At 67.3% G+C, this 114,694-nt stretch carries 102 protein-coding genes, 2 tRNA genes and 1 pseudogene (2 of these 105 cut by a window edge); 27 read left to right on the top strand and 78 right to left on the bottom strand.

Features of this window, described 5'->3' with window-relative positions:
• The 4 genes in view from U5O44_RS20530 to U5O44_RS20515 are tightly spaced (at most 26 nt apart) and all read right to left on the bottom strand, a layout consistent with a single transcriptional unit that may run on beyond the window.
• Positions 1–1,554, bottom strand: the start of a protein-coding gene (locus tag U5O44_RS20530) for a transglutaminase family protein (protein ID WP_322590238.1). The gene continues 2,061 nt to the left of window position 1, outside the view; only the first 1,554 of its 3,615 coding nucleotides appear in the window; its start codon is at positions 1,552–1,554; the stop codon falls past the left edge of the window.
• Between the two features lie 26 nt (positions 1,555–1,580).
• Positions 1,581–2,537 carry an alpha-E domain-containing protein gene (locus tag U5O44_RS20525; protein ID WP_322590237.1) on the bottom strand — a complete coding sequence of 319 codons (957 nt, stop codon included), beginning with the start codon at positions 2,535–2,537 and terminating at the stop codon, positions 1,581–1,583.
• A 5-nt stretch (positions 2,538–2,542) separates the two neighbouring features.
• Positions 2,543–3,976, bottom strand: a complete 1,434-nt coding sequence (locus U5O44_RS20520) for a circularly permuted type 2 ATP-grasp protein (RefSeq protein ID WP_322590236.1) — start codon at positions 3,974–3,976, stop codon at positions 2,543–2,545.
• Positions 3,973–6,486 (bottom strand): DNA internalization-related competence protein ComEC/Rec2, encoded by a 2,514-nt coding sequence (locus tag U5O44_RS20515; RefSeq protein WP_322590235.1) that lies wholly within the window; start codon positions 6,484–6,486, stop codon positions 3,973–3,975. The genes U5O44_RS20520 and U5O44_RS20515 overlap by 4 nt, the downstream gene beginning before the upstream one ends.
• A 95-nt stretch (positions 6,487–6,581) precedes the next feature.
• Here U5O44_RS20515 and U5O44_RS20510 point away from each other — a divergent pair, with 95 nt between their 5' ends.
• The 4 genes from U5O44_RS20510 to U5O44_RS20495 all read left to right on the top strand — a co-directional run bounded on the left by U5O44_RS20510 (position 6,582) and on the right by U5O44_RS20495 (position 10,123).
• Positions 6,582–7,070 carry a RidA family protein gene (locus tag U5O44_RS20510; protein ID WP_322590234.1) on the top strand — a complete coding sequence of 163 codons (489 nt, stop codon included), beginning with the start codon at positions 6,582–6,584 and terminating at the stop codon, positions 7,068–7,070.
• The gene (locus tag U5O44_RS20505) at positions 7,067–7,597 is read left to right on the top strand and encodes a disulfide bond formation protein B (RefSeq protein ID WP_322590233.1); all 531 of its coding nucleotides are present in this window, start codon (positions 7,067–7,069) and stop codon (positions 7,595–7,597) included. The genes U5O44_RS20510 and U5O44_RS20505 overlap by 4 nt, the downstream gene beginning before the upstream one ends.
• 173 nt (positions 7,598–7,770) lie before the next feature.
• A complete protein-coding gene (locus tag U5O44_RS20500) occupies positions 7,771–9,345 on the top strand; it encodes an ATPase, T2SS/T4P/T4SS family (protein ID WP_322590232.1) in 1,575 nt (524 codons plus the stop codon).
• Complete coding sequence (locus tag U5O44_RS20495; protein WP_322590231.1) at positions 9,323–10,123, top strand: hypothetical protein; 801 nt, start codon at positions 9,323–9,325, stop codon at positions 10,121–10,123. The genes U5O44_RS20500 and U5O44_RS20495 overlap by 23 nt, the downstream gene beginning before the upstream one ends.
• Here U5O44_RS20495 and U5O44_RS20490 read toward each other — a convergent pair.
• Together U5O44_RS20490 and U5O44_RS20485 are read right to left on the bottom strand one after the other, a co-directional pair.
• On the bottom strand, positions 10,075–11,517 hold the full coding sequence (locus U5O44_RS20490) for an ATP-binding protein (protein ID WP_322590230.1): 1,443 nt from the start codon (positions 11,515–11,517) through the stop codon (positions 10,075–10,077). The two genes, U5O44_RS20495 and U5O44_RS20490, sit on opposite strands and share 49 nt — an antisense overlap.
• Entirely contained in the window at positions 11,514–12,224 is a 711-nt protein-coding gene (locus U5O44_RS20485; protein ID WP_322590229.1) for a response regulator, read from the bottom strand. The genes U5O44_RS20490 and U5O44_RS20485 overlap by 4 nt, the downstream gene beginning before the upstream one ends.
• A gap of 110 nt (positions 12,225–12,334) precedes the next feature.
• Here U5O44_RS20485 and U5O44_RS20480 point away from each other — a divergent pair, with 110 nt between their 5' ends.
• On the top strand, positions 12,335–13,705 hold the full coding sequence (locus tag U5O44_RS20480; protein WP_473964707.1) for an IS4 family transposase: 1,371 nt from the start codon (positions 12,335–12,337) through the stop codon (positions 13,703–13,705).
• A gap of 352 nt (positions 13,706–14,057) precedes the next feature.
• Here U5O44_RS20480 and parC read toward each other — a convergent pair whose 3' ends face one another.
• The 8 genes from parC to U5O44_RS20440 form a co-directional block, all read right to left on the bottom strand.
• Positions 14,058–16,403 carry a DNA topoisomerase IV subunit A gene (gene parC / locus U5O44_RS20475; RefSeq protein WP_322590228.1) on the bottom strand — a complete coding sequence of 782 codons (2,346 nt, stop codon included), beginning with the start codon at positions 16,401–16,403 and terminating at the stop codon, positions 14,058–14,060.
• A gap of 54 nt (positions 16,404–16,457) precedes the next feature.
• Positions 16,458–16,988, bottom strand: coding sequence for a hypothetical protein (locus tag U5O44_RS20470; RefSeq protein WP_322590227.1), 531 nt, complete (start codon positions 16,986–16,988; stop codon positions 16,458–16,460).
• Positions 16,989–17,033: 45 nt separating this feature from the next.
• Positions 17,034–17,819: a DUF481 domain-containing protein gene (locus U5O44_RS20465; RefSeq protein WP_322590226.1), complete on the bottom strand. Its 786-nt coding sequence runs from the start codon at positions 17,817–17,819 to the stop codon at positions 17,034–17,036.
• Positions 17,820–18,070: 251 nt separating this feature from the next.
• Complete coding sequence (locus U5O44_RS20460) at positions 18,071–19,171, bottom strand: hypothetical protein (protein WP_322590225.1); 1,101 nt, start codon at positions 19,169–19,171, stop codon at positions 18,071–18,073.
• A 284-nt stretch (positions 19,172–19,455) separates the two neighbouring features.
• A complete protein-coding gene (locus tag U5O44_RS20455; RefSeq protein ID WP_322590224.1) occupies positions 19,456–20,124 on the bottom strand; it encodes a response regulator transcription factor in 669 nt (222 codons plus the stop codon).
• Entirely contained in the window at positions 20,121–21,707 is a 1,587-nt protein-coding gene (locus U5O44_RS20450; RefSeq protein ID WP_322590223.1) for a GAF domain-containing sensor histidine kinase, read from the bottom strand. Before U5O44_RS20450 ends, U5O44_RS20455 begins: the two co-directional genes overlap by 4 nt.
• A gap of 18 nt (positions 21,708–21,725) precedes the next feature.
• The gene (locus U5O44_RS20445) at positions 21,726–22,955 is read right to left on the bottom strand and encodes a mechanosensitive ion channel (RefSeq protein WP_322590222.1); all 1,230 of its coding nucleotides are present in this window, start codon (positions 22,953–22,955) and stop codon (positions 21,726–21,728) included.
• Positions 22,956–23,011: 56 nt separating this feature from the next.
• Positions 23,012–25,018, bottom strand: coding sequence for a DNA topoisomerase IV subunit B (locus U5O44_RS20440; RefSeq protein WP_322590221.1), 2,007 nt, complete (start codon positions 25,016–25,018; stop codon positions 23,012–23,014).
• 160 nt (positions 25,019–25,178) lie between these two features.
• Between U5O44_RS20440 and U5O44_RS20435 the strand changes: the two genes are divergently transcribed.
• The 6 genes from U5O44_RS20435 to bamC all read left to right on the top strand — a co-directional run bounded on the left by U5O44_RS20435 (position 25,179) and on the right by bamC (position 30,035).
• A complete protein-coding gene (locus U5O44_RS20435) occupies positions 25,179–25,916 on the top strand; it encodes a hypothetical protein (protein ID WP_322590220.1) in 738 nt (245 codons plus the stop codon).
• 78 nt (positions 25,917–25,994) lie between these two features.
• Positions 25,995–27,230: an MFS transporter gene (locus tag U5O44_RS20430; protein WP_322590219.1), complete on the top strand. Its 1,236-nt coding sequence runs from the start codon at positions 25,995–25,997 to the stop codon at positions 27,228–27,230.
• Positions 27,227–27,355, top strand: a complete 129-nt coding sequence (locus tag U5O44_RS20425; protein WP_322590218.1) for a hypothetical protein — start codon at positions 27,227–27,229, stop codon at positions 27,353–27,355. Before U5O44_RS20430 ends, U5O44_RS20425 begins: the two co-directional genes overlap by 4 nt.
• Entirely contained in the window at positions 27,340–27,933 is a 594-nt protein-coding gene (locus tag U5O44_RS20420; protein WP_322590217.1) for a class I SAM-dependent methyltransferase, read from the top strand. Before U5O44_RS20425 ends, U5O44_RS20420 begins: the two co-directional genes overlap by 16 nt.
• A 28-nt stretch (positions 27,934–27,961) precedes the next feature.
• A complete protein-coding gene (gene dapA / locus U5O44_RS20415) occupies positions 27,962–28,843 on the top strand; it encodes a 4-hydroxy-tetrahydrodipicolinate synthase (RefSeq protein WP_322590216.1) in 882 nt (293 codons plus the stop codon).
• Positions 28,844–28,880: 37 nt separating this feature from the next.
• The gene (bamC, locus tag U5O44_RS20410; protein WP_322590215.1) at positions 28,881–30,035 is read left to right on the top strand and encodes an outer membrane protein assembly factor BamC; all 1,155 of its coding nucleotides are present in this window, start codon (positions 28,881–28,883) and stop codon (positions 30,033–30,035) included.
• Between the two features lie 65 nt (positions 30,036–30,100).
• Here the strand turns inward: bamC and U5O44_RS20405 are convergent, their stop codons facing one another.
• Together U5O44_RS20405 and U5O44_RS20400 are read right to left on the bottom strand one after the other, a co-directional pair.
• A complete protein-coding gene (locus U5O44_RS20405) occupies positions 30,101–30,358 on the bottom strand; it encodes a hypothetical protein (RefSeq protein ID WP_322590214.1) in 258 nt (85 codons plus the stop codon).
• Positions 30,359–30,674: 316 nt separating this feature from the next.
• Positions 30,675–31,874, bottom strand: a complete 1,200-nt coding sequence (locus tag U5O44_RS20400) for a cupin domain-containing protein (protein ID WP_322590213.1) — start codon at positions 31,872–31,874, stop codon at positions 30,675–30,677.
• Positions 31,875–31,938: 64 nt separating this feature from the next.
• Between U5O44_RS20400 and U5O44_RS20395 the strand changes: the two genes are divergently transcribed.
• Positions 31,939–32,466: an FKBP-type peptidyl-prolyl cis-trans isomerase gene (locus U5O44_RS20395; protein ID WP_322590212.1), complete on the top strand. Its 528-nt coding sequence runs from the start codon at positions 31,939–31,941 to the stop codon at positions 32,464–32,466.
• A 27-nt stretch (positions 32,467–32,493) separates the two neighbouring features.
• Here U5O44_RS20395 and dut read toward each other — a convergent pair whose 3' ends face one another.
• From dut to ppsA, 10 genes are all read right to left on the bottom strand, one after another.
• Positions 32,494–32,976 carry a dUTP diphosphatase gene (dut, locus tag U5O44_RS20390; RefSeq protein WP_322590211.1) on the bottom strand — a complete coding sequence of 161 codons (483 nt, stop codon included), beginning with the start codon at positions 32,974–32,976 and terminating at the stop codon, positions 32,494–32,496.
• 3 nt (positions 32,977–32,979) lie between these two features.
• Entirely contained in the window at positions 32,980–33,393 is a 414-nt protein-coding gene (locus U5O44_RS20385) for a GlcG/HbpS family heme-binding protein (RefSeq protein ID WP_322590210.1), read from the bottom strand.
• Between the two features lie 111 nt (positions 33,394–33,504).
• Positions 33,505–35,976: a replicative DNA helicase gene (gene dnaB / locus U5O44_RS20380; RefSeq protein ID WP_322590546.1), complete on the bottom strand. Its 2,472-nt coding sequence runs from the start codon at positions 35,974–35,976 to the stop codon at positions 33,505–33,507.
• A 112-nt stretch (positions 35,977–36,088) separates the two neighbouring features.
• Positions 36,089–36,541, bottom strand: coding sequence for a 50S ribosomal protein L9 (gene rplI / locus U5O44_RS20375; RefSeq protein WP_322590209.1), 453 nt, complete (start codon positions 36,539–36,541; stop codon positions 36,089–36,091).
• Positions 36,542–36,551: 10 nt separating this feature from the next.
• Positions 36,552–36,836 carry a 30S ribosomal protein S18 gene (gene rpsR, locus U5O44_RS20370; protein WP_179635080.1) on the bottom strand — a complete coding sequence of 95 codons (285 nt, stop codon included), beginning with the start codon at positions 36,834–36,836 and terminating at the stop codon, positions 36,552–36,554.
• A 9-nt stretch (positions 36,837–36,845) separates the two neighbouring features.
• Entirely contained in the window at positions 36,846–37,181 is a 336-nt protein-coding gene (gene priB / locus U5O44_RS20365) for a primosomal replication protein N (protein ID WP_322590208.1), read from the bottom strand.
• A 2-nt stretch (positions 37,182–37,183) separates the two neighbouring features.
• Complete coding sequence (rpsF, locus tag U5O44_RS20360; protein WP_322590207.1) at positions 37,184–37,552, bottom strand: 30S ribosomal protein S6; 369 nt, start codon at positions 37,550–37,552, stop codon at positions 37,184–37,186.
• Positions 37,553–37,664: 112 nt separating this feature from the next.
• Positions 37,665–39,776 carry a sodium:solute symporter family protein gene (locus tag U5O44_RS20355; RefSeq protein WP_322590206.1) on the bottom strand — a complete coding sequence of 704 codons (2,112 nt, stop codon included), beginning with the start codon at positions 39,774–39,776 and terminating at the stop codon, positions 37,665–37,667.
• A complete protein-coding gene (locus U5O44_RS20350; RefSeq protein WP_322590205.1) occupies positions 39,769–40,050 on the bottom strand; it encodes a DUF4212 domain-containing protein in 282 nt (93 codons plus the stop codon). Before U5O44_RS20350 ends, U5O44_RS20355 begins: the two co-directional genes overlap by 8 nt.
• Before the next feature lie 177 nt (positions 40,051–40,227).
• Positions 40,228–42,630 carry a phosphoenolpyruvate synthase gene (gene ppsA, locus U5O44_RS20345; RefSeq protein ID WP_322590204.1) on the bottom strand — a complete coding sequence of 801 codons (2,403 nt, stop codon included), beginning with the start codon at positions 42,628–42,630 and terminating at the stop codon, positions 40,228–40,230.
• Positions 42,631–42,862: 232 nt separating this feature from the next.
• Between ppsA and ppsR the strand changes: the two genes are divergently transcribed.
• Positions 42,863–43,684, top strand: a complete 822-nt coding sequence (gene ppsR / locus U5O44_RS20340) for a posphoenolpyruvate synthetase regulatory kinase/phosphorylase PpsR (RefSeq protein WP_322590203.1) — start codon at positions 42,863–42,865, stop codon at positions 43,682–43,684.
• 42 nt (positions 43,685–43,726) lie between these two features.
• Complete coding sequence (locus tag U5O44_RS20335) at positions 43,727–45,322, top strand: ATP-binding protein (RefSeq protein ID WP_322590202.1); 1,596 nt, start codon at positions 43,727–43,729, stop codon at positions 45,320–45,322.
• Positions 45,323–45,339: 17 nt separating this feature from the next.
• On the opposite strand, the gene U5O44_RS20330 is transcribed toward U5O44_RS20335, so the two are convergent.
• The 16 genes from U5O44_RS20330 to rpsB all read right to left on the bottom strand — a co-directional run bounded on the left by U5O44_RS20330 (position 45,340) and on the right by rpsB (position 60,451).
• Positions 45,340–46,119 carry a TrmH family RNA methyltransferase gene (locus U5O44_RS20330; RefSeq protein WP_322590201.1) on the bottom strand — a complete coding sequence of 260 codons (780 nt, stop codon included), beginning with the start codon at positions 46,117–46,119 and terminating at the stop codon, positions 45,340–45,342.
• The gene (rnhB, locus tag U5O44_RS20325; protein ID WP_322590200.1) at positions 46,116–46,781 is read right to left on the bottom strand and encodes a ribonuclease HII; all 666 of its coding nucleotides are present in this window, start codon (positions 46,779–46,781) and stop codon (positions 46,116–46,118) included. Before rnhB ends, U5O44_RS20330 begins: the two co-directional genes overlap by 4 nt.
• Entirely contained in the window at positions 46,753–47,901 is a 1,149-nt protein-coding gene (lpxB, locus tag U5O44_RS20320; RefSeq protein WP_322590199.1) for a lipid-A-disaccharide synthase, read from the bottom strand. Before lpxB ends, rnhB begins: the two co-directional genes overlap by 29 nt.
• A 15-nt stretch (positions 47,902–47,916) precedes the next feature.
• Complete coding sequence (lpxA, locus tag U5O44_RS20315) at positions 47,917–48,705, bottom strand: acyl-ACP--UDP-N-acetylglucosamine O-acyltransferase (protein ID WP_322590198.1); 789 nt, start codon at positions 48,703–48,705, stop codon at positions 47,917–47,919.
• 19 nt (positions 48,706–48,724) lie between these two features.
• Complete coding sequence (gene fabZ / locus U5O44_RS20310; RefSeq protein ID WP_322590545.1) at positions 48,725–49,162, bottom strand: 3-hydroxyacyl-ACP dehydratase FabZ; 438 nt, start codon at positions 49,160–49,162, stop codon at positions 48,725–48,727.
• A gap of 59 nt (positions 49,163–49,221) precedes the next feature.
• Positions 49,222–50,280, bottom strand: coding sequence for a UDP-3-O-(3-hydroxymyristoyl)glucosamine N-acyltransferase (lpxD, locus tag U5O44_RS20305; RefSeq protein ID WP_322590197.1), 1,059 nt, complete (start codon positions 50,278–50,280; stop codon positions 49,222–49,224).
• A complete protein-coding gene (locus U5O44_RS20300; RefSeq protein WP_416222204.1) occupies positions 50,277–50,831 on the bottom strand; it encodes an OmpH/Skp family outer membrane protein in 555 nt (184 codons plus the stop codon). Before U5O44_RS20300 ends, lpxD begins: the two co-directional genes overlap by 4 nt.
• A gap of 2 nt (positions 50,832–50,833) precedes the next feature.
• Positions 50,834–53,137 carry an outer membrane protein assembly factor BamA gene (gene bamA / locus U5O44_RS20295; protein WP_416222203.1) on the bottom strand — a complete coding sequence of 768 codons (2,304 nt, stop codon included), beginning with the start codon at positions 53,135–53,137 and terminating at the stop codon, positions 50,834–50,836.
• Between the two features lie 4 nt (positions 53,138–53,141).
• Positions 53,142–54,506, bottom strand: a complete 1,365-nt coding sequence (gene rseP / locus U5O44_RS20290) for an RIP metalloprotease RseP (RefSeq protein ID WP_322590196.1) — start codon at positions 54,504–54,506, stop codon at positions 53,142–53,144.
• A 6-nt stretch (positions 54,507–54,512) separates the two neighbouring features.
• Positions 54,513–55,730: a 1-deoxy-D-xylulose-5-phosphate reductoisomerase gene (ispC, locus tag U5O44_RS20285; protein WP_416222202.1), complete on the bottom strand. Its 1,218-nt coding sequence runs from the start codon at positions 55,728–55,730 to the stop codon at positions 54,513–54,515.
• Entirely contained in the window at positions 55,727–56,563 is an 837-nt protein-coding gene (locus tag U5O44_RS20280; protein ID WP_322590195.1) for a phosphatidate cytidylyltransferase, read from the bottom strand. Before U5O44_RS20280 ends, ispC begins: the two co-directional genes overlap by 4 nt.
• A gap of 13 nt (positions 56,564–56,576) precedes the next feature.
• Entirely contained in the window at positions 56,577–57,329 is a 753-nt protein-coding gene (uppS, locus tag U5O44_RS20275) for a polyprenyl diphosphate synthase (protein ID WP_322590194.1), read from the bottom strand.
• Positions 57,330–57,340: 11 nt separating this feature from the next.
• On the bottom strand, positions 57,341–57,901 hold the full coding sequence (gene frr / locus U5O44_RS20270) for a ribosome recycling factor (RefSeq protein ID WP_322590193.1): 561 nt from the start codon (positions 57,899–57,901) through the stop codon (positions 57,341–57,343).
• A 30-nt stretch (positions 57,902–57,931) separates the two neighbouring features.
• A complete protein-coding gene (gene pyrH, locus U5O44_RS20265; RefSeq protein ID WP_322590192.1) occupies positions 57,932–58,642 on the bottom strand; it encodes a UMP kinase in 711 nt (236 codons plus the stop codon).
• Positions 58,643–58,720: 78 nt separating this feature from the next.
• The gene (gene tsf, locus U5O44_RS20260; RefSeq protein ID WP_322590191.1) at positions 58,721–59,617 is read right to left on the bottom strand and encodes a translation elongation factor Ts; all 897 of its coding nucleotides are present in this window, start codon (positions 59,615–59,617) and stop codon (positions 58,721–58,723) included.
• A gap of 84 nt (positions 59,618–59,701) precedes the next feature.
• Positions 59,702–60,451 (bottom strand): 30S ribosomal protein S2, encoded by a 750-nt coding sequence (gene rpsB / locus U5O44_RS20255; RefSeq protein ID WP_322590190.1) that lies wholly within the window; start codon positions 60,449–60,451, stop codon positions 59,702–59,704.
• A gap of 213 nt (positions 60,452–60,664) precedes the next feature.
• Here rpsB and U5O44_RS20250 point away from each other — a divergent pair, with 213 nt between their 5' ends.
• From U5O44_RS20250 to U5O44_RS20240, 3 genes are read left to right on the top strand one after another with little or no spacing between them, the layout of a single operon-like run.
• Positions 60,665–61,999, top strand: a complete 1,335-nt coding sequence (locus U5O44_RS20250; RefSeq protein WP_322590189.1) for an amidase — start codon at positions 60,665–60,667, stop codon at positions 61,997–61,999.
• Positions 61,996–62,439, top strand: a complete 444-nt coding sequence (locus U5O44_RS20245; protein WP_322590188.1) for a PIN domain-containing protein — start codon at positions 61,996–61,998, stop codon at positions 62,437–62,439. The genes U5O44_RS20250 and U5O44_RS20245 overlap by 4 nt, the downstream gene beginning before the upstream one ends.
• The gene (locus U5O44_RS20240; protein ID WP_322590187.1) at positions 62,436–64,034 is read left to right on the top strand and encodes an NAD(P)H-hydrate dehydratase; all 1,599 of its coding nucleotides are present in this window, start codon (positions 62,436–62,438) and stop codon (positions 64,032–64,034) included. Before U5O44_RS20245 ends, U5O44_RS20240 begins: the two co-directional genes overlap by 4 nt.
• Before the next feature lie 10 nt (positions 64,035–64,044).
• On the opposite strand, the gene rnr is transcribed toward U5O44_RS20240, so the two are convergent.
• The gene (gene rnr, locus U5O44_RS20235) at positions 64,045–66,420 is read right to left on the bottom strand and encodes a ribonuclease R (protein ID WP_322590186.1); all 2,376 of its coding nucleotides are present in this window, start codon (positions 66,418–66,420) and stop codon (positions 64,045–64,047) included.
• Between the two features lie 82 nt (positions 66,421–66,502).
• Here rnr and U5O44_RS20230 point away from each other — a divergent pair.
• Both U5O44_RS20230 and U5O44_RS20225 read left to right on the top strand, forming a co-directional pair.
• A tRNA-Leu gene (locus U5O44_RS20230) sits at positions 66,503–66,587 on the top strand.
• Positions 66,588–66,668: 81 nt separating this feature from the next.
• A tRNA-Leu gene (locus U5O44_RS20225) sits at positions 66,669–66,753 on the top strand.
• A gap of 101 nt (positions 66,754–66,854) precedes the next feature.
• Here U5O44_RS20225 and U5O44_RS20220 read toward each other — a convergent pair.
• The 20 genes and pseudogenes from U5O44_RS20220 to U5O44_RS20125 all read right to left on the bottom strand — a co-directional run bounded on the left by U5O44_RS20220 (position 66,855) and on the right by U5O44_RS20125 (position 87,630).
• Complete coding sequence (locus U5O44_RS20220; protein WP_322590541.1) at positions 66,855–67,376, bottom strand: phosphoribosyltransferase; 522 nt, start codon at positions 67,374–67,376, stop codon at positions 66,855–66,857.
• 30 nt (positions 67,377–67,406) lie between these two features.
• The gene (locus U5O44_RS20215; RefSeq protein ID WP_322590185.1) at positions 67,407–68,756 is read right to left on the bottom strand and encodes an adenylosuccinate synthase; all 1,350 of its coding nucleotides are present in this window, start codon (positions 68,754–68,756) and stop codon (positions 67,407–67,409) included.
• Between the two features lie 48 nt (positions 68,757–68,804).
• Positions 68,805–69,968, bottom strand: coding sequence for an ATP phosphoribosyltransferase regulatory subunit (locus U5O44_RS20210; RefSeq protein ID WP_322590184.1), 1,164 nt, complete (start codon positions 69,966–69,968; stop codon positions 68,805–68,807).
• 69 nt (positions 69,969–70,037) lie between these two features.
• Complete coding sequence (locus U5O44_RS20205; RefSeq protein ID WP_322590183.1) at positions 70,038–70,226, bottom strand: DUF2065 domain-containing protein; 189 nt, start codon at positions 70,224–70,226, stop codon at positions 70,038–70,040.
• Positions 70,227–71,105, bottom strand: coding sequence for a protease modulator HflC (gene hflC / locus U5O44_RS20200; protein ID WP_322590182.1), 879 nt, complete (start codon positions 71,103–71,105; stop codon positions 70,227–70,229). It abuts the gene before it with no gap.
• A gap of 14 nt (positions 71,106–71,119) precedes the next feature.
• Positions 71,120–72,469, bottom strand: coding sequence for an FtsH protease activity modulator HflK (hflK, locus tag U5O44_RS20195; protein ID WP_322590181.1), 1,350 nt, complete (start codon positions 72,467–72,469; stop codon positions 71,120–71,122).
• A gap of 20 nt (positions 72,470–72,489) precedes the next feature.
• Positions 72,490–73,752: a GTPase HflX gene (gene hflX, locus U5O44_RS20190; RefSeq protein ID WP_322590180.1), complete on the bottom strand. Its 1,263-nt coding sequence runs from the start codon at positions 73,750–73,752 to the stop codon at positions 72,490–72,492.
• A gap of 41 nt (positions 73,753–73,793) precedes the next feature.
• The gene (hfq, locus tag U5O44_RS20185; RefSeq protein WP_293997999.1) at positions 73,794–74,036 is read right to left on the bottom strand and encodes an RNA chaperone Hfq; all 243 of its coding nucleotides are present in this window, start codon (positions 74,034–74,036) and stop codon (positions 73,794–73,796) included.
• A gap of 75 nt (positions 74,037–74,111) precedes the next feature.
• A complete protein-coding gene (gene der / locus U5O44_RS20180) occupies positions 74,112–75,455 on the bottom strand; it encodes a ribosome biogenesis GTPase Der (RefSeq protein ID WP_322590179.1) in 1,344 nt (447 codons plus the stop codon).
• Between the two features lie 67 nt (positions 75,456–75,522).
• The gene (locus tag U5O44_RS20175) at positions 75,523–76,665 is read right to left on the bottom strand and encodes an outer membrane protein assembly factor BamB (RefSeq protein WP_322590178.1); all 1,143 of its coding nucleotides are present in this window, start codon (positions 76,663–76,665) and stop codon (positions 75,523–75,525) included.
• Positions 76,662–77,336, bottom strand: coding sequence for a YfgM family protein (locus U5O44_RS20170; RefSeq protein ID WP_322590177.1), 675 nt, complete (start codon positions 77,334–77,336; stop codon positions 76,662–76,664). Before U5O44_RS20170 ends, U5O44_RS20175 begins: the two co-directional genes overlap by 4 nt.
• 88 nt (positions 77,337–77,424) lie before the next feature.
• Positions 77,425–78,708, bottom strand: coding sequence for a histidine--tRNA ligase (gene hisS / locus U5O44_RS20165; RefSeq protein WP_322590176.1), 1,284 nt, complete (start codon positions 78,706–78,708; stop codon positions 77,425–77,427).
• A gap of 17 nt (positions 78,709–78,725) precedes the next feature.
• Entirely contained in the window at positions 78,726–80,009 is a 1,284-nt protein-coding gene (gene ispG / locus U5O44_RS20160) for a flavodoxin-dependent (E)-4-hydroxy-3-methylbut-2-enyl-diphosphate synthase (protein ID WP_322590175.1), read from the bottom strand.
• 32 nt (positions 80,010–80,041) lie between these two features.
• Entirely contained in the window at positions 80,042–80,989 is a 948-nt protein-coding gene (locus U5O44_RS20155; protein ID WP_322590174.1) for a helix-turn-helix domain-containing protein, read from the bottom strand.
• Positions 80,982–81,839: a type IV pilus biogenesis/stability protein PilW gene (gene pilW, locus U5O44_RS20150; RefSeq protein WP_322590173.1), complete on the bottom strand. Its 858-nt coding sequence runs from the start codon at positions 81,837–81,839 to the stop codon at positions 80,982–80,984. The genes U5O44_RS20155 and pilW overlap by 8 nt, the downstream gene beginning before the upstream one ends.
• A gap of 16 nt (positions 81,840–81,855) precedes the next feature.
• Positions 81,856–83,022 carry a dual-specificity RNA methyltransferase RlmN gene (gene rlmN, locus U5O44_RS20145; RefSeq protein WP_322590172.1) on the bottom strand — a complete coding sequence of 389 codons (1,167 nt, stop codon included), beginning with the start codon at positions 83,020–83,022 and terminating at the stop codon, positions 81,856–81,858.
• A 37-nt stretch (positions 83,023–83,059) separates the two neighbouring features.
• A complete protein-coding gene (ndk, locus tag U5O44_RS20140) occupies positions 83,060–83,485 on the bottom strand; it encodes a nucleoside-diphosphate kinase (protein WP_322590171.1) in 426 nt (141 codons plus the stop codon).
• A gap of 117 nt (positions 83,486–83,602) precedes the next feature.
• Positions 83,603–85,753, bottom strand: a complete 2,151-nt coding sequence (gene rluB, locus U5O44_RS20135) for a 23S rRNA pseudouridine(2605) synthase RluB (RefSeq protein ID WP_322590170.1) — start codon at positions 85,751–85,753, stop codon at positions 83,603–83,605.
• Positions 85,754–85,847: 94 nt separating this feature from the next.
• Positions 85,848–86,351: pseudogene (gene scpB / locus U5O44_RS20130) on the bottom strand (SMC-Scp complex subunit ScpB); the annotation flags it as partial.
• A 229-nt stretch (positions 86,352–86,580) separates the two neighbouring features.
• Positions 86,581–87,630, bottom strand: a complete 1,050-nt coding sequence (locus tag U5O44_RS20125) for an RluA family pseudouridine synthase (RefSeq protein ID WP_322590168.1) — start codon at positions 87,628–87,630, stop codon at positions 86,581–86,583.
• Positions 87,631–87,687: 57 nt separating this feature from the next.
• Between U5O44_RS20125 and U5O44_RS20120 the strand changes: the two genes are divergently transcribed.
• Positions 87,688–88,503, top strand: coding sequence for an outer membrane protein assembly factor BamD (locus U5O44_RS20120; protein WP_322590540.1), 816 nt, complete (start codon positions 87,688–87,690; stop codon positions 88,501–88,503).
• Between the two features lie 42 nt (positions 88,504–88,545).
• Here U5O44_RS20120 and U5O44_RS20115 read toward each other — a convergent pair whose 3' ends face one another.
• Positions 88,546–90,564, bottom strand: coding sequence for a DNA repair helicase YoaA (locus U5O44_RS20115; RefSeq protein ID WP_322590167.1), 2,019 nt, complete (start codon positions 90,562–90,564; stop codon positions 88,546–88,548).
• Between the two features lie 48 nt (positions 90,565–90,612).
• Between U5O44_RS20115 and U5O44_RS20110 the strand changes: the two genes are divergently transcribed.
• The gene (locus U5O44_RS20110; protein WP_322590166.1) at positions 90,613–91,380 is read left to right on the top strand and encodes a PP2C family protein-serine/threonine phosphatase; all 768 of its coding nucleotides are present in this window, start codon (positions 90,613–90,615) and stop codon (positions 91,378–91,380) included.
• A 19-nt stretch (positions 91,381–91,399) separates the two neighbouring features.
• Here U5O44_RS20110 and zapE read toward each other — a convergent pair whose 3' ends face one another.
• The 5 genes from zapE to U5O44_RS20085 form a co-directional block, all read right to left on the bottom strand.
• Positions 91,400–92,500, bottom strand: coding sequence for a cell division protein ZapE (gene zapE, locus U5O44_RS20105; protein ID WP_322590165.1), 1,101 nt, complete (start codon positions 92,498–92,500; stop codon positions 91,400–91,402).
• 91 nt (positions 92,501–92,591) lie between these two features.
• On the bottom strand, positions 92,592–94,019 hold the full coding sequence (gene lpdA, locus U5O44_RS20100; RefSeq protein WP_322590164.1) for a dihydrolipoyl dehydrogenase: 1,428 nt from the start codon (positions 94,017–94,019) through the stop codon (positions 92,592–92,594).
• Between the two features lie 65 nt (positions 94,020–94,084).
• Positions 94,085–95,317 (bottom strand): 2-oxoglutarate dehydrogenase complex dihydrolipoyllysine-residue succinyltransferase, encoded by a 1,233-nt coding sequence (gene odhB / locus U5O44_RS20095; RefSeq protein ID WP_322590163.1) that lies wholly within the window; start codon positions 95,315–95,317, stop codon positions 94,085–94,087.
• Between the two features lie 41 nt (positions 95,318–95,358).
• Entirely contained in the window at positions 95,359–98,214 is a 2,856-nt protein-coding gene (locus U5O44_RS20090; protein WP_322590162.1) for a 2-oxoglutarate dehydrogenase E1 component, read from the bottom strand.
• A 308-nt stretch (positions 98,215–98,522) separates the two neighbouring features.
• The gene (locus U5O44_RS20085) at positions 98,523–99,656 is read right to left on the bottom strand and encodes a TIGR03790 family protein (protein ID WP_322590161.1); all 1,134 of its coding nucleotides are present in this window, start codon (positions 99,654–99,656) and stop codon (positions 98,523–98,525) included.
• A gap of 34 nt (positions 99,657–99,690) precedes the next feature.
• On the opposite strand from U5O44_RS20085, the gene U5O44_RS20080 reads away from it, so the two are divergent.
• Positions 99,691–100,467, top strand: coding sequence for an IclR family transcriptional regulator (locus U5O44_RS20080; protein ID WP_322590160.1), 777 nt, complete (start codon positions 99,691–99,693; stop codon positions 100,465–100,467).
• Between the two features lie 30 nt (positions 100,468–100,497).
• On the opposite strand, the gene pbpG is transcribed toward U5O44_RS20080, so the two are convergent.
• From pbpG to U5O44_RS20045, 7 genes are all read right to left on the bottom strand, one after another.
• Entirely contained in the window at positions 100,498–101,550 is a 1,053-nt protein-coding gene (pbpG, locus tag U5O44_RS20075) for a D-alanyl-D-alanine endopeptidase (RefSeq protein WP_322590159.1), read from the bottom strand.
• A gap of 170 nt (positions 101,551–101,720) precedes the next feature.
• Positions 101,721–103,262 carry a 2-isopropylmalate synthase gene (locus U5O44_RS20070; RefSeq protein WP_322590158.1) on the bottom strand — a complete coding sequence of 514 codons (1,542 nt, stop codon included), beginning with the start codon at positions 103,260–103,262 and terminating at the stop codon, positions 101,721–101,723.
• Between the two features lie 68 nt (positions 103,263–103,330).
• The gene (gene leuA / locus U5O44_RS20065) at positions 103,331–105,040 is read right to left on the bottom strand and encodes a 2-isopropylmalate synthase (RefSeq protein ID WP_322590539.1); all 1,710 of its coding nucleotides are present in this window, start codon (positions 105,038–105,040) and stop codon (positions 103,331–103,333) included.
• A gap of 224 nt (positions 105,041–105,264) precedes the next feature.
• On the bottom strand, positions 105,265–106,107 hold the full coding sequence (gene pssA / locus U5O44_RS20060; protein ID WP_322590157.1) for a CDP-diacylglycerol--serine O-phosphatidyltransferase: 843 nt from the start codon (positions 106,105–106,107) through the stop codon (positions 105,265–105,267).
• A gap of 145 nt (positions 106,108–106,252) precedes the next feature.
• A complete protein-coding gene (gene ilvC / locus U5O44_RS20055; protein ID WP_322590156.1) occupies positions 106,253–107,269 on the bottom strand; it encodes a ketol-acid reductoisomerase in 1,017 nt (338 codons plus the stop codon).
• A gap of 43 nt (positions 107,270–107,312) precedes the next feature.
• The gene (ilvN, locus tag U5O44_RS20050; RefSeq protein WP_322590155.1) at positions 107,313–107,804 is read right to left on the bottom strand and encodes an acetolactate synthase small subunit; all 492 of its coding nucleotides are present in this window, start codon (positions 107,802–107,804) and stop codon (positions 107,313–107,315) included.
• Between the two features lie 18 nt (positions 107,805–107,822).
• Positions 107,823–109,550, bottom strand: a complete 1,728-nt coding sequence (locus U5O44_RS20045; RefSeq protein ID WP_322590154.1) for an acetolactate synthase 3 catalytic subunit — start codon at positions 109,548–109,550, stop codon at positions 107,823–107,825.
• 288 nt (positions 109,551–109,838) lie between these two features.
• Here U5O44_RS20045 and U5O44_RS20040 point away from each other — a divergent pair, with 288 nt between their 5' ends.
• The 5 genes from U5O44_RS20040 to U5O44_RS20020 all read left to right on the top strand — a co-directional run bounded on the left by U5O44_RS20040 (position 109,839) and on the right by U5O44_RS20020 (position 112,784).
• On the top strand, positions 109,839–110,405 hold the full coding sequence (locus U5O44_RS20040) for an RNA polymerase sigma factor (RefSeq protein ID WP_322590153.1): 567 nt from the start codon (positions 109,839–109,841) through the stop codon (positions 110,403–110,405).
• Entirely contained in the window at positions 110,402–110,974 is a 573-nt protein-coding gene (locus U5O44_RS20035; protein ID WP_322590152.1) for a DUF3619 family protein, read from the top strand. The genes U5O44_RS20040 and U5O44_RS20035 overlap by 4 nt, the downstream gene beginning before the upstream one ends.
• A gap of 4 nt (positions 110,975–110,978) precedes the next feature.
• On the top strand, positions 110,979–111,737 hold the full coding sequence (locus U5O44_RS20030; protein ID WP_322590151.1) for a DUF3106 domain-containing protein: 759 nt from the start codon (positions 110,979–110,981) through the stop codon (positions 111,735–111,737).
• A 65-nt stretch (positions 111,738–111,802) separates the two neighbouring features.
• Complete coding sequence (locus U5O44_RS20025; protein WP_322590150.1) at positions 111,803–112,351, top strand: RDD family protein; 549 nt, start codon at positions 111,803–111,805, stop codon at positions 112,349–112,351.
• A gap of 52 nt (positions 112,352–112,403) precedes the next feature.
• Entirely contained in the window at positions 112,404–112,784 is a 381-nt protein-coding gene (locus U5O44_RS20020) for a diacylglycerol kinase (RefSeq protein WP_322590149.1), read from the top strand.
• Positions 112,785–112,821: 37 nt separating this feature from the next.
• Here the strand turns inward: U5O44_RS20020 and U5O44_RS20015 are convergent, their stop codons facing one another.
• Positions 112,822–113,160: a P-II family nitrogen regulator gene (locus tag U5O44_RS20015; protein ID WP_322590148.1), complete on the bottom strand. Its 339-nt coding sequence runs from the start codon at positions 113,158–113,160 to the stop codon at positions 112,822–112,824.
• 64 nt (positions 113,161–113,224) lie between these two features.
• Positions 113,225–114,694: the 3' portion of an energy-dependent translational throttle protein EttA gene (gene ettA, locus U5O44_RS20010; RefSeq protein WP_322590147.1), read on the bottom strand. The gene runs 195 nt beyond the window's last position; only the last 1,470 of its 1,665 coding nucleotides appear in the window; its start codon lies off the right edge, out of view; it ends in the stop codon at positions 113,225–113,227.

Raw genomic sequence — 114,694 nt, 5'->3', positions numbered from 1 at the left:
GAACCACGGGCCGGTGACCCAGCGCGGGCCGACCAGGCCGGGCGCGGCTTCCGGCTTGAGCGGCAGCACATAGCCGATCGGCGCCTCCAGCCCCTGCGCGAAGACCCGGCGCAGACGCACCCGCTCCAGCTCGTCCTCCAGCCGGCTGTCGAACGGGTCGACGTTGACCGGCAGGCGGCGTTCGCGCCACAGGTAGTACCAGGTGTCCTCGTGACCGGTCTGCACGAACTCGTCCGTCATGCCCAGCTTGGCGCTGAGCAGGCGGATGAAGCGCTGGGCATCCTCGGCGGTGTACTGGTGCGGGTCGCGCTCGTCGGCGAACAGCTCCGGGTTGTGCCAGCAGGGCTGGCCGTCCTTGCGCCAGTAGATCGACAGTGCCCAGCGTGGCAGCTGCTCGCCCGGGTACCACTTGCCCTGACCGAAATGCAGGAAACCACCCTGCCCGTACTCGTCGCGCAGCCGGCGCACCAGTTCCTGCGCGTACAGGCGCTTGGTCGGGCCGAGCGCGTCGGTGTTCCATTCAGCGCCGTCGCGGTCATCGACCGACACGAAGGTCGGCTCGCCGCCCATCGTCAGACGCACATCACCTGCGACCAGCTCTGCATCCACCGCTTCGCCCAGCGCCAGCATCTCGCCCCACTGGTCTTCGGTGTAGGGCTTGGTGACCCGCGGCGATTCCCAGATGCGCGTGACCCGCATCTCGTGGCTGAATTCGACCTCGCACTTGTCGACGGCACCACTGATCGGGGCCGCGCTCGACGGCTGCGGCGTGCAGGCCAGCGGGATGTGGCCTTCACCGGCCATCAAACCCGAGGTCGGGTCCAGACCGATCCAGCCACCGCCGGGCAGGTAGACCTCGCACCAGGCGTGCAAGTCGGTGAAATCGACTTCGGTGCCGCTCGGGCCGTCCAGCGCCTTCACGTCCGACTTCAGCTGGATCAGGTAGCCCGAGACAAAGCGCGCCGCCAGCCCCAGGTGGCGCAGCGTCTCCACCAGCAGCCAGCCCGAGTCGCGGCACGAGCCCGACTTCAGCGTCAGCGTCTCCTCTGGCGTCTGCACACCCGGCTCCAGCCGGATGCCGTACTGGATGTCGCTCTGCAGGCGCTGGTTCAGGCCGACCAGGAAGTCGATCGTGCGCACTTCCTTGCGGTCGATCGTGTCGAGAAACGCCTGGAAGGCGGGCGTGGCGGGTTCGGCGACGAGGTACGGCGCCAGTTCCTGCTTCAGACCGTCCTCATAGACGAAGGGGTAGTTCTCCGCGCTCGGCTCCAGGAAGAAGTCGAACGGGTTGTAGACCGACATCTCGGCCACCAGGTCGACGGTGACCTTGAACTGGCGCGTCGGCTCCGGGAAGACCAGGCGGCCGAGGTAGTTCGAGAACGGATCCTGCTGCCAGTTGATGAAGTGGGTCTCGGGCTCGACCCGCAGCGAATACGACAGGATCGGCGTGCGGCAGTGCGGCGCCGGGCGCAGGCGCACGATCTGTGGCGCCATGTTGACCAGGCGGTCGTAGGTGTAGTGGGTGACGTGACTGAGCGCGACGTGGATGGACACGGGAGAGTGCTTTCTTGTGGTCTGGATCAGTGAACGGCCACGAGGAAGTCGCGGCTGATGCCGGCCCCGAGGTCGCCGACGCGGTCGAGGAACTGCGTCAGGTAGGCGTGCAGGCCGGTCGACAGGATCTCGTCGATGCGGCCGAATTCCAGATCCGCATGCAAGCGCCCCGCGCGGCGCAGCGTCTCGGACGTGGCGTCCGGCGCCACCAGCTTCAGGTTGGCGACGACTTCCTGGGTGCAGGCCGCCAGCGAGCGCGGCATGTCCTGGCGCAGGATCAGCAGCTCGGCCACCTTCTCCGGCTGGATCACGTTGCGGTAGACCTTGCGGTAGACCTCGAAGCCGGACACCGAGCGCAGGATCGCCGACCAGTGGTAGAAGTCATATTCTTGGTCGCGGGCATCGGCGGCGCCGTAGAAGTCGCTCTCCACCGCATGGAACTTCACGTCCAGCAGACGCGCGGTGTTGTCGGCGCGCTCCAGGAAGGTGCCGATGCGCACGAAATGCAGCGACTCGTCCTGCAGCATGGTGCCGACCTGCACGCCGCGCGAGAGGTGCGAGCGGAACTTGACCCACTCGAACAGCGCGCTCGGGTCGCGCTCGAAGGTGTTCTCGCGCAGCAGGCGGTTGAATTCGAGCCAGGTCTGGTTGGTGGTTTCCCAGACTTCGGTCGTCAGCGCGCCGCGCACCGCACGGGCGTTCTCGCGCGCAGCCCGCAGGCAGCAGAAGATCGACGACGGGTTGCGCTCGTCGCGGACCATGTAGTCCATGACGCTCTTGGCGGTGACCTCGCCGTAGCGGCGGGCGAAGTCGCCGCTCAGCTCGGAGATGCTCAGCAGGCCACGCCAGCCCAGCTCCGAGACCGCCGTCGACTGTGGCAGCAGCGCGGTCTGGTAGTTGACGTCCAGCATGCGGGCGGTGTTCTCGGCGCGCTCCATGTAGCGCGACATCCAGAAGAGGTGATCAGCAGTTCTTGACAGCATTTGGTTCAGTCCTCCAGCACCCAGGTGTCCTTGGTGCCCCCGCCCTGCGAGGAATTGACAACGAGAGAGCCTTCCTTGAGCGCCACGCGCGTCAGGCCGCCGGCCACCATCTGCACCGACTTGCCCGACAGCACGAAGGGTCGCAGGTCAATGTGACGCGGTGCCACGCCCGATTCGACAAAGGTGGGACAGGTGGACAGGCTCAGGGTCGGCTGCGCGATGTAGTTGCTCGGGTTGGCGACGAGCTGTTCGCGGAAAGCGGCGATCTCGGCCTTGCTGGCGGCCGGGCCGACCAGCATGCCGTAGCCACCGGCACCGTGCACCTCCTTGACCACCAGCTCGTCCAGGTGGTCGAGCACGTACTTGTAGTCGTCGGCCTCGCGGCAGAGGTAGGTCGGCACGTTGTTGAGGATCGGCTTCTCGCCCAGGTAGAACTCGATCATCTTGGGCACATAGGCGTAGATCGACTTGTCGTCGGCCACGCCGGTGCCGACCGCGTTCGACAGCGTCACGTTGCCCGCGCGGTAGACCGACAGCAGCCCCGGACAGCCCAGCGAAGAATCCGGCCGGAAGACCAGCGGATCGAGGAAGTCGTCGTCCAGCCGGCGGTAGATCACGTCCACCCGCTTCGGGCCGCGCGTGGTGCGCATGAAGACGAAGTTGTCCTTGACGAACAGATCCTGCCCCTCGACCAGCTCGACGCCCATCTGCTGCGCCAGGAAGGCGTGCTCGAAGTAGGCCGAGTTGTACATGCCAGGGGTCAGCACGACCACCGTCGGGTCGTTGACGCCGTTCGGGGCCACCTCGCGCAGCGTTTCCAGCAGCAGGTCGGGGTAATGCGCGACCGGGGCGATGCGGTGGCCGGCAAACAGGTCCGGGAACAGCCGCATCATCATCTTGCGGTTCTCGAGCATGTAGCTCACGCCGCTGGGCACGCGCAGGTTGTCTTCCAGCACGTAATACTGGCCACTGCCGTCCGGGTTGGCTGCACGCACGATGTCGATGCCGGAGATGTGCGAGTACACGCCCCCCGGGACATCGACACCGATCATCTCGGGCCGGAACTGGGCGTTGGAGAGAATCTGGTCGGCCGGCACGATGCCGGCCTTGACGATTTCCTGTCCGTGGTAGACGTCATGGATGAAGCGGTTGAGCGCGGTGACCCGCTGCTTCAGGCCCTTTTCCATCTCGCGCCATTCATGGGCGGGAATGACCCGGGGGATCAGGTCGAAGGGGATGAGCCGCTCGGTGCCTTCGCCGGAATCCTTGTCGCCGTAGACGGCAAACGTGATCCCGACCCGCCGGAAGATCATTTCGGCCTCTTCGCGCCGGGCATGCATCACCTCGCGCGGCTGCTGGGCCAGCCAGCGCTCATAGGCCCGATAGTGTTCCCGCACCGAAGTGCCGGTGGCATTCATTTCGTCGAACATCGGTCTCATGGGGGTGGTGGTTGATCGTTGAACACTGTCATGAAAGGCTTAGCAATATCAGGGCCATCGTCCGCTCGGGGGACCGCGTCATGCACGTGCCAGTAGCGAACGCGCTGATTTCGTGCGCACCAATGTGAACCATCGGCACTGCGCCAGTGCCATGCACCACATTGGGTTGTCTGGATCACCGCGATGCCCTGGGCGTCATAACGCGCCATCGCACCGGACGCCGGGTGACCGTAGCGGTTGTGGCGACCTGCCTGCACGATAGCCCAGGTCGGCCGCACGGAATTGAGAAAATGCAAACTGGACGACGATCCGCTGCCATGGTGCGGCACCAGCAGCACGTCGGCCCGCAGACGTTCGGGCTGGCGGATGACCAGCCTCAGCTCCTGGTCCAGGCCGATGTCGCCGGTCAGCAGCAGCACCCGGCCGCTGGCGGAGGCCACGCGCAACACACAGGACACCGCGTTCGGCCGCAGCACGGCCACCGCCGGCCGGTCGTGGTCTGCCGCGTCCGGGTGCAGCAGCTCGAACTGCACGCCGTCCCGGACCCAGCGTGTGCCCGCGGTGCAGCGCTGGTGGGGCGCACGCTGGCGCAGCGTATGTCCGGGCTCCAGCGAACTCTGCACCAGCCCGACCGGGAGGGCGTCCAGCACGGCCTGCGCCCCGCCGCTGTGGTCGCTGTCCCGGTGGCTGATGACCAGTGTATCGAGCCGGCGCACGCCCAGCGCCTGCAGCAGCGGCACCAGCACCCGCTCGCCCGCGTTGCCCGCTTCACCGTGGCGCCCGTAGGCGGGACCGGTGTCGTAGAGGAGATGGTGGCGGGCCGTGCGCACCAGCACCGCATTGCCTTGGCCCACATCCGCCGCCAGCAGCTCGAACTCGCCCGCAGGCGGCACCGGCAGCGCCGGCCACAGCATCGGCAGCAGCAGCGGCAGCCCCGCCAGCCGCACCCACACCGGCAGCGGCGCCACCAGCAAGGCACCGGCCGCCACGCCCATGCCCTGCGCCCACCACGGTGCGGCCGGCAGATGCACGCTCGCCCAGGGCCACGCCGCCATCGCCTCCAGCACCTGCATCAGCCCTTCGATGACGGGAATCGCCAGCGGCCAGGCCAGTGACGCCACCAGCCCGAGCAAGGCCAGCGGCGTGATCAGCAGCGTCACCACCGGGATCGCCACGGCATTGGCCAGCAGCGAGACCAGCGACACCTGCTGGAAGAAGAGCAATGTCCACGGCGCCAGGCCCACCGTGGCGATCCACTGGGTTTGCCAGAGCTGGCGCAGCTGGATCCAGGCAGCCGCCCACCAGCCGCCGCGCGGCATCTGGTCAGGCGGCGGATCCCCGCCCAGCATCAGCAGCGCCACCGCCACGAAGGACAGCCAGAACCCGGCCTGCAGCATCGCCCACGGATCCCAGAGCACCACGGCCGCCGCCGCGACCAGCAGGATGTGCCCGCCCGGCCCGCGCCGCGCACCGCTGCGCAGCAGCACGACGATGGCCAGCATCAGCACGGTGCGCTGCGCGGGCACGCCCCAGCCCGCCAGCAACGCATACCCCACGGCCACGGCCAACCCGCCCCAGCGGGCCACCACCGGCGCGGGCAACCACAGCAACCAGGCCGCGCGCAGACGCCAGCACCAACCGATCACGACACCCCCCAGCCAGCCCAGCAAGGTGACATGCAGGCCGCTGATCGACACCAGATGCGCCACACCCGTGCTGCGGAACACGGCCCAGTCCGCGCGCTCGATCGCCGCCTGGTCACCGACACTGAGGGCGGCCAGCAGTCCGGCGGCTGGCGTGTCCCCCAGCTGCTGGCGCAGACGGTCGCGCAGATCCTGGCGCAGGCGGTCCACCGGGGCACGGCCGGTGTCGTCCAGCAGCACCGCCGCCTGTCCTGCACGCGTCTGCACCGTACCGACCGCCCCCACGCCGCGCTCGAACAGCGCCAGCACCGCGTCGAAGCCGTGGGGGTTGACGGGCCCGTCCAGCCGCTTCAGGCGCACCGCCAGACGCCAGCGCTGACCCGCCCGTGGCATGGTCTCGGCCGTGAAGCCTGCGGATTCCGCAGCCGGATACCAGGCCAGACGCACATGCCGCGGCACACCGGCCGGAGCGGCCTGCGCGCCCTGGTCGACCAGGAGATCGAAGCGCACGCTGTCCGGGCGCCATTGGGGCAGGCCCGACACCACGCCGGTCACCCAGATCGTGTGCATCTCCAGCCGGAGGTCGAGCCGGTCCGCGAGTCGCTGCTGCGCCCGCCAGTCCGTGACCGCCCAGGCCAGACAGGCCGCGGACAAGGCGAAGCAGAGGCCCCCCACACGGGGCCGACGGCCGGGCCGGGCAACCCCCGTGGCGCCCGCCACACCAGCCACCACCGCCAGCACCAGCGCCACCAGACGCCATACCCCGTCGGCCAGCGTCGCCTGCTGCAACTGCAGGGCAGTGCCGAGCAGACAGCCAGCCGCCGTCCACTGCCACCACTCCCCTCGTCCGCTGCGCAGCGCCCCCACCATCGCCTCCCCTCGACCCACCGTTTCCGGCCAGTGTAGGATTCCCGACGCTACATGCCCTGTGCAGTGCGGTTTTTTTCACATCAGGATCTTCCATGCGCATCCAGCAACGACTCCAGGACCTGGGCATCACCCTGCCGCCCGTGGCCATCCCGGCCGCCGCCTATGTGCCCTTCGTGCAGACCGGCTCGCTGGTCTTCCTCTCCGGACACATCGCCAAGCGGGACGGCCAGCCCTGGGTCGGCCAGCTCGGCAAGACCATGGGCACCGAGGAAGGCCAGCAGGCCGCCCGGGCCATCGCCATCGACCTGCTCGGCACGCTGCAGGCGGCGGTCGGCGATCTGGACCGCGTGCGCCGCATCGTCAAGGTGATGAGCCTGGTCAACAGCACGGCCGACTACACCGAACAGCACCTGGTCACCAACGGTGCCTCGCAGCTCTTCGCCCAGGTCTTCGGTGACCAGATCGGCGCACATGCCCGCAGCGCCTTCGGCGTGGCGCAGATCCCGCTGGGCGCCTGTGTCGAGATCGAGCTGATCGCCGAGATCGGTGACCTCGGCGACAACAGCCCCCCCACCGCATGAGTGCAACCACCTGGCTGCAGCACCATGCCCGCACGGCGCTGGTGCTGATCGCGCTGACGTGTCTGGCCAGCGTGGGCGGGGCACTGTATGCGCAGCACGTCTGGGGGATGGAGCCCTGCCCGTGGTGCATCCTGCAGCGGGTGCTGTACCTGGCCATCGCGTGCGTGGCGCTGCTGGCCGCCGCGCTGCCGACCGGCAGCGCGGGACGGATCTCGACCGCCCTGTCAGCGGGGCTGGTCGTGGCAATCGGGCTGGCAGGCACGGCCGCCGCGCTGTACCAGTACCTGGTGGCCGCCAAGCTGCCCTCCTGTGACCTGACATTGGCCGACCGCATCGTCTCCGGCCTGGGGCTCGATGCCTGGCAGCCCGAGGTGTTCGAAGTGCGTGCTTCGTGTGCCGATGCGGCCGTGGCGCTGCTGGGTGTGCCGTTCGAGCTGTGGAGCGCGGTGCTGTTCGGCCTCGTGGCGGGGCTGGCGGCGTGGATCGTGCGTGCAGCCCTGCTCAGGCCGGACTCACGGAATGGCTGAAAATGTGTGAAATACTAGGCAATATCATCCGAAAGTGCCTGATTTTTCGCCATCCATGCCATTGTTCATGCTGATTCCACTCTCCATCCCCTGTCTGCCGGGGCTCGCCCCCGGGGGGAGCGTCACGCAGGCGCGGGGCCTTGCCGGGCCTGTGACTGGGGCCTAATGGCGCCATGAGCGAGCAGGAGCAAGTCAGGGCACTGGCCCAGGAACAGGCCGAGCGTGTCGTGCAGCGCCTGATGCGGCGCTACAGCGCCGACACCCACCGTCCCGTGCCCGCGTCCGCGCAGGACGGGGCCTTCCGTGACTGGCTGGGACTGGCCAGCGGCATGCCGCCGGCCGAGTTGAGCCGGGCCACGGTCGAACAGGTCGACACCCGCCTGATTCCCCTCGACAGCAGCCGCCAGCGCCTGTGCGTGGCGCTGCGGGCGGCCGATGGCGCGCTGGCGCTGGTGCTGGCCGACCCGTTCGACCGCGACCACCGCCTGTGGCTGGAAGCACGCCTGCGCGACGCCGGCCACCCGCGCACCCGCTGGTATGTCACGCCGGTGCAGGCCCTGCTCGGGTTCGTCGACCGCATCGAGCAGACCCGCCTGGCCGACGAGGCCCGCCACACCGGCGTGCAGCGGGCCGGGCACGACTCGCCCGCCGAATCCACTGCCCTGCGCCACATCAACGGCGTGCTGCGCCAGGCGCTGAGCGCGCGTGCGACCCACCTCCACTGGCTGCAGGCCAGTGCCCACGCCGGTGACAGGACCGAGGGACACTGGCGGATGCGTGTCGAGGGCGTGCTGCGCGGCGTTCCGGCGCAGGGGGAGATGCTGGCCCATGCCCTGCCCTTCGACACCGTGTTCGAGGCACTGCAGGCCGCTGCCACACGCGACGGCCACCTGCCCGTCGTCCACGCAGGGCGGCAGTCGACGGCCCGGATCACGGTGCTGTCGCGCGTGACCGCCCGCGGCGACACCGAACGGGCGGCCGTGCTGCACCTGCCCAGCCCACCAGCGGCAGAACACCCCCCCTCCCTCGACGACCTGGGGCATGACGCCACCACCGTCGCCCGGCTGCGCAGCGCCCTCCAGCAGGCCCACGGCGTGTCGCTGGTGGTGTCGCCGCGCGGCGCCGGCAAATCGCAGACCTTGCACGCCATCGCCCGGGAACTGGGCGACACCGGCCAGCGGGTGCTGCTGCTGACACGGCCTTCGGCAGCCGAACTCGCCACGGCACTGGCGCAAGACCCCGACCGGCTCCTCATCGAGGATGCCCGGGAGGCCGATGCCCTGGCGCTGCTGGCAGACGAGGCGCTGCAGGGGCGTCCGATCGTGCTCGGCCTCACGGCACCAGACCCCTGGTCGGCGCTGGTGCGGCTGGAACGCCTGGGCTGGCCGGTGGCGCTGGTGGCCAGCGTGCTGCGCGGTGTGCTGGTGCAGAACCTCCTGCGCCTGAACTGCCCGGCGTGCAGCCGTCCGGTGCCGCCCGCACGCGCCGGCCAGCCGCCTTCCGTGCGTGGCAGCGGTTGCCCGGAGTGCGACCACACCGGTCAGGTCGGCCGACAGGTCATCAGCCAATGGCTGGCGCTGACCCCGGTGCTGGCCGATCTGCTCGTCACACGCGCCACACCGCAGGCCTGGAACGCCGCCGCGGCCCATGAGGGCTACAGCGGCCTGCAGGACGCCGCCCGGGACTGGGTCATCGCCGGGCTCGTCTCGCGGGAGGAAGCTCGACGTGTCACTGCGATGGCGGTCTGAGCTGCTGCTGGAATTGCGCATGCGGGGCTGCCAGGCGCAGCTGCTCGGCGCTGGCTGGACGCTGCAGAGCCAGGCCTCGGCCAGCGCAGGCGGCAGTGGCGGCAGCGCACTGTCGGCCGCGCTGGCGGCCCTGCGGCTGGCCGATGTGGACACGCTGCCGTCGATTGCCCGCCTGCGGGTCGCCGACGAATATGTGCTGCACCGGCTGATCGAGGGCGATGGTCCGCGCGCGGCCATGCTCGCCCAGGCCCGTGTCCGCTTCGACCAGGCGCTCGGTCCGGGAGACCGCCACATCATGCTGCTGCCGCTGGGACGCCGACGCCACCGCTGGCTGGCCAGCGCCGTGAACGCCAGCGATCTGGCCGCCTGGACCGACGCCCTGGCCCAGGCCGGCGTGCACCTGGAGGACATGCAGCCCATGCTGTTCGACGACTGGCAGCGGCTGCGTGGCCAGATCCGCGACGAGGACGCCGTGCTGGCACTGCTGCGCGACGAGGGCGCGACGCTGATCCGGCTGATCGACGGCCTGCCGGTCGATCTGCTCTGGGAGCGCTTCGATCCGGGGGATGCGGCCACGCTGGACCGCCGGCTGCGCGCCTTTGCGCGCACGCCGCAGGGCCGAAGCCTGCGTCCGGCGTGGGCGCAGACCGACCATTCCGACGCCACACGCCCCCTCGCCGAGCCGGTGCAGGCCATCTACCTGCTGCCGGAAAGCAAGACGCTGTGCCGCTACGTATGGGACCGCGACGCGGGCCGGGGCAGCACCGACGCCGCCTGAGCCGCAGCCGCAGGCGGGCCGGACGGCGTGTCCCCGTCGGCGCCGGCCAGGTGCATCCCGACCTGCACCCGCAGCCCCCCCAGCTCCGGAGAGCGGTCCACCTCGATGGTCAGCTGCAGCGCCGAGGCAATGCGGCGCACGATGGACCAGCCCAGTCCGCTGCCCGGGCGCTCATTGCCAAGTGCCCGGAAAAAGCGCTCACCCAGCCGGGCCAGATGCTCCGGTGGCAGGCCGGGGCCGCTGTCCTCGACCACCAGCCGCACCCAGTCCGGCATCACCGGCACCACCGAGACCCGCACCGTCGCCCCGCGCGGGCTGTAGCGCAGCGCGTTGTCGATGAGATTGCGCAGCAGCACCGCCAGCAGCGTCGGCTCGGCCCGCACCTGCAGCCAGCCTTCTTCCTCGGGCGCCTCCAGCTGCAGCTCCTGGCCTTCCTCGAAGGCCCCCGAGGCGCTCTCGACCACCTCGTCGCGGGCCAGCACCACCAGATCGACCAGACCCGGGCGGGACTGCGGCTCGGCCTCCAGGCGGGCCAGCGTCAGCAGCTGCTGCACCAGGCGGGTGGCCCGGTCGCAGCCGACCAGCGTCGCCTGCAGGGCATGGCGGCGCGCAGCCGGATCGTGCACAGCCAGTGCCGCCTGCGCCTGGGCACGGATGCCGGCGATCGGGGTGCGCAGTTCATGGGCCGCGTCGGCCGTGAAACGTCGCTCGGAGGCCAGCAGCGCGGTGGTCCGCTCGAACAGCTCATTGAGCGCCCGGACCAGGGGCAGCAACTCGGTGGGGGCGTCGTGCATCTGGATGGGGTCGAGCGCGGCCGGATCACGGCCCGCCAGTTCCTTGCCCAGCCGGTCCAGCGGCACCAGACCGAGCCGCACCGCCCACCACACGCTCAGCCCCAGCAGCGGCAAGGCCACCAGCAGCGGCAGCAGCGAACTGCGCAGCACCGCCTGGAGGATCTCGGCCCGCGAATAGCTCAGCTCACCGACCAGCACGATCACATCGGACTTGGCCGGTCGCACCGCGAACACGCGCCAGTCCCGCCCTGCCAGGCGTGAGGCGTGGAAGCCGGGCTGCAGCGGAGCCAGGGGCTCGGCCGGGGCGTTCCAGGAATGCAGATCCAGCTGACCCGCCCGCCAGACCTGGAACGCCACCCGGGGCGAATACCGGTGCAGGTTGTTGGCAGGAGGCAGCAGCACCTCACCGCCGTCCTGCAGCTGCAGGGCCACCAGCAGCGCCGCGGACTGCGCCAGATGGCCGTCGAGCAGGTCGTCGAGTTCGCGGCGCGTGTCGGCCCAGGCGAGCACCGCCGCCAGCAGCCAGAGCAGCGACACACCCGCCAGCACCCGGCGCAGCAGCCGCGTGCGCAGCGAGCTGCTGGCAACGCGGGCCGTCACAGGGAGGCGAAGCTGCTGTCCGAGCCGGTGTCGGAGGGCGCTGGGCTGGACTGCGCCGCGAACGCATAGCCGACGCCCCGCACCGTGCGGATGCGGTGGGAGCCGAGCTTGCGCCGCAGGTGGTGCACATGCACCTCGATGGTGTTGCTGCCGACTTCCTCGCCCCAGCCGTAGAGGTGGTTCTCGAGCTGCTCGCGCGTCAGCACCCGCCCCGGGCGCAGCATCAGCACATGGAGCAGGCTGAACTCGCGGCTGGAGAGCTTGACGATCTCGCTGTCGACCCAGACTTCGCGGGACGCCGGCTGCAGGTCGACACCGTTGCAGCTCAGCCGGTCCTGCGCCTGCCCATGCGAGCGGCGCACCAGCGCACGCAGCCGCGCCGCCAGTTCGTGCAGGTCCACGGGCTTGACCACATAGTCGTCGGCCCCCAGGTCCAGCGCCTGGATGCGCTGGGGCACGGCGTCCCGCGCCGTCAGCACCAGCACCGGCGTGGCCACACCGCGGGTGCGCAGGTTCTGCAGCACGTCCATCCCGTCGACACGGGGCAGGCCCAGGTCCAGGATCGCTGCGGTGTAGGTCTGGTTCAGCAGTTCGCGCTCGGCGGCCACGCCGTCCCGAACCCAGTCCACCTGGAACCCCAGGGCCTTGAGCCCGGCGCGCAGACCATCGCCCAGCAAGGGGTCGTCTTCTGCCAGCAGCAATCGCATGATATGAAAATATCCCTCAGTCAATGCCCCGATCGTAACGGCTGGGGATGAAGCCCGCCTTAGACCCATCCCATTACACACAAGTCTGTCCGGTGAGGTGACGGGGAGACGTGAGGGAAACTGTCGGGATGACGAAGTGGGCGCAAGAAGAACTGAGGACGCTGTCGCTGGGCGACGCGAGGCTGGACAAGCGAGCGGTGCTGCTGGCGGAGCAGTTGGCGCAGAGCCCTGGGGCGAGCATTCCGAAGGCGTGCGGGGACTGGGGCCAGACGCAGGCGGCGTACCGGTTCCTGGGGCACGAGGACACGAGCGGGGAAGCGGTGCTGCAGGCGCACGCGCAGGCCAGCGTTCGGCGCATGCAGGCGCAGGCGGTGGTGCTGTGCTTGCAGGACACGACGGAGCTGGAGTTTGACGGGCAGAGCGCGCAGGGGCTGGGGCGGCTGAACTACGAGGCGCGGCGGGGGCTGTACGTGCATCCGACATACGCGGTGACGCCGCATCGAGAGCCGCTGGGGCTGGTGAATGCGTGGAACTGGGCCCGGCAGCCCAAGGGGCAGGACGGGCAGATCGACGAGGGAGTGCGCTGGGTGGAGAGCTACGCGCACCTGGTGGGGCTGGCAGAGGGGCTGCCCGAGACGAGGCTGGTGTGCGTGGGGGACCGGGAGTCGGACACGATGGCGCTGTTCGAGCGTGGACAGTGCAGCGGCTGGGCGGTGGACGTGCTGGTGAGGGCGCAGCATGACCGGGTGCTGCCGGGCAAGCAGGCGGGCAAGCTGTGGTCCAAGGTGATGGCAAGCGAGTCGCTGGGCACGGTGGTGTTCGAGATGCCGGCCGGGCGAGGGCGCAAGGCGCGAGTGGTGCAGCAGGAGCTGCGGGCGCAGCGCGTGGTGCTCAAGGCGGCGGGGCCGGACAAGGCCGGTGAGCCGGGGCGGCCAGCCATCGAGATGACGTGCGTGATCGCCAGCGAGGTGAATGTGCCGGTCGGGGCCAAGCCGGTGATCTGGCGGCTGCTGAGCAACCGAGCGGTCCAGACGCTGGAGCAGGCGGCCGAGATGGTGGAGTGGTACCGAGCCCGCTGGGAGATCGAGCTGCTGTTCCTGGTGCTCAAGGAGGGCTGCCGGGTCGAGCGGCTGCAGCTCGGTCACATCGATCGGCTGGAGACGGCCCTGGCGATGTACCTGATCATCGCCTGGCGCATCAACCGGCTGATGCGGCTGGGCCGGCAGTTGCCCGAGTTGCCGGCCGAGCTGTTCTTCGAGGACATCGAGTGGCAGGCGGCGTTCATCCTCAACCGCAAGAAGCCCCCGAAGGAGCGCCCGAAGCTCAACACCGTGGTGCGCCTGATCGCTCAGCTCGGCGGCTTCCTGGGGCGCAAGCATGACGGTGAACCCGGTGCGAAGACCCTCTGGCTGGGCATGCACGAGGTCAACACCTTCGTGCGGGGCGTGCGCTTCGCTAAGGAGATGGGGGCTTGTGTGTAATGGGATGCCTTAGACCCGTGCGCGCCAAAAAAGAAGGCCCGACCAATAGGGGTCGGGCCTGAAAGCCCGCGCCACCAAAGTGGCGCGGTGCGGGGGAACTGGGTGTCGGGTATCTGAGCAGCTATCGGCAGAAACGGTTCCGATCACCGGCCACTGCGCATGAAATAATTCACTACCTCACGACAGTTACGATTTGAACACAATCCAAACCATCAAACCACTGTAAGGCTACACAGTAGGCCTTAACGGAGATTAACCGGAATCATGATTTATCAATTTCAGTGCGGGTAATTTCAATTTCAAACTGAATCCTCTGGAAACTCCCGACACCCGCACGCCACAGCGCCGCGCATCACAGCGCCGAGATGCCTGACACCTTCATCGTGGTCTCGACCATGCGCCCTTTGCGGGCCCGCCGGCCGAGGTAAGCCGCCAGCGCGGCCGGCCGCAGATCCTCGTCGCGCGGCTTGGCGCCCCGGCCCACGCCGCTGACCCGCAGCCCCGTCGCCATCGGCACGGCCATGCGCAGCGGATCGGCCGCATCCACCTCCATCAGCGTCAGCCCACGTCCGCCATTCGGCTGGTGCTTGAGTTCACCGAGTCCGAACACCAGCAGTCGACCGCTCGCCGCCAGACAGGCGACCTGGGTATGCCCTGGCAGCACGGTGAGCGGCGCAAACCACTGCTCGCCCGCCTCCAGCGTCAAGTAGCCCTTGCCGCCCTTCTGCCGCGTCACGAGGTCGCCCAGTTTCGCCAGCAGCCCGGTGCCGCCGCTGTGGGCCAGCAGCAGCAGCCGGTCCGCCGGCCCGGCCAGGTAATGCAGGATCTGCGTGCCCGACTCCAGCTCGATCAGCGAGGTGATCGGCGCGCCGTCGCCGCGCGCGCCGGGCAAGGCGCTGACTGGCACCGAGTAGACCCGCCCGTTGCTGCCGCAGACGATCAGCGGATCGACCGTGCGGCACTCGAAGGTGCCGTACAGCCCGTCGCCAGCCTTGAAGGCAAAACCCGCCGCGTCGTGGCCATGGCCGGTGCGCGCGCGCACCCAGCCCTTCTGGCTCACCACCACCGTCACCGGCTCGTCGATCACCTTGACCTCGGCGACGGCCTTCTTCTCGGCCTGGATCAGCGTGCGGCGGTCGTCGCCGAACTGCTTCGTGTCGGCCTCGATCTCGCGGATCACCAGCCGGCGCAGCGAACTGGCGTTGCCGAGAATGTCCTCCAGCTTGCCCTGCTCGGTGCGCAGCTCGGCCAGCTCCTGCTCGATCTTGATCGCCTCCAGCCGGGCGAGCTGGCGCAGGCGGATCTCCAGGATGTCCTCGGCCTGCCGGTCGCTGAGGCGAAAGCGTGCGATCAGCGCCACCTTGGGCTCGTCGCTCTCGCGGATGATGCGGATCACCTCGTCGATGTTGAGCAGGACCGTCTGCCGGCCTTCGAGGATGTGGATGCGGTCGAGCACGCGGGCCAGCCGGTGCTCGGTGCGGCGACGCACGGTGGCCAGCCGGAAGCCGATCCACTCGGCAAGCATCTGGCGCAGGCTTTTCTGCGTCGGGCGGCCGTCGGCGCCGACCATGGTGAGGTTGACCGGCGCGGAGCTTTCCAGGCTGGTGTGCGCCAGCAGCGTGGTGATGAGTTCCTGCTGGTCGATGGCGCGGCTCTTCGGCTCGAAGACCAGCCGCACGGCCGCGTCCTTGCTCGACTCGTCGCGCACGCCGTCGAGCACCGACAGCACGGTCGTCTTGAGCTGCACCTGCTCGGGCGTGAGCGCCTTCTTGCCGGTCTTGACCTTCGGGTTGGTCAGCTCCTCGATCTCTTCGAGCACACGCTGGCTGCTGGCCCCGGGCGGCAGCTCGGTGACGACGAGCTGCCACTGGCCGCGTGCCAGATCCTCGATCTTCCAGCGCGCACGCACCTTGAGCGAGCCGCGGCCGGTGCGGTAGGCGTCGCGGATGTCGCTCTCGCTGCTGATGAGCTGGCCGCCGCCGGGGTAGTCGGGGCCGGGCAGCAGCGCGTGCAGCGCGTCGTCGCTCAGGTGTTCGTCGCGGATCAGCGCGACCACGGCGGCCGAGACCTCGCGCAGGTTGTGACTCGGGATCTCGGTGGCCAGGCCCACGGCGATACCGGAGGCGCCGTTGAGCAGCACGAACGGCAGGCGGGCCGGCAGCTGGCGCGGCTCCTCGGTGGAGCCGTCGTAGTTGGGGATGAACTCGACCGTGCCCTCGTCGATCTCGTCGAGCAGCAGCCGCGAGATCGGCGCCAGCCGCGCCTCGGTGTAGCGCATGGCCGCGGCGCCGTCGCCGTCGCGCGAGCCGAAGTTGCCCTGGCCGTCGATGAGCGGGTAGCGCAGCGCGAAGTCCTGCGCCATGCGCACCAGCGCGTCATAGGCGGCGGTGTCGCCGTGCGGGTGGTAGCGGCCGAGCACGTCGCCGACGACGCGGGCGCTCTTGACGGGCCGCGCGCCGCTGGTCTGGCCGCTGTTGCTGCGCGAGGTGGTCAGGCCCATGCGCTGCATCGCGTAGAGGATGCGGCGCTGCACCGGCTTCTGGCCGTCGCAGACATCGGGCAGTGCCCGGCCCTTGACGACGCTGAGCGCGTATTCCAGATAGGCACGCTCGGCGTAGTGCGCCAGCGTCAGGGCGTCATCGCCGGAGCCGGGGTTGGCGGCGGGAGCGGAAGAGAAATCGATCGTGGTCTGGTCCATCTTGCGGCTTCGGGTCACGGCATGACCCGCCGCCACAGGAAAGACCGGCTCGGGTCACGTCAGGTGCATGGGTGCACCTGCGGCGCGATTGTGCAGGACATCGGACCGCCGCCCGCCCGGGTCTGCCACCGGACGCGGAACGCGGGGTGGCTCGACCCGCGCATCCAGTGCCCAGTCCAGGGTGGCAGGGTCCACGCTGGTGTCCAGCGCGACATGGTCCGTCGGCGCCGACCAGTCGGCCAGGCTGAAGCGGGTGTCGGGGGCCCTGGCGGGGGCCGACGCCACCTGGGCCCAGTCGGCACAGGTGTCGGCAAAACAGGCCGGCAGCAGCTCCTCGGACACATGGCTGGACACCCCTTGCGGGTGCGGCGCACGCCGTCCTGCGACAGGCAGCTCGGTCAACACGGGCGCGGGCGCCGGGGGAGCGGCAGGTGCCGCCGTATGCGCGGACAGCCCTGGCGCAGCGCCCGGCGTGGTGTCGCGCTGCTCGCGGCGGATCCGCATCCGGCGCAGCCCGGTGAACACGGCCACCAGAGCGAAGATCAGCAGCAGCTGCACCAGGATGGAGATCGTGCCGAGTTCCATGTGCGGATCCTTGGATACCGGGACCGGGAAGCGGTGCGTTCTGCCTCAGTCGAACTTGACCGACACGCCCGTGGTCAGCAGCGTGTCACCCTTCTTGCGGCCGACGCCCGGGTCGGAGTTGAAGGCATAGCCCAGGCCGACATTCAGGTTCATCACGCTCGACATCGCCACCGACAGCCCCGACGCGAAGTTGGCGCGGAACTCGCCGCGGTTGCGCAGGTTCGGGTAGACGGTCAGGCGCTGCCAGACGCTGGTGGTGTCGGTCAGGCGGTGCTGCGACTCCTCACCCAGCAGCAGCGCGGTGTAGCCGTAGGACGAGCGGGACTGGCCGTCGATGACGGTGGAGGCCACGTACTTGTCGGTGTTGTAGGCCAAGCCGCCATAGACATCGAATGTCGTGGCGGGCGTGTTGATCACATGCAGGCCGGCGCCGGCGCCGAACACGCCGCGCAGCGACAGATTGGCGAGCTTGTCGCGTTCCAGATCGGCCGTGCCGAACGCGAAGGTGTCTGCGCTCAGGTTGTAGTCGTAGCGGCCACCGGCACGCAGTTGCTCGGCCGAGGTGACACCGGCTGCGCGGGCATAGAGCGCCGAGCCGTAGACGGTGGTCTTGTCCTGCGCTGTCGCACGCACGCCATGCGCGGTCAGCGAAAAATTGGACGTGCGGCTGTTGCCGGAGGAAACGCTGGCCCCCAGGCCAAGGGCCGCACGCATCTTGCCGTCCGTCTTCAGCGTGGCAGTCGGGGTGGCGGGGGCCGCTGTCTGGGCCTGGGCCACGCCGGACGCGGCGGCTGCGAGAGAGATCAGGCTGAGTGCGAGGTATTTGTTCATGGTCATGGTCCGGTTCAAGCAGTTCAAGCGGTGCGGGCAATGCAGGCGGGACATCCTGGACAGCTGCCTTTGCGGAAAAAGGCCCTCCCTGTCAGTTGTTCTTCCCTGCGGGCCATCCGCGGGGGGAGAGGATGTGCGGCCCGCCAGCGAATGGTAGGGAGCCATGTTCCGCGCAGTACCGGACCGAGGTCCTGCACCGGGCCAGACCAAGGTCGGGGTCGGCACCGTCAACGTCACCGTTACCGTCACCGTCACCACGCAGCCTGGTAGGACCGCGGATCGAAGCGCGGGTGGCGCGTGATGGCCCCGAGGTCGACGAACTCGAAGTCGTTGAGCTTCATGCGCTGGATCTGCCAGATCGTCAGCCGGCTCCAGCGCTCATCCGGATCGCCCTGCACGAAGAAGTCCGAGCCGATGTCGGCCACATAGAGCCCGTACTTCTGCATCGCCCGCGCCAGCACCTTGGCCTGGGCCGTCCACCAGAACGGGATGTCGAAATCCGCCCGCAAGCGCAGCAGTGCGCCAAACGGGATGCCGTCGGCCCGAGTCGTCCCCGCGGCATGGCTGGCCGGCCAGGTGTAGCGCCGGTCGAGCACGGCGTCGCGGAAGGTCACCCGCAGCGCGTGGGCAATGACCCCCGCCTCCACCTCGTCGATGCGCGCCAGCAAGGGCAGGATGGGCAAGCCGGCCGCGTCGGCCGAGGTCCAGCCGTCCGGGCGCATCTCCATCGACTTCAGATCCCAGGCCGCGGTGGAATAGGCGCCCCATCGTCCGTTCACCTGGTAGCTGAAATAGCTTTCCCAGAGCCGGCAGGCGCCCTGCTCCAGCACCAGCACATGCCGGTCGCCGCAGGTGGCAGGATCGTTGCAGGCACCGCGTTCGGCCTTCAGCAGTGCGTCGTTCGGATAGGGGAAACGCCGCCGCGAGGGAATCACGCCATCGCAGCCACGCCGGATGGCAGGAGTGCCCTGGTCGCCCACGGCGCAGTCGCTTTCCGAGGGAACGCCTTGGCCATTGGCGTCGCGCCCATCCTGGATGGCATGGCTCACCAGCGGCCACCGGGTGGTGGCGGGGGTGCCGTCGACCACATTGAACGGAATGCCGTAGTAGCGCTCGGTCTGGGTCGGGTCGACCGTGCGGCCCCAGTCGGCGTGGAGCTTGCGCCCCAGTCCGATGCTGTCCAGCCACGCAGCGCTGCGCGCATGCGGCGGGAAACGCTGCACATCGTCGATGCGCTGGTTGAAGATCGCTTGGGGGGGAAACAGCTGGCAGCCGGCCAGCGTGGGCGAGGCGTGCGCGGCGAACCCGATGAGGGCAGTCAGCGCGCACAGCGTGCGAGAAAGAACGGACATGGGCGTCGGGGCAGCAGCCAGGCAGAAACGTCGATCACGCAGTATCGATGCCCTGCCGTCGCACTCTGCGCCGGCCCCTCGTCACAACCCCGGGGGAATCTGGCAGATTCCTGTAGTTTGCGAAAAAAGTTCCTCCCTGCCAGTTATGTTCCCTGCGAGCCGTCCGCGGGGGGGAGGACATGGTGGCTCGCAGAAACGATGGTAGGCGGGAGCCTGTGCGGCGCGGCCAACCCAAGGGCGGGCAGGCAGCCATCCTTTGGTACGGGCCGTACCGCCCGCACCGCTCAGTTCGGCGGCACCAGCTTGTGGCGCAGCGCCAGCAGCACCGCCTCGGTGCGGTTGCTCACGCCGAGCTTGCTGAGGATGTTGGTGATGTGGAACTTCACCGTCGGCAGCGCGATGCCGAGCTGGTCCGAGATGTCCTGGTTGCTCAGGCCGCGGGCCATGTGCGCCAGCAGCTCGCGCTCGCGCTGGGTCAGGTCCGCGCCGGGTGCGGCGGTCTGGGACACGCTGATCAGCGCCTCCGTCGCCTCCGCCGACAGCACCCGCCGGCCGCCATAGGCCGCCCGGATCGTGTTGACCAGCTCGTGCGCCGAGGCGGTCTTCGTCAGATACCCCACCGCCCCGGCGGCCAGCGCACGCTGCACCTCGCCCGGCTCGGTCAGGCTGGTGAGGATGAGAAAGCGGGTCTTCGGCACCAGCGGACGCAGCTGCCGGATGGCCTCGATGCCGTCCATCTGGGGCATCAGCAGGTCCATCAGCACGACATCCGGCTGCAGGGCCGGGATCATCCGCACGGCGTCCGATCCATGTCCGGCTTCGCCGAGGCAGTGGAAATCGCTCTCCCCCCGGATCATCCCCACCAGGCCGGCCCGGATCATCGGGTGGTCGTCGACGATGAAGACGCTGATGCGCGCGGCGTGCGGGTCGTTCGTGTGGTCGTTCTTGTTCATGTCAGCTCCAGCCGGATTTCAGTGCCCTCGTCCGGTCCCGAGGTGATGTGCCAGGTCGCGCCGATCTCGGCGGCCCGCTCGGCCATGTTGCGCAGGCCGAAGTGACCCGGTGGCGAGACGCCGGGGTCGAAGCCATGGCCATCATCGGCGATGCGCAAACGCCCGCCGACACCGTGTTCGGGGACGATCCATTCGATGACGGCATGGCTGGCCCCGCTGTGGCGGCCGATGTTGGACAGCGCTTCCTGGACGATGCGGTAGAGATGGATGCGGATCGCGCTCGGCAGCCGGTCCTCGCGGGCCAGGCGGTGTGACACCTCGATGTCACCGCGTCCGGCCAGTGCGTCGATGGCGTGCTGGAGCAGCTCGGCCAGCGGCAGGTGCTGCAGCGCATCCGGGCGCAGCTCGAACATCAGCAGCCGCATCTCGGACAGCGCCCCCTTGTTGAGCCGCTCCAGGGCCTCGGCCTGCTGCTGCAGCGCGCTGGCGCTCGGATCGATCCGGACCAGCCGCTCGGCCAGCCGGCCGAGCGTGCCGGCAATCACGTTGGCAGCGAACAGGGTCTGCGACACGGCGTCGTGCAGGTCGCGCGCGATGCGGTTGCGCTCGGCCACGATCGCCTGGTCCCTCTGCTGCGACAGCAGCTGCGCGTGGCGCATCGCCAACCCGGTCTGGCTGCCGACCGCCGTGAGCAGCCGCACCCGCTCCTCGTCGAAGAAATCCGGCTCTTCGTGGTCCACCCGCAACACGCCCAGCACCGACTCGCGCGACTGCAGCGGCACCGCCATCCAGGCCTTCGTGCTCCGGTACAGGCCCGAGGTGCGGGCATCGTCCGACAGCCAGGACCACAGCCACGACAGCAGGCTCTGGCGCACATGGTTCTCGACGATCGGCGCGCAATCGCGCTCGATGTGCTCGTAATGCTGCAGATTGGCGCGGGACAGCCGCATGCCGGTGAGGTCTTCGCTTGGCACCGGCGCGTCCGAGTCCTCGTGCTGGCGGTAGCCCATCAGCACGACCTGCCCCCCTTCGTCGCGGGCCGTGCGCGACCAGACCGAGGCGCTGCTGTAGGCCATGGTCTGCTCCAGCGCGCCCAGCGCCTCGGCGATCAGCTCGTGCAGCTCCGTCTTGCTGGCCAGTCCGATCGAGAGATCCTGCAGGGTCGAGAGTTCGTGCGTGCGCAAGGCCAGGCGCTGGCCGAGCGATTCGGTCTGCGCGAGCAGGTCACGGTGCCGCCGGCGCCAGACCTCGATGAGCCGGCGCAGACCCGCGCTGGCACGCTGCAGTTCGGCACTGCCGGTCTGCAAAGGCAGGTTGGTGTCATCGACCGCGGCGCTGCGGCGCACCTGCTGGGTCGCCGCGGTGAGCTGCCGGATCGACTGGCCCACCCGGTGCGCCAGCGCTGCACTGACCGCCGCGCACAGCGCCGCCGTCACCAGGACCGCCCCGACCAGACCGCCCGACACCTGCAGCCCCCAGCGCAACCCGGCCGCGGCCAGCAGGGCCGGCAGCAGCAGCACAGCCGCGAACTGCCACGCCAGCGGACGGCTGTCGAAATGGCGGCGGCGCAGTCGGGCCCACATGCCGTGTGCAGCCGGCAATCAGTCCGGGAACTTGATGGGGGGGGTGTCGGTCTCCGGGGGCGTGGTGCGCAGCGCGTCCACGGCCTCTTCCAGCAGACGTCCGGCCACATGCCGGCCGCCGACACCCACCGCCACCGCCGCACCCACCGCGATCGCGCCCACCACCGAACCGAAGGCGATGCCCACGATGTCGCCCGGCAGACCCGCCTGGCGCAGCGCCAGCGCCGCCGTGAAGAACAGGATCGCGCCCCGCACCAGGTTCGCCAGCGCCGGCGCATTCGCCGCCGATCCGGCCCGGATGAGCCCGGCCACCCAGTTCGACAGCCACAGGCCGCCAAGCATCACGACTCCCGCCACCGCCACCCCTGCCAGCACTGCGCCGAGGTTGACGACCAGCTGGGTCAGGATGGCGAAGCCAAGCACCTCGCAGGCCTGCACCACCGCCACGCTCACGATGGCGAACATCACCACCGAGCCCGCCAGCTCGGACGGCGTGCGCGCACCGGCGCGGGTGGTCGAGCCCAGCCCCAGGTGCTGCGAAAGCCTGTCGAAACCCATGCCGCCGAGGAGGCCGGTGACGATGCCCGCCACGGCACGCCCGATCAGCGCGGCGACGGCGATGATGATGACCGATGCGGTGACCTTCGGGATCAGCGCGATCACGGTGTCGAGCAGGTTGCTCACCGGCTTGGTCACCGCGTCCAGCCCGAGCGGCTCCAGGGAGGCCGCCAGCACCGGCAGCATGATGAAGGCGAAGACCAATGCGCCGACCAGTCCGGCCAGCCCGCCCTCGCCGAGCGAGGTGGTCAGCCCCATGCGCTCGGCCATCTTCTCGGAGCCGGCGGCGCGCAGCATGCCGGTGATGATCTGGCGCACGATGCGGGCCACCAGAAAACCGATGCCGAACACCACGATGGTGCCGACCAGATTGGGCACGAACCCCATGATGCGCGACACCATGACATTGACCGGGTCGAGCAGGCCCTTGAGTTCGAGCGTCTCCAGCAGCCCCGGCAGCGTGAACAGCCAGACCATGCCGACGCCCACATTGGCCAGCATCGCCGAGAAGCCAGGGGACTGCAGCCGCTCGTCCAGCCCGCGCTTGTGGCACAGCTGCGTCACCGCCGTGCGCACCAGCCGGCTGGCGATCCAGGCGATCAGCACCATCACCAGCGCACCGATCACCTTGGGCGCGTACGGCCCCATTCCGGCCGCCAGCGGCCCGACCACACCATTGATCTGCTCCATACCCCACCCCCATCCAGGCACCAGCGTCCAGCCGGTCAGATTTCAGACTTCAGATTTCAGACATCGACATCGACTGCATCGCCGTGCAGCTCCATCAGTTCACGCCGCGAGGCGGCTTCACCCTTGCCCATCAGCCGCGTGAGCGCGGCGGTCGTGGCGGCCGCGTCCAGCACACCACAGTCCACCCGCATCAGCCGGCGCGTGTCCGGGTTCAGCGTGGTCTCCCAGAGCTGCTCGGCGTTCATCTCGCCCAGACCCTTGAAGCGGCTGATGTTCCATGACCCATCGCGCGCGCCTTCCTTGCGCAGCTTGTCAAGTATCGCCTGCAATTCGCCTTCATCAAGTGCGTAAAACTTCGCGGCCGGCTTCTTGCCGCGGGCGGCCGCATCGACGCGGTACAACGGTGGTTTGGCGATGTAGAGGTGTCCGTTCTCGACCAGCCGGGGGAAATGGCGGAAGAACAATGTCAGCAGCAGCACCTGGATGTGCGAGCCATCGACATCCGCGTCGCTGAGGATGCAGACCTTGCCGTAGCGCAGACCCGACAGATCGGGCTGGTCGTTCGCTCCGTGCGGATCGACCCCCACCGCCACGGCGATGTCGTGGATCTCGTTGTTGGCGAAGAGCCGGTCGCGCTCGACCTCCCAGGCATTGAGCACCTTGCCGCGCAGCGGCAGCACGGCCTGCGTCTCCTTGTTGCGGCCCATCTTGGCGCTGCCGCCGGCGGAGTCGCCCTCGACCAGGAAGACCTCGTTCATCGCCAGGTCGCGGCTCTCGCAGTCGGTGAGCTTGCCGGGCAGCACGGCGACGCCGGAGCCTTTCTTCTTCTCGACCTTCTGTCCGGCGCGCTGACGCGCCTGCGCCTGCTTGATGACCAGCTCGGCCAGCTTCTTGCCATGCTCGACATGCTGGCTCAGCCACAGCTCCAGCGTCGGCTTCACGAACGACGACACCAGCCGCAGCGCGTCGCGGCTGTTCAGGCGCTCCTTGGTCTGGCCCTGGAACTGCGGATCGAGCACCTTGGCCGACAGCACATAGCTGGCCCGACTGAACACATCGTCCGGCATCAGCTTCACGCCCTTGGGGCACAGTGCATGCATCTCGACGAAGCCCTTGACCGCCTGGAACAGCCCGTCCTTCAACCCGGCCTCGTGCGTGCCGCCGGCGATCGTCGGGATCAGGTTGACATAGCTCTCGCGCAGGTTGGCGCCCTCCTCGCTGAAGGAGACACACCAGGCGGCACCCTCGCCTTCCGCAAAGGTTTCGTCTGCACCGCTGCTGGCGTACTGCGCGCCCTCGAACAGCGGGATCAGCGGCTCGCCGTTCAGGTGCTGCGCCAGGTAGTCGCGCAGGCCGCCCTGGTACAGCCAGGTCTGGACCTCGCCAGTCTTCTCGTGGGTGAGCGTGACGGTCACGCCCGGCATCAGCACCGCCTTGCTGCGCAGCAGGTGCACCAGTTCCTGCTTGGGCAGCTCGGCCGATTCGAAGTACTTCGGGTCCGGCCAGACGCGCACCGTCGTGCCCTGCTTGCGGTCGCCGGACGAGGGCGGCCCGGCCGGGCGGACCACCAGCGGCTCGACCACGTCGCCGCCGGCAAAGGCCAGCGTGGCGACCTGCTTCTCGCGCCACACCGTCACCTGCAGCCGGGTCGCCAGCGCGTTCGTCACCGACACGCCCACACCGTGCAGACCGCCCGAGAAGCTGTAGGCGCCGCCCGAGCCCTTGTCGAACTTGCCGCCTGCATGCAGCCGGGTGAACACGATCTCGACCACCGGCACGCCTTCGTCCGGGTGCAGGCCGAAGGGGATGCCGCGGCCATCGTCCTCGACGCTGACCGAGCCGTCGGTGTGCAGGGTCACGCCGATGCGCTTGCCGTGGTGGGCGAGTGCCTCGTCGGCAGCGTTGTCGATCGCCTCCTGCACCATGTGCAGCGGATTCTCGGTGCGGGTGTACATGCCCGGGCGCTGCTTGACCGGCTCCAGCCCTTTCAGGACGCGGATCGAGGCTTCGCCATACGCAGCGGGGGACGAGGAGGAGGGAGAAGTCGGGGTCTTGGTGGCCATGGCGGCGGATTGTAGGTTTGCAACAGGCGGCAGCAGCGTCTGCGCGCCGTGGCGCAACTTCCCACACTTCAGCGCAGTCCGTCACACGCCCGGCACAAGTCGGAAATACCCGGGTGCTAGCCTGCCCGCTCCCTGGCTCCTGAACCCGAAGGACACCCGAATGACGCTCGCACTGCGCACCCTGCTGACGGCCTCGGCCGCCGCGACCACCCTGCTGGCCACTGGCGGCGCCCACGCGCTGGAGATCAACACCCTCAACCTGCTGACGCAGTCCGAGTTCCGCGCGCTGAGCGAAGACCTGGGCGCCGCGCTGTCGTACAAGGCGCTGGTGCCGGCCGAGTCGCTGGGGGTGATCGGCTTCGACATCGGCATCGGTGTGACGGCCACCGAACTGCAGCACCGCGACGTGCTGTCCAAGGCCGCCGCCGGTGCCGACGTGCCCAAGGCGCTGCCGGTGGCCTCCGTGCGCGTGGTCAAGGGCCTGCCGTTCAACATCGACATCGGCGCCGCGCTGGGCCGCGTGCCGACGACGGGCGCCACCACGGCGGGCGGCGAGCTGCGCTGGGCGTTCGTGCCCGGCGGCGTGCTGACCCCGGCCATCGCCGTGCGCGCCAGCTATGCGCAGCTCAGCGGCATCGACCAGCTCAAGGCCAGCAGCGCCGGGCTGGACGTGTCGATCTCCAAGGGCTTCCTGTTCGTGACGCCCTACGCCGGCATCGGCAGCGTCAGCACCCGCACGCAGGTCACCGGCACGACAGCACTCAAGGCCGAGCGCCTCAACCAGACCCGCCTCTTCGGCGGCGTCAACATCAACCTGGGCCTGGTGAACCTGGCCGCCGAGGTGGACAAGACGGGCGACGCCACCAGCTACGGACTCAAGGCCGGCTTCCGGTTCTGATGCCGGGGCCAGAGCGCACGCGGAGCGCTGGCACCTGCGCGTCAGCGGCTGCAAGTGAAGTTCGCTACAGTCCGCGTGATGCACTCCTCACGTCCGTCCGCCCCTGACGTCCCAGCCCGCCTGTCGATGACGCAGGTGCTGCTGTGCGGCGCGCTCATCGTCACGCTGTCGATGGGCATCCGCCACGGCTTCGGCCTGTGGCTGGCGCCGATCACGATGGAGCGCGGCTGGACCCGCCAGACCTTCGCCTTCGCGATGGCGGTGCAGAACCTGTCCTGGGGTCTGGCCGGGCCGATTGCCGGCATGCTAGCGGACCGCTTCGGCGCCTTCCGCGTGCTGTTGGGCGGCAGCCTGCTCTACGCGGGCGGGCTGGTGCTGATGTCGCAGGCCACGAGCGGGCCGGCCTTCATCGCCAGCACCGGGCTGATGATCGGCATGGCGCAGTCGGGCACGACCTACGCCGTGGTCTACGGCGTGATCGGGCGCCAGATCGACCCGCTCAAGCGCTCGTGGGCGATGGGCGTGGCGGCGGCGGCAGGCTCCTTCGGCCAGTTCCTGATGGTGCCGGTGGAGAACTGGCTGATCGCACACCTCGGCTGGCAGCAGGCGCTGGTGCTGCTGGGCGGCGCGGCCCTGATCATCATCCCGCTGGCCTGGGGTCTGCGCGAGCCGACACTGGCCGGTGGCCCGGTGCGCCCGCAGCAGAGCATCGGTGCCGCGCTGCGCGAAGCGATGGGCTACCGCAGCTTCCAGCTGCTGATGGCGGGCTACTTCGTCTGCGGCTTCCAGGTGGTCTTCATCGGCGTGCACATGCCGAGCTACCTGAAGGACCACGGCATGGCGCCCGAGGTGGCCACGACCGCGCTGGCGCTGATCGGCCTGTTCAATGTGATCGGCACCTATGCGGCCGGCTCGCTCGGCCAGCGCATGGCCAAGCGGCACATCCTGGCCGGCATCTACCTCGCCCGCTCGGTGGTGATCCTCGCGTTCCTCGCCGCGCCGCTGACGCCGATGAGCGTCTACCTGTTCTCGGCCGTGATGGGCGTGCTGTGGCTGTCCACCGTACCGCCCACCAATGCGGTCGTGGCGCAGATCTTCGGCGTGCAGTACCTGTCGATGCTCGGCGGCTTCGTGTTCCTCAGCCACCAGATCGGCTCCTTCCTCGGCGTCTGGCTGGGCGGACTGCTGTATGACCGCACCGGCAGCTACGACATCGTCTGGGGCATCGCCGTGGCGCTGGGCGTGTTCGCCGCGCTGGTGAACCTGCCGGTGCGCGAAAGCGCCATCGTCCGGCCGGTGGCCCAGCCGGCATGAGGCCCCCCGTGCGCCAGTGGCTGGTCGGCGCCATGGCGGCGGCAGCGCTCGCACTGGTGTTCGCGGCCTATCTCCAGCCAGCGCTCATCGTCGATCTGGGCAACCGCCTGTGGAGCTGTTTCTGAGCACACACCTGAACCCGCATCCGAACCCGTCCGACTGGATCCGACGCCACGCAGGCCTGATCCCGAACCCGGACCATGGCGCCCGCGTGCTGGACCTTGCCTGCGGCAGCGGCCGCCATGTGCGCTGGCTCACGGCGCGTGGGGCACGGGTCGTGGCAGTCGACCGGGACGCCACCGCCCTGGCCACGCTGCACGGCATCGCCGCCGAGGTCGTTCTGGCCGACATCGAACACGGTCCCTGGCCGTTGCCGGACCGCCAGTTCGACGCCGTCGTCGTCACGAACTACCTCTGGCGCCCGCTGATGCCGACGATCATCGCCAGTGTGGCCCCGGGCGGCGTGCTGCTCTACGAGACCTTCGCACACGGCAACGCCAGCGTAGGCAAGCCGTCGCGACCCGATTTCCTGCTGCAGCCGGGCGAGTTGCTGGACATGGTGCGCCCGGCGCTGCGGGTCATTGCCTACGAGGACGGTTTTCTCGACGCACCGCCGCGCTTCGTGCAACGCATCGCCGCCGTGCGCCAGCCCCTCGCCGACACGTCAGCCAAGCCGGAACGGTGGCCGTTGCACGGCAGTTAGAATCCCGAGATCACAAGGACTATTGCACATGAACCCCATCATTGGCAGCATCGTCGCACTCGTCACGCCGATGCATGAAGACGGCAGCGTGGACTACCCCAGCCTGCGCCGCCTGATCGACTGGCACATCGCCGAAGGCACGGCCTGCATCGGCGTCGTCGGCACCACCGGCGAATCGCCCACGGTGTCGGTGGAAGAGCACTGCGAGATCATCCGCGTTGCCGTCGAGCAGACCGCCGGCCGCGTGCCGGTGATGGCCGGCGCCGGGGGCAATTCGACCCGCGAAGCCATCGAACTGTCGAAGTTCGCCCGTGAAGTCGGCGCAGACTGCACGCTCAGCGTCGTGCCCTACTACAACAAGCCTTCGCAAGAAGGCATGTTCCAGCACTTCAAGGCCATCACGGAAGCCGTGGACATCCCCGTGATGCTCTACAACGTGCCCGGCCGGACCGTTGCAGACATGCTGCCCGAGACGGCACTGCGTCTGGCCAGTCTGCCCGGCGTGATCGGCATCAAGGAAGCCACCGGCAACATCGAGCGCGCCTGCTGGCTGATCAAGCACGCGCCGACAGGCTTCGGCGTCTACTCCGGTGACGACGGCACGGCCATCGCACTGATGCTGATGGGCGGCCAGGGGAACGTGAGCGTCACGGCCAACATCGCTCCGCGCGCCATGGCCGACCTGTGCCGCGCGGCAGTGGCGGGTGACGCGAAGACCGCCCGCGACATCCACTTCAAGCTGCTGTCGCTGAACAAGCTGCTGTTCGCTGAACCGAACCCCGTGCCGGTCAAGTGGGCGATGCAGCGCCTGGGCCTGTGTGGTGGCGCACTGCGTCTGCCGATGGTGCCGATGTCCGACAGCCTGGTCGCGCCGCTCGAAGGCGCGATGCGTGAAGCCGGCCTGCTCTGAGATGAAAAGCAACCCGATGATGCCCCTAGGCCATCCCATGCGCACCTCACTGGCGGTGGCCCTGATCGCTTGCGGCCTCGGTGGCTGCACGACCGTGTCAGACTCGTTCACGTCGAGCAAGATCGACTACCGCTCGGCCTCTTCCACCCCTGCGCCGACGCTGCAGGTTCCGCCCGACTTGACCCAGTTGTCCAACGACCCCCGCTACCAGCCGCCGGTCGGGGGCACGGTCAGCGCCAATGCGATGCAGACGACGGAATCCTCGCCACAGCCTGGCGCGGGCGCAGTGGCGGTGATGCCGCGTGCCAGTGCCGACATCCGTGTCGAGCGGGCGGGTGACCAGCGCTGGCTCGTCGTCCGCCAGACGCCGGACCAGCTCTGGGGCACGCTGCGCACGTTCTGGCAGGACAACGGCTTCTCGCTGGTCACGGACACGCCCCAGGTCGGCATCATGGAAACCGACTGGAGCGAGAACCGCGCCAAGCTGCCCAACGACATCATCAGCCGCACGGTTGGCAAGGTCTTTGACAAGCTGCGCGACACCAGCGAGCGCGACCGCTTCCGCACGCGGGTCGAGCGCAATGGCGAGGTCACGGAGATCTACATCAGCCATCGCGGTGTCGAGCAGGTAGGCTCGGTCGACCGCGGCGGCGAGTCTCTGCGCTGGCAGAACCGACCCACCGATTCCGGCCTGGAGGCAGAGATGCTGGCGCGGCTGATGCTTCGGCTGTCAGGGGTGGACACGGGTGGCAAGGCCGGCGACCCCAAGGCGGTCGAGGCCGCGGCACGCACCATCGGCGCGGTGGCGACTGGCCCGGCCAGAGCGCGGCTGCTGACACCGACGAGTGGAACAGCGTTGCAGATCGACGACAGTGCAGAGCGCAGCTGGCGCCGGGTCGGACTGGCGCTGGACCGCAGCGGCTTCACCGTCGAAGAACGCGACCGCACACAGAACTCCTATCTGGTGCGCTACGTCGATCCCAAACTGACGGGCATGGAAGAGCCGGGGTTTTTCTCCCGGGTATTCTCCGGTGCGCGCAAGGAAGACCTGCAAGGCACCCGCTACCGATTGAAACTGACGGCAGACAACAGCGCCTCCAGCTCGGTCGCCATACTCGACGACAAAGGTCAGCCCGCCGGGGATGACGGTGCGCGCAATATCGCCAATCTGCTCGTCAACGAGTTACGCTGAGTTTCAGCACCGCCTGGACGAAAAAAAGCCGCCCTGAGGCGGCTTTTTTATGCGCGGTCGCTAGCTTACTTGGAAGCGGCGTCGGCGGCGGCCGAAGCAGCATCGGCCACGGCAGCAGCAGCGCCGGAAGCGGCGTCCACCACAGCGGCAGCGGCACCGGAGGCAGCGTCAGCAACGCTGGCAGCAGCGTCAACAGCCGGAGCAGCCATCGAAGCGGCGGCTTCAACGGCAGGGGCTGCGACAGCAGCGACTTCTTCCTTCTTGCCACAGGCGGCCAGAGCAACAGCGGCGATCACGGCGGCCATCAGGAGCGACTTGTTCATGCTTTATTCCTCAGTCAAAGAGTCTAACAATTACCGGTAATTGACGGGCTCTCCGACGAGCTGCTTTCGAAGCATCCAGTCATCAAGCGCCTTCGCGGGCACGAAAAGCTCGAGCATTTCCATACCCAGCCTTCCATTATACATAACGAAACCAACTCGGTTTCTTACGTTCCCGGTTCGACTTCAGGTGCTCACCGCAGCCAGCCAGCAGATACTGGCTGTGCGAACGAGTCCCTTTGTGCCCACAATCGTACCTTGTCGGTGCAAACGTACTGGCTTTCTCGCTTGCGCATCGCACCAAAGTGTGTCATTGGCGCTACGACATCGGATGGATCCAGCCATCGTCACACCACTGTTCCAGCAAACCACGCACCGCCGCACTGGCTGCTGAAACGGTGTTGCCATCCAGCCGACGTGCATCCGCCAGCAACTGCAGCACCTGTGCATCCTCCCCGGCAGCGTGCCACGAATCTCCGTTCATGAAGACATGGTGCGCGTCGTAGAGCATGCAACTGCGGGCATCCAGCACCACACCACTGCCAGCGGGCAGCGGATCACCGAACTCGAAACTCACAGTCGGCTTGGGCTCGCTGAGGTACTCCCCCAGGGCACGCTCCAGCGCACCCGCCTCTTCAAGGACACGCCGAAGACCATCCGCAGCGAACTCGACCAGTTCGGCCGGGATCCGCCCGGGCGCTGTCGTCGCCGACTGCCCTGGATCCGCATACACGACAGGCCGGACGCCTTCGTCCCCCTCGTCCTCTGCAGCGTCGGCAAGCCGCAGCAAGGTCTCACGGGCCAGCTCGGAGCGCATGGGCGACCGAAACCCGACCGAGCAGGTCATGCACTCGCCACCCACCGCGTCGCCGTCATGCGCCCAGCCAGGCGGCAGGTACAGCATGTCACCAGGAGAGAGCTCCCACTCCTGTTCGGGCTGGAAGTTCTCGATGATCTTGACGGGCAGGTCCGGGCGCAGCCGGGCGTCCGGCATGCGTCCGATGCGCCAGCGGCGCTGACCCTGGACCTGGATCAGGAACACGTCATAGGAATCGAAATGTGGCCCCACACCGCCCCCTTCCGCTGCCCAGGAGACCATCAGATCGTCCAGCCTGGCCTGCGGAATGAAGCGGAACTGCGCGAGCAGTGCCTGGGCACTCGGCAGGTGCAGATCCAGCCCCTGGACCAGCACGGTCCAGTCCGGCTGCTTCAGCGCCGGCAGGCGACGGCGGGGCAGAGGACCACGCTCCAGGTGCCAGATCTCGTCCGGACCTCGACCGCGGCGGGTCACCAGGCGGGATTCCACCTCTTCGCTCTCGGCCAGCTTGAAGAGGTCCGCACGCGTGAGCGGCGGCTGGACACCAGGCAAAGCCTGGCGCACCAGCAACGGCGTGCGCTGCCAGTGTTTCTGCATGAAGTCGCAGGGACTCAGACCACCCAGCAACACGGCGGGCTGGTCGAGTGGAGGGACGGCAACATCAGGGTGCAGCCGCAGTTCAGGTCCGGTAGATGAGCTCATCCCTGCATTGTGCCGGCCCGCCGGCCAGTGCTCGCGGGCGCGCGCGCATGCGATGATGTCGCCCATGCAGATATCAGCCCCTTGCGTCGTCAGCTTGACCTGGCGACTCGAAGACACCCATGGCCAATTGATCGACGATCTTGGCGAACCCGTCGAGTTCTTTTTCGGGGGCGACGACCTGTTCGCCAAGGTCGAAGAGGTTCTCTCCGGTCAGGGCGTCGGTTACCAGAACACGCTCCATCTGGAGCCGGAACATGCGTTCGGCGACTACCACGCCGAACTGGTGTTCTTCGAGGAACGCAGCATCTTTCCGGACGAAGTCTCGCCTGGCATGCAGTTCGAGGGACCGCCTCCGGGCAGCGCGACGCCCGACATGCCGACGGACATGCTCTACACCGTCACCGAGGTGTACGACACCCATGTGGTGCTGGACGGCAACCATCCGCTGGCCGGTGTGGCGCTCGTGCTCCAGCTGGAGGTCCGCGGCGTGCGCGAGGCCACCGAAGCCGAGATCGCCCAGGGCAGCGTCGGCGATGGCGAGGGCGAAGGCGGCCTGTTCAGCGTCATGCCTCCGGGCACGACCCTGCACTGACCCACACGCCCTGCCCTCACGGCCCGTTCACCCCGGCGTGCTGCCCACGCCGGTCGAACCGAATCCACCCATACCCCGCTCGCTGCTGGCCGAGAACTCGTCCACCAGCACAAGCCGCGGCCGCAGGATCGGCACGAACAGCATCTGCGCGATCCGGTCGCCTGGCTGGATCACGATGGGCTCTCCGGTCGGGTTGCGGTTCCAGACACTGACAAAGCACTGGGCCATGTAGTCCGCATCGATGACACCGATGCTGTTGCCCAGCACCAACCCCTTCTTGTGCCCGAGCCCGGAGCGCGGCACGATCAGTGCGCAGAACCCGGCATCGTTCATGTGCAAGGCCAGCCCCGTCGGCACCAGTTGCGCCTGCGCCTGGGGGAAGACCTCCAGGGGAGCGTCCAGGCAGGCGATCAGGTCGATGCCCGCGGCCTGCTCGCTCTGGTAGCGCGGCAAACCCCATGCCTGCAGACGCGGATCCAGCACCTGGACTTCGACATCCGGCCCCGACACGCCTCAGGCTCCTGCCGCGAGCGCGGCGATGCCAGCGCGTGCGACCTGCGCGTCTTCGCTCGACTTGACGCCGCTCACACCCACAGCGCCGACGCAGACACCCTGCACCACGATGGGCACACCGCCCTCCAGCAGCCCCTCCACCACAGGCGCACTCAGGAAGGACACCCGCCCCTGGTTGATCATTTCTTCGTAGACACGTGACTCTCGGCGGCCGAGCGCCGCGGTATGGGCCTTGGCCGGTGCGATGTGGGCCGACAGCGGCGCGGCACCATCCAGTCGCTGCAGCCACAGCAGGTGGCCGCCATCGTCGACGATCGCGATCGTCACGGCCCACTGGTTGCGCAATGCTTCGGCTTCAGCGGCCTGGGCGATGCGGCGGGTGTCGTCCAGCGTCAATACGGGCTTGGTCTTCATGAAATCGATCCTGTTGTCCGGTTACGAAATGCAAGGCAAATGCAAGGCGTCGCACTTTACCGCGCCGCGCAGCCTCACCACCGAAGGTTCGGTGCGGACTGCATCACGGGCTCAATATTCGCCACCGTAACTCCCGGGCGCCAGGTTCTCGAACTTGGTCAGCGGCTTCATGAAGGCGAGCTTCACCGTGCCGACCGGGCCGTTCCGCTGCTTGCCGATGACGATCTCGGCGACACCGGGCTCTTTGGACTCTTTGTTATAATAATCATCTCGGTAGATGAACATAATTACGTCTGCATCCTGCTCGATAGCACCAGATTCGCGAAGATCGCTCATCATCGGCCGCTTGTCGGTCCGTGTCTCCACCGACCGGTTGAGCTGCGACAAGGCGATCACGGGGCATTGCAGCTCCTTGGCCAGCGCCTTCAGACCCCGCGAGATCTCGCTGATCTCAGTCGCCCGGTTTTCACCGCTGCTGGAGCCGGAGCCGCTCATGAGCTGCAGGTAGTCCACCACGATCAGGCCGAGCTGCCCGAACTGCCGCGCCTGTCGACGCGCCCGCGCCCGCACCTCACCCGGCGTCAGCGCGGGCGTCTCGTCGATGAACAGGTGCACGCCATGCAGCAGGTCCAGCACCTCGGACAGGCGCCCCCACTCGTCATCGTTCAGCGCCCCGGTGCGCAGGTGCTGCTGGTCGATGCGCCCGAGCGAGCCGACCATCCGCAGCGCCAACTGGGACGCACCCATTTCCATGGAGAACACGACGACCGGCTTGCGCTCCTTGACGGCGACATGTTCGGCGATGTTGAGCGCGAAGGCCGTGTTGTGGGTGACGATGTCCTGGTCGGTGATGTACAGCCGGTCAGGGTGGCTGACGGAGATGCATTGACAGGCAGTCTCGCGGGTCGGCTCGATCGAGGTGATGGTCAGGCGCTTCTGTCGCGTCCAGGCCGCTGGCGCACGGGCCTGCTTTTCCGAGAGGAGGAATAGGCTCTGCGGTTCCGGGTGGCTGATGTGGCAGACATGGGCCGGCAATCCTGGCACCCGCTCACCGGCCGCGTTCGTGAAATGCGGTTGCTTGGCCGTGATCGAGCACCAGCCGCCGAGCGAACGCACCAGTTCCGCCACATCGTCGGCCAGTTGCCGGCTCGACGTCGAAAAGCGAATGCTGCCCCACTGCTCCACCCAGCCATCGGTGTCGAGCAGCCCGCGCAGCACATCCAGACGAGCGTCCCGATGGGCCTCCAGATAGCTGCGAGGCACGAACTTGTGCGCACTGGACAGGCCAGATACACCAAGCGACTCCAACGCCAGGCGCAAGGGATTCGGCTGCGTACCAGTCAAGCCTGCGACATGGCCGCGGTCCTGTCGCACGATCCGGTAGTCGTAGCCTCCAGCCTCGGTCATCACCATGCCGTCGCCAACCCGCGCCGACATCAGCGCGCACATCTGGGTGGACGCCGTCGAGAATCGAATGCTGCCTGTGCCCGAGAGTCCGCCATCCCCCAGCAACGCGCCGAGTACCCAGGGATCCACGGGCAATGGATCATGGTGTCCAAAGTCGCCACTGGCTCGGTCAATCCAGAGTCGGGACTGGTGGCGCTTGGACCGAAGCAGGCCGATCAAGTCGGCTGTAGACACGACCCGCGGCGCCTTCCAGTACCGCGAAGACACGCGCCAGAGATGTTCCGCACAACACTCGGTCGATCGACCATCCGAGCACGTGATTCGGTAGACCTGACGAACGCCCTGCGGGTAGACACCAGTGACGATCGACGGCCAGCCATCCACAGAGGCCAGCGCGTCACCCACCGCCAATTCGCCCATCGCCTTCCAGCCACCGCGGGTGCGCACCCGGGCCTCCAGCGGCTGCGCCTTCCCCATCGACGGCCGTGCCGCCAGGATGATCAGATCCCCTCCCTGAAACCCCGCCGTCATCCGGTCCAGATCGATGAAGCCGCTGGGAACGCCAGTCACGTCACCGGCGCCGCTGTCGGCGAGTTCCTGCACCCGGTCGATCAGCGACACGACGAGGTTGTCGAGCGAATGGAAGCCCTGCTTGTTGCGCGAGCCCTCTTCGCCGATCTTGAAGATCTTGCTCTCCGCCTCGTCGAGGATGATGGACACGGGCGTGCCCTGCGGGTTCAGCGCCTTGGTGGCGATCTCGTCGCTGGTCTCCACCAGCTTGCGCAGGATGGCGCGCTCGCGGACGATCTCGGCGTATCGGCGCAGGTTGGCGGCGCCAGGCACGCTGTTGGCCAGCGCGTTCAGATAGCCCAGACCGCCCACGTCGTCGGACTTGCCCAGGCTCTGCAGGTGCTCGAACACCGTGATCACGTCGGCGGGCTTGTTGCCGCTGATGAGGGCCATGATGGCCGCGTAGATCAGCTTGTGTTCGTAGCGGTAGAAATCGTTGTCGGTGAGCAGGTCACCGGCGCGGTCGGAGGCGCTGTTGTCGAGCAACAGGCCGCCCAGCACGCTTTGCTCAGCTTCGACCGAGTGGGGAGGCACGCGCAGGCGCGCCACCTCGTCGTCACCGCCCCGGGAGGACGGCATCATGGATCCGGATGACAGAGAAGACATCGCTCGATGATAGGTCGGGAGGCGGGGCCGTGGACAGACCAAATGAAAAGGCCGGCATGAGCCGGCCTTCAGAAGCACCGTGGCAAGCACGGTGCGGGCGCAAGGACTGGACTCAGTCCGTCGCGCCCACCACTGCCACGGTCACATCGACCACGACGTCGTGGTGCAGGGCCACGGCCACGGTCTGCGAGCCAACGACCTTCAGCGGGCCATTGGGCATGCGGACTTGCGACTTGGCGACGACGAAACCGGAAGCCTTGAGGGCCTCCGCGACGTCGGCGTTGGTCACCGAGCCGAACAGGCGGCCGTCGACGCCGGCCTTCTGGGCGATCGTCACGGTCTTGCCAGCCAGCTTTTCGCCTTCGGCCTGAGCGGCAGCCAGCTTGTCGGCCAGCACTTTTTCGAGTTCGGCACGGCGGACTTCGAATTCCTTGATGGCCTTTTCGGTGGCACGACGTGCAGCACCGGTCGGGATCAGGAAATTGCGGGCGTAGCCGTCCTTGACCTTGACCACGTCACCCAGGGTGCCGAGGTTGGCCACTTTTTCGAGCAGGATCACTTGCATACCGGACTCCTCAGACCTTGTGCTGGTCGCTGTACGGCAGCATCGCGAGGAAGCGCGCACGCTTGATCGCGGTGGTCAGCTGACGCTGGTAGATCGCACGGGTGCCGGTCAGGCGGGCCGGGGTGATCTTGCCGTTCTCGCCGACGAAATCACGCAGGATGTCGAGATCCTTGTAATCGATCGATTCAACACCGGCGACGGTGAAGCGGCAGAAACGCTTGCGCTTGAACAGCAGGGATTGCTGGTTGCGCTTGACCTTGCGGTCCTTGGAAAACTTACCACGTGGCGGGGGCATGACAACCTCCTAAGTCAATACTGGAACGTTGGGACTGGTGTCGAGCTGACTGACATGGAACATGACGCCCTTGCCGCTGCGCTGCTTGCCCAGGAATCCGTGGAACACCGCGGATTCGCCGATCGCCAGCCTTTCGAGCTGGCGGGCCGTGTCGCCCAGGGCGGTCGCGTGGATTTCCACGCTGACCTGCCTCGGGTGTCCGGCGTGCTCGATCTGCGAGGCGTGAGCCAGTCGCACATCCAGCGCCGGCAGACCGGCCGGGGTGTAGCGCATCGCCGCACGCTCGATGACCTGGGCCGCGAGCAGCACCTGGTTGACCATCGGGACGTGACGGGCGTCTGCCATCATCAGTTGCTCGTTTCCTGCTGGGACGACGACTTGCGCGCTTCTTCCTTTTCCACGCGCTTCATCATCGACGACGGGCCGGTTTCGGCCTTGTCGCGACGAACCGTCAGGTGGCGCAGGACTGCGTCGTTGAAGCGGAAGCCGGTCTCGATTTCAGCCAGGGTTTCCTTGCTGCATTCGATGTTCAGGCACAGGTAGTGCGCCTTGGCCAGCTTGTTGATCAGGTAAGCCAACTGGAAGCGACCCCAGTCTTCGACGCGGTGGATCTGACCACCCGACGCGGCCACCAGCGTCCTGTAACGCTCCAGCATGGCTGGAACTTGTTCGCTCTGGTCGGGGTGGACCAGCAGCACGATTTCATAATGACGCATGGAGACTCCTCATGGGTTCCGGTTGCGGAAGCTGCCCTGTCGCGTCAAGAAACGGGTGCAGCAAGAGAAAAGCCTGTGATTATAGCGCGTTTGCAGGGTGCGTCTCCACGGCTCAGCGCGAGGACCACCCCGGCGTGCGCAAGCGGTCGATCACGGCCTGCTCGGCGGCCCCCGGCGGACGCGACAGCAGGCTGGCAATCACCAGGACCAGTGCCCCGGCTGGCGCGCCGAAGACCCCTGCCGCGATCGGCTCGATGCCCCACCACGCACAGTCCTGCAAGGGCCGGGTGACACCGAACAGACGGCGCAGCAGTTCGTGGTTGGTGACCATGTAGTAGCTGCACACGCCCAGCCCGGACAGCATGCCCAGTACCGCACCGGTCCGGTTGGCGCGTTGCCAGAAGATTCCCAGCACCAAGGCGGGAAAGAAGGTTGCGGCCGCGAGGGAAAAGGCCGCAGAGACGAACTGCAGGATGTCGGCGAAGCGCATCGAGGCGATGAACGCCGCCGCCAGCGCCACGACCAGCACCAGGAACTTCGACAGCATCACGCGCCGCATGGCAGGCGCGCGCGGGTTGACGAGCCGGTAGTACAGATCGTGGGACAGGGCGTTCGAGATGGTCAGCAGCAGCCCGTCCGCCGTGGACAGCGCCGCAGCCAGACCGCCGGCGGCCACCAGATAGGTCACCACCAGCGGCAAGCCGCCGATCTCCGGCGCAGCCAGCACGATCACGTCACCGCCGAGGTGCAGCTCGGCCAGCTGCAGCAGGCCATCCCCGTTGATGTCCTCGACCGACACCAGGGTCGGGTCCAGCTTGGACCAGCGGCGGATCCAGCCCGGCAGCTCGTCGAAGGGCATGCCGACCAGATTGGTGAACACCTCGTACTTGACCATCACGGCCAGCGCCGGTGCCGCCAGGTAGAGCAAGGCGATGAAGAACAGCGACCAGCCGACCGATCGGCGGGCTTCGCTGACCGACGGGGTCGTGTAGTAGCGGGTCAGGACATGGGGCATCGCCGCCGTGCCCAGCATCAGGCACAGCACCAGCGCCAGAAAGTTGCGCCGACCGACCTCGTAGGCCTCGCGGGCGGCTGCATCCCCCTGCGGATTGCCTGCGGCGATCGGCTGCGCTTGCGGCGGCATGCCTCCCAGCGGGAGGGCGCGCTGGCGGGCGTCGTCATACTCCTGCTGGTAGGCGGCACGGGCCTCGGCTTCGGTCTGCGGGCGGCTCAGCAGACGCCGCTCCGCCTGCTGCACCTGCGCGGGTGCCGCATCCCCGGCCTGCAGCGCCTTGACCTGTGCCGCCAGGGTTTCGGCATCGTCGACCATCGCCTGCCGCACGTCATCGAGCTTGCGCAGCGCGTCGTCGGCACGGACCTGCAGCTGACGGATCACGGTCAGCTCGGCCTGGTCCTTCTTCAGCACTTCCTCGCGCTGGGTCACGTGTTCGAGCTGCTGCCCGTAGGAGAAGAGCGGGAAGGGACTCCCGGTCTGGTTCAGCGACATCCAGACCACCGGCGTCAGGTACGCCAGGATCAGGATGATGTACTGCGCCACCTGCGTCCAGGTCACCGCCCGCATGCCGCCGAGGAAGGAACACACCAGCACACCGCCCAGACCGACGAAGATGCCGATGTCGAAGCTGAAGCCGGTGAGGTGCGAGGTGATGAGCCCGACGCCGTAGATCTGCACCACCACGTAGACGAAGGACACCAGCGCCACGGCCACGACGCCGACCAGCCGCGGCAACTCGCCGCCATAGCGGGCACCCAGGAACTCGGGAATCGTGAAGCAGCCCAGACGCCGCAGGTACGGCGCGAGCAGCAAGGCCACCAGACAATAGCCACCCGTCCAGCCCAGGATGTAGGCCAGCCCGGCAAACCCTTGCAGGTAGAGCACCCCCGCAGTACCGATGAAGGACGCCGCCGACATCCAGTCGGCCGCGGTGGCCATGCCGTTGAAGACCGCGGGCACACGCCGACCCGCCACGTAGTACTCGGACTCGTCGGTCGTCCGCGACATCAGGCCGATGGCGGCGTACACCACCACGGTCGCGATCAGGAAAGTGCCGCCGATCCAGCTGCGCGGCCAGCCCATCCGCTCCAGCACCCCCAGGCCCAGAATGAAGACCAGCACCCCCAGCGTGTAAAAACCGTAGCGGCGGGACAGCACCCGCGTGAACACCCGCGTTTCTTCCGACGCCCCCAGCACCGGATCAGCCATGGTGCCGGTCGGCCTCGGTCAGCACTTCGCGCTCCAGCCGGTCCATCAACCAGCCATGCACCACGATGATCAGCAGATAGACACCGATCGCGCCCTGCGTGGCCCACCAGTAGCCGGCAGGCATTCTGCCGACGCGCCAGGCGTCCATCGCGTGGGCCCACCAGGCCACACCGAAGGTGACGCCCAGCCACAGCGCCAACCCCAGTGCAGTCCACAGGCATACCCGTTGCCAGTAGCTTCTTTTCTGGCGCGCTTGCGGCTTGTGTTCGTGCATTCGGTCACCTCAGGCGTGCATTGTGCGCAGCTGCTGTCAGCCCCGCTACAGGATTGACACCGAGACGCCCCCCCGAGGCCCGGTGAAGCAGCGCACGACAAACAGCCCACCGGAACCGGTGGGCTGCAGCAGCGGAGGAGCGACGCAGCCGTGGCGGGCTGCGGCGGCGGGTCTCGGTCAGCGCTTGGCCAGGCGCTGCCAGGTCTCGACGACGGAGTCCGGGTTCAGCGAGATCGACACGATGCCCTCCTGCGCCAGCCAGTCAGCGAAGTCGGGGTGGTCGCTGGGGCCCTGACCGCAGATGCCGATGTACTTGCCGTGCGCGCGGCACGCGGCGATCGCCCGGGCGATCAGCGCCTTCACCGCCGGATCACGCTCGTCGAAGTCGGCGGCAAGGATCTCCAGACCCGAGTCGCGGTCCAGGCCCAGCGTCAACTGGGTCAGGTCGTTCGAGCCGATCGACATGCCGTCGAAGAACTCCAGGTACTGCTCGGCCAGGATCGCGTTGCTCGGGATCTCGCACATCATGATCAGGCGCAGCCCGTCCTGACCGCGCTTGAGTCCCTGGTCCGCCAGCATGCCGACCACACGCTCGGCCTGCTTCAGCGTGCGCACGAACGGGACCATGATCTCGACGTTGGTCAGGCCCATGTCACCGCGCACGCGGCGCATCGCCTCGCACTCCATCGCGAACGCCTCGCCGAACTCGGCGCTCACATAGCGCGCCGCGCCGCGGAAGCCCAGCATCGGGTTCTCTTCTTCCGGCTCGTAGCGGCTGCCGCCGATCAGCTTGCGGTACTCGTTGGACTTGAAGTCCGACAGGCGCACGATCACCGGCTTCGGCCAGAAGGCCGCGGCGATGGTCGAGATGCCTTCGACCAGCTTGTCGACGTAGAACGCCCGCGGGCTGGCGTGACCACGCGCCACCGACTCGACCGCCTTCTTCAGGTCGGAGTCGATGTTCGGGTAGTCGAGGATCGCCTTCGGGTGGACGCCGATGTTGTTGTTGATGATGAATTCGAGGCGCGCGAGGCCCACGCCCGAGTTCGGCATCTGGCAGAAGTCGAACGCGAGCTGCGGGTTGCCCACGTTCATCATGATCTTGACCGGCGAGTACGGCAGCTCGCCGCGCTGCACCTCGCTGACCTCCATGTCGAGCAGGCCGTCGTAGATGAAGCCGGTGTCGCCTTCCGAGCACGCCACGGTGACGAGCTGGCCGTCCTTCAGGTGCTCGGTCGCATCGCCGCAGCCGACCACCGCCGGGATGCCCAGTTCACGGGCGATGATGGCCGCGTGGCAGGTACGCCCGCCACGGTTGGTGACGATGGCAGCAGCGCGCTTCATCACCGGCTCCCAGTTCGGGTCGGTCATGTCGGTGACCAGCACATCGCCGGGCTGCACGCGCCCCATCTCGGCGATCGAGTGGACCAGGCGCACCGGGCCGGTGCCGATCTTCTGGCCGATGGCGCGGCCTTCGGCGAGGATGGTGCGGTCGGTGCTGCTCTTGAGCTTGTAGCGGTGCTCGACCTTGCCGGCCATCTGGCTCTTCACGGTCTCGGGACGCGCCTGCAGAATGTAGATCTGCCCGTCGCCGCCGTCCTTGCCCCACTCGATGTCCATCGGGCGGCCGTAGTGCTTCTCGATGATCAGCGCGTAGCGGGCCAGTTCGGTCACGTCGGCGTCGGTCAGCGAGTAGCGGTTGCGCATCTCGGGCGGCGTGTCCACGGTGCGCACCAGCTTGCCGGTGGCGGCCTTCTCCTCGGGCGTCGCGAACTCCATGCGGATCAGCTTGGAGCCCAGGTTGCGGCGGATCACGGCGGCCTTGCCGTTGCGCAGCGTCGGCTTGTGGACATAGAACTCGTCCGGGTTCACGGCGCCCTGCACCACCGTCTCGCCCAGGCCGTAGCTGGAGGTGATGAAGACGACATCCTGGAAGCCGGACTCGGTGTCCATCGTGAACATCACGCCCGCCGCGCCCAGGTCGGAGCGGACCATGCGCTGGATGCCGGCCGACAGGGCCACGTCGGCGTGCGCGAAGCCCTTGTGGACGCGGTAGGAGATGGCGCGGTCGTTGTAGAGCGACGCGAAGACTTCGCGGATCTTGTGCAGCACGGCGTCGATGCCGACGACGTTCAGGAAGGACTCCTGCTGGCCGGCAAACGAAGCGTCGGGCAGGTCTTCCGCGGTGGCGGAGGAGCGCACGGCAAACGACGCACCGGGGTTGCCGGCGGTCAGCTTGTCGAACTCGGCGCGGATCTGCGCCTCGAAGTCGGCCGGGAACGGCGCGGACTCGACCCAGCCGCGGATCTCGGCCCCCGCTTCGGCCAGCGCGCGCACATCGTCCGTGTCCAGCGCGTCGAGGCGGGCGTTGATCTTCTCGGTCAGGTGGCTCGCGGTCAGGAACTCGCGGAACGCATGGGCGGTCGTGGCGAAACCACCCGGCACGCGCACGCCGGAGGCCGCGAGCTGGCTGATCATTTCACCGAGGGAAGAGTTCTTGCCGCCGACCGTGTCGACGTCGGTCATGCGCAGGTGTTCGAAGGGAACTACCAGGGCGGTCGCCAGAGGGGAAGAAGACATGACAAAGCTCCATGATGTAAAAAACCTGGAGCCGATCCGGTGATCCCTGGGCGCGCATCGGGGCGCTGGCGGCGAGGGGCGCGGCTCGACACGCATCCGCTTTCTGGATGTTGTGCGTGCGTGAGGGGTGTCGAGGGGCGCATGACGGATCGGCGTGTTGGCGCAGATTCTAAGGGTGACGCGGCCTATGATGTACCTCATCTGTACCCTTACGCGCCAACACGCAGAACCCATGCCCAATCGCACAGTCTTCTTCGTCTCCGACGGCACCGGCATCACCGCAGAGACCTTCGGCAAGTCCATCCTCGCCCAGTTTCCATCCCGTCACCGCCATGTGCGCCGGCCGTTCATCGATTCGGAGGACAAGGCCGACCTGGTGGTGGAAGAGATCAACACCGTCGCCGGGCAAGAAGGCGTGCGTCCCATCGTGTTCATCACGCTGGCCAACGAAGTGGTGCGGGAGCGGCTGACGCGCTGCACCAACGCCCTGGTGCTGGACATGTTCCGCACCTTCGTCGAGCCGATCGAGGTCGAACTCGGCCTCAAGAGCAACCACCGTGTCGGCCGCTTCTCCGATGTGGCCAAGAGTCAGGAATACCACGACCGCATCGAGGCGATCAACTTCTCGCTCGCCCACGACGACGGCCAGTCGGCGCGCAACCTGGCCGAGGCAGACGTGATCCTGGTGGGCGTGAGCCGCTGCGGCAAGACGCCGACCTCGCTGTACCTGGCGATGCAGCACGGCATCAAGGCCGCCAACTGCCCGCTGATCCCCGAGGATTTCGAGCGCGACAGCCTGCCCACCATGCTCAAGCCGCACAAGCGCAAGTGCTTCGGCCTGACCATCGACGCCGACCGCCTGAGCCAGATCCGCAACGAACGCCGCCCGGGCAGCAAGTACGCCGCGCTGGAGAACTGCCGCGCCGAGATCAACGAGGCCGAGCGGATGATGAAGCGCGAGGGGATTGCCTGGCTGTCCTCGACCCACAAGTCGATCGAGGAGATCGCCACGACGATCCTGCGCGACATCCGGCCGGACCGACTGATTTACTGACGGGCAGCCCGATCCACGCGGCGGTGCGTCATGATCGTGGCCATGGACACGCTGCATGACGCCACCACTGCTTCACCCCCGCCCCGCCGCAAGCTGCCCATCGGCCTCCAGACCTTGCGCGAACTGCGCGAGGAAGGCCATTACTACGTGGACAAGACCGGGCTGGTCTGCGACCTCGTCGCCTCGGGCAAGGCGTTCTTCCTCAGCCGCCCGCGTCGCTTCGGCAAGAGCCTGCTCGTCGATACCCTCAAGGAACTCTTCGAGGGCAACCGGGCGCTGTTCACTGGTCTGGCGGCCGACTCGCGCTGGGACTGGTCTCGGCCCAATCCCGTCATCCGCATCAGCTTCGGCGGGGGCCGCATGCGCGACCGCGCCGAGCTGGAGCAGCGCATCGCCGAAATGCTCGATGAGCACCGCGAACGGCTCGGCCTGGACACCCTCGGCAGCGCCCAGACCCTCACCGGCCGCTTCGCCGCCCTCATCCGCCTGGCGCGCCAGCGGCACGGCCAGCGCGTCGTCGTGCTGATCGACGAATACGACAAGCCCATCCTCGACAACCTCGCCAGCCCCGAGATCGCCCGCGCCATCCGGGATGCGCTGCAGAGCCTGTACTCCGTGCTCAAGGACGCCGACGAGCACCTCAAGTTCGTCTTCCTCACCGGCGTGTCCAAGTTCAGCAAGGTCAGCTTGTTTTCCGGGTTGAACCACCTCCAAGACATCACCCTCACGCCCCGCTGGAGCGCCCTGTGCGGCTACACGGACGAGGACGTGGACACCGTCTTCGCCCCCGAACTGCCGGGGCTGGACCGCGAGCAGGTCCGGCGTTGGTACAACGGCTACAACTGGCGCGGCACGCGTGTCTACAACCCCTTCGACCTGCTGCTGCTGTTCCAGAACCGCGAGTTCCAGCCCTACTGGTTCCGCACCGGCACCCCCACCTTCCTCATCGACCTGCTCGCCGAGCGCCAGTGCTTCACCCCCGACCTGAGCCGCCTCTACAGCGATGACGAACTCCTTTCCACCTTCGACGTGGACCACCTCAGCACCGAAGCCCTGCTGTTCCAGACCGGCTACCTCACCATCCACGACACGCAGGAGTTGGTGCTCGGGCAGTGGCAGTACACGCTGGGCTACCCGAACCGCGAAGTCGAGGCCAGCCTGAACAACGTGCTGCTGCCCGTCTACGGGGTGCCGGCCTCCTCGTTGGCTGTGGGTCGGTCGCGCTTGGTCGAAGCCCTCAAGACCGGCAACCTGCCCGCGCTCGAAGGCGTCCTGCACGCCCTGTTCGCAAGCATCCCGCACGACTGGTACCGCAACAACCCACTGGCCGGCTTCGAAGGCCACTACGCCAGCGTCTTCTACAGCCACTTCGCCGCGCTGGGCCTGGACATCCGGCTGGAGGACTCGACCAACCACGGCCGCATCGACATGGCCCTGTTGTTCCAGCAACAGGTCTTCGTCTTCGAGTTCAAGGTCATCGACGGCCCGAACGCCACGGGCGAGGCGCTGCGCCAGATCAAGGCGATGGGCTACGCCGACAAGTACCTCGGCCGGGGCGAGCCTGTGCATCTGGTCGGGATCGAGTTCAGTCGCGCGGCGCGCAACCTTGTGGGCTTTGCGGGCGAGACGCTGGGGTGACGGCGGAGACCCCAGGATCAGGCCAGCCCCTGCCGCGCCGATTCGTAGAGACAGATGGCGGTTGCCGCCGCCACGTTGAGCGACTCCTCGCCGCCGGGCTGCGGAATGCGCACCGTCAGGCCGCAGCGCTGCATCAGCGGCTCGGCGACGCCCTGCCCTTCGTGGCCGAAGACCCAGGCGCAGGGCGCGGGCAGCGTCAGCTCATGCAGCGCCTGCGCCGCGTGTGAGCTGGTGGCGATGAGCGTGACGCCGAGCGAGTCGAGTTCGCTCACGATCACGCCCTCGACCAGATGCAAGGCGAAGTGCGCGCCCATGCCGGCGCGCAGCACCTTCGGCGACCACAGGCCGGCACTGCCCTTCATCGTCAGCACCTGCTTCACGCCGAGTGCGGCCGCGCTGCGCAGGATGGTGCCGACGTTGCCGGGATCCTGCAGCCGGTCCAGCACCACGGTGGCCACACCGGCCAGCGGCGCCTGTCCCTTGGCGGGACCGTCGATGAGGAAGCCGATCGGCGCGGGCGACTCCAGCGAGCTGACCTCGGGCAGCAGGCTGTCGTCGAGCACGCTGATCTCGGCGGCCTGCAGCGCCAGCTCGCGCGGGCCGGGCTGCAGCCAGGCGCTCGCGCCGATCACCGCCTGCCGAGGCCGCCCGCCGCGTGCCAGGAAGGCGCGGCACAGGTGATCCCCCTCCAGCCAGACGAGGCCGAGCTTGCGGTACGCGCCCGGCTCCTGGGCGAGCCGGCGCAGATCCTTGACCAGCGGGCTGCTGCGGGAGGTGATGTGGCGAGGTTCTTTCATCGGGTCGGGTGTGCGGGCGTGTGCAGCAAGGCGGCGGCACGGACCGGCGCATAGGAGCGGCGGTGCTGCTCGCAGGGGCCGTGTTCGCGCAGCAGCGACAGGTGGGCGGCGGTCGGGTAGCCCTTGTGGACATCGAAGCCGTAGTGGGGAAAGCGGGCGTGCAGCTCGGCGCAGAGGTGGTCGCGGTGGACCTTGGCGAGGATCGACGCCGCCGAGATGGCCTGCACCTTGGCGTCGCCCTTGACGATGGCCTCGGCGGGGATGCGCAGCGTCGGGATGCGGTTGCCGTCGACCAGCACCTTCACCGGCCGCAGCCGCAGCCCCTCGACGGCGCGGCGCATCGCCAGCATCGTCGCGTGCAGGATGTTGAGCTGGTCGATCTCCTCGACCGTCGCCTCGGCGATGCAACAGGCCAGCGCCTTGGCGCGGATCTCGTCGAACAGGCGCTCGCGCCGCTTCGCCGTGAGCACTTTCGAGTCGGCGAGCCCAGCGATGGGCTGCAGGTCGTCGAGGATCACGGCCGCGGCCACGACCGGCCCGGCCAGCGGCCCGCGCCCGGCCTCGTCCACGCCCGCGATCAGGCCGGGGCGGTCGAAGCTCAGCGCAAACTGCTCGCTGATGAAGGGCGGCGGCTCAGCGGCCGAGGATCTGCGCGATGGCATCGGTGGCTCGTCGCGCCATGTCCTGGCGCAGCAGGTGGTGCAGTTCGGTGAAACGCTGGCGCACGCCCTCGCAGCGCGCGGGGCTGTCCAGCCATTGCCCGGCGGCCTGGGCCAGCGCCTCGGGCGTGCAGGAGTCCTGCAGCAACTCGGGCACGACAAAGCCGCGCGACAGGATGTTCGGCAGCCCCACCCAGGGCTGGTAGGCCATGCGCTTCATGCGCAGCCACGACAGCCAGTGCATGTTGTAGGTGATGACCATCGGGCGCTTGAACAGCGCGGCTTCGAGCGTGGCCGTGCCGCTGGCGATCAGCGTCAGGTCGCAGGCGGCCAGCGCCTCGTGCGAGCGGCCGTCGGTCACCTGCAAGTCGATCTGCCCGGCGAACTTCGCCACCAGCGGATCGACCAGATCGCGCACGCCGCGCATCGCCGGCAGCACGAACTGCAGCCCCGGTCGCTCCTTGGCCAGCAGCGCCGCCGCCCCCAGCAGGCTCGGCAGGATGTAGCGGATCTCGCTGCGCCGGCTGCCGGGCAGCAGCGCGATCACAGTGGTGTCCTCGGCGAGGTTCATCGCGGCGCGGGCCGCCGCGCGGGGCACTTCCATCGGGATCGCGTCCGCCAGCGGGTGGCCGACATAGGTCGCGGCGATGCCCGCACGCTGGTACAGCTCGGGCTCGAAGGGGAACAGGCACAACACATGGTCCACGGCCGCCCGGATCTTGTGGATGCGGTTGCCGCGCCAGGCCCAGATCGACGGGCTGACGAAGTGGATCGTCTTGATCCCCGCCTTCTTCAGGCGCGTTTCGAGACCGAGGTTGAAATCCGGTGCATCGACCCCGATGAACGCGTCCGGGCGCTCCTTCAGCAGCCGGTCGCCCAGCGCGGTGCGCATCGCGAACAGCCGGCGCAGCCGCCACAGCAGCTCGACGCTGTAACCGTGCACCGCCAGCAGGTCATACGGCCACCACGCCTCGAAGCCGTGGCGCGCCATCTGCGGCCCGCCAATGCCCGCGGACTGCAGCGCGGGCCAGCGCTGCTTCAGCCCGCCCAGCAACAGGCCAGCCAGCAGATCCCCCGACGCCTCGCCGGCCACCAGCGCCAGGCGCGGATCGGTCGTGTTCATGGTGTCAAACCGCGTTCAGCGGACGATGCCGCGGGGCGCGTGCGCCAGGAAGTCCAGCATCCGCCGCACCTCGCCGTCCGCATCCGGCACGGTGCCGAGCAGCGCCTCGATCTCGGCCTTGGCCGCCTCCAGCGTCAGGCTCTTGCGGTAGAGCGCGCGGTACATCTGCTTGACGATGCCGATGCGCTCGGCGCTGAAACCACGGCGCTTCAGGCCTTCCTGGTTGAAGCCGTGCGCCTCGCAGGGGTTGCCCGCGACCATGACAAACGGCGGCACGTCCTGCGCGATGCGCGAGGCGAAGCCGGCCATCGCGTGGGCGCCGACGCGGCTGAACTGGTGGATGCCGGTCAGGCCGCCGATGATGGCCCAGTCGCCCACCTGCACATGCCCGGCCAGCGTGGTGACGTTGGCCATGATGGTGTGGCTGCCGATGCGGCAGTCGTGGGCGATGTGGACATAGGCCATCAGCCAGTTGTCGTCGCCAATGCGGGTGACGCCTTCGTCCTGCGTCGTGCCGGTCGAGACGGTGCAGGACTCGCGGAAGGTGTTGCAGTCGCCGATCTCCAGCCGGGTCGGCTCGCCCGCGTACTTCTTGTCCTGCGGATCGGAGCCGATCGCGCAGAACGGGTAGAAGCGGTTGTCGCGGCCAATCGTCGTGTGGCCGTCGATCACGCAGTGCGGGCCGACGCGGGTGCCTTCACCGAGGCTGACATGGGCGCCGATGATCGAGTAGGGGCCGACCTCGACCGAGGGGTGCAGGCGGGCCGCGGGGTCGATGATCGCGGTGGGGTGGATGCTGGTCATGCGCTGGGCCGGGGGTCGGTCAGGCGATCTTGCGCATCGTGCACATCAGCTCGGCCTCGGTGGCGAGTTCGCCGTTGACCGTGGCGCGGGCCTTGTACTTGAAGATGCCGCCCTTGGCGCGCTCCAGCGTCGATTCGAGGATGAGCTGGTCGCCCGGCTCGACCGGGCGCTTGAAGCGTGCGCCGTCGATGCCCGCGAAATACACCACCGTGTCCTCGCCCGGGTCTTCGCCCATCGTGGCAAACGACAGCAGCGCCGACGCCTGCGCCAGCGCCTCCAGGATCATCACGCCCGGCATCACCGGACGGTGCGGAAAGTGGCCCAGGAAGATCGGCTCGTTGATGGACACGTTCTTGAGCGCCTTGATGCGCTTGCCCAGCTCGATCTCCAGCACGCGGTCGACCAGCAGGATCGGGTAGCGGTGCGGCAGCTTCTTGAGGATCTGGTGGATGTCCATCTTGAGCAGGACCGGAGCGGGGGTCTCGGTCGTGTCGGCGGGCAGGATCGGCGTCGTGGTCATGGTGTCATCTTCTTTTCGAGGGCGCGCAGGCGGTCGCGCAAGGTGTGCAGTTGCCGCAGCGTGGCGGCATTCTTCTCCCACGAGGCGTTGTCGTCGAGCGGGAAGACCCCGCTGTACTGCCCCGGCTTGGCAATCGAGCGCATCACGACGCTGGCGGCGGAGATGTGCACGCCGTCCGCCAGAGCCAGATGGCCCAGCACGATCGCGCCTCCGCCCACCGTGCAGCCGCTGCCGATGCGCGCGCTGCCAGCGATGCCGACGCAGCCGGCCATCGCGCTGTGGTCGCCGATCTGCACGTTGTGGCCGATCTGGATCAGGTTGTCGAGCTTGACACCTGCGCCGATCACGGTGTCGTCCAAGGCACCGCGGTCGATGCAGGTGTTAGCACCGATCTCGACGTCGTCGCCGATGCGCACGCCGCCGAGCTGTTCGATCTTTTCCCAGCGGCCCTGGGTGGGCGCGAAGCCGAAGCCGTCGGCGCCGATGACGACACCGCTGTGCAGCAGACAGCGCGCACCGAGGCGGGTGCCCGGCATCAGCGTCACGCGGGGCGCCAGCCGGCTGGCTTCACCGATCTCGACGCCAGCACCCACAAAGGCATGGGCGCCGACCACGGCGTGGTGGCCGATCACCGCACCGGACTCCACCACCGCCAGCGGTCCGATGGAAACGCCCTGCCCCAGGACGGCATCCGGCGCCACCACGGCGCTGGAATGCACACCGACCGGCGCTGCCGCACGCGTACGAGCAGCCCACCATTGGGTCAGGCGGGCAAAGTAGAGATAGGGATCCGGGGTGACCAGCGCCACACAGCCGGCACGCACGCCGTCCTGCACCGCAGGCGCCACGATGACACAGCCGGCGCCCGTCTCCTGCAGCTGCGCACGGTAGCGAGGATTCGACAGGAAGGCGATCGTCGTGGCATCGGCGCTGTCAAGCGGTCCGATGCGGTGGACCAGCCGGTCACCGGGTGATGCGGCACCGTCGTTCGAGACCAGATCTCCCCCGAGGGCCGCCTGCACCTCGTGCAGACGCACGGAGAAGACGGGGCTCACTTGGCCGGCGCAGGCGAGGCGTTGAGCGCCTTGATCACCTTGTCGGTGATGTCCACGCGGGGGCCTGCGAACACCACCGGATCCTGCAGGATCAGGTCGTACTTTTCCGAGTCGAAGATCTGCTTGATGACGCGGTTGGCGCGCTCGACCACAGCCGACAGTTCTTCATTCTTGCGCTGGTTCAGGTCTTCCTGGAACTCGCGGCGCTTGCGCTGCAGGTCACGCTCCTGCTCGACGAGATCACGTTGCCGGCGGCTGCGCTCGGATTCGGCCAGGGTGACCTGGTCCTTCTCGAACTTGTCGGCGGCCGTCTTCAGGCGTGCCGCAGCGTCGTTGAGGTCTTTCTCACGCTTGCCGAACTCGACTTCCAGCTTGGCCTGTGCGGCCTTGGCGGGTGCCGCGTCACGCAGCATGCGGTCGCTGTTGACATAGCCAATCTTGAATTCCTGCGCCATCGCCGCCGGAGACGCCAGAAGCGTCGCCGTGGCAACCACGCTGGTGGAGAGGGCGAACAGGGCCTTGGCGGTCAGCGAACGTAGGAAGGAAGTCATCATCAGAATGCGGTACCGATCTGGAACTGGAAGCGCTGGATTCTATCCTGAGCAAACTTGCGGATGGGTTGCCCCCAGCTGAGCTTGAGGGGGCCGACCGGCGAGATCCAGGACAGGCCCAGACCGACCGAGGTGCGGAACGAGGCCAACGTCGGCGTCTCGTTGTCGCCCCAGACGTTGCCGGCATCGGCGTAACCGAAGAAGCGCAGCGTGCGGTCGTTGCCAGTGCCCGGGAAGGGGAAATACAGCTCGCTGTTCAGGTTGATGCGCTTGGTTCCGCCCAGGTAGGCGCCCGTCACGTCGACAGGCCCCATCGAGTTCTGGTCGAAGGCGCGCACGGTACCAAGACCACCGCCATAGAAATTCTTGAAGATCGGGAATGGCCGACCACCCAGTCCGACGCCGTGGCCGATCTCGGCATTCAGGCCGAGGGTGAGCTTCTTGCTGAGCGGGAAATACTGCTGGAGCTGGTAGTTGCTGCGCAGGTAGCGGGTGTCGCCGAAGGCGCCCCACTCCAGGTTGATGCGCTGGTAACGCCCGTCAGTGGGGACCAGCGCGCTGTCACGACCGTCGCGCTGCCAGCCGAGCGTGAGCGGAATCGAGGTGCTCGACTGGCCGTAGGCAGCACGGTAGCGGTAGAAATTCTCCGGCAGCGCGGTGGCCGAGCGGATGGTGGTGCGCTCGGCGCCGATGCCGAAGAAGACCGTGTCGTAGTCGGAGAATGGCACGCCGAAGCGGACCGCGGCGCCCGGCGTGACCAGCTCGTAGGCTTCGCCCTGGCTGTTCAGCGGCTTGTTGGTGCGGTAGTAGACGTCGAGCGAACGCGAAATGCCGTCACGGGTGAAATAGGGATCGACGCTCGACAGCACCAGGGTGCGCGCGGACTTGCTGGTGTTGAGTTCGATGCCCAGGTAGTTGCCTGAACCGAAGACGTTGTCCTGCTTGATCGAGCCGGTGAAGGAGAACTTGTCGGCGCTGGAGAAGTTCGCACCGAGCAGCAGACTGCCCGTGGGCTTTTCCTTGACGTTGACCGTCAGGTCGACCTGGTCGAAGGTGCCGGGAACCTCGTTGGTGTCGACATCGACCTCGCTGAAATAGCCCAGGCGATCGACGCGGTCGCGCGAGAGCTTGATGCGCTGGCCGTCGTACCAGGCCGACTCGAACTGGCGCAGCTCGCGGCGGATGACTTCGTCGCGTGTGCGGGTATTGCCCGACACATTGATGCGGCGCACATACACCCGGCGACCCGGCTCGGCGTTCAGCACGATCTGTACACGGCCAGTGTTGCGGTCGATCTGGGGCACCAGGTCCACCTTCGCGAAGGCGTAGCCGAACAGGCCGAAGCGGTCGGTGAAGGCCTTCTGGGTGGTGGCGACGTCTTCGGCACGGTAGGGCTCGCCGGGGCGGATCTTGACCAGCGCCTTGAACTCCTCTTCCTTGCCCAGGAAGTCACCGCTCAGCTTGACGCCGGTGACGGTGTAGCGCTGGCCTTCCTTGATGTTGATGGTGATCGAGATGTCCTGCTTGTCGGGCGAGATCGCCACCTGCGTGGACTCGACGTTGAATTCGAGGTAGCCACGGTTCAGGTACCAGGCCCGCAGGGTTTCCTGGTCAGCGTTGAGCTTGGTCCGCGCATAGCGGTCGCTCTTGGTGTACCAGGTCATCATGCCGCCGGTGGTCAGGTCGAGCTGACCGAGCAGCGTGCCTTCGGAGAAGGCCTCGTTGCCGGTGATGCGGATGTCCCGGATGCGTGCCACGCCGCCTTCGGTCACGGCAAAGGTCACATTGACCCGGTTGCGGTCGACCGGCGTGATGGTGGTGACCACTTCGGCACCGTACAGGCTGCGGGTCAGGTACTGGCGCTTGAGTTCCTGCTCGGCGCGGTCGGCCAGCGCCTTGTCGAAGGGTTGGCCTTCGCCGACGCCGATGTCCTTGAGCGCCTTGATCAGCGTCTCGCGGTCAAATTCCTTGGTGCCGGTGAAGTCGACGTTGGCGATGACCGAACGCTCCTCGACCACCACCACCGCCACTTGCCCCTCCACTTCGATGCGCACGTCCTTGAACAGGCCGGTGGCGAACAGGGCGCGCAGGGCAGCAGCGCCCTTCTCGTCGCTGTAGGTGTCACCGACCCGGAAGGGCAAGGCGGCGAATACGGTGCCCGCTTCCGCCCGTTGCAGACCTTCGACACGGATGTCCTTGACCACGAAGGGCTGGACCGCCAGCGCGGGCATGGCCGCGGACACCGCCAGCACCGCAATGGCACAGGCACGGGGGGAGAAGGCAAAGGGGTAGGCGGGTACGCGCATGCGGTCAGTGCAGGCCCAGGTAACGGGCCACGTCGTTGTAGAGGGCGAGCGACATCATGAGCAGGATCACCATGAAACCACCACGTTGCAGTCTGGCGGTCCAGAGGTCGGAAATCGGCCGTCCGGTGACACCCTCGATCAGATAATACAGGAGGTGTCCCCCGTCGAGCATCGGCAGCGGCAGCAGGTTCAGCACCCCCAGGCTGACGCTCACCACCGCCAGAAACCCCAGGTAGTAGGCCAGACCCAGTTCAGCCGACTGTCCGGCGTAGTCGGCGATGGTCAGGGGGCCGCTGAGATTCTTGATGGACGCCTCGCCGATCAGCATCCGGCCGAACATGCGCAGCGACAGCACGGCCATGTCCCAGGTGCGCTCCACGCCCTGCAGCAGGCCTTCAGCCCAGCCCAAGCTGACCAGATCCATCTGTGGCCGGCTGCCGACAACCGCTTCGATGCGCCCCAGGCGCTGCGCACCGTCCTCGACACGCATCGGCGTGACCACCAGCGACAGGGTCTGGCCGCCACGCTCGATCTGCCAGGACTGCGGCAGCGGATCGGCCTGCTCGCCCGACACCCGGATCAAGGCGCGCAAACTGCTTGCATCGGCCACCAGACGGCCATCGACCCGCAGCACGCGGTCACCCGCCTGCAAGCCGGCGCGCGACGCCGCCCCCCCTGGCTTGACGTCACCGATCACCGGCTCCGAATACGGCGACACCAGCCCGATGCGCCGCACCAGTTCGGCGTCCGCATCGCCAGCCTGCAGGCCCGACAGCGCCAGCACCACCTCCCGGTGGCCGCTGCCGCTGCTGCCCATGACATCCAGCCTCAGATCCCGACCGTCCAGCGCCGCCCGCGTGAGCTGCCAGCGCAGATCGGTCAGCGAGGCCACATCCTGCCAGGACTCCGATTCCGCGGGGCTCCAGCGACGCACCCACTCCCCCGCCTGCAGACCGGCGCGCTGCGCCAGGCTGTCGGCCACCGGCGAGCCGATCACCGCCCGCGGCTCCTGCGTGCCGATCCAGGACGAGGCGGCATACAACAACACCGCCAGCACCAGGTTCGCTGCAGGCCCGGCCGCCACCACCGCGGAGCGCTGCCGCAGCGACTTGCGGTTGAAGGCCCGGTGCACCTCGTCCGGCGCCACCGGCCCTTCCCGCTCGTCCAGCATGCGCACAAAACCACCGAGCGGGAGCGCACTGAGGGCCCATTCGGTTTCACCGACCTGCCGCTTCCAGAGCGTCGGGCCAAAGCCGATGGAGAACTTCAGCACCTTGACGCCGCAGGCACGGGCCACCCGGTAGTGGCCCCACTCATGCACGACGATCAGGATCCCGAGGGTGACAAGGAAAGCGAGGAGCGTGGTCATGCCGGGTCAGACGCCGAGGTGCCCGACAAGTTCAGCGGCCAGACGGCGGGCCGACTGGTCCAGGTCGAGCAAGCCCGCCACCGACGCCGTCGCATTCGCCGGAACCACGATGCGCGCCAGCGTCTCGGCGTTGATGGCATGGATCTGGTCGAAACGCAGGCGCCGCGCCAGAAAGGCCTCGACGGCGATCTCGTTGGCGGCGTTCAGCACCGCAGTGCTCCCCGGCGCGCCCTCCAGCGCCGCCCAAGCCAGCTGCAGACCGGGGAAACGCCCGGCGTCCGCCGGCTCGAAGGTCAGCGGCTTGAGCGACAGGAAGTCCAGCTGCGAGGCCCCCGACTCGATGCGCGCAGGCCACGACAGGCCATAGGCAATCGGCACGCGCATGTCGGGCGTGCCGAGCTGCGCCAGCACCGAGGCGTCGCGGCAGACCACCATCGAATGGATGATGCTCTGCGGGTGAATCACCACCTTGACCTGCCGCGGTGTCAGGTCGAACAGCCAGCGGGCCTCGATGACTTCGAGCGCCTTGTTCATCATCGTGGCCGAATCGACCGAGATCTTGCGGCCCATGACCCAGTTCGGATGGGCGCAGGCCTGGTCCGGTGTCACGTCACGCAGTGTCTTCGGGTCGCGGTCGCGGAACGGGCCACCGGACGCCGTCAGCACGATGTGGTCGATGCGCTGGGCCCAGGTCGATCGGTCTTCAGGCAGGCACTGGAAGATGGCGGAATGCTCGCTGTCGATGGGCAGCAGTTGCGCCCCGCCCTCTGCCACGGCGCGCATGAACAGCTCGCCGCCGACCACCAGCGCCTCCTTGTTCGCCAGCAGCAGGCGCTTGCCGGCGCGGGCCGCAGCCAGGCACGGCGGCAGCCCTGCAGCGCCGACAATGGCGGCCATCACGCTGTCGACCTCCGGATGGGCCGCCACCTCTTCCAGCGCGGCCGGACCGACCAGCACCTCGGTCGGCACACCGAGCGTGCGCAGGCGATCGACCAGCGCATGGCCCAGCTCCGCCGTCGGCATCACCGCGAACCGCGGGCGCCAGACGCGGCACTGTTCAGCCAGTTCCTCGACCCGGCTGTGCGCGCTGAGGGCAAACACCTCGTAGCGGTCCGGGTGGCGCGACAGCACGTCGAGCGTGCTGGTGCCGATGGAGCCGGTCGAGCCCAGCACGGTCACGCGCTGGCGCAGTGCGCCGGAGTCAGCGGAAACAGGTTCGGTCATGCAAGTACCAAGGCAAGGGCCAGCGGACACACGGGCAGGAGCGCGTCGATGCGGTCCAGCACGCCGCCGTGGCCGGGCAGCAGCGCACTGCTGTCCTTGGCTCCGGCGCTGCGCTTGACCAGCGATTCGAACAGATCCCCCACGACGCTCAGACTCGACAGGAAGAGACAGGACAACAGCAGACCCGGCCAGCCCCAGCGCTGCAGCAATGCGGTGTAGAGGCTCGGGCTGTCGACGGCCGCGCGCTGGTCGACGGCGATCCAGACCAGGGCCAGCAGCAACACGCCGACCATCCCGCCGAAGACACCTTCCCAGCTCTTGCCGGGGCTGATGGCGGGAGCGAGCTTGCGCCGGCCGAACGCACGGCCACTGAAATAGGCCGCGATGTCCGCCATCCAGACCAGACAGAACACCGACAGCAGGAAATTGAGGCCGCGCGCCTTGCCTTCGGCGATGGCCAGCCATGCCAGCCAGAGCAGCAGCACGCCCCCGACCAGCCGCAACCAGGCGGGCGTCTGCGGCCAGGCGGCGACACCACGGTGCAGCACCAGTGCGCCACCCAGCACCCAGACCAGCATCGCCAGCGCCCACAGGACGCCAGGCGTATGCCCGATCCAGCCGGCTTGCCACAGGAGCGCGGCACCGGCGGCCACCACCGATCCGGTCAGCAGTGCGGGGGTACCGGGATAGGCATTCAGCCGCGCCCATTCCCAGCCCGCCGCGGCGACCATCACCAGCGTGAGCAGCGCGAAGGGCCAGATGGCCTGCGCGAACAGCGCCGGAAGAAGCACCAGCAGCAAGAGCACTGCGGTGATGATGCGCTGTTTGAGCATGGCGACAGGAGGTTCAGGCGTCTGGCGCCAGCGTGATGCGCTGTCCGCTGGACGAGACGTCGGTCTTCACGCCGCCGTAGCGGCGGTCACGGGCAGCGTAGTCGGCCAGGGCCTTGTCGATCTCCGCGGCGTCGAAATCCGGCCACAGACAATCGGTGAAATACAGTTCGGAATACGCCACCTGCCAGAGCAGGAAGTTGGAGATGCGGACCTCGCCGCCCGTGCGGATGAACAGGTCCGGATCGGGCGCGTAGGACATGGCCATGTAGTTGGACAGCAATGCCTCGTCGATCTGCTCCGGCCGCGCACCATCCGCCACCGCACGCTGACAGGCTTGCACGATGTCCCAGCGGCCACCGTAGTTGAACGCCACCGTCAGCGTGATGCGGGTGTTGCCCGCCGTCACCCGTTCGGCGTGTTCCCAGGCGCCACGGACCTTCTCCGACACCGCGGCGCGGTCACCGATGATCTGGATGCGCACACCGATGTCCGACAGCCGCGCCAGGTACTTGGCCACGGCCGTCATCACCAGATTCATCAGTCCGGACACCTCGTCCTCGGGCCGCTTCCAGTTCTCGGACGAGAAGGCGAAGACCGTCAGGAACTCGATGCCGCGGTCGGCACAGGTGTTGATGCAGCCGATCAGCGCATCCACACCGTACTTGTGACCGACGATGCGTGGCATCAGACGCTTGTTGGCCCAGCGCCCATTGCCATCCATCACGACGGCCACATGGCGGGGAATGCGTTTCGCGTTGTCAGCCACGGCAGTCTGCCTCAGACAGCCAGAACTTCGGCTTCCTTGGCCGACACCAGACGGTCGATCTCGGAGATCACCCGGTCGGTGAGCTTCTGCACGTCGTCGATCGAGCGGCGTTCCTCGTCCTCGGAAATCAGCTTGTCCTTGAGCAGGCGCTTGGCCTGGTCGTTGGCGTCGCGGCGCAGGTTGCGCACAGCAATGCGCGCGTCCTCGCCCGCATTGCGCACGACCTTGGTCAGGTCGCGGCGGCGCTCTTCGGTGAGTGCGGGCATCGGCACGCGGATCAGTTCGCCCAGCGACGACGGGTTCAGGCCCAGGTCCGACTCGCGGATGGCCTTCTCGATCGGCTTGGCCATGCTCTTTTCCCACGGCTGCACGCTGATGGTGCGCGCGTCGATCAGCGACACGTTGGCCACCTGGCTGATCGGCAGCATCGAGCCGTAGTACTCGACCTGCACCTGGTCCAGGATGCCCGGGTGGGCACGGCCAGTGCGGATCTTCTGCAGTTCGTTCTTGAAGGACTCGATGGACTTGGCCATCTTGGCTTCGGCGTTCTTCTTGATGTCGGCAATGCTCATCGTGGTGCTCCTGCTGGATCCCGGACGCCGTCAGACGTGGACCAGCGTTCCTTCGTCTTCACCCAGGACGACGCGCTTGAGGGCGCCCGGCTTGAAGATCGAGAATACCTTGATCGGCAGGTTCTGGTCACGGCACAGCGCAAACGCCGTCGCATCCAGCACCGCCAGGTTGCGGCCAATGGCCTCGTCGAAGGTCAGGGTCGTGTAGCGGGTGGCCGTCGGATCCTTCTTGGGGTCGGCCGTGTAGACGCCGTCCACCTTGGTCGCCTTCAGCACGATCTGGGCACCGATCTCGGCGCCGCGCAGCGCAGCTGCCGTGTCGGTGGTGAAGAAGGGATTGCCCGTACCGCCCGCGAAGATGACGACCTTGCCTTCTTCGAGGTACTGGAGTGCCTTCGGACGCACGTAGGGCTCGACGACCTGGTCGATGCTCAGGGCGGACATGACCCGCGCGGTCATGCCTTCCTGGCGCATCGTGTCGGACAGGGCCAGCGCGTTCATCACGGTCGCCAGCATGCCCATGTAGTCGGCGGTGGCACGGTCCATGCCGACCGCACCGCCCGCCACCCCGCGAAAGATGTTTCCGCCGCCGATCACCACCGCCACTTCGCATCCGAGCTGGGTGACTTCCTGCACCTCGCGCACCATGCGCACGATGGTGGCGCGGTTGATGCCGTAGGCATCGTCGCCCATCAGGGCTTCACCAGACAACTTCAGAAGGATGCGTTTGTAAGCGGGCATGCGGTGACCTTGAAACGGAAATTTGGACGATCGCCAGTGTAGGCCAGCGCGCCCCGCAGGGCGACACCGGCCGGCCGATCACTGGCCCTTGGCAGCAGCGACCTGTGCGGCCACTTCGGCAGCGAAGTCGTCCTGCTTCTTCTCGATGCCTTCGCCGACGATGAACATCGTGAAGCCTGCGGCGGTGGTGCCGGTGCTCTTCAGATAGGCACCCACGGTCTGCTTGCCGTCGGCGGCCTTGACGAAGGCCTGGTCGAGCAGCGAGACCTCCTTGAGGTACTTCTGCACCGAACCCTCGACCATCTTGGCGACGATGTCGGCCGGCTTGCCCGATTCCGCAGCCTTTTCGGCGGCGACACGGCGCTCGGTCTCGATCAGCGCTGCCGGCACATCGGCCGACGACAGCGCCACCGGCTTCATGGCGGCGATGTGCATCGCGGCGTCCTTGGCGGCGACCGCATCACCGGTGTACTCGACCATCACGCCGATGCGCACGCCGTGCAGGTAATGGGCCAGCTGACCGCCGTCCGCATAGCGCTTGAAGCGGCGGATCGACATGTTCTCGCCGATCTTGCCGATCAGGCCCTTGCGCACGTCCTCGACCGTCGGGCCGAAGTCTTCCATCGCCAGCGGCAGGGCCGACAGCGCGGCCACGTCGGCCGGGTTGTGCGCGACGATCAGGTCGGCGCACGATTGCACGAAGGACAGGAAGATGTCGTTCTTCGAGACGAAGTCGGTCTCGCAGTTGACTTCGACCAGCGCGCCGGTCGAGCCCGACACGGAAGCCGCGACCACGCCCTCGGCGGTCACGCGGGAGGCGGCCTTGCCGGCCTTGCTGCCCAGCTTGACGCGCAGGATCTCTTCCGCGCGCACCATGTCGCCCTCGGCTTCGGTCAGGGCCTTCTTGCACTCCATCATCGGAGCGTCGGTCTTCGCACGCAGGTCGCCGACCATCTTGGCGGTAATTGCAGCCATTGCAGTGTCCTCAGATCAATCTGATCATCAAATCTTGAAAAAAAGGGGCTGAACTCAGCCCCTTGCGCATCGAACCGAAGGGGCTCAGGCGGCGTCGTTCACTTCGACGAATTCGTCGGCGCTGGGGGTCGCGACAGCCTGGACGACTTCGTTCAGCGACTGGGCCTTGCCTTCGAGGACGGCGTCGGCCATCACGCGGGCGTACAGCGCGACCGCCTTGGCCGAGTCGTCGTTGCCGGGGATGACGTAGTCGATGCCGACCGGGTTGTGGTTGGTGTCCACGACGCCGATGACCGGGATGCCCAGCTTCTTGGCTTCGGCGATGGCGATCTTGTGGAAGCCGACGTCGATGACGAACATGGCGTCAGGCAGCGCAGCCATGTCCTGGATGCCGCCGATGTCCTTTTCCAGCTTGGCCAGCTCGCGCTGAAACAGCAGACCTTCCTTCTTGCTCATCGACTCCAGGCCGGCTTCGACCTGGGCCTGCATGTCCTTGAGCTTCTTCAGCGAACCCTTGACCGTCTTGAAGTTGGTCAGCATGCCACCGAGCCAGCGCTGGTCGACGTAGGGCATGCCGGCGCGCTGCGCTTCTTCGGCGACGATGTCACGGGCCTGGCGCTTGGTGCCGACGAACAGCACGGTGCCACGCTTGGCGGCCAGCGAACGGGCGAACTTGGTGGCTTCCTGGAACAGCGGAACCGTCTTTTCCAGGTTGATGATGTGGATCTTGTTGCGGTGGCCGAAGATGTACGGGGCCATCTTGGGGTTCCAGAAACGGGTCTGGTGACCGAAGTGGACGCCGGCTTCCAGCATTTCACGCATCGTGAAGGACATGACTAACTCCAGAATTTCCAAAGGTTGGATCTAGAATCCGACTCGAATTGCACGCAGTGCGCAGTCAACACCGCACTCGGCGCAACACCTTCAGCCAGTCGGATTCGGGATTGATTCTTCCGTCCCGTACACCGGGCCTGTCGGGCGCACCATGCACCGGACAGCTCGCCGCTGAGGAAGCGGCATCGGAAAAACCCCGAGATTGTAGCAGCCTTGAACCACCTCGATCCAGTCCGGCCGCGTGCCGATCTCGATGTCGCGCTCGACATCGCCCGTGGCGCAGCCTCCGCCGCCTTCGTTCACCTCGACGCCCCAGGGGCGCAAGTTGCAGCCAACGAGGCCGCGCAGCGACAGCAGGAGGGTCGGCCTCTCGGCCTGCTCGACGGGCGGATCGTCAGCATCAAGGACCTGTTCGACGTGGCCGGGCAGGTCACGACGGCGGGCTCCACCGTGCTCGCCGACCGGCCCGCCGCCGCGGCCGATGCGCCGGTAGTGGCGCGCTTGCGTGCAGCTGGCGCGGTGCTGATCGGCCGCACGCAGATGACCGAATTTGCCTTCTCCGGCGTCGGCATCAACCCGCACCACGGTACACCCGTCAACCCCGTGATGGCCGCGGTCGACCCGGTGCCGCGGGCACCAGGAGGCTCCACGTCGGGCGGCGCGGTGTCGGTGGCCACGGGGGCGGCGTGGGCCGCGCTCGGCTCGGACACGGGTGGCTCCATCCGCATTCCTGCCGCGCTGCACGGCCTGGTCGGCTTCAAGAATACCCAGTCGCGCACACCGAACGCAGGCAGCGTCCCGCTCTCGCCGAGCCTGGACACGAGCTGCGCGATCACACGCACGGTGCAGGACGCGGTGGCGGTGCATGCCGTGCTGTCGGCGCGGCCCTGCCAGCCCGAACGGCGACGGCTGTCCGACTGGCATTTCGGCGTGGTCGAGCCGCTGCTGCTGGACCAGATGGACCCGGTGGTCGCGCGGGACTTCGAGCGTGCGCTGGCCCACCTGAGCTGCCTCGGCGCGCGGATCACTCGCGTGACCTTGCCCGCGCTGAGCGACCTGCCCGCGCTGCAACAGGACGGCGGCCTGCCCGCGGCCGAAAGCTGGGCGTGGCACCAGACATTGCTGGCCGAACGCGGCGACCAGTACGACCCGCGCGTGGCCGCCCGCATCCGCCGTGGCGCCACCATCACGCCAGCAGCGCTGGCGCGACTGCACGACCTGCGCGCCCGCTGGATCGCGCGCATGGTCACCGAACTGGCCGACGTGGACTTCGTGCTGAGCCCGACGGTGCCGCTGATCGCGCCGCCGCTGGCCCCGCTGGTCGCCGACGAAGTCGAGTTCTTCCGCGTCAACGCGCTGCTGCTGCGCAACCCGGCGGTCGTCAACCTGCTCGACGGCTGCGCGATCAGCCTGCCGTGCCACCGGATGGGCGAGGCGCCGGTCGGGTTGATGGCGTGGACCACGGGGGGACGGGATGACGCCTTGCTCGGCGCTGCGCTCGCCATGGAGGACGCACTGGCGCCACTGCGTGGAGTCGCCGCCCGATGAGCACTGACATCATCCTCGACACGAACGTGGTCCTCGACTGGCTGGTGTTCGAGCACCCGAGCGGCCTGGCGATCGGCCGGGCCGTCACCGAAGGCGAGGTGCGCTGGATCGTCAGCCCGGCGATGCAGGAGGAGCTGGTCGATGTGCTCGGCCGGCTGCTGCACCTGCCGACGCTGATGCGCTGGTCAGACCGGCACGCGCCCGCGATGGCGATGGTGCAGGCGTGGGCGCAACCGGTGAACGCGCCCGGCCCGCTGCCCTACGGCGAGCGACTGCGCTGCACGGACCCGGACGACCAGTGTTTCATCGACCTGGCCATTGCAAGGCGCACTCCCTGGCTGGTGACGCGGGACCACGCACTGCGGCGCCTGGCGCGGCGCGCCCGCCCGCTCGGTGTCGCCGTGCTCACCCCCGAAGCCTGGGCCTCCGCCTCCGCATGAACACGCTCCCCGACACCCTCGCCGCCCGCCACCTGCCCGGCACCCATGCGCCCGTCCGGGTGTCGTCGCTGCTGTCCACCGCGCCCGGCCCGTGGCCCACGCACGACAGCGCAGCGTCCCGCACGATCGACACGCTGGCCGCCGAGTCACTGCCGCCGCACACCTTGATGCAGCGGGCCGGCCTGAGCGTGGCCCGGCTGGCGATGGCGCTGGCGCCGAACGCGCGGCGCATCGACGTGCTGGCCGGCCATGGCAACAACGGCGGCGACGGCTTCGAGGCCGCGCTGCACCTGCACCGCGCCGGTCGCTCGGTCGTGCTGCACACATTCGGACGCGACACGGCCTGGCCGCCCGATGCCGCCGCCTCGCGTCGGCAGGCCCAGCTGGCCGGCGTCCACATCGTCGAGGGGCTGGACGCCGTCGCGCTGTCGCACTCCGACCTGGTCATCGATGCGCTGCTCGGCCGCGGCCTGACACGCCCGGCCAGTGGCGAGCTGGGCGAGGCCATCCGGATGCTGCGCGGACACGCGGCACCGGTGCTGGCGGTGGACCTGCCTTCGGGGCTGCCCGGCGATACGGGCGCGCTGCAGGTGGACGCACCGTGCGTGCAGGCGCGCTGGACACTGGCCCTGCTGACGATGGCGCCCGGCCTGTTCACCGCCAACGGCCGCGACCAGGCGGGGGAAGTCTGGTGGGACGACCTGGGCGTGGACCTGCTGCACACGCGCACGCCCTCCCCGTCGGCCTGGCTGCACTGCGCCGCCGGGATCGACCGTGTCTGGCCGATCCGGCGACATGCGCAACACAAAGGCAGTTTCGGTGATGTGCGCGTGGTCGGCGGTGCACCGTCGATGGCAGGTGCCGTGCTGCTGGCGGCGCGGACCGCCTTGAGCGTCGGCGCCGGTCGTGTGCATGCACACCTGCTCGACCCGGCCGCACCACATCTGGACCCCGTGCATCCGGAGCTGATGCTGACCGGCACGCCCGAGGCAAGCCAGCTGCGAGCCGCGACCGTGGTCGCCGGTTGTGGCGGCGGGCAGGCGATCCGGGCCGTGCTGCCGGAAATCCTGCAGCACGCAGCCAGGCTGGTGCTGGATGCGGACGCACTCAATGCCATCGCCGACGATGCCGACCTGCTCGACAGCCTGCGCCATCGCCGCGACCGGCACCAGCCCACCGTGCTCACTCCCCATCCGCTGGAGGCCGCGAGGCTGCTGGACTGCAGTGCGACCGCGATCCAGTCCGACCGCCTGCGTGCCGCCCGGACACTGGCGGACCGCACCGGCGCGGTGGTCGTGCTCAAGGGATCGGGCAGCCTGACCGCCAGCCCGGACAGCATTCCATGGATCAACACCAGCGGCAACGCCGCACTCGCCACACCCGGCAGCGGCGATGTGCTGGCGGGCTGGATCGGTGGTCTCTGGAGCGAGCTGGCCGGGGCCGCGGCCGACCACGGTCCGTCGACCGCATGGTCCGCGGCCGAGCTGGCCAGCCGCCACGCCGTGCACCAGCATGGCCTGCGGGCAGAGCGGCACAGCCCGACTGGCCGCACGCTGGTGGCCAGTCGACTGGTTCCGTCAACGGTGGACAGCTGACCGAACGGCCTCAGCGCTTGTTGCGGCGCTTGCGACCGTCCACTGCCGGCGAAGGGCTGGAGCCATCCGCCGCCGCCTCGGTGAAAGTCTGTGCTGGCACGGCCGCCGGCTTGCCGGAGGATTTGCCGGCCGCCTTGCCTGCCGCCTTTCCGGCTGGCTTCGGGGCACTCTTGCCCACCACCTTGCCTGCAGTCTTGCCAGCACGCGGCCCCGCCGAACGCCCGCTCGACTTGCGGGAAGCCCGGCGCACCGCACGGTCGGCTTCCTGGATGGCCATCAGCTCATCCTGCGCACTGGCCGGACGCTCGCGCGCCGGGCGGGCCGGCGCGGCGACAGGCGACAACGGATCGCGCACCAGGCGGAAATCGATGCGGCGTCCGTCCAGGTCGACCCGGCTGACCTGCACCCGGATGCGACCACCGACGGCATGGCGCACGCCTGTGCGCTCGCCACGCAATTCATGCCGCACGTCGTCATAGCGGAAATACTCTCCGCCCAGCTCAGTGATGTGCACCAGGCCTTCAACATAGAGCTCGTCGAGCTGCACGAAGAGGCCAAAGCTCGTGACCGAGCTGATCGTGCCGCCATATTCCTCGCCAAGCCGGTCGCGCATGAACTTGCACTTGAGCCAGGCCTCCACATCGCGCGAAGCTTCATCCGCGCGGCGTTCATTGGCGCTGCAGTGCGCACCAGCCGTCTCCCAGACCTCCAGATCGCGCGGGGCAATGCCCTCGACCCGCGGCGCGGCCCCTTGTGCCTTCGCAGGGGTACGGCGACGGTTGGGCGGCAGCGCGGCACCGGGCACGGCGGCCTTGACGACCAGCCCGTACTTGCGCCCGGCCAGCAAGCCCTTGATGACGCGGTGCACCAGCAGATCCGGATAACGCCGGATGGGGCTGGTGAAGTGCGTGTAGGCGCTGTAGGACAGCCCGAAGTGGCCGTTGTTGAAGGGCGTGTAGATGGCCTGCTGCATGGAGCGCAACAGCATCGAATGGATCTGGGTGGCATCCGGCCGGTCGCGGGTCTGCTGGGCCAGCGCCTGCAACTCGCCCGGTGTCGGCTCGTCGCTGACGGTCAGGTTCAGCCCCAGACTGCGCAGGTAGTTCTGCAAGGCCAGACGTTTCTCGGGCGTGGGCCCCTCGTGGACACGGTAGAGCGACGGATGCTTGCCGGCGTGGATGAAGTCAGCGGCACAGACATTGGCCGCCAGCATGGCCTCTTCGATCAAGCGGTGTGCCTCGGTGCGCACACGCGGAATGATCTTGTCGATGCGCCCGTTGTCGTCACAGACGATCTGCGTCTCGGTGGTCTCGAAGTCGATCGCACCGCGACTGGCCCGCTGCTTGAGCAGGAGGCGGTAGACCTCGTGCAGATGGAGCAGATGGGGCACCAGGTGCACCTGACGCTGCGCCTCGGCGCCGCGGGTGTTGGAGAGCACGGCCGCCACTTCGGTGTAGGTCAGCCGGGCATGCGAGCAGATCACGGCGGGGTAGAACTGGTAGGCCGTGACCTCACCGTCGGCATCCACCAACATGTCGCAGACCATCGACAGCCGGTTCTGGTTCGGGTTGAGTGAACACAGGCCGTTGGAGAGCTTCTCCGGCAGCATCGGAATGACACGGCGCGGAAAGTAGACCGAGGTCGCTCGCTCGTAGGCATCGTCGTCCAGCGGATCACCAGGCTTGACGTAATGGCTGACGTCCGCGATGGCCACCAGCAGCCGCCAGCCTTTCTTGCGGCCCACCTTGGCAGGCTCGCAATAGACCGCATCGTCGAAATCGCGCGCATCCTCGCCGTCGATGGTCACCAGCGGCACATCGGTCAGGTCAACGCGGTGCTTCATGTCTGCCGCGCGCACCTTGTCCGGCAGCTTGCCGGTCTGCGCCAGCGTTTCGGGAGAAAAGCGGTGCGGCACTTCGTATTTGCGCACGGCGATCTCGATCTCCATGCCCGGATCGTCGATGTCACCGAGCACCTCGGTGATCCGGCCCACTGGCTGGGAGTGCAACGATGGTGGCTCCGTCAGTTCGACCGCCACCACCTGCCCAGCCTCTGCGCTGGCTGTCGCGTTCTTGGGAATCAGGATGTCCTGTCCATACCGCTTGTCCTCCGGCGCAACCACCCAGATGCCGTTCTCGAGCAGCAACCGGCCGATGATCGGCGCCTTGCGGCGCTCCAGGATCTCCAGCACCCGCCCTTCAGGGCGGCCTTTGCGGTCTAGGCGAACGACCCGGACACGCACCCTGTCGTGGTGCAGGACAGCGCGCATTTCCTGAGGCGCCAGATAGATGTCGACATCACCTCCATCGACCACGACGAAGCCGTGCCCATCCCGATGTCCTTGCACCGTGCCAACGGCTTCATTCGCCAAAGTACTGTTGTTCAACGAAAATCCTTGCGTTCGGTTTATGTCTGATGCTACACTAGCGTTCTTCGCAGTTGGGAAAAAAATTCACGACTGCGCGAAAGCCCAGATGGCGGAATTGGTAGACGCACTAGTTTCAGGTACTAGCGGGTAACTCCGTGGAGGTTCGAGTCCTCTTCTGGGCACCAATAGAATTCAGCATACCCTGAATTCAGTCACTTGCACAGGCACATGAAATCCATGTCTGTGTTCGTAATCAGGATTTCAAAGCCCAGGTGGCGGAATTGGTAGACGCACTAGTTTCAGGTACTAGCGGGTAACTCCGTGGAGGTTCGAGTCCTCTCCTGGGCACCAACATGAAAAGCCAGCTTTCGAGCTGGCTTTTTTATTTCCCTTGAAGGTGACACATCAAAAAAACCGCTGAATTCTCATTCAGCGGTTTTTTCGACAACCCTTCAAACAGACAGCTTGCGGGACAAGGCATCCGGTCGCATCGAGTCGTATTCCTCGAACGGCTGGTGAATCCATGGACTCGTCGGCAGCGACTCGACATAGTAGTCAGGCGTGTAGCAGGAAACACCCTTCACCCAGAGCACGGCCGAGCGCAATTCGCGGATCGATGGCATGCCGCGCAGGCGGTCCACCACCGCCTGCAAGGTGACACCCGAATCTGCAAGGTCGTCCACCAGCAAGACACGGCCGGCGAGTTCGCCTTTCGGCATGGTGATGTACTTCGCCATGTCCAGTCGGCCCTGGATGGTGCCGCTTTCCGCCCGGTAGGAACTCGTGGCCATGATCGCCAGCGGCTTGTCGAACACCCGCGACATCACGTCCCCCGGGCGCAGTCCGCCACGCGCCAGACAGAGGATCTGGTCGAATTCCCAGCCCGACTGGTGCACCTTGATCGCGAGCTTTTCGGTCAGCAGGTGGTATTCGTCCCAGGACACATACAGGTGTTTGCCGTCATCGGTGAGCATGTTGAATCCTTGCGTGATCGGAGCGGACATTCAGTCCTTGTAGGGGTGACGGAGCAGGATGGTGTGGTCGCGGTCCGGACCAGTGGAGACCATGGCGATCGGCGTCGCGATGAACTCCTGGACGCGCTCAAGATAGCGCTGCGCATTGAGCGGCAGCGCCTCCCAGCGCGTGACACCAAAGGTCTGTTCGGTCCAGCCGGGGAAAACCTCGTAGACCGGCTGGCAGTTGACGATCTCGTCGGCATCCAGCGGCAGAATGTCCACACGCTCACCGTGCAGTTCGTAGCCGACACACATGCGGATCTCGTCCAGACCGTCGAGCACATCCAGCTTGGTCATGCACAGCCCGGTGATGCCGTTGATGAGCATGGCCCGCTTGAGCGCCGCACCATCCAGCCAGCCGCAGCGGCGCGGACGACCGGTGACCGTTCCACGCTCCTGCCCCACGGTCGAGAGGTGGTAGCCAACAGTCCCTGGCTCGTCCATCGGCAGTTCGGTCGGAAACGGACCCGATCCGACACGCGTGGTGTATGCCTTGGTGATGCCGAGCATGTAATGCAGCAACTGTGGCCCCACGCCAGAGCCTGCCGCTGCGTTGCCCGCCACGCAGTTGCTGGAGGTGACGTAGGGGTAGGTGCCATGGTCGATGTCGAGCAGCGTGCCCTGCGCGCCTTCGAACAGGATGCTGCCACCTGCGCGGTTGGCTGCGTCGATGCGCACACCCACGTCCGCCATCATCGGCTTGAGCTGCTCGGCCATCTCCATGGCGTGGTCGAAGATCGGCTGGAATTCGAGCGCCTCACCGTTCAGGTAGCCAGCCAGCGCCACATTGTGCAGTGCCAGCAGCTCTCGCAGCTTCCGGGCGAAGCGCTCCGGATGCTTCAGATCCTGGACACGCAGCGCCCGGCGCGCGACCTTGTCTTCATAGGCCGGACCGATGCCCTTGCCTGTCGTGCCGATCTTGCCTGCACCACTGGTTTCGCGCAGCGCTTCGCGCGCCTTGTCGACTGCGACATGGAACGGAAGGATCAGCGGACAGGATTCGCTGATGAACAGGCGCGAGCGCACGTCCAGACCTGCTGCCTCCAGTCGGCCGATTTCCAGCAGCAGGTGGGCCGGATCGACCACGACACCATTGCCGATGTAGCAGGCAACACCCTCTCGCATGATGCCGGAGGGGATCAGCTGCAGCGCAGTCTTCACACCATTGATCACCAGCGTGTGGCCCGCGTTGTGGCCCCCCTGGAACCGCACGACACCAGCGGCATGGTCGGTCAGCCAGTCCACGACCTTGCCCTTGCCCTCGTCACCCCATTGCGTCCCGACAACGACGACATTGCGCCCACGAACTTCTGCAGACGCAGCACTGCGTGTATCCATCTCAAGTATCCGATCGAAAGGAAAGGGTCCGGCCAATGGCAGTGGCGCTCAGCGCGCGCACACCACCCACTGCCCGTTGACGGCGACCAGTTCCCGGTCGCACTCGAACTCGTCTGCCTCGTGCTCATGCCCGGGCAACACACAAACCACCGCCTCGCCGGCGTCGCGCAAACGGCGCACGGCCGCCCGCAGTGCCGTGTCTTCGCTCCAGGCGGCGCGAATCACGGCATGGCGACCATCGAAGCGGACATGCCCGACAACGGACTTCAGATCGAGGCTGAATCCGACGGCTGCACGCCGACGGCCAAAAATCGCCCCCACGTCGTCATAGCGCCCACCGCGCACCAGCGCCTCCGCCCCGCCAGCACGGTAGACCGCAAAGCGGGTGCCGGTGTAGTAGGCATAGCCGGACAGATCAGCCAGGTCGAAACCAAGCTTCAGCGCCGGAAAGTCGCGGCGCAGGTGGGTGGCCAGCCACTGGAGATCGTCCAGTGCGGCGGTGATCGATGCATTGTTCGGCAGGCGAGCACGTGCCAGCGCCAAGACCTCGTCGCCACCATAGAGCGCTGGCAGCAGTCGCAGTGCGTCCCGGTTGTCAGATGGAAGCCCTGCGGTCAGGGCGTGCAGCTCCGCCTGGTCCTTGGCCGCAAGCGCCGCCTGCAGAGCTTCCCGCTGGGCCGGCGTGAGCGTCACGCCCGCCAGCGCACCCTGCACGATGCGGGCATCGGCCAGGTCCATCACCAGCGCATCGACATGGGCACGCCCCAGGCATTCGAGCGCCAGCTCATGCACCTCCAGATCGGCTTCGAGGCCAGCATGCCCATAGATTTCTGCGCCAAACTGCAGCGGCTCACGGGTACTGTCCGGACCGGCCGGCAAGGTATGCAGCACTGGGCCGCAGTAGCACAGGCGCGTCAGTCCGGCCCGGTTGAGCAGATGGGCGTCGATGCGCGCCACTTGAGGTGTGGTGTCTGCGCGCACACCCAGCGTGCGCCCACCCAGCTGGTCGACCAGCTTGAACGTGCGCAGATCCAGCGCACGCCCGGTGCCGCTCAGCAGCGACTCCAGGTGTTCGAGCAGCGGAGGCATGACCAGCTCATAGCCATAACCACGCGCCGCATCCAGCAGGATGCGCCGCAACTCCTCGATTCGCCGAGCCTCATGGGGCAACACATCGGCAATGTGCTCGGGCAAGAGCCAAGCAGAAGACATAGCAGGTCAGGAAATCAAAACGAAGATTCTACCGGGCGAATCAACCGGATCGAATGGAACGAAGCCAGCTCAGCCGATGAGCAGCAACAGCAACACCCCCGCGAGCACGCTGGTCAGCCCGATGAACCGGATTTGTCCGTCACCCAAGGCCAGCACCTGCGCAAAGAACTTGCGCCACTGCGCCGGGCCCAGCAGGGGCATGAGACCCTCGATCACCAGCACCAGCGCGAGCGCCGACAGCAGTGTCTCCACTGTCACTTACTTGCCACCGACACTGCCGTTGCGCATCACCCGAAAGAACTCGCTCGACGGATCCAGCACAAGCACGTCGCTCTTGCTGCGGAAACTCGCGCGGTACGCCTCCAGGCTGCGGTAAAACTGCGCGAACTGGGGATCCCGTCCGAAGGCTTCCGCGTACAGCGCCGAGGCCTTGGCATCGCCTTCACCCTTGATCTTCTGCGCATCGCGGTAGGCCTCCGCCAGAATCACCTCGCGCTGGCGGTCTGCATCGGCGCGGATCTTCTCGCCCTCTGCAGCGCCCTCGGACCGCAGCTCGTTGGCCACCCGCTTGCGCTCGGACTCCATGCGGCGATAGACCGACTCGGTGATGGTGGACGCAAAGTCGACGCGCTTGATGCGCACATCCACGATCTCGATGCCCATGTTCTTGGCATCGTCGGCCATGCGCTGCATCACGCCCTGCATGACCTTGTCCCGCTCCGTCGAGAGCATGGCGCGCACCGTCCGCTTGGTGACTTCCTCGTTCAGGGCGGCTTGCACGATCGGGGAGAGTCGAACCTCCGCATTGCGCAGATCGACACCGGTATTGCGGATGAACTGTCGCGGCTCGGTGATGCGCCATTTGACCAGCCAGTCAATGACCAGGCTTTGCTTCTCGGCGGTGAACACCGGACGGGTCTCGGGGCTGTCGAGCGTCTGTGTCCGGCGGTCGATGAAGATCACGTTCTGCAGCGGCGGCGGCAGCTTGAACTTCAACCCTGGCTCGGCGATGACTTCCTTGATCTCTCCAAGGGCATACACGACAGCAAAATTGCGCTGGTCGACCACAAACAGCGTCGACATGGTGACGAGCAGCGCCATCACTGCGCTGACCGCGATTAGTCCGATTCGGTTCATCTGAATTCCCCTGCTCAACGCACGTCGCGGTCGCGGCCGCGTTGCCCATCGCGTGAACGCACGTCCACACTGCTGCCCGATGCACCATCAGCACTTGATGAGCCCGGCAGCACGCCCGAAGCCGCCGCGGCAGGCGCCGTGCCAGCCTGCTGCATCAACTTGTCGAGCGGCAGATACAGCAGATTGCTGCCACTGCGGGAATCGACCATCACCTTGCTGACATTGGCGTAGAGCTGGGACATGGTGTCGATGTACATCCGATCACGGGTCACGCCTGGCGCCTTCTGGTATTCGGCCAGGACGCTGCGGAAGCGCTCACCGTCACCTTCCGCCTGCGCGATGACACGGGCCTGGTAGCCTTCAGCCTCCTCCGCAAGCCGAGCGGCGGTACCGCGGGCCTTCGGAATGATGTCGTTGGCGTAGGCCTGCCCTTCGTTCTTCAGGCGTTCCCGATCGGCCCCGGCCTTGAATGCATCGTCGAACGCCGCCTGCACCTGCTCGGGTGCCTGGACACTCTGGACATTGACGTTGACGACCAGGATGCCAGCCTTGAGACGGTCGAGCTGGGTCTGGATCGACTTGACCAGATCTACCGCAATGGCGTCGCGCTGCTCGTACAGCACGGAATCCATCGTGCTGCGACCGACGATCTCGCGCACCGCCGATTCAGCGGCCTGCAGAACCGCCTCTTCCACGTTGCGGTTCTCGAAAAGGAAATCCTTGGCCTGCTTCAGACGCCATTGCACCGTGAAGCGGATGTCGACGATGTTCTCGTCCTGCGTGAGCATCGACGAATCTCGCAGACCCGTCGCTTGCACGACTGCAGCGCGCCCTACCTCGGTCGACCGGATCTGTGTGACGTTGACGGTGTCGTGCGACTGGAACGGACCCGGCCAACGGTACTGGATGCCGGCATCCACCGTGCGACTGAATTTTCCGAACGTCAGGATGACCGCCTGCTGGCCTTCCTGCACGATGAAAAACCCGCTGCCCAGCCACAGCAGTGCAGCCACACCGAGCACCAGCCCTCCGCCCAACCCGAAGAGACGCCCGTCTGGCGTCGGATCCGGGCGTCCGCCGGCTGGCGGCTGTCCACCGCCATCACGCCCTGCAGGTGTCTTGCCACCAAACAGGCCGCCGAGTTTCTGGTTGAAATCGCGCCAGAGTTCATCCAGGTCGGGTGGACCGTCGTTGCGCCCTGAGTTGGCCATCAGGTCGACGCCAGCCAAGTGGCTCCTGGTTCCGCGCAACTGCAGGGACAGCGCCCTGACAGCACCAGAGACCAGATTCAGGGCTGATCCAGCCACGGCTCCCCACGGGGCCCGAACAGGCGTGTAAGCATCCATCGGATTCGTCTTGTTCATGTCCGAAATTACAACACGCATCACGTCGAAGACGACGTGTGCAGGGAATCGACCCACTCTGGCGTCATGTCATCCGACTCGGCATCCACCTCGACAGGCGAGACTTCACCACGGTCAGGATCGAAGCGCGGATCCGGACGCTGTGACACGCCGAGTCGCTCCTGGTTCAATGCAGCTTGCGCGATCAGGTGCCGCACGGACGCGAGTCCTTCACCCGAGCGGGCACTGACGAACCAGCGCGGCACCACCAGTCCCGGCTCCAGCTCGTAGGCATCGCCCAGGACACGGGGCCGCTGCGCAGCGTCCATGGCATCCAGCTTGTTGAACACCAGCACCTGCGGCACTTCACCGGCACCAATCTCGTGCAGGACACGCTGCACCTCCCGGATCTGCTCCAGCCAGAACGGACTGGCTGCGTCAACCACATGCAGCAGCAGATCGGCGTCGATGGCTTCCTGGAGTGTCGCCTGGAAAGCATCCACCAGCGTGTGCGGCAGCGCCCGGATGAAGCCCACCGTGTCCGACAGCGAGACACTGCGCTGCGCGTCTTCGAGGTACATCTGGCGCGTGGTGGTGTCCAGCGTGGCGAAGAGCTGATCGGCGGCATAGGTCTGCGCCTTGACCAGCGCGTTGAACAGCGTGCTCTTGCCTGCGTTGGTGTAGCCCACCAGCGAAACACGGAACGTGCCTTGACGCTCGCGGGCCTTGCGCTGCGTGCCACGCTGGCGCTTGACCTTGTCCAGCCGCTCCTTGACCGCCTTGATGCGCACCACGATCATGCGCTTGTCCAGTTCGATCTGGGTTTCACCCGGACCGCCCCGCAGGCCGACGCCGCCGCGCTGGCGCTCCAGATGCGACCACCGGCGCACGAGTCGTGTGGAGAGATACTGCAGACGTGCCAGTTCGACCTGAAGCTTGCCTTCATGGCTGCGGGCACGCGCTGCGAAAATTTCAAGGATGAGCGCTGTGCGGTCGAGCACTTCGACGCCCAGGTGTCGCTCCAGATTGCGCTGCTGCGCCGGGCCCAGTGCCTGGTCGAAGATGACACATTGCGCACCGTGTTCGGCCACGATCAGCTTGATCTCGTCAGCCTTGCCCGATCCGACAAACAGCGCGGCGTCGGGGGCACGGCGTCGGGCGATGATCCGGGCAACCGGATCATCGCCTGCTGACTGTGCCAGCAGAGCCAGTTCATCCAGCGACGCATCGAAGGCGGCGCCTGCGCCGAAATCAACCCCGACCAGAACAGCGCGTGGGAGTGGGGATGGGTCCGTTGCAGTCAAGATGCTTCGAGTCGACGTGTCTGGCTGGCCGCTGCAGGCGGTCAGTTGGCTTCCGGCGCTTCAGCAGCGTGGAAGTTCACCGGTCGGCCCGGCACGACAGTCGAGATCGCGTGCTTGTAGACCATCTGGGTGACGGTGTTGCGCAGGAGAACCACATACTGATCAAAAGACTCGATGTGGCCCTGCAGCTTGATGCCGTTGACGAGGTAAATCGACACCGGCACATGCTCCTTGCGCAGCAGGTTGAGGAAGGGGTCTTGTAGCAGTTGCCCTTTGTTGCTCACGATATTCTCCGTGTTGGAAATGGAGTTCAAGAAGGCCCGCACGTTATCACACGTGCAGGACCACGATCCGGCGGATCAGGAATCCTTTTCCGTGAAGGGATTGCGCGAGGCGCGCAACTCGATACGCAACGGAGTGCCCACGAGCTTGAAATGCTCGCGAAAACGGCTCTCCAGATAGCGTTTGTACACGTCGGTGATGTGCTCCACGGCATTGCCATGGATCACGATCAACGGCGGGTTCTGCCCACCTTGGTGGGCATAACGCAGTTTGGGACGGGAAATCCCGGCCCGCTTGGGTTGCTGGAAGTCCACCGCCTCCTGCAGCAGGCGCGTGAGCACCGGCGTGGGCAGCTTGCGCTTGGCGGAGGCCCAGGACTCGTCGATGGCATTCCACAGCGGTCCCAGCCCCTGCCGGCGCTTGGCCGAAATGTGCAGGACCGGCGCGAACTTCAGGAAGGCCAGCCGCTGCTCGATCGAGCGCTGCAGCGTCTGGCGCTGGTACTCGTCGATCGCATCCCACTTGTTGATGGCGATGACCACGGCGCGCCCGGCATCGAGGATGTAGCCGGCGATGTGCGCATCCTGGTCCGATACGCCTTCCGTCGCGTCGATCAGCAGCAGCACGACATTGGCGTCGCCGATGGCCTGCAGTGTCTTGACGACCGAAAACTTCTCGATCGACTCGAACACCTTGCCCTTGCGGCGCAGACCGGCCGTGTCGATGAGCTTGTAGCGGCGACCATTGCGCTCGAAGGGCACCTCGATGGCGTCCCGGGTCGTTCCGGGCAGGTCGAAGGCCACCAGGCGCTCCTCACCCAGCCAGGTGTTGATCAGCGTCGACTTGCCGACGTTCGGCCGGCCACAGACCGCCAGACGGGTGGGACGCTCCTCTTCGGGCAGGCGGTCGTCCTCGTCTTCGGTTTCCGGTTCTAGGCCCTCCAGCGCCAGCTCGATCAGGCTGCGCACGCCATGCCCGTGCGCAGAGGACACCGCCAGCGGCTCGCCAATCCCCAGCTCGTGGAACTCGGCCAGCTGCGGGCCGTCCTTCATGCCCTCGGCCTTGTTGGCCGCCAGCAGCACACGCTTGCCGGAGGTCCGCAGGAAACGGGCAATGTCGTGGTCCTGCGCCGACAGGCCTGCGCGCACATCCACCACGAAGATGACGGCATCCGCCTCGGCCACGGCCTGACGGGCCTGCTTGGCCATTTCCTGGAAGATGCCCGCGGTGCAGTCCGGCTCGAAGCCGCCGGTGTCGATGACGATGAATTCATGGCCAGCCAGCGCACCATCACCGTAGTGGCGGTCGCGTGTCAGTCCAGCGTAGTCGGCCACGATCGCGTCGCGGCGTCCGGTGAGGCGATTGAACAGCGTGGACTTGCCGACGTTGGGACGTCCGACGAGGGCAATCACGGGTTTCATGGGTCAGTTCCGATCTGTAGCAGTTGAGGGGAGGTCAGAGGCCGGGCTGGCGGGCACAGCAGCGGCCTCACTCCGGACGAAACGCGAATGCGTTGCCGGAGCGGGTCACGGCCAGCACGGTCAGCCCGGAGCGCACCAGCGGCGCGACGATGGCACTGCCGTCGGTGGACAGGCGCAGCAGCGGGTCGCCGCGGTCGTTCGAGAACACATGCAGCAGGCCTTCGCTGTCACCGAACACCAGCGTCGAGCCGACCGACAGCGGTGCGGTCAGGCCCCGGTAGCGCAGGCGGTCCGAGGTCCAGGCCACGTCGCCACTGGTGCGGCGCCAGACGCTGATGCGGTCGGTGGCATCCGCGCCGGCGACAAACTCGGTGTCGATCGCCAGGCCTTCGAAACCGCCTTGGGCACGGCTCCAGAGCACCGCATTGCGCTCGGCATTGAGACAGGTCACGGCCACCTGGAATGCGCGTGCGCAGACCACTTCGCCGCTGCGTGCCGCCGGTCCGACGAGATCCGCCAGCCGCTCGACCTCGTTCGTGCCGCGGGGCGAGCCGATCGTGGTGTCGGCACGCAAGGCACCGGTCAGCGGATCCAGCGCCAGCAGGCGCGGGCCCATGCCCACCAGCAGCGTGTTGCGGTAGGCCATGAGGACACCCGGCTGGGCCAGCGACAGGGCCTCGCCCGAGCGCCCGACGGTCCACAGACGCCGACCGTCGAACACGTCGAACGCCAGCACGCTGCGGTCTACCGCCTGGACGAACACACGCTCGCCCGCCACCAGCGGCGCGGTGACGATGCGCGAGTTCAGGCGGGTCCGCCAGATCTCGCGCTGGCCGTCGAGCACCACCAGTTCATTGTTCTGGGTCACGACCGCCGCATGACGGCCATCGCTGCCCACACCCGCCGACAGCGCCGCCCCGACCGAGACCTGCGACCGGACGGCGCCCGTGCCGATGTCCAGACTCGTCAGGCGGCCATCGGCACTGGCCAGCAGGAAACGGTCGCCCAGCACCGCCACGGCCATGCCGGGCATGGGCTTGCCGACGCTGGCGCGCCAGACCTGCTTGCCGGCAATGCGGCCCGACAGCGGCTCAAGCGGGGTCGGCTTGGGCTTCTCGACCGACGAGCAGGCCCCCAGCACCAGTGCCGCCGCCAGGGCCATCCAGCGCAGACCGGTCATGCGGGCGAACGCTGCCCTCGGCCGGGTCATTGCACGGCCCCCGAGGCGGCGCCTTCTGCCAGCGGCGCCGCACCCAGCGCCACCAGCTTGGCCTCGACCAGGCGGCGGTAGTCGACCTCCTTGCCCAGCGCCTTCCAGGCCTTCTGGTAGGCCGCCACCGCCTCGGCGGGCTTGGCCTGCGCCTGCAGGATGTCACCCCGCCGGTCTTCGGCCAGCGCCACCAGCGTGTCAGGCACGTCGGTGGACACCAGCTTCAGTGCCTCGTCGAAGCGCTTGGCCTCCAGATGCACACCCGCCAGCCGCAGCCGGGCCAATGCGCGGTATTCGTCTTCCTTGGCGTTGGCCGCGACCCATTCCAGCGTGCCGCGGGCGGCGTCGGCCTGGCCCTTGTCGAACTGGACACGGGCCGCCAGCAGACCGCCCTGCTCCGCGAACGCCGTCGCGGGATAGCGACTCTGCAGGTCAGCCCACACCTTGGTCACCTTGTCGGCGTCACCGGCCTGGGCGGAACGCTCCAGCTCGTCGTAGATGCCGCCGGCCTTGGCGGCCTGGTCGCGCTGCCAGTACTGCCAGCCGTTCCAGCCGGCGTAGGCCGTCAGCACGATCAGCAGCACCCAGGTGATCAGGTTGCCGAACTTGGCCCAGAAATGCTTGAGCTGGTCAAGCTGTTCCTGTTCTTCGAGGTCGAGATGGGATGCCATGCGCGTGGTGCCGTAGGTCGGAGGTGTAACCGTGGAGGAAAGGATTATGCGGGTCGCAGCCGAGCCGGACCTGATCGGCCGGATCGAATCAGTCGGCGATCTCGGCCGACCAGCCCGCCACATCGGCCAGCGGGCGCAGCGACTGGCCGCGACCGCCTTCGCGCAGCGGCTTGACGGCCACCATGCCCTGCGCCAGTTCGTCACCGCCGAACACCAGCGCGTAGCGGGCACCGCTGGCATCGGCCTTCTTGAACTGGGATTTCATGCTGCCAAGGCCGTCCTTGCCGCCCGCATGCAGCACGACCTTCAGGCCCCGCGCACGCAGCGCCTCGGCCGTGACGGTCGCCGGAGCGAGCGCAGCCGCGTCAGGCACCACGGCGTAGGCGTCGGGCACCTGCACCGGCACCTTCGCCCCACTGTCCTCCAGCAGCGCCAGCACCCGTTCGATGCCCAGCCCCCAGCCGACCGCCGGCGCCGGCTTGCCGCCGATCTGCTCGATCAGGCCGTCGTAACGCCCGCCGCCGCAGACCGTGCCCTGTGCGCCGAGGCGGTCGGTGACCCACTCGAACACGGTCAGGTTGTAGTAGTCCATGCCGCGCACGAGGCGCGGGTTGATGCGGTAGGGCTGGCCCACCGCGTCCAGCACCGCGCGCACCGCGTCGAAGTGCTTCAGCGAGGCCTCGCCGAGGAAGTCCATCAGCTTCGGCGCCGCTTCGACCACCGCCTGCATCGCCGGGTTCTTGGTGTCGAGGATGCGCAGCGGGTTGCTGTGCAGGCGGCGCTTGGCTTCCTCGTCCAGCACGTCGGCGTGGGCCTCGAAGTGGGCGACCAGCGCCGCACGGTGCGCCTTGCGCTCGTCGGGCTGGCCGAGGCTGTTGATCTCCAGCCGCACGTCGGTCAGGCCCAGATCACGCCACAGGCTGCGCGCCATCAGGATCACCTCGGCATCGACGTCCGGCCCCGCGAAGCCGAGCGCCTCGACACCGACCTGGTGGAACTGGCGGTAGCGCCCTTTCTGCGGACGCTCGTGGCGGAACATCGGGCCGATGTAGAACAGCCGCTTCGGGCCTTCGTACAGCAGGTTGTGCTGCACCACCGCACGCACGACGCCCGCGGTCCCTTCCGGGCGCAAGGTGAGCAGATCGCCGTTCATCTTGTCTTCAAAGGAATACATCTCCTTCTCGACGATGTCCGTCACCTCGCCGAGGCCGCGCACGAACAGCGGCGTCGGCTCGACGATCGGGGTGCGGATGTTGGCGTAGCCATAGCGGCGCATCAGCGCACGCACGCAGTCTTCGAACCACTCCCACCGCGCCGAGTCCGGCGGCAGCAGGTCGTTCATGCCTTTGACGGCTTGTAGCTTTTCGCTCATCAGGAAAATTCAGGAGTTCAGGAAACGGCCATCTTCTGGCCAAAGCGGCGCTCGATGTACTGCTCGACCACGGCCTGGAACTCGCTGGCGATGCCCTCGCCGCGCAGCGTCATGGCCTTCTCGCCGTCGATGTAGACCGGGGCGGCCGGCGCCTCACCCGTGCCGGGCAGGCTGATGCCGATGTCGGCGTGCTTGCTCTCGCCGGGGCCGTTGACGATGCAGCCCATCACGGCCACCTTCATCCCCTCGACGCCCGGGTATTTCGCGCGCCAGACCGGCATCTGCGCGCGCAGGAAGTGGTCGATCTGCTGCGTCAGCTCCTGGAACGTCGTGCTCGTCGTGCGGCCACAGCCCGGGCACGCCGTCACGCTCGGCACGAAGGTGCGCAGGCCCAGCGACTGCAGGATCTCCATCGCCACTGTCACCTCCTGCGTGCGCGCCTCGCCGGGCGCGGGGGTCAGGCTGACGCGGATGGTGTCACCGATGCCCTGCTGCAGCAGGATGCCCAGCGCGGTCGCCGAGGCCACCGTTCCCTTGGTGCCCATGCCGGCTTCGGTCAGGCCCAGGTGGAGCGCATGGTCACAGCGTTTCGACAGCTCGCGGTAGACGGCCACCAGATCCTGCACGCCGCTGACCTTGCAGCTGATGATGACCTGCTCGCGCCGCAGGCCAAGCTCGACCGCGTAGGCCGCCGAGTCGAGCGCCGACTGGATCAGCGCCTCGTACATCACCTGGCGGCCCTCCCACGGCTGGGCGCGGCGGGCGTTGGTGTCCATCAGGCTGGCGAGCAGTTCCTGGTCCAGGCTGCCCCAGTTCACGCCGATGCGCACGGCCTTGTCGTGGCGCACCGCCGCCTCGACCATCATCCCGAACTGGCGGTCGCGCTTGTCGCCCTTGCCGACATTGCCGGGGTTGATGCGGTACTTGGAGAGCGCCTGTGCCATGGCCGGGTACTCGGTCAGCAGGCGGTGGCCGTTGTAGTGGAAGTCGCCCACCAGCGGCACGTCGATCTGCATCCGGTCGAGCTGCTCGCGGATATGCGGCACGGCCTCGGCCGCTTCGGGCGTGTTGACGGTGATGCGCACCATCTCCGAGCCCGCCAGCGCCAGCTCCTTGACCTGGATCGCGGTGCCGATCACGTCCACCGTGTCGGTGTTCGTCATCGACTGCACGCGCACCGGCGCATTGCCGCCGACCGTCACGACACGGTCACCCCAGACCACACGGGCCTGCAGGCTGCGGCGCGCAGCGGGTTCACCCAGCGGAATCGCTTGATCGGGGGTCGACAGAGGAGCAGGCATGGTCAGACTCGCTTGATCGCTTGATCGCTGGATCACTTGATGATGGCCGTGGCGACATTGCCGCGGGTGAATGGCGCCAGGCTGAACGGCTCTCCGCGCAGGCTCACCTGCGTCACGCTGGCAATGCCGGCTTTCAGGCGCATCGGCAACGGTCCGTCCAGACCGACCACCTCGCCCGGCAGCACGGTGCGCGACAGCAGCACCGCGCCGGCCGCATCACGGACCTCGATCCACGACTCGCCCGTGGTGCGCACGACCACCACGCCGGAGACAGACGGGGGGGCACTGGCCTCGGTGGGCGCCGGCTCGGGCGGGGTCGAATGCACGGTCTCGGACACTGCCGGCACGACAGGCACCGATGGGACAGACGCCGCAGAAACGGGCACGACAGCTGTGGGCGCCGACACCAGCACACCCGGCACGCCCGCAGCACTGGCGCCAGACGGAGATGCAGCGACCGGGAGCACTTCGCTCGTCGTCGAGGTGCCAGCCAGGTCGGTGTCCGACGCGGGCCAGCCGATCGCACCGAACATGGTCTGCATCGGCGGCGCAAACCAGAACGCCAGCGCGGCCAGCAGCACCACCGCCGGCACCAGGTAGGCAGGCTTCAACCACTCCGGCAGCCCGGCTCCGCTGCGGCCGAACGGGTTGCTGCCAGCCCCTTCGCGGTAAGGGGTCTGCAGACCACGCGAGACGTTTTCCAGCTGCTGCTGCGGCGGCGGACCCGCGCTGGGCAGCATGGCCAGCACTTGCGCAGCGTCCAGGCCGACCTGCCGCGCGTAGGACTGCGCCAGACTGCGCACGAACGACAGACCCGGCAACTCGTCATGGCGATCGGCTTCCAGCGACACCAGCTTGCGCTCGGGCACCTTCAGGACCTGGGCCAGCGCATCGATCTCAAGCCCGCGTGCCTGCCGCGCAGCGCGCAGCAAGGCACCGGCAGAGGGAGAACCTGCAGGCGGCGGTGTCACATCACTCATCAAACTGTCCTTGCTCGTAGGCCGCTGCCTCACGCGATTTCGGGAATCTTGCACGCAGCGTGGACCCCAATTCTTCCACGGAGCCGGTCAGATTGCGCCGGTGCTGGATGCGAATCGCCAGCCAGAGGGTCTCCGGACTCACCAGCTCGGGGGACTGCTGGAGCCGCTGGACATACAGGAATGCGCGTTCAAGCTCTCCGCGGCGACGCATGACGTCGGCCAGATTGAACACGGTGGCCGGATTGCTGGCATCAAGGTCGAAACTGCGCTGCAGGATGATCTGGGCCGCCTGCAATTCACCCGCGCGGGCTTCGCAGATCCCGGCCGCCAGCAGCGTGCGGGCAGCGTCCCGGTACTGCGGCACCGCCATCGCGGCCTCGAACTGCTGGCGCGCCAGCGGAAAGCGGCGCTGCTGGCAGAGGAACCAGCCGAAGTTGTGCAGCGTGTCGGCATCCGCCGGCTGCACCTTCAGGGCAGAGCGAAAGCTCTCTTCAGCCAGGGGATATTCCCCCATGTTGGCGTACACCAGCCCGCGCAGGTTCAGCGCGGGCACATGGTTCGGGTCGACCGACAAGGCCCGCTTGACCTCGTCCAGCGCCGTCACGTACTGGCCCTGGCTGAAATAGGCGGCCGCCAGCTCGGTGCGGATGCGGGCACGCCTGGCCAGGTCGGATTCGTCGGACGCCGTCACCAGATCGCGTCGACCCGCGACATTCACGCCCGACGACCCGCTGGATCGCGGTCCGCCGAGACTGGTGGGACTGGACTCGCCCATGGGCACCGGCAGAGCCGGACCGGACACACAGCCGGCCAGCGCAGCAGCGGCCAGCACAGCGAGCAGCAGGGGCATCGTCATCTGGCCGGGCTCACTCTGCCGCCGCCAACGGAACCGCGCGCACCACACGGATCGGCGCGCGCACCATGCGCTCCTGCACACGGGTGCGGTCCTGCACCTCGCCCGCGAGCTGGCCGCAGGCGGCATCGATGTCGTCTCCGCGTGTCTTGCGCACCGTGGTGACCAGCCCGCCTTCGATCAGCACCTTGGCAAACGCCTGCACGCGGGCATTGTCCGAGCGCTTCAGGCCCGAAGCCGGGAAAGGATTGAACGGGATGAGGTTGAACTTGCAGGGCAGTCGCCCGACCGGACCCTTCGGCCCGACCAGCGCCAGCAGCGCCCTCGCCTGATCGTCGCTGTCGTTGACGCCGTCGAGCATGCAGTACTCGAACGTGATGAAGTCGCGCGGCGCCGTGTCCAGGTAGCGCTTGCACGCCGCCAGCAGCTCGGCCAGCGGGTACTTGCGGTTCAGCGGCACGAGTTCGTTGCGCAGCGTGTCCTCGGGCGCGTGCAGCGACACCGCCAGCGCCACCGGCAGGTCGTCGCGCAACCGGTCCATGAACGGCACGACGCCGGAGGTCGAGACCGTCACGCGCCGGCGCGACAGGCCGTAGCCGTGGTCATCGAGCATCACGCGCAGCGCCGGCACGAGCGCGCCGTAGTTCTGCAGCGGCTCGCCCATGCCCATCATCACGACGTTGGTGATCACGCGCTCGCCCGCTGGACGACTCAGGTCGCGGCGCAGCGTGTGTTCGGCATACCAGAGCTGGGCGAGGATCTCGCCGGTGCTCAGGTTGCGGGAGAAGCCCTGGTGCCCGGTCGAGCAGAAGCGGCAACCCACCGCACAGCCGGCCTGCGACGAGATGCACAGCGTGCCGCGGTCATCCTCGGGGATGAACACGCTCTCGACCGCATTGCCGGCGCCCACGTCGAACAGCCACTTGACCGTGCCGTCCGCGGAGCGGTGTTCGGAGAGGACCGGCAGCGGGCGGATCTCCGCGCAGCCGGCCAGTTTTGCGCGCAGCGACTTGGCCAGATCACTCATCTGGTCGAAGTCGCGCGCACCACGCTGGTGGATCCACCGGAACAGCTGGACGGCGCGGAAGCGCTTCTCGCCCAGGCGCTCGCAATGCGCGGCCAGCCCGTCGAGATCGAAGTCGAGCAGGTTGACGGCCTGGGGCGCAGCGTCGGTGGTCATGTCGTCAGCGTGGTTGCAATCGCCGTTCAGTCGCCGATCAGCGGCTGTAGACGTTCATGCCGGGGAAGAAGAACGCGATCTCGACGGCGGCCGTCTCGGCAGCGTCGGAGCCGTGCACGGCGTTGGCGTCGATCGAGTCGGCGAAGTCGGCGCGGATGGTGCCGGGGGCAGCGTCCTTCGGGTTCGTGGCACCCATCAGTTCGCGGTTCTTCAGGATGGCGTTTTCGCCTTCCAGGCACTGCACCATCACCGGGCCGGAGATCATGAAGCTGACCAGGTCGTTGAAGAACTTGCGTTCCTTGTGGACGCCGTAGAACGCTTCAGCGTCGGCACGCGACAGCTGCACCAGCTTGGCAGAGGCGATCTTCAGGCCAGCGCCTTCGAAGCGGGCGTAGATCTGGCCGATGACGTTCTTGGCGACGGCGTCAGGCTTGATGATGGACAGGGTGCGTTCGATGGCCATGGAAACAATTCCTTGTGGGATAGGGGTGGACAGAATCCGAGAAATCGGTGAAATCGGTCAGATATGGGCCGAAACCGGGGAAAATCCGGCATTCTAGCGTTGAAGCGTGGCGGGTTTTCAGCGCCGACGGCCACCGCGGCCCTTGTTGTTGCTGCCGCCCGGACGGGTGAAGTAGGCCTCGGCGCCAATGTAGCCCACCGAGGTCTGCATCGGATCCGGCTGGCGCGGCTCGCCCTTGCGGTTGCCGCCAGCATTGCCACCGGGCGTCGGCTCTTCGGTCGGACGACCAAAGCCGGTCGTGATGCGCTTGGAGCCGGACACGAAGCGCTTGTCGAAGGTCTGCTCCAGCGGGTTCGGGATGTGCAGCGGATCGTCTCCCTCCTGGCGCGGAGGACGGCCACCGCCCTGCGGGCCATCCGACCGCGGGCCACGCGGCGGACGGTTGTTCTGCCCGCCCTGCGGCGCGCCGGCGGAGGATCCGCCCGGGCGTGCACCCTGGCGATCTCCGCGGTCACCCCGGTCGCCCCCATGCTGTGCACCCTTGCCACGCGGCGCCTGGGCATCGCGCTCCATGCGCGGCTCGCCAGCACGCCCGCCACGGTCGGCACCACGCGGCTCGCCGCCGCGATCCGGGCGGTCCTGCTGCCCGCGGTCCTGTCCACGGTCCTGACCACGGCCCTTGGCGGGCCTGGCACCACGCGGGCTCTCGCTCGGCGCGGCACGCTGCGGCAGCTGGTCCGGACTGGCCAGCGTGCGGATGGTGCGCACGTCCTGGTCATCCAGTTCCACCCACGCCCCGCGCTTCAGGCCACGCGGCAGCACCACGGTGCCATAGCGGATCCGGATCAGCCGGCTCACCGCCAGACCGACCTTGTCGAAGAGCTTGCGCACTTCGCGGTTGCGGCCTTCGGTGATGACGACGCGGTACCAGCGGTTGACGCCCTCGCCCCCACCGTCCTCGATCGACTTGAACGCGGCTTTCTGGCCTTCGATGTCCACGCCGTCCAGCAGTCGCGCCCGCTGCTCGGTGGCGAGCGAGCCCAGCACCCGCACGGCATATTCGCGCTCCACGCCAAACCGCGGGTGCATCAGCTGGTTGGCCAGGTCACCCGAGTTGGTGAACAGCAGCAGGCCTTCGGTGTTGATGTCCAGGCGGCCCACGGACAGCCACTTGCCGGTGTGCAGGCGCGGCAGGCGGCGGAACACGGTCGGGCGGCCTTCGGGGTCGTGGTGCGTGACGACTTCGCCGACTTCCTTGTGGTAGGCCAGCACACGGGCCGGCGGCGGCGCAATGCGCACCTTGATCGGACGACCCGCGATGCGGATCTGGTCGCCCTGGGCGATGCGCATGCCGATGTGGGCCGCTTCGCCGTTGACGGACACCTGCCCGTCCTGGATCAGCTGCTCCATCTCGCGGCGCGAGCCGATGCCGGCCTGGGCCAGCACCTTGTGCAGCTTGGGCGCCTCCGGCTCGGGACGCAGCACGCGCTTGCCCGGGTCAGCCAGGACATCGTCGGCATCGGGAGCGACCTCTGCGTCGTAATCACCCGAGATCACCTCGGCGAACAGCGTGCTGGCATCCACGGGCTCATCGTCGCCCCCGCTGACCACGATGACCTCGAACTCTTCCTCGCCATCGGAGGCGGGCGCCCCAGCCGCTGCGGCCAGCACGCCAGACGGCGACGCCGCGCCTTCTTCGCGCGGACCACGGCGCTCCTTGCGGCGCTGGCGGTCGCGGTCACGGCGGCGGCCACCAGCGTCTTCACCCACCGGCGCCACAGCGCCCGCTTCCTGTGCAGCGTCCGGTGCAGCGTCCGGGACCGACTCGGCCGCCACCGGCGCCACCACCACCGCTTCAACGGCCGGTTCAGGGGCCGGCGCCACGCTCGGAGCGACCTCCGTCGAAGCGGTGTCCTGCGCGACCACCGGCTCGGCGGCCACATCCTTCTTCCGGCTGCGCGATGCCCGCGCAGGGCGCGTGGCCGGCACCGCAACATCAGCAGCATCGACCACCGCCGGCACCAGATCCTGGGCCACCACCTCGCCCACAGGCTCGACAGGCACGACGGCAGCCACCGACTTGCGGGGCGCACGTGGCTTCTTGGCGACAGGTACCGCTTCGGGCGCTGCCTCGGTCGTGCCCATGTCCACTGCCACGGCGTCCGAGGCCGCCTTGCGGGGCGCACGGCGCTTCTTCGGGGCCTCGGGAGGAGTCTCTGCAGCGGCGTCGGCGCCAGTCTGATCAGCGGATTCTTGATGTTCGTTCATGCGTTCGGCCTCAGGCCTCAGGGAGAGATGACGGTGCGCCATCGGGTCCCGAGGGCACAGGGTAGGTGTTGGCGACCAGGTCAGACCCGATCGCCTCCAGGGATGGCAGTTGATCCAGGGATTTCAATCCCAGATCGTCCAGAAATTGTCGGGTCGTCGCGTACAAAGCCGGACGCCCGGGCCCCTCGCGGTGCCCGATCACCTCGATCCAGCCACGCTCTTCGAGCTGCCGGACGATCTGCGTGCTGACCGTCACGCCACGGATGTCTTCGATGTCACCACGGGTGACGGGCTGTCGGTACGCCACGATGGACAGGGTCTCCATCGTGGCGCGTGAATAGCGGACCGGCTTGTCCGGGTACAGACGGTCCAGATGGACCTGCATCTCGGGCCGACTCTGGAACCGCCAGCCACTCGCCACGCACACCAGTTCGACCCCACGCCCCTGCCAGTCCCGCGCCAGCTCGTCGAGCAGCATGCGCACACTGTCTGCACCCACCGCGCCATCGAACAGCTGGCGCAGTTCACGCACCGGCAAGGGCTGGTGCGCACAGATGAGTGCGGTCTCGAGGACGCGTTTGGCATCCCGTGTATTCATGGATTCGTCAGGTGTCGACTACCTTGGCGCTTCATGCCAGCCGGCCGCGGCGGGCGGGCCGTCTGGAGCAGAGCGCTGTCGGGTTTGGGGAGCTTGCCGGACCAGGCAAGGTCGGGACTGGCAGAGGCCGCAGGCAGGAAGCAGGCGCGGGGCGCGTTCCATCCGGATTGGGCGCCATTGTAGCGTGTCGAATGGTCCAGCACGCGCCCGCACGCCAAACCCCACAGCATCACCCCTTCAGGACCTGCTTCCAGGCTGCCGCGAGATCTTCGGGCAAGGCCCGATCGAACGACAAGCGCTCGCCGGTGACCGGATGCGTCAGCCCGAGGTGGGTGGCGTGCAGCGCCTGCCGGGTCACACCCAGCGCCACCTTGCCGCCGTACACGCCGTCTCCCAGCAAGGGGTGTCCGCGCCGGGACAGGTGTACGCGGATCTGGTGCGTACGGCCGGTGTGCAGCCTGCAGCGCACGGCGCTCACGCGCCCGGCCTGGGGCGAGGGGCCAAAATCCCGCACCGCCAGACAACTCACATCGGTACGGGCCGGCTTGCCGCTGGTCACGACGGCCATGCGGATGCGGGAGACTGGGTCGCGTCCGATCGGCGCCTCGATGGTGAACGGCTCCGCATCGACCACGCCGTGCACCAACGCCAGATACTCGCGCTGGACTTCATGCGCCGCGATTGCCCGGGTCAGCGCCGTCTGGGCCAGCTGGGTCTTGGCGACCACCATCAGGCCCGAGGTGTCCTTGTCCAGGCGGTGGACGATGCCCGCCCTGGCCAGAGAGGCCGCGCCCGGATGGTGGGCCAGCAGGCCATTGAGCAAAGTGCCAGACCAGTTTCCTGCGGCCGGATGGACCACCAGACCTGCCGGCTTGTGGACGACGATCAGGGCGGCGTCCTCGAACACGATGTCGATCGGCACCGGCTCAGCGCGGAAGGCGCTGCTCTGCGCCGTCGGCTGCAGGGACACCTCGATGATCTGCCCGGCCCCGACCTTGCGCGAAGCACTGCTCAGCACCTGCCCCGCACTGCGGACATGGCCGGCCTCGATCAGTTGCTGCAGGTGGCTGCGCGAAAACTCGGGCGCCAGGCCGACCAGCCACTTGTCCAGGCGCGTGCCATGCGCAGCCCGGTCGACCTCCGCGCGTCGACATTCGACCTCGGCCGGCGAAGGTGTTCCGCCATCCGGACCGACTCCCCCGATGTCCTCGGCCTCGTCGATGCCATCGATGTCCTCGGCAAGTTCCGAAGCTTCATGCTGGCCCTGAGGCCCGTTCATATAATTCACGCTCTGTATCCAATCTGGCCCGACCTGCGGGTCCGGCCCATGACCACCATGTTCAAGCCCTGCCCGACACCGGCTCTGCGCCTTGCCTCCCTCGTGCTCGGGGTGGCCGTGGCCTGTCAACTGGGCGGCTGCGCGTCGGAGCCCAAGAACGTCGACGACGGCAAGAGCATTGCCAAATTGTACGAAGAGGCCCGCGAAGAGTCGGCCAACGGCGCCAACGACCGTGCCATCAAGCTCTACGAGCGCATCGAAGGCCGGGCCGCAGGCACCCTGCTGTCGCAGCAGGCCCAGCTCGAACAGGCCTATCTGCTCTACAAGCAGCAGGAAAAGGCCCGCGCACTGGCCGTGGTCGAACGCTTCCTGAAGCTGCACCCGACCAGCCCCGCTGGCGACTATGCCTTGTATCTGCAAGGCCTGATCAACTTCAACGACGACCTCGGCCTCTTCGGCAGCCTGGCCAAGCAGGATCTCTCCGAGCGAGACCAGCAGGCCTCGCGCGATGCCTACCAGAGCTTCAAGCAGCTGGTCGACCGCTACCCCGACTCGAAATACGCGCCCGATGCCCGGGTGCGCATGAAGTACATCGTCAATGCACTGGCTTCCTACGAGGTGCATGTGGCGCGCTACTACTACATGCGCGGCGCCTATCTGGCCGCCGCGAACCGCGCCCAGCAGGCCCTGCAGGACTTCCGCGGCGTGCCGGCTGCCGAGGAAGCGCTGTTCCTGATGGCCGCCAGCTACGACAAGCTCGGTCTGGTGCCGCTGCGCGACGATGCGCAGCGCGTGCTGAAGACCAACTATCCGCGCAGCCAGTGGATCGGCCGCGACTACGACGAAAAAGCCCGCTGGTGGCGGCTGTGGTGATCGACGCCCGGCGATTCGGCTGACGAACGGCCTGCCGGAACGCTACACCGGCACCGCCGCACCGCCCCCGGGCACCGGCCCATGGGCCATCGCCAGCTCCCGGAGCCAGTCCATCGCCTGCTGCTCGCTTGCCAGCGGGGTCATGGGAGGCAAGGCAGCCCGCAACCGGCGTCCATAGCCCATCTGCACCAGCCGGCTGTCGCAGACGACCAGCAGACCGCGGTCCGACTCGCTGCGGATCAGCCGGCCGGCGCCCTGCTTCAGCGCAATGGCCGTCTCGGGGATGAAGTAGTCGTTGAAGGCGTTGCCCCCTTCCGCCTCGATCTGCCGGCTGCGGGCCTCTGCCAGCGGATCGTTGGGCGGCGGGAACGGCAGCTTGTCGATCAGCACGCACTGCAGCGCATCCCCCGGCACGTCGATCCCCTCCCAGAAGCTGTGCGAGCCCACTAGCACCCCGCGCGGCGCGGCCAGGAACTGCGCCAGCATGGCCCGCTTCGGCGACTCGCCCTGCACGAAGACGGCGATGCCCTGCGGCGTCAGGCCTTCGCGCAGGGCGGCGCCGACCTGCTGCAGCGCGCGCAAGGTGGTCGTCAGCACGAAGGTGCGCCCGCCCAGCGCCTGCGCACAGCGACTGGCCAGTTCCGCCACGGCGCCAGGATGCGACGGCTCGGCCGGCTTCGGAAAGCGCGTCGGCACATACAGCCGCGCATGCGCCGCATAGTCGAACGGACTGCCGGCCTGCAGCGTGCGCGCCTCCTCCATGCCGACGCTGCGCGTGAACCAGCTCAGTGCCGGGTCATCGCCCAGCGTCGCCGACGTGAAGATCCAGGCACGGCTGCCGCCCTCGACCTGCGCACGCAAGGTGTCGCGGATGTCCAGCGGCGCCTCGGTCAGGCGGGCCTGGTGGGCGCTCAGGTCGATCCAGCGGACATGGTCATGCGCGGGCGCCTGCAGGAAGGCCTCGACGCGGGACACCAGCGCACGCGCCCGGTCTTCCAGCTTGGCCAGATCGGGACCGCCATTGGCCACGGCCGCCAGATGCTCCAGCGCCTCCGCGCCCACGGCCCGCACGCGCTCCAGTGCCTCGGTGAACTCGGGGCGGCCGGCACGCTCTTCCCAGCGCAGCCGCACCGCCCCCCGCAGCGAACCGGCACTCGCCAGCCGCAGCTCGCGCGCGGCCAGTTCGCACCGCGCCGCCAGTTCCGTCCACGGCCCGAAACCCCGCGCCTCGGTCAGCCCGACGGCCAGCAGGTCACGGCTGAAGTCGAGCAGCTGGCTGGTGCCGAGCAGCTTGCCGAGGAACTGCACGCCGGCCTCGTTGAGCTGGTGCGCCTCGTCGAAGACGACGGCGTCCACCGTCGGCAGCAGCTCGGCCATGCCGGTGTCCTTGAGCGCCATGTCGGCGAAGAACAGGTGGTGGTTGACGACGACGATGTCGGCCTGCAGCGCCTGTCGGCGCGCCTGCACGACATGGCATTGCCGGAACTTCGGGCATTCGCTGCCCAGGCAGTTCTCGCGGTTCGACGTGACCAGCGGGATCACGGGCGAGCGCTCGTCGAGGCTGTCGAGTTCGGCCAGGTCGCCGCTGCGCGTGCCCTGCGCCCAGACCTCGATGCGCGCGAGCTGGCGCATGGCATTGCGGTCGGGCCATTCGCTGGTGTGGCGGGCCTGTTCCAGCCGGTGCAGGCACAGGTAGGCACCACGGCCCTTGAGCAGCGCGATCTGCACCGGCAGGCCGAAGGTCCGCATCAGATTGGGCAGATCGCGCAGGAACAGCTGGTCCTGCAGGCTCTTCGTCGCGGTGCTGACCATGGCACGCAGCCCGGACAGCAGCAGCGGGACCAGATAAGCGAACGTCTTGCCGACGCCCGTGCCAGCTTCCGCCACCAGCACGCTGCGGGACTCCAGCGCCTCGGCGACCGCATCGGCCAGCGCCGTCTGGACCTCGCGTGCCTGGAACCGCGGGTCGACCTGCGCCAGCTCGCCATCCGCCGCAAAGGCCTGCGCGACCTCCTGCCGCAACGCAGAACGTGCGCGGATTGCCGGTATTGCTGCTGTCATTTGCACCACGTCCCGGAAAAGGGAGGTGAACCGTTTATAGTTTTCGACATGACACCGGACTCCCCTGGATATCGATTATTGGCGGCCACAGGCATCGACCGCGGTGATCGACTGTATCAACAAGATCAGGTGGAGGTCTTCACGCACCCTCGCGCCGAAGGTTGCCTGCTGGCCGTGCTGGCCGATGGCATGGGCGGCAAGAGCGGAGGCCGCAAGGCCGCCGACCAGGTGCTGCTGATCGCCCGCCAGCTCTTCGAACGCTTCGCGCCCGCCAAGGACTCCGCGTCCGAACTGCTGCGCAAGATCGTGCTCGAATCGCACCTGATGATCAAGCTGACCGCGATCACCTCCGAGCAGGAGCCGCACAGCACGATCGCCGCCTTCCTCGTGCTGCCCAACCGCGAGTGCCACATCATCCACGCAGGCGACTCGCGGGTGTACGTGTTCCGCGGCTCGAACATGCTCACACGGACCTTCGACCACTCGCTCGTGCAGCGCATGGTCGAGGACGGCGAGATCGACGAGGAAGAGGCCAACGACCACCCGCACGCCCACCTGCTGACCGGCTGCCTCGGTGCCGACGAGGATCCGCCGATCACGGTGGCACGCATGGACCACCTGGAGGTCGGCGACTCGCTGCTGGTGTGCAGCGACGGCCTGTGGCACTACTTCACCTCGCGCGAGCTGGGCACCATCGTCAACGCGCTCAAGCCGCGCGACGCCAGCAAGATGCTCATCAGCAAGGCCCGCCAGCGCGCCCGCGGCGGCGGTGACAACCTCTCGCTCGCCCTCGTGCGCCTCGACACGCTGGACTGAAGCGCTCCCCGCCGGGGGCTCAGGTCAGCGACGTGTCCACGTCGCGCCGCTCCAGCGCCAGGAACTCCTCGGACTGCATCTCGGTCAGGCGCGAGACCGTGCGCGGGAACTCGTGCGACATCGGGCCTTCGGTGTAGAGCTGCTCCGGCGGTACCGCCGCCGAGATGATCAGCTTCACGCGCCGGTCGTAGAGCACGTCGATCAGCCAGGTGAAGCGCCGCGCCTCCGACGCCAGCCGCGGCGGCATCATCGGCACGTCCGACAGCAGCAGCGTGTGGAACTGCGTGGCCAGCTCCAGGTAGTCGTTCTGCGAGCGCGGCCCGCCACAGAGCTGCTTGAAATCGAACCAGACCACCCCGCCCGCCTTGCGCCGCGCCTGGATGACGCGGTTCTCGATGCGCAGCTCGGGCGATTCATCCTTCACCTCGGCCAGCTCGTCGAAGGCCTGCGTCATCGCCGCATCGGCCTGGGCGCCCAGCGGCGTGTGGTAGAGCTGGACATGCTGCAGCGTGCGGCGCCGGTAGTCGGTGCCGTTGTCCACATTGATGACTTCGAGCTTGGCCTTGAGCAGCTCGATGGCCGGCAGAATGCGGTCGCGGTGCAGCCCGTTCGGGTACAGCTCGTCCGGGTGGAAGTTGGACGTCGTGATGATCGACACCCGGTTGGCGTACATCGCGTCCAGCAGCCGGTGCAGAATCATCGCGTCGGTCACGTCGGCGACGTGGAACTCGTCGAAGCAGATCAGCCGGAAGCGCCGCCCGATGCGTTTTCCCAACTCATCCAGCGGGTTGGCGATGCCCTTGAGTTCCTGCAGTTCGCGGTGGACTTCGCGCATGAACTCGTGGAAATGCAGCCGCGTCTTGCGCTGCAGCGGCACGGCCTGGAAGAAGCTGTCCATCAGGAAGCTCTTGCCCCGCCCCACCCCGCCGTGCATGTAGACGCCGCGCGGCAGCGGCGGCCGGATCAACGCCTTGGTCAGCACGTTGCTGCGCCGCGACTTGTAGGCGATCCACTCGTCCTGGCAGCGTTGCAGCGCGGCCACGGCGCGCAGCTGGGCCGGGTCGGCCTGGTAGCCGCGCTCGGCGAGGGTCTGGTGGTAGAGCTCGGTGACGGTGGGCATGGTCGGCAAGGCGAGAGGGTGGGACAACGGAAAAAGGGGCGACTCGCGCCGCCCCTGATGGTTGCATGCAGCGGGCAGACCCCGCGCGGGCTCAGAAGTTGAGCGTGCGCTTGTCCACGGCCAGCGCCGCTTCCTTGGTGGCTTCCGACAGCGACGGGTGCGCGTGGCAGATGCGGGCGATGTCTTCGGCCGAGGCCTTGAACTCCATCGCGACCACGGCTTCCGAGATCAGCTCGGAGGCCATCGGGCCGACGATGTGCACGCCCAGGATCTCGTCGGTCGTGGCGTCGGCCAGGAACTTGACGAAGCCGGTGGTGTCGCCCAGCGCGCGGGCGCGGCCATTCGCGAGGAACGGGAACTGGCCAGCCTTGTACGCCACGCCGTCCGCCTTGAGCTGCTGCTCGGTGCGGCCGACCCAGGCGATTTCCGGGCTGGTGTAGATCACCCAGGGGATGGTCGCGAAGTTCACGTGGCCGTGCTGACCGGCGATGCGCTCGGCGACGGCAACGCCCTCTTCCTCGGCCTTGTGCGCCAGCATCGGGCCGCGCACCACGTCACCGACCGCCCACACGCCGGACAGGTTGGTCTTGCAGTCACCGTCCACGACGATCATGCCGCGCTCGTCCAGCGCCAGACCGACCGCTTCCGGGTTCAGGCCGATGGTGTTGGCCACGCGGCCGATCGACACGATCAGCTTGTCCACCGCCAGCGTCTGCTCGGCGCCCTTGGCATCGGCGAAGGACACGACCACGCCGTCACCCGAGGCATCGACCTTGGAGATCTTGACGCCGAACTCGAACTTCAGGCCCTGCTTCTTGAACGCCTTGAGCGCTTCCTTGGCCACGCCTTCGTCGGCCGCGCCCAGGAACCCGGGCATGGCTTCGAGGATGGTGACTTCCGCACCCAGACGGCGCCAGACCGAGCCCATTTCCAGACCGATCACGCCCGAGCCGATCACGCCCAGCTTGGCCGGCACCGCGCCGATGCGCAGCGCGCCGTCGTTCGACAGGATCTTGTCCTCGTCGAACGGGGCACCCGGCAGCGCGCGGGCGTTGGAGCCGGTCGCGACGATGACGTTCTTCGCGGTCAGCACGTCGTTGGCAGCGCCCGCGACGTTGATTTCATAGCCACCTTCGACCGCCTTGGCGAACGAGCCGCGGCCGTGGAAGAAGCTGACCTTGTTCTTCTTCAGCAGGAACAGGATGCCGTCGTTGTTCTGCTTCACGACGGTGTTCTTGCGGCCGACCATCTTGGCCACGTCCATCTTCAGGTTGTCCAGGCTGATGCCGTGGTCGCCGAAGTGGTGGGCTGCGTGTTCGTAGTGCTCGGACGACTGCAGCAGGGCCTTCGACGGGATGCAGCCGACGTTGGTGCAGGTGCCGCCGGGGGCCGGGCCGCCCTTCTCGTTCTTCCATTCGTCGATGCAGGCGACCTGGAAGCCCAGTTGTGCTGCACGGATCGCGGCGATGTAGCCGCCGGGGCCGCCGCCGATGACGACGACATCAAATTGCTTGGACATGTTCAATTCCTGAGGATCTTGGCAAAACGCCCCCGAAGGGGCGCTCGTGACTCACATGGGGTCGATCAGATGTCGAACAGCAGGCGGGCCGGGTCTTCCAGCGCTTCCTTCATGGTCACCAGACCCAGGACGGCTTCGCGGCCGTCGATGATGCGGTGGTCATAGGACATCGCCAGGTAGTTGATCGGGCGCACCACGACCTGACCGTTTTCCACCACGGCACGGTCCTTGGTCGCGTGCACGCCCAGGATGGCCGACTGCGGCGGGTTGATGATCGGGGTCGACAGCATGGAGCCGAAGGTGCCGCCGTTCGAGATCGAGAACGTGCCGCCCGTCAGGTCGTCCATCGAGATCTTGCCTTCCTTGGCCTTCTTGCCAAATTCGGCGATCTTCTTCTCGATGTCGGCAAACGTCATCTGGTCGGCGTTGCGCAGGATCGGCACCACCAGACCACGCGGCGAGCCCACGGCGATGCCGATGTCGAAATAGCCGTGGTAGACGATGTCGTTGCCGTCCACCGAGGCGTTCAGCACCGGGAACTTCTTCAGCGCGGCGACCGCGGCCTTGACGAAGAACGACATGAAGCCGAGCTTGATGCCGTGTTCCTTCTCGAACTTGTCCTGGAAGCGCTTGCGCATGTCCATGACCGGGGCCATGTTCACTTCGTTGAACGTGGTCAGGATGGCGTTCTGCGACTGCGACTGCAGCAGGCGCTCGGCCACGCGGGCACGCAGGCGGCTCATCGGTACGCGCTGCTCCGAACGGTCACCCAGGCTGACCGGGGCGGCAGCGGCCACGGCCGGCAGCGGCTTGGCCGGTGCAGCAGCGGGCGCAGGCGCCGGAGCAGCCTTGGCACCTGCGGCCACGGCGCCAAGCACATCACCCTTGGTGACGCGGCCATCCTTGCCGGAGCCAGCGACGTCGCCGACGCTCAGGCCGTTGTCGGCCAGCAGCTTGGCAGCGGCCGGCATGGCGACATCGGCCTTGCTGACGGCAACCGGTGCAGGCGCAGCGGCCACAACCGCCGTGACTTGGATCGGGCTGATCGCCGTCTGGCCTTCGGTGTCGATTCTGGCGATGACCTGATCGCTGGCAACGGTGTCACCGTCGCCGGCAATGATCTGTGCGAGCACGCCAGCGGCCGGTGCCGGCACTTCGAGCACGACCTTGTCAGTCTCGATCTCGATCAGGATTTCGTCGATGGCGACGGCTTCGCCGGGCTTCTTCTTCCACTGCAGCATCGTCGCTTCGGCAACGGACTCGGACAGCTGGGGGACTTTGACTTCTACGATGGCCATGATGATTCGAATCTTGTGAGGTTAGCGGGAGTACGGCAGGGTCACTTGGTCAGCACGAAGCCCTTGAGCTTGGCGAAGGCCTGGTCGAGCAGCGCCTTCTGCTGCTCCTGGTGCAGGTGGGCGTAGCCGACCGCCGGCGACGCCGATGCCGGACGGCCGGCATAGCCGAGACGCTGCCCGTCCTGCATGTTCTCGTGGATCTGGTGTTGCACGAAGAACCAGGCGCCCTGGTTCTGCGGCTCGTCCTGGCACCAAGCGATGTCCACCAGATTCGGGTACTTCTTCAGCTCGTTGGCAAAGGCCTTGTGCGGGAAGGGATAGAGCTGCTCGACGCGGATGATGGCCACGTCGCCTGACTTCTTCTCCTCGCGCTTCTTGACCAGATCGTAGTAGACCTTGCCCGAACAGGCGATCACGCGCTTGACCTTCTCGGCCACGAGGTCCGCCTTCTGGTCGCTGATGACGGTGCGGAATTCGCCCTTGGTGAACTCGCTCACCGGCGAGGTCGCATCCTTGTTGCGCAGCAGCGACTTCGGCGTGAACAGCACCAGCGGCTTGCGCAGCGAGCGCACCATCTGACGGCGCAGCACATGGAAGATCTGGCTGGCCGTGGTCGGCTGCACGATCTGCATGTTGGTGTCGGCGGCCAGCTGCATGAAGCGCTCCAGGCGGGCCGACGAGTGCTCCGGACCCTGGCCTTCGTAGCCGTGCGGCAGCATCAGCGTCAGGCCGTTGACACGGCCCCACTTCACTTCGCCCGAGGCGATGAACTGGTCGATCACGACCTGCGCGCCGTTGGCAAAGTCGCCGAACTGGGCTTCCCAGATGGTCAGCGTGTTGGGCTCGGCGGCGGCATAGCCGTATTCGAAGCCCAGCACCGCCTCTTCCGACAGGATCGAGTCGATGACGGTGAAGGTGGCCTGGTTGTCGGCGACGTGCTGCGCCGGGATGTAGGTGCCTTCGTCCCACTTCTCGCGCTTCTGGTCATGGATCACGGCATGGCGGTGCGTGAAAGTGCCACGGCCGCAGTCCTCGCCGGACAGGCGCACCGGATAACCGGCCGCCACCAGCGAGGCGAACGCCATGTGCTCGCCCATGCCCCAGTCGACATTGACTTCACCACGGCCCATCGCGGCGCGGTCGTCATAGACCTTCTTGACCAGCGGATGCGGGTTGACGTGGGCCGGGATCGTGGTCAGGCGCGCGGCCAGCCGCTTCCACTCGGTCAGCGGGATGGCGGTATCGGCCGAGTCGGTCCACTTCTTGCCGAGGAAGGGCGACCAGTCGACCGCGTACTTGCTCTTGAAGTTGCTGATGACCGGGTCGATGGTGTGGCGGCCGGCGTCCATCGCAGCGCGGAACGCCTTGACCATCTCGTCGCCCAGCGTCTCGCCCATGCCCTGCGCAGCCAGCTTGTCGGCGTAGAGCTTGCGGGTGCCGGGGTGGGCGCCGATCTTCTTGTACATCAGCGGCTGGGTCAGGCTCGGGGTGTCCTGCTCGTTGTGGCCCAGCTTGCGGAAGCAGATGATGTCCAGCACGACGTCCTTGCGGAACGCCATGCGGTACTCCAGCGCGAGCTGCGCGGCCAGCACGACGGCTTCCGGATCGTCGCCGTTCACGTGCAGCACCGGCGCTTCGATCATCTTGACGATGTCGGTGCAGTACAGCGTCGAGCGCAGGTCGCGCGGGTCCGACGTGGTGAAGCCGATCTGGTTGTTGATGATGATGTGGACCGTGCCGCCGGTGGAATACCCACGGGTGGCCGCCAGCATCAGCGTTTCCTGGTTCACACCCTGGCCGCCGAAGGCCGAGTCACCGTGCACCAGCACCGGCAGCACCTGGGCGCCGAGCTTGTCCTCGCGACGGTCCTGGCGGGCGCGCACCGAACCTTCGACCACCGGGTTGACGATTTCCAGGTGCGACGGGTTGAACGCCAGACTCAGGTGGACCGGACCGCCGGGGGTGGAGATGTCGGAGCTGAAGCCCTGGTGGTACTTCACGTCGCCAGCCGGCAGGTCTTCCGGGGCGGTATGGTCGAACTCGGCGAACAGGTCCTTGGGCATCTTGCCCAGGGTGTTCACCAGCACGTTCAGGCGGCCGCGGTGGGCCATGCCGATGACGATTTCCTGCACACCCTTGTCACCCGCGCGCTGCACGATCTCGTCCATCGCGGCGATGAAGCTCTCGCCGCCTTCGAGTGAGAAGCGCTTCTGGCCGACGTACTTGGTGTGGAGGAAACGCTCCAGGCCTTCGGCTGCGGTCAGGCGGTCGAGGATGGACTTCTTCTTTTCCGGCGAGAACGAGGGCTTGCTGCGGATCGACTCCAGCCGCTCCTGCCACCAGCGCTTCTCGGCCGGCTCGGTGATGTGCATGATCTCGGCACCCAGGGTGCCGCAATACGTCTCACGCAGCGCCTGCACGATCTCGCGCAAGGTCATGCTGTCGGCCTTGGTGAAATACGTGTTCGTGGCCGAGAAGGTGATGTCCATGTCGGACTCGGTCAGGTCGTAGAACGCCGTCTCGAGTTCGGGAATCTTCGGGCGCTCGGTGCGCTTGAGCGGATCAAGGTCAGCCCAGCGCGAGCCCAGCGAGCGGTAGGCGGCGATCAGGGACTGGACATGGACCTGCTTGCGGGCGATGGCAAGATCGGTCTCGCTGGCGCGGTGCGCGAAGGCGTTGGCCTTGGCACGCAGGGCAAAGGACTCGATGACGGGCGCATGGGCCACGTCACGGCTGTCGGAGCCGTTGGTCGCCGGGACATGCTGGAGCGCGTCGAAGTAGTCACGCCAGTTGTCCGGCACGGAGCCCGGGTTATCGAGGTACGCCTCGTACATTTCCTCGACATAAGGGGCGTTGCCACCGAAGAGGTACGAGTTCGTCCTGTATTGCTGCATCATATTTCGCTCACCTTGCGCCCTGGTATCCGGGGCTCCGATGGGTTGGACAACCTTCCGCGACTCGGCTAAACCGATTGGCGGATCGCGACCCGCCTTAGCTGTTGCCAGAGAAGGGGACGGGAAGGACCTATAAAGTCAAGCCAATGACTGTAGCACCTGTGCTTAAGCCAAGGGCGCGGGTTTCAGACGAGCCACAGGCGTGACTGTTGTCAAAATGACGCAAAGCGACGCATGGCGCGTGCTCCAGGGTGCAGCGTCGGCTGCCGGGGTCGTGTGACACGACTGTCTCCTTTTTTATCGATTCACGCTCACTGGCGCGCGAATGGCGCCGCCAGGGGCTCCCCCACGAACACACCCTGCTGCGGCCACGCCACGCTCTTCCAGTAGGCTTCCAGCGCGGTGCTGCCTTGCAGGTAATGGAGCAGCAGAATTTGCGGATGGGGGAACTTCTGCAGATGGTTGCACGGTTCGCTGACAGTTCCATAACTAGCGGTCACGCCAGCATCCAGCCAATCGAGCACCGTGCTTTGTCCGCTGGACCGGTCCAGCTGTCCGCCAAACGAGGTCAGATGGTCCGCCAGCGCTCCCGGCACCCAGTCGATCGTGCCTGCACCCTGGAACTGTGCGACACCGGTCTGCACCAGCACCACCCGCACCGTGTCCTGCGGCAGATCGCCCTGGCCCAGGCGGTTGTCCAGCCCGATGCGCCGCTGCAAGCCGGCGGGGGGAAACAGCGGCGCCCGCACGCTGCGCACCGTGTCCGAGGCCGTCATGAAATGCGCCTGCACCGGCGCTGCGCCCAGCAGCCCCAGCGTGTGGTCGGAGGCCAGGCCACGGTCAATCAGCTTGCGGGCCCGTTCGACATCAGACGACGCCAGCAGCATGGACGGCCGCAATCCGAGATCCTTGAATGGCGACGAGGTGGCGGAATTGAACAGCGGCGACGCTGCACGTCGACCGCAGGGCTGGTTGCAGAGCTGCGGATCAAAACCAAGCGTGACCGCCGAGGTGATCGACTGGCAGTCGACCGCATAGGGCTGCGTCCAGGCCAGCGCCAGGGCCTGGACCCGGCCATCGAACTGCTCGTCAATGCGGCGACGCAAGCGCTCCAGGTCCGCGACCGCCAGCCGCGCCTGCACGGGCAGCTCGACGCGCAGCACGTGTGCCTCGGCGATCCCGCGGACACGCCGGTAATGTTCACCGACCTCGACCGAGTAGGGATCGGCCGTGTTGATCACCAGGCCCAGATCGGCGGCCTGCACCCGGCCGATGACGCGTGGCGCACGCACCAGCGGCTGTACGCGCCTGACAGGCGGCTGGGCGACATCAGAAGCCCCCGGCGCCACGGCCTCGGCCGGCTGGGCCGACACCCCCGCGGCGGCGCTCAGCAACACACTGCCGGCAAGAAACACGAGGCAGTGCAGCATCCAGTGTTTCGCCATGCAAAAATAGACCTTGAATTTCACTCGAGTCACCATGACCAAAAAGGACAGCTCCAGCCAGACACCGGCCATTCAGGTGATGGACCGCATGTTCACGCTGCTGAACGTGCTGGCGACGCACCAGGATCCCGTCTCGCTGAAGCTGATCAGCGAGCAGACTGGCCTGCACCCATCGACAGCGCACCGGATATTGAACGATCTGGCGATCGGTCGCTTCGTGGACCGCCCCGAAGCCGGCAGTTATCGCCTCGGGATGCGACTTCTTGAACTGGGCAATCTGGTCAAGGCCCGGCTCGACGTGCGGGACGCGGCACTCGTGCCGATGCGCGAACTGCACAAGCTCACCCACCAGCCCGTGAACCTGTCCGTGCGACAGGGCGACGAGATCGTCTACATCGAGCGCACCTATTCCGAGCGATCGGGCATGCAGGTGGTGCGGGCGGTCGGTGGTCGGGCTCCGCTGCACCTCACCTCGGTCGGCAAGCTCTTTCTGGCACACGACGATCCACAGCGGGTGCGCAGCTACGCCACACGGACCGGTCTGGCCGGACATACCCGCAACAGCATCACCGATCTGCCCATGCTGGAGCGGGAACTGTCCCGCGTGCGCCAGACCGAGATTGCCCGCGACAACGAAGAGCTGGAACTCGGCGTGCGCTGCATGGCAGCCGGCATCCACGATGACCAGGGCCGCCTCATCGCCGGTCTGTCGATCTCCGCGCCTGCAGACCGCCTGGAAGAAGGCTGGTGCGACAAGCTGCGGGACACGGCCGCCACGATATCTGCCGCACTCGGCCACCACCAGCCCTGACAGTGCAGGCGCCGACGCAGACCGGGCGACTCAGGAAACGGGAGTCGGGCCTGTCGCAGGATGCGCCGGCAAATGCTTGACAGGACGGACTGTGTCCGAGGATTCCAGCCAGCGCCGAATGCGTTCGGCATCGCCCAGACGCGAATGTTTGCCCGCCGAGTCCAGGAAGACCATGATGAGCGAGCGTCCGGACAGCCGTGCTTGCATCACCAGACAACGACCGGCCTCCACGATGTAGCCCGTCTTCTGCAGACCGATTTCCCATGTGGGGTTGCTGACCAGCTTGTTGGTGTTGTGGAACTGCAAGGTGCGCTGGCCGAGCGCCACCTCCAGCTCCGGCGAGGTGGACAGCTGCCGCAGCAATGGATATCCGTAGGCCGCCTTGACCAGCCGAGCCAGATCCGATGCGCTGGACTGGTTGTTGCTCGAAAGACCGGTCGGCTCCACGAAGTGGGTGCCGGTCATGCCAAGGGCATTCGCCTTTCGGTTCATGGCCATCACGAACGCCGGCAGACCACCGGGATGATGGCGTCCCAGTGCATTGGCGGCACGGTTTTCGGATGACATCAGCGCCAGGTGCAGCAGCTCCCCGCGGCTCAGCTCACTGCCAACCACCAGACGCGAGCGGCTGCCTTTCTCGGTGTCGATGTCCTCCTCCGACACCCGCAGCACCTCCTCCATCGGAGCCCGGGACTCCACCACCACCAGCGCCGTCATGAGTTTGGTCAGCGAGGCGATCGGCAGAACAGCCTGGGAGTTCTTGCTGAACAGCACTTCGGAGGTGTCCTGGTCCACCACCAGCGCGACGCTGGACTTCAGGTCGAGCGGATCGTGGACGGCGTGCAGGCCGCCCGCTTCCCCGAAGGAGAGCCGCGGCGGCGCAGCCGGAACGCTCGCCTCGCGCACCGCACGGCGAGAGGCCTTGCGCGCGACCGTTGCCCGAGGCAGCGCCTTGCGCGGAGCCACAGACGCACTGACCGCCTTGCGAGCCTTGCCCGCTTGCGCGTCGTTCTTGGTGCTGCGCGTGGCGGCGTCTGCCGCTGCGCAGGCCATCGCCATCCACATCCCCAGCAGCAAGGGCATCCACTTTGTCGCGAACCTAGACCGACTCAGGCTGTTTTGATTCACAAAATACTTTCAGACACATCATGACAGGGAGCTGAAATCAGTCTAGGTTAAGGAAACGGGGTTCCACAAGGCCCACAAGACCGGATGATTTTCAGTTTTGACCCCCTGTTCATGCGATCCTGGCGTCAACCCTGTGCAGCGACGCGCTCGGCCTTGCTGTGCAGCTTGTTCAATGCCGCCAGATAGGCCTTGGCCGAGGCAACCACGATGTCGGGGTCAGCGCCGACACCATTGACGACGCGGCCGCCATGTTGAAGCCGAACAGTGACCTCGCCCTGGGACTCCGTGCTGCCGGACGTGATGGCATTCACGGAATACAGCAGCAACTCCGCACCGGTGGCCAGCTTCGACTCGATCGCCTTGAGGCTGGCGTCCACCGGGCCGTTGCCATCGGACTCGGCGTGGTACTCGGTCGCCCCTGCCGCGAATGCAACCTTCGCATGCGGACGCTCGCCCATTTCCGACTGCTGGGACAGCGCGAGCAGGCGGTAGTGTTCCACCTCGGCGCTGACGCTCTCGTCGTTGACCAGCGCGAGGATGTCCTCGTCGAAGATCTCGCTCTTGCGGTCGGCCAGATCCTTGAACTTCATGAACGCGGTGTTCACCTCGGCCTCGGAGGCGAGCGAGATGCCCAGATCCTGCAGGCGCTGCTTGAAGGCGTTGCGGCCCGAGAGCTTGCCCAGCACGATCTTGTTGGCGGCCCAGCCCACGTCCTCGGCCCGCATGATCTCGTAGGTGTCACGCGCCTTGAGCACGCCGTCCTGGTGGATGCCGGAGGCGTGCGCGAAGGCGTTGGCGCCGACGACGGCCTTGTTGGGCTGCACGACGAAGCCGGTGGTCTGCGCGACCATGCGCGAGGCCGGCACGATCTGCGTGGCGTCGATGCGCAGGTCCAGGTTGAAGTAGTCACGCCGGGTCTTCACCGCCATGACGATCTCTTCGAGCGAGCAGTTGCCCGCGCGCTCACCCAGCCCGTTGATGGTGCATTCGACCTGGCGCGCACCGCCGATCTTCACGCCCGCCAGCGAGTTGGCCACCGCCATGCCCAGGTCGTTGTGGCAATGCACCGACCAGATCGCCTTGTCCGAGTTCGGCACGCGCTCGCGCAGGGTGCGGATGAAGTTGCCGTACAGCTCCGGGATCGCGTAACCGACGGTGTCCGGGATGTTGAGCGTGGTGGCGCCCTCGTCGATCACGGCCTCCAGCACGCGGCACAGGAAGTCCGGGTCCGAGCGGTAGCCGTCTTCCGGCGAGAACTCGATGTCGGCGCAGAGGTTGCGCGCGAACCGCACCGACAGGCGCGCCTGCTGCAGCACCTCTTCGGGCGTCATGCGCAGCTTCTTCTCCATGTGCAGGGCACTGGTGGCGATGAAGGTGTGGATGCGCGCCGAGTTGGCGCCGCGCAGCGCTTCGGCCGCGCGCGAGATGTCGCGGTCGTTGGCGCGGGCCAGCGAGCACACGGTCGAGTCCTTGATGACATCGGCGATGGCCTTGACTGCCTCGAAGTCGCCGTTGGACGAGGCGGCAAAACCAGCCTCGATCACGTCCACCTTCAGCCGCTCCAGCTGGCGGGCGATGCGCAGCTTCTCGTCGCGTGTCATCGAGGCGCCGGGCGACTGCTCGCCGTCGCGCAAGGTGGTGTCGAAAATGATCAGTTTGTCGGTCATGGTGGTTGGCTCCTCAGCACGTCGGGATTCAAGGACTCAGGGACTCAGGGACTCAGGGATTCAGGGATTCAGGAAATCGTTTCTTCGACTGCACCCGCCCGGGTGGCGGTCTGGTGGCGCTGGCTGGCACGCGTCCAGCCCGACAGCACGGCATGGACCGAGGCCGTCACGATGTTGGCATCGATGCCCACGCCGAAGCAGGTCGGCCCCTGGCCGATGCGCACCTCGACAAAGGCCGCTGCCCGCGCCCCAGCTCCGGCACCGATCGCATGCTCGTGGTAATCGAGCACCTCGATCGGCTGGCCAGTCGCCGCACCGAGTGCCGCGACAAAGGCGTCCAGCGGCCCGTTGCCCTGCCCGCTCAAGGGCTGCCAGCCGTTCGGGCCGTGCCAGTCGGCACTCACCCGGACAGAGCCCTCCGGCGCGATGTCTTGCTGGTGCAGGCCGCGCAGGTCCGCCGGGCGCTGGTCCAGCCCGTACTCGCGCGAGAAGATCGCCCAGAGATCGGCGGCAATCACCTCACGGCCCTCACCGTCGGTCACCGCTTGCACCGCCTGGCTGAACTCGATCTGCAGCCGCCGCGGCAACTCCAGCCCGTACTCGGCCTCCAGCAGGTAGGCGATGCCGCCCTTGCCGGACTGGCTGTTGACGCGAATCACCGCCTCGTAGCTGCGGCCGAGGTCTTTCGGGTCGATTGGCAGGTAGGGCATGTCCCAGAGATCGCCCTCGCGCCGGGCGGCGAAGGCCTTCTTGATCGCGTCCTGGTGCGAGCCGGAGAACGAGGTGTAGACCAGATCGCCGACATACGGGTGGCGCGGATGCACCGGCAACTGGTTGCAGTGCTCGACCGTGCGGCGAATCGCGTCGATGTCCGAGAAGTCCAGCCCCGGCGCCACGCCCTGGGTGTAGAGGTTGAGCGCGATGTTGACCAGGTCGACATTGCCGGTGCGCTCGCCGTTGCCGAACAGGCAGCCCTCGATGCGGTCCGCGCCGGCCATCAGCGCCAGCTCGCCCGCGGCCGTGCCGGTGCCGCGGTCGTTGTGGGGGTGGACCGAGAGCACGATCGCGTCACGCCGGGCGAGGTGGCGGTGCATCCACTCGACCATGTCAGCGAAGAGATTGGGCGTCGAGTGCTCCACCGTCGACGGCAGGTTGATGATGCATTTGTGTGCGGGCGTCGGTGCCCAGACAGCAGTGACGGCGTCCACCACGCGCCGCGAGAACGCGAGTTCAGTGCCGGAAAACATCTCGGGCGAATACTCGAAGGTCCAGTGTGTCTCGGGGCGCTGCGCGGCCCGGTCGCGGATCATCTGCGCGTGGGTCACCGCCAGCTCGACGATGCCGTCCTCGTCCAGCCCGAGCACCACGCGGCGCATCACCGGCGCCGTGGCGTTGTAGACATGCACGACCACGCGGGGGGCGCCTTGCACCGCCTCGAACGTCCGGTCGATCAGGTGCTCGCGCGCCTGGGTGAGCACCTGGATGGTGACGTCATCGGGGATGAGGCGCTGCTCGATCAGCCGGCGCACGAAATCGAAATCCGTCTGCGAGGCCGAAGGGAAACCGACCTCGATCTCCTTGAAGCCGATGCGCACCAGCAGCTCGAACATGCGCAGCTTGCGTTCGCTGTCCATCGGCTCGATCAGCGCCTGGTTGCCATCGCGCAGGTCAACGCTGCACCAGACCGGCGCCTGCGTCAGCACGGCATCGGGCCAGGTGCGGTCGGTCAGGCGCACCGGGGCGAACGGGCGGTATTTCTGGGCGGGGTTGTTCAGCATGCTCATGGTGTGTGACGGGAAAGGGGAACCGGGAAAGGATCCGTCAACGCAGCATCACAAATACAAACGGCCCGCTGCGTTGCGCTGAGGCGGGCCGTTGATCCACAAAAGGTACAGGTGTGACTGATCAGCGCGCCCGGAGCACTCCCAGTAGTAGCAGCGAGAAGAATCGGGCGGAGCAGATCATCGGGGCACTATAGCACCTGGCACGGACACAACGCACATCAGCGGTGCAGGCCTTCTTCGTCCGGCTCGTCCTTGGAAGTCGCGATCACGCTGACCGGACGGCCCTTGGACTTCTTGATGCCGTAGACCACGTAGCCCGACAGCCCGTAGACGATGAAGACAGCGAACAGCACCAGCGGTGGGTGGTAGGTGATGACCGCAATGCCCAGGGCAATCGCCACGATGACGATGAAGGGCACGGAGCGCTTGAAGTTCACGTCCTTGAAGCTGTAGAAGGGCACGTTCGTGACCATCGTCAGACCGGCGAACAGGGTCAGCGCAAACGCGGTCCAGGTCAGCCAGGCGATGTCGCGCACGCCCTTGTAGCCCATGTCGTCCATCACCCAGATCAGGCCGGTCACCAGCGCCGCGGCCGCCGGACTGGGCAGACCCTGGAAGAAGCGCTTGTCGACCACGCCGATGTTGGTGTTGAAGCGCGCCAGACGCAGCGCAGCGCCGGCGCAATAGACAAACGCCGCCAGCCAGCCCAGCTTGCCCAGGCCGCGCAACGCCCATTCATAGATGATGAGCGCAGGCGCCGCACCGAAGGACACCATGTCAGCGAGGCTGTCCATCTGCTCGCCGAAGGCGCTCTGGGTGTTGGTCATGCGGGCGACGCGGCCATCCAGGCTGTCGAGCACCATGGCGCAGAACACACCGATCGCCGCCTGGTCAAAGCGCCCGTTCATCGCCATCACGACAGCGTAGAAACCGCCGAACAGGCCTGCCAGCGTGAACAGGTTGGGCAGGATGTAGATGCCCTTGCGGCGGGGACGGGGCGGGGCCGGGCCATCCAGATCGTCAAGGGGGTCGGGACGGTGGGACGTTGTGGGATCGTTCATGCCGCCGATTATCGCGAAGCGCGGGCAGGCACGTGCATTCAGAGCGCCGTCAATCGCGCCTGCGGCGGCAGATCGTCGATCCTGCTGGCGTGCGACCAAAAAAAAGCAGCGCCGAAGCGCTGCTCTTTGCTGGCGTCTGGCTCGCTCAGTTGCGGCTCTTGTCGACCAGCTTGTTCGCCTTGATCCAGGGCATCATCGCGCGCAGCTTCTCGCCGACGACTTCGATCTGGTGCTCTTCGGTCAGGCGACGGCGGCTGATCAGCGTCGGAGCGCCGGCCTTGTTTTCCAGGATGAAGGACTTGGCGTATTCGCCGGTCTGGATGTCCTTCAGGCACTGGCGCATGGCTTCCTTGGTGGCAGCGGTCACGACCTTCGGGCCCGTCACGTACTCGCCGTATTCGGCGTTGTTCGAGATCGAGTAGTTCATGTTCGCGATGCCGCCTTCGTAGATCAGGTCCACGATCAGCTTCAGCTCGTGCAGGCACTCGAAGTACGCCATCTCGGGGGCGTAGCCGGCTTCCACCAGCGTCTCGAAACCGGCCTTGATCAGCTCGACGGCACCGCCGCACAGCACAGCCTGCTCGCCGAACAGGTCGGTCTCGGTCTCTTCGCGGAAGTTGGTCTCGATGATGCCGGCCTTGCCGCCGCCGTTGGCGGAGGCGTAGGACAGGGCCAGGTCACGCGCCTTGCCCGACTTGTCGGCGTAGACGGCGATCAGGTGCGGCACGCCGCCACCTTGCACATAGGTGCCGCGCACGGTGTGGCCCGGGGCCTTCGGGGCGACCATCCACACGTCGATGTCGCTGCGCGGCACGACCTGGCCGTAGTGGACATTGAAGCCGTGGGCGAAGGCGAGCGAGGCGCCTTCCTTCATGTTCGGGCCGACTTCGGCGTTGTAGACCGAGGCGATCTGCTCGTCGGGCAGCAGGATCATGACGACATCGGCGTCGCGCACGGCGTCGGCGATCTCGGCGACCTTCAGGCCAGCCTTCTCGGCCTTGGCCCAGGACGCGCCACCCTTGCGCAGACCGACCGTGACCTTGACGCCCGAGTCGTTCAGGTTCTGGGCGTGGGCGTGGCCCTGCGAGCCGTAGCCGATGATGGTGACGTTCTTGCCCTTGATCAGGGAGAGGTCGGCATCCTTGTCGTAGTAAACCTTCATGGGGAGTTCCGTTTTCTGAGTCTGTAGCTGTAGCGGGGGTCGATCAAACACGCAGGATGCGCTCACCGCGCCCGATCCCGCTGGTACCGGTGCGCACGGTTTCTAGGATGGCGGTGCGGTCCACCGCCTGGATGAAGGCATCGAGCTTGTCGGAGTCACCCGTCAGCTCGATGGTGTAGCTCTTGTCGGTCACGTCGATGATGCGGCCGCGGAAGATGTCGGCCAGCCGCATCATCTCCTCGCGTTCCTTGCCGACGGCGCGCACCTTGATGAGCATCAGCTCGCGGGCGGTGAAGCTGCCTTCGGTCAGGTCCACCACCTTCACCACCTCGATCAGGCGGTTCAGGTGCTTGGTGATCTGCTCGATGACCTCGTCGGAGCCGTTGGTCACGATGGTCATGCGCGACAGCGAGCCGTCCTCGGTCGGGGCGACCGTCAGGCTCTCGATGTTGTAGCCACGGGCCGAGAACAGGCCGACCACGCGCGACAGGGCGCCGGCTTCGTTCTCCAGCAGGAGGGCAATGATGTGTTTCATGTCAGTGTCCTCGGCAACTCACAGGTCTTCGGATCCGAGCAGCATCTCGGAGATGCCCTTGCCGGCCTGCACCATCGGCCAGACGTTTTCGGTCCGGTCGGTGCGCACATCGAGGAACACGGTGCGGTCCTTCAGGCGGATCAGCTCCTTCAGGGCCGGCTCGACCTCGGAGGGCTTCTCGATCTTGATGCCGACGTGGCCATACGCCTCGGCCAGCTTCACGAAGTCCGGCAGCGCGTCCATGTAGCTGTGCGAGTAGCGGCTGCCGTAGTCCAGCTCCTGCCACTGCCGCACCATGCCCAGGTAGCGGTTGTTCAGGCTGATGACCTTCACCGGCGTCTGGTACTGCTGGCAGGTCGACAGCTCCTGGATGCACATCTGGATCGAGCCTTCGCCGGTGATGCAGAACACATCCGACTCCGGCTTGGCCAGCTTGATGCCCATCGCGTACGGCAGGCCGACGCCCATCGTGCCCAGGCCGCCGGAGTTGATCCAGCGGCGCGGTTCGTCGAAGCCGAAGTACTGCGCCGCCCACATCTGGTGCTGACCGACGTCGGACGTGATGTAGGTGTCACGGCCGCGGGTCAGGTTCCAGAGCGTCTCGACCACGTACTGCGGCTTGATGACCTCGTCGGAGGGCTTGTACTTCAGGCACTCGCGACCACGCCACTCGTTGATCTGCGCCCACCAGGCGTTCATCGCGGCCGGGTCGGCGCGCTGCTGGTGCTCGCGGATCTGGGCGATCAGCTCCTGCAGCACATCCTTCACGTCGCCGACGATGGGGATGTCCACCTTGACGCGCTTGGAGATCGACGAGGGGTCGATGTCGATGTGGACGATCTTGCGCTCGACCGAGGCGAAGTGCTTCGGGTTGCCGATCACACGGTCATCGAAGCGCGCGCCCACCGCCAGCAGGACGTCGCAGTTCTGCATCGTCATGTTGGCTTCATACGTGCCGTGCATCCCCAGCATGCCGAGGAAGCGCGGATCGGTGGACGGCGTGGCCCCCAACCCCATCAGCGTGTTCGTGACCGGGTAGCCCAGCAGGTCGACCAGTTCGCGCAGCTCCGCCGACGCATTGCCCAGGATCACGCCGCCGCCGGTGTAGATGTAGGGACGCTTGGCCGACAGCAGCAGCGAGACGGCCTTGCGGATCTGGCCGCCGTGGCCCTTGCGCACCGGGTTGTACGAGCGCATCTCGATCGTTTCGGGGTACTGGAACGCGGCCGTCTTCAGCGACACGTCCTTCGGGATGTCCACGACCACCGGACCGGGGCGCCCCGTGCGGGCGATGTGGAAAGCCTTCTTGATCGTCACAGCCAGGTCGCGCACGTCCTTGACCAGGAAGTTGTGCTTGACGATCGGGCGCGTGATGCCGACGGTGTCGCACTCCTGGAAGGCGTCGAGGCCGATCGCGGGCGTCGGCACCTGACCGGTGATCACGACCATCGGGATCGAGTCCATGTAGGCCGTGGCGATGCCGGTCACTGCATTGGTGACGCCGGGGCCGGACGTGACCAGGGCCACGCCGACGTTGCCGGTCGCGCGGGCATAGCCGTCGGCGGCATGCACCGCCGCCTGCTCGTGGCGCACCAGGACGTGCTGGATCGTCTCTTGCTTGTAGAGCGCGTCGTAGATGTAGAGGACCGAACCACCGGGATAGCCCCAGATGAATTCGACATTTTCGGCCTGCAGACTGCGGACCAGGATTTCCGAGCCGTTCAGCTCGGGCTTAGCGTTGTCCATGTGAATGAACCTTTCGGGTTTTCTCTGACGAAAATCGATCGGTGCGCCTCCCCTCGCCCTCGTGAGGTGGGATTGGCGCCGGGGGGTCATGTACGCCGTCATCCGGGTCGGGCGAGCGGCGCAGACCATTGCACGCTTGGGTGCGAAGGCGGGATTATCGCACTCTTGCGCAACGGCCATGCTGCGGCGCGGCGCAGGGCGGGTGGGTGCCATAATCGCGGCCGCAAAAGCCCACGTACCGTGGCGCCACGCTCCCTGCTGCTCGCCGCCCGCTGCGGCCCCACATCCTTGGCCGCCGACAACGCCCTTTCCGACTTCCTGCAGAGCATCGAGAAACGCGCCTTCAAGCGCACCGTCTACATGGTGCGCGACGAAGACGCGGCTCTCGACATTGTCCAGGACGCCATGATCCGGCTGGCCCAGCGCTACGGCGACCGCCCGACCAACGAATGGCCGATGCTGTTCCAGCGCATCCTGTCGAACGCGACCATGGACTGGTTCCGCCACCAGAAGGTGCGCAATGCGGTCCTGAAGAACTTCTCGGAATTCGAGGGCAACGACGGCGACGCCGACTTCGATCTGCTGGAGCACCTGGCCACCGAAACCACGGCGGGGGACTCGGAAAGCGCCGACAACGCGTTTGCACGGGTCCAGACACTGCAACAGATCGAAGAAGCGGTTTCGCAGCTCCCGCCCCGTCAACGTGAAGCATTCCTTATGCGTTACTGGGAGGAAATGGATGTTGCCGAGACAGCCACGGCCATGGGTTGCTCGGAAGGAAGTGTCAAGACGCACTGTTCGCGCGCAGTGCATGCGTTGGCCAAAGCGCTCAAAGCCAAGGGAATCTCACTGTGAACACCGCGTCGACCACACGCACCAGACTGCCCACAGAGGCGGAGGCCATCGAGGCACGCTTTGCCCTGCGACTGACGGCCCGCCTGGAAGCAGGCGCCCAGGCTGTGCCGCATGACATCAGCGAGCGCCTGCGCGTGGCGCGCCAGCAGGCCGTTGCCCAGGCCCGCCCGACAGCCGCACGGCGCCCGCAAGCCGAGGAAGCCAGCAACCTCTCGATCGTTCTGGCCAATCCGAACAGCGGCACCGCCCTGCTTGGCCGGTCTGGCCCGTCGGGGGAAGAATCGGTCTGGTGGGGCCGACTGGGCTGGCTGGTGCCGGCGATGGTGCTCGCGCTCGGCCTGGCAGGCCTGGGGGAATGGGAAGACCGCGAGCGCATCGCGCAGGCCGCCCAGATGGACACCGAGTTGCTCGGGGACGATCTGCCGCCGGCCGCTTACCTGGACGCAGGTTTCGGCGAGTTCCTGCGTCGGCCGCCCGAGGTGGCCCCGGTGGCCCCGGTGGCAATCGAAACACTCGAAACACTGGCCGTCGAAACCCCGTCGGACCTGACTCCGCCCACCGGAAACTGAGCCCATGGTCCGACACGCTGTACCGGCAGGCCAGACCGCACTCCTGTTGATTGCCCTCGCCTTGGTCGCCCCATTGCAGGTCGGCGCCCAGACCGCGCCGACAGCACAGCTTGCCGCTGGACCGGGCTGGGCAGAACTCAGCGCCAGCCAGCGCCAGGCCCTCAAGCCACTGCAGGCCCAGTGGTCTGGCATCGACCCGCAGCGCAAGCAGAAATGGCTCGACGTGGCAGAGCGCTACCCGGGGCTGCCGACAGTGCAGCAGCAACGGCTGCACGAACGCATGCTCGACTGGGCGACGATGACCACGGCCCAGCGCAACGCGGCACGCATCAGCTTCGAGGAGATGCGCAGACTGCCCGCCACCGAACGCCAGACTCGCTGGGAGACTTACCAGAATCTGCCCGCCGAGGAACGCAAGGCACTGACCGCCCAGGCCAGCAGCCGTCCGCTGGCCGCTTCCGCGCCGAAAGCCGCTGCCGCACGCAAGACCCCCGCCATCGACAGTGTGCAGACCAAGTCGAACATCGTGAACGCGCCACGGCCGACGGCCCGCCCGCAGACGGCCGCTCCGGGAACGGTTCTCGCCAGCGTCGGCACCAGCACCCGCCCGATCAGCAAGCCGCCCACCCCACCCCGCCACCAGCAGGCCGGCCTGCCGAAAATCGCGGCGACCCCCGAATTCATCCAGAGCCACACCTTGCTGCCACAGCGCGGCCCTCAGGGCGCCGGCGCCGGTCCGATGACCCGCCCGGATGTACCCTGAGCGGCTCCGGGCACTGCCTGTCCCCGTCCCTGTTCCTGCCACACGCCCTGCCTGCCGACCCATCCATGGCCACCCGCCCCCCTTTGCCCTACACCCCGGACGACGCCGATCCGGCCACCCTGCCCACGCCCGGCCTGCGCAGGCGTCTGGCAGCCATGCTGTACGAAGGCGTGGTGCTGTTCGGCGTGCTGATGATCGCAGGGCTGCTGTTCTCGACGCTCACGGACCAGCGCCATGCCCTGCACGGCAGACTGGAGATGCAACTCTTCCTGTTCTGCATCCTCGGGCTGTACTTCGCCTGGTTCTGGGTGCATGGCGGACAGACCGTCGCCATGAAAACCTGGCACATCCGGGTGGTGCGCGCCGATGGTGGCCCGGTGACCTGGGTGAATGCAGTGGTGCGCTATGTGCTGAGCTGGCTCTGGTTCCTGCCGGCACTGGCGGTCGCCGCTGCGCTGGGCCTGCACACCTCACGTGCGTACAGCCTCGCCTTGCTCGTGGGTGTCATCGTGCATGCAGGGCTGTCGCGGCTGCTGCCGGACCGGCAATTCCTGCACGACCGGCTTGGCCGCACCCGGCTGGTGACCTGGCGGCCAGCGCCGCGCAAGCGCTAGACGCCCTCTGCGTGGCCGTGCCGGCAAAACCCGTGCGGCACAATCGACCACCATGACCAATCCCCACAAGGGCCGCACCGGCCTCGACCGCATTCGCCACGCCGCCGGCTACTCGCTCGACGGCCTCGTCAGCGCCTACCGTGGCGAAAGTGCTTTCCGTCAGGAAACCTGGCTGGCTGTCATCCTCGTGCCGCTGGCATTCTGGGTCGGCCAGAGCTGGATCGAGACCGCCTTGCTGGCGGGCAGCGTCGTGCTGGTGATGATCGTCGAGTTGCTCAACTCGGCCGTCGAAGCCACGGTCGACCGCATCTCGTTCGAGCTGCATGAACTCGCCAAACGGGCCAAGGACTTCGGCAGTGCGGCCGTCTTCCTCAGTCTGGCGGTGACCGGCGCTATCTGGGCTGCAGCCCTGTGGCACCGGTTCCTGGGCTGAGCCGGTCAGACCCGCCCAGCCCAGCGCCGTACAGCGATCAGACCGCCGCTTCGTCGGTCTCGCCGGTGCGGATGCGGATGACCTGCTCCACCGGGGTCACGAAGATCTTGCCGTCGCCGATCTTGCCCGTCTTGGCGGCCTTGACGATGGCCTCCAGGCAGCGATCGACATCCACCGTCTTCACGACGATCTCGATCTTCACCTTCGGCAGGAAGTCGACCACGTACTCGGCGCCACGGTACAGCTCCGTGTGGCCCTTCTGGCGGCCGAAGCCCTTGACTTCGGTGACGGTCAGCCCAGTGACGCCCACTTCGGCGAGGGCCTCGCGGACCTCTTCGAGCTTGAAGGGCTTGATGATGGCGGTGATCTGTTTCATGCGCGGGCTCCGGAGGCGTTGCAGGTCAAGGTTAGAATCAATTTAACACCAGTTCGCGGCCACATCACTTGAGGGCCTTGTAGCGGAAGCGCTTCGGACGCGCACCCTCCTCGCCCAGGCGGCGCTTCTTGTCGACCTCGTATTCCTGGTAGTTGCCGTCGAAGAAGACCCACTGCGAGTCGCCCTCGGCCGCCAGGATGTGGGTGCAGATGCGGTCCAGGAACCAGCGGTCGTGGGAGATCACCATCGCCGAGCCCGCGAACTCCAGCAGCGCCTCTTCCAGCGCGCGCAGGGTCTCGACGTCCAGGTCGTTCGACGGTTCGTCCAGCATCAGCACGTTGCCGCCCTGCGCCAGCGTCTTGGCCAGGTGGAGCCGACCGCGCTCACCGCCCGACAGGCTGCCGACGAGCTTCTGCTGGTCGTTGCCCTTGAAGTTGAAGCGGCCGATGTAGGCCCGCGACGGCATCACGAACTTGCCGACCACGATGTTGTCCAGCCCGCCCGACACGTCCTGCCACACCGTCTTGGTGTCGTCCAGGCTCTGGCGGCTCTGGTCCACGAAGGCCAGGCGCGCGGTCTTGCCGATCTTGACCTCGCCGGTGTCGGGCTTCTCGACACCCTGGATCAGCCGGAACAGCGTCGACTTGCCGGCGCCGTTCGGGCCGATGATGCCGACGATGGCGCCCGCCGGCACCTTGAAGCTCAGGTTGTCGATCAGCACACGGTCGCCGAAGCTCTTGGTCACGCCCTCGAACTCGATCACCTCATTGCCCAGGCGCTCGGCCACCGGGATGAAGATCTCGTTGGTCTCGTTGCGCTTCTGGTAGTCGACGTCCGACAGTTCCTCGAAGCGGGCCAGACGCGCCTTGCTCTTGGCCTGGCGGCCCTTGGCGTTCTTGCGCACCCATTCCAGTTCGATCTTCATCGCCTTGGCGCGGGCGTCTTCGGTCTTCTGCTCCTGCTCCAGGCGCTTGCCCTTGCCTTCGAGCCAGTCGGAGTAGTTGCCCTTGTACGGGAAGCCCTGGCCACGGTCGAGTTCCAGGATCCACTCGGCGGCGTTGTCGAGGAAGTAGCGATCGTGGGTGATGGCCACCACGGTGCCGGTGAAGCGCTGCAGGAAATGCTCCAGCCACTCGACCGATTCAGCGTCCAAGTGGTTGGTGGGCTCGTCCAGCAGCAGCATGTCCGGCTTGGACAGCAGCAGCCGGCACAGCGCCACCCGGCGCTTCTCGCCGCCCGACAGGTTGCCGATCATGGCGTCCCACGGCGACAGGCGCAGCGCGTCGGCAGCGATTTCCAGCTGCAGGTCGGTGTTCTCGCTGCCAGCGGCGGCGATGACCGCCTCCAGCTCGGCCTGCTCGGCCGCCAGCGCGTCGAAGTCGGCGTTCTCGTCGGCGTAGGCGGCGTAGACCTCGTCCAGGCGCTTCTTGGCGGCGATCACGCCGCCGATGCCTTCCTCGACGGCCTCGCGCACGGTCTGGTCGGGGTTGAGCTGCGGCTCCTGGGGCAGGTATCCAATCTTCAGGCCGGGCAT

Source organism: Sphaerotilus sp. (assembly GCF_034519685.1).
Lineage (GTDB): Bacteria > Pseudomonadota > Gammaproteobacteria > Burkholderiales > Burkholderiaceae_C > Sphaerotilus.
The sequence above is the reverse complement of the archived record's forward strand: the minus strand, read 5'-3'. Positions and strand labels throughout refer to the sequence as shown.

Bases quoted from the DNA above. Each gene is read 5' to 3' on its own strand.
- priB (WP_322590208.1), bottom strand. From the start codon at position 37,181: ATGGCAGACGCCCGTCACGTCCCGATGGTCAACCAGGTGCTGCTCGCG.
- pbpG (WP_322590159.1), bottom strand. From the start codon at position 101,550: ATGCCCTTGCTGCTGGGGATGTGGATGGCGATGGCCTGCGCAGCGGCA.
- U5O44_RS20115 (WP_322590167.1), bottom strand. From the start codon at position 90,564: ATGACAGCAGCAATACCGGCAATCCGCGCACGTTCTGCGTTGCGGCAG.
- lpxB (WP_322590199.1), bottom strand. From the start codon at position 47,901: ATGAACACGACCGATCCGCGCCTGGCGCTGGTGGCCGGCGAGGCGTCG.
- U5O44_RS20015 (WP_322590148.1), bottom strand. From the start codon at position 113,160: ATGAAACAGATCACCGCCATCATCAAGCCCTTCAAGCTCGAAGAGGTC.
- ispC (WP_416222202.1), bottom strand. From the start codon at position 55,730: ATGACCGAACCTGTTTCCGCTGACTCCGGCGCACTGCGCCAGCGCGTG.
- ispG (WP_322590175.1), bottom strand. From the start codon at position 80,009: ATGCCTGCTCCTCTGTCGACCCCCGATCAAGCGATTCCGCTGGGTGAA.
- odhB (WP_322590163.1), bottom strand. From the start codon at position 95,317: ATGGCCATCGTAGAAGTCAAAGTCCCCCAGCTGTCCGAGTCCGTTGCC.
- U5O44_RS20085 (WP_322590161.1), bottom strand. From the start codon at position 99,656: ATGGCGAAACACTGGATGCTGCACTGCCTCGTGTTTCTTGCCGGCAGT.
- pyrH (WP_322590192.1), bottom strand. From the start codon at position 58,642: ATGCCCGCTTACAAACGCATCCTTCTGAAGTTGTCTGGTGAAGCCCTG.
- pssA (WP_322590157.1), bottom strand. From the start codon at position 106,107: ATGAACGATCCCACAACGTCCCACCGTCCCGACCCCCTTGACGATCTG.
- U5O44_RS20120 (WP_322590540.1), top strand. From the start codon at position 87,688: ATGTTCAAGCCCTGCCCGACACCGGCTCTGCGCCTTGCCTCCCTCGTG.
- U5O44_RS20210 (WP_322590184.1), bottom strand. From the start codon at position 69,968: ATGTCTTCTGCTTGGCTCTTGCCCGAGCACATTGCCGATGTGTTGCCC.
- parC (WP_322590228.1), bottom strand. From the start codon at position 16,403: ATGGACCAGACCACGATCGATTTCTCTTCCGCTCCCGCCGCCAACCCC.
- U5O44_RS20505 (WP_322590233.1), top strand. From the start codon at position 7,067: ATGAGTGCAACCACCTGGCTGCAGCACCATGCCCGCACGGCGCTGGTG.
- lpxA (WP_322590198.1), bottom strand. From the start codon at position 48,705: ATGACCAGCATCCACCCCACCGCGATCATCGACCCCGCGGCCCGCCTG.
- U5O44_RS20240 (WP_322590187.1), top strand. From the start codon at position 62,436: ATGAACACGCTCCCCGACACCCTCGCCGCCCGCCACCTGCCCGGCACC.
- zapE (WP_322590165.1), bottom strand. From the start codon at position 92,500: ATGCCCACCGTCACCGAGCTCTACCACCAGACCCTCGCCGAGCGCGGC.
- U5O44_RS20110 (WP_322590166.1), top strand. From the start codon at position 90,613: ATGACACCGGACTCCCCTGGATATCGATTATTGGCGGCCACAGGCATC.
- U5O44_RS20500 (WP_322590232.1), top strand. From the start codon at position 7,771: ATGAGCGAGCAGGAGCAAGTCAGGGCACTGGCCCAGGAACAGGCCGAG.
- U5O44_RS20450 (WP_322590223.1), bottom strand. From the start codon at position 21,707: ATGTGGGCCCGACTGCGCCGCCGCCATTTCGACAGCCGTCCGCTGGCG.
- U5O44_RS20425 (WP_322590218.1), top strand. From the start codon at position 27,227: ATGAGGCCCCCCGTGCGCCAGTGGCTGGTCGGCGCCATGGCGGCGGCA.
- ndk (WP_322590171.1), bottom strand. From the start codon at position 83,485: ATGGCCATCGAACGCACCCTGTCCATCATCAAGCCTGACGCCGTCGCC.
- U5O44_RS20330 (WP_322590201.1), bottom strand. From the start codon at position 46,119: ATGAAAGAACCTCGCCACATCACCTCCCGCAGCAGCCCGCTGGTCAAG.
- U5O44_RS20400 (WP_322590213.1), bottom strand. From the start codon at position 31,874: ATGAGCTCATCTACCGGACCTGAACTGCGGCTGCACCCTGATGTTGCC.
- U5O44_RS20465 (WP_322590226.1), bottom strand. From the start codon at position 17,819: ATGAACAAATACCTCGCACTCAGCCTGATCTCTCTCGCAGCCGCCGCG.
- U5O44_RS20435 (WP_322590220.1), top strand. From the start codon at position 25,179: ATGACGCTCGCACTGCGCACCCTGCTGACGGCCTCGGCCGCCGCGACC.
- U5O44_RS20350 (WP_322590205.1), bottom strand. From the start codon at position 40,050: ATGCACGAACACAAGCCGCAAGCGCGCCAGAAAAGAAGCTACTGGCAA.
- rpsF (WP_322590207.1), bottom strand. From the start codon at position 37,552: ATGCGTCATTATGAAATCGTGCTGCTGGTCCACCCCGACCAGAGCGAA.
- U5O44_RS20030 (WP_322590151.1), top strand. From the start codon at position 110,979: ATGGTCCGACACGCTGTACCGGCAGGCCAGACCGCACTCCTGTTGATT.
- U5O44_RS20155 (WP_322590174.1), bottom strand. From the start codon at position 80,989: ATGAGTGATGTGACACCGCCGCCTGCAGGTTCTCCCTCTGCCGGTGCC.
- U5O44_RS20175 (WP_322590178.1), bottom strand. From the start codon at position 76,665: ATGACCCGGCCGAGGGCAGCGTTCGCCCGCATGACCGGTCTGCGCTGG.
- U5O44_RS20395 (WP_322590212.1), top strand. From the start codon at position 31,939: ATGCAGATATCAGCCCCTTGCGTCGTCAGCTTGACCTGGCGACTCGAA.
- U5O44_RS20070 (WP_322590158.1), bottom strand. From the start codon at position 103,262: ATGACCGACAAACTGATCATTTTCGACACCACCTTGCGCGACGGCGAG.
- rpsB (WP_322590190.1), bottom strand. From the start codon at position 60,451: ATGTCCTTCACGATGCGTGAAATGCTGGAAGCCGGCGTCCACTTCGGT.
- pilW (WP_322590173.1), bottom strand. From the start codon at position 81,839: ATGCCCCTGCTGCTCGCTGTGCTGGCCGCTGCTGCGCTGGCCGGCTGT.
- bamC (WP_322590215.1), top strand. From the start codon at position 28,881: ATGCGCACCTCACTGGCGGTGGCCCTGATCGCTTGCGGCCTCGGTGGC.
- rpsR (WP_179635080.1), bottom strand. From the start codon at position 36,836: ATGCCCCCGCCACGTGGTAAGTTTTCCAAGGACCGCAAGGTCAAGCGC.
- frr (WP_322590193.1), bottom strand. From the start codon at position 57,901: ATGAGCATTGCCGACATCAAGAAGAACGCCGAAGCCAAGATGGCCAAG.
- U5O44_RS20510 (WP_322590234.1), top strand. From the start codon at position 6,582: ATGCGCATCCAGCAACGACTCCAGGACCTGGGCATCACCCTGCCGCCC.
- U5O44_RS20385 (WP_322590210.1), bottom strand. From the start codon at position 33,393: ATGAAGACCAAGCCCGTATTGACGCTGGACGACACCCGCCGCATCGCC.
- ilvN (WP_322590155.1), bottom strand. From the start codon at position 107,804: ATGAAACACATCATTGCCCTCCTGCTGGAGAACGAAGCCGGCGCCCTG.
- U5O44_RS20455 (WP_322590224.1), bottom strand. From the start codon at position 20,124: ATGAACAAGAACGACCACACGAACGACCCGCACGCCGCGCGCATCAGC.
- U5O44_RS20215 (WP_322590185.1), bottom strand. From the start codon at position 68,756: ATGGATACACGCAGTGCTGCGTCTGCAGAAGTTCGTGGGCGCAATGTC.
- U5O44_RS20430 (WP_322590219.1), top strand. From the start codon at position 25,995: ATGCACTCCTCACGTCCGTCCGCCCCTGACGTCCCAGCCCGCCTGTCG.
- U5O44_RS20045 (WP_322590154.1), bottom strand. From the start codon at position 109,550: ATGGACAACGCTAAGCCCGAGCTGAACGGCTCGGAAATCCTGGTCCGC.
- rplI (WP_322590209.1), bottom strand. From the start codon at position 36,541: ATGCAAGTGATCCTGCTCGAAAAAGTGGCCAACCTCGGCACCCTGGGT.
- dnaB (WP_322590546.1), bottom strand. From the start codon at position 35,976: ATGTCTTCTCTGTCATCCGGATCCATGATGCCGTCCTCCCGGGGCGGT.
- U5O44_RS20125 (WP_322590168.1), bottom strand. From the start codon at position 87,630: ATGAACGGGCCTCAGGGCCAGCATGAAGCTTCGGAACTTGCCGAGGAC.
- ilvC (WP_322590156.1), bottom strand. From the start codon at position 107,269: ATGAAGGTTTACTACGACAAGGATGCCGACCTCTCCCTGATCAAGGGC.
- dapA (WP_322590216.1), top strand. From the start codon at position 27,962: ATGAACCCCATCATTGGCAGCATCGTCGCACTCGTCACGCCGATGCAT.
- ppsA (WP_322590204.1), bottom strand. From the start codon at position 42,630: ATGTCTTCTTCCCCTCTGGCGACCGCCCTGGTAGTTCCCTTCGAACAC.
- U5O44_RS20245 (WP_322590188.1), top strand. From the start codon at position 61,996: ATGAGCACTGACATCATCCTCGACACGAACGTGGTCCTCGACTGGCTG.
- U5O44_RS20460 (WP_322590225.1), bottom strand. From the start codon at position 19,171: ATGTCCGTTCTTTCTCGCACGCTGTGCGCGCTGACTGCCCTCATCGGG.
- hflK (WP_322590181.1), bottom strand. From the start codon at position 72,469: ATGAACAAGACGAATCCGATGGATGCTTACACGCCTGTTCGGGCCCCG.
- tsf (WP_322590191.1), bottom strand. From the start codon at position 59,617: ATGGCTGCAATTACCGCCAAGATGGTCGGCGACCTGCGTGCGAAGACC.
- fabZ (WP_322590545.1), bottom strand. From the start codon at position 49,162: ATGGACATCCACCAGATCCTCAAGAAGCTGCCGCACCGCTACCCGATC.
- rlmN (WP_322590172.1), bottom strand. From the start codon at position 83,022: ATGACCACCGACGCTGCGCCCCAGGCCGTCAACCTGCTCGACTTCGAT.
- U5O44_RS20470 (WP_322590227.1), bottom strand. From the start codon at position 16,988: ATGGAACTCGGCACGATCTCCATCCTGGTGCAGCTGCTGCTGATCTTC.
- rluB (WP_322590170.1), bottom strand. From the start codon at position 85,753: ATGAACGAACATCAAGAATCCGCTGATCAGACTGGCGCCGACGCCGCT.
- U5O44_RS20355 (WP_322590206.1), bottom strand. From the start codon at position 39,776: ATGGCTGATCCGGTGCTGGGGGCGTCGGAAGAAACGCGGGTGTTCACG.
- bamA (WP_416222203.1), bottom strand. From the start codon at position 53,137: ATGCGCGTACCCGCCTACCCCTTTGCCTTCTCCCCCCGTGCCTGTGCC.
- U5O44_RS20440 (WP_322590221.1), bottom strand. From the start codon at position 25,018: ATGGCCACCAAGACCCCGACTTCTCCCTCCTCCTCGTCCCCCGCTGCG.
- U5O44_RS20220 (WP_322590541.1), bottom strand. From the start codon at position 67,376: ATGCTCACCGATGACGGCAAACACCTGTATGTGTCCTGGGACGAATAC.
- U5O44_RS20170 (WP_322590177.1), bottom strand. From the start codon at position 77,336: ATGGCATCCCATCTCGACCTCGAAGAACAGGAACAGCTTGACCAGCTC.
- ppsR (WP_322590203.1), top strand. From the start codon at position 42,863: ATGCCCAATCGCACAGTCTTCTTCGTCTCCGACGGCACCGGCATCACC.
- leuA (WP_322590539.1), bottom strand. From the start codon at position 105,040: ATGCTGAACAACCCCGCCCAGAAATACCGCCCGTTCGCCCCGGTGCGC.
- U5O44_RS20020 (WP_322590149.1), top strand. From the start codon at position 112,404: ATGACCAATCCCCACAAGGGCCGCACCGGCCTCGACCGCATTCGCCAC.
- der (WP_322590179.1), bottom strand. From the start codon at position 75,455: ATGAAACCCGTGATTGCCCTCGTCGGACGTCCCAACGTCGGCAAGTCC.
- U5O44_RS20445 (WP_322590222.1), bottom strand. From the start codon at position 22,955: ATGGAGCAGATCAATGGTGTGGTCGGGCCGCTGGCGGCCGGAATGGGG.
- U5O44_RS20025 (WP_322590150.1), top strand. From the start codon at position 111,803: ATGGCCACCCGCCCCCCTTTGCCCTACACCCCGGACGACGCCGATCCG.
- hisS (WP_322590176.1), bottom strand. From the start codon at position 78,708: ATGAGCGAAAAGCTACAAGCCGTCAAAGGCATGAACGACCTGCTGCCG.
- rnhB (WP_322590200.1), bottom strand. From the start codon at position 46,781: ATGCCATCGCGCAGATCCTCGGCCGCTGAGCCGCCGCCCTTCATCAGC.
- U5O44_RS20485 (WP_322590229.1), bottom strand. From the start codon at position 12,224: ATGCGATTGCTGCTGGCAGAAGACGACCCCTTGCTGGGCGATGGTCTG.
- U5O44_RS20525 (WP_322590237.1), bottom strand. From the start codon at position 2,537: ATGCTGTCAAGAACTGCTGATCACCTCTTCTGGATGTCGCGCTACATG.
- U5O44_RS20090 (WP_322590162.1), bottom strand. From the start codon at position 98,214: ATGATGCAGCAATACAGGACGAACTCGTACCTCTTCGGTGGCAACGCC.
- lpdA (WP_322590164.1), bottom strand. From the start codon at position 94,019: ATGTCCAAGCAATTTGATGTCGTCGTCATCGGCGGCGGCCCCGGCGGC.
- U5O44_RS20405 (WP_322590214.1), bottom strand. From the start codon at position 30,358: ATGAACAAGTCGCTCCTGATGGCCGCCGTGATCGCCGCTGTTGCTCTG.
- hflC (WP_322590182.1), bottom strand. From the start codon at position 71,105: ATGAACCGAATCGGACTAATCGCGGTCAGCGCAGTGATGGCGCTGCTC.
- U5O44_RS20300 (WP_416222204.1), bottom strand. From the start codon at position 50,831: ATGACTTCCTTCCTACGTTCGCTGACCGCCAAGGCCCTGTTCGCCCTC.
- U5O44_RS20520 (WP_322590236.1), bottom strand. From the start codon at position 3,976: ATGAGACCGATGTTCGACGAAATGAATGCCACCGGCACTTCGGTGCGG.
- rseP (WP_322590196.1), bottom strand. From the start codon at position 54,506: ATGACCACGCTCCTCGCTTTCCTTGTCACCCTCGGGATCCTGATCGTC.
- U5O44_RS20335 (WP_322590202.1), top strand. From the start codon at position 43,727: ATGGACACGCTGCATGACGCCACCACTGCTTCACCCCCGCCCCGCCGC.
- U5O44_RS20080 (WP_322590160.1), top strand. From the start codon at position 99,691: ATGACCAAAAAGGACAGCTCCAGCCAGACACCGGCCATTCAGGTGATG.
- U5O44_RS20280 (WP_322590195.1), bottom strand. From the start codon at position 56,563: ATGCTCAAACAGCGCATCATCACCGCAGTGCTCTTGCTGCTGGTGCTT.